The 115,343-nt window shown below is 61.7% G+C and carries 98 protein-coding genes and 2 other RNA genes (2 of these 100 cut by a window edge); 68 read left to right on the top strand and 32 right to left on the bottom strand.

The features are described 5' to 3' along the window. Nucleotides 1-996 carry the 5' portion of an ABC transporter substrate-binding protein gene (locus tag AMK02_RS14705; protein WP_064803879.1) on the bottom strand. Its footprint begins 108 nt before the window's first position, so only the first 996 of its 1,104 coding nucleotides appear in the window; the start codon lies at nt 994-996; the stop codon falls past the left edge of the window. Between the two features lie 189 nt (nt 997-1,185). After that, nucleotides 1,186-2,058 (bottom strand): MurR/RpiR family transcriptional regulator, encoded by an 873-nt coding sequence (locus AMK02_RS14700; protein WP_064803878.1) that lies wholly within the window; start codon nt 2,056-2,058, stop codon nt 1,186-1,188. A 177-nt stretch (nt 2,059-2,235) separates the two neighbouring features. On the opposite strand from AMK02_RS14700, the gene AMK02_RS14695 reads away from it, so the two are divergent. From AMK02_RS14695 to AMK02_RS14670, 6 genes are all read left to right on the top strand, one after another. After that, nucleotides 2,236-3,006, top strand: coding sequence for an N-formylglutamate amidohydrolase (locus tag AMK02_RS14695; protein WP_064803876.1), 771 nt, complete (start codon nt 2,236-2,238; stop codon nt 3,004-3,006). Between the two features lie 119 nt (nt 3,007-3,125). Further along, nucleotides 3,126-4,688: an amino acid permease gene (locus AMK02_RS14690; RefSeq protein WP_064803874.1), complete on the top strand. Its 1,563-nt coding sequence runs from the start codon at nt 3,126-3,128 to the stop codon at nt 4,686-4,688. 147 nt (nt 4,689-4,835) lie between these two features. After that, nucleotides 4,836-6,203 carry a glutamine synthetase family protein gene (locus tag AMK02_RS14685; protein ID WP_064803872.1) on the top strand — a complete coding sequence of 456 codons (1,368 nt, stop codon included), beginning with the start codon at nt 4,836-4,838 and terminating at the stop codon, nt 6,201-6,203. A 204-nt stretch (nt 6,204-6,407) separates the two neighbouring features. Beyond that, nucleotides 6,408-7,793: an aldehyde dehydrogenase family protein gene (locus AMK02_RS14680; protein ID WP_064803870.1), complete on the top strand. Its 1,386-nt coding sequence runs from the start codon at nt 6,408-6,410 to the stop codon at nt 7,791-7,793. After that, on the top strand, nt 7,790-8,944 hold the full coding sequence (locus tag AMK02_RS14675) for an iron-containing alcohol dehydrogenase (protein WP_064803868.1): 1,155 nt from the start codon (nt 7,790-7,792) through the stop codon (nt 8,942-8,944). The genes AMK02_RS14680 and AMK02_RS14675 overlap by 4 nt, the downstream gene beginning before the upstream one ends. A gap of 227 nt (nt 8,945-9,171) precedes the next feature. Next, nucleotides 9,172-9,870 (top strand): ParA family protein, encoded by a 699-nt coding sequence (locus AMK02_RS14670; RefSeq protein WP_064803866.1) that lies wholly within the window; start codon nt 9,172-9,174, stop codon nt 9,868-9,870. 75 nt (nt 9,871-9,945) lie between these two features. Here the strand turns inward: AMK02_RS14670 and AMK02_RS14665 are convergent, their stop codons facing one another. Continuing rightward, nucleotides 9,946-11,346 (bottom strand): L,D-transpeptidase, encoded by a 1,401-nt coding sequence (locus tag AMK02_RS14665; RefSeq protein ID WP_064803864.1) that lies wholly within the window; start codon nt 11,344-11,346, stop codon nt 9,946-9,948. 255 nt (nt 11,347-11,601) lie between these two features. Here AMK02_RS14665 and AMK02_RS14660 point away from each other — a divergent pair, with 255 nt between their 5' ends. From AMK02_RS14660 to AMK02_RS14650, 3 genes are all read left to right on the top strand, one after another. Further along, complete coding sequence (locus AMK02_RS14660; RefSeq protein ID WP_064803862.1) at nt 11,602-12,441, top strand: DUF4432 family protein; 840 nt, start codon at nt 11,602-11,604, stop codon at nt 12,439-12,441. A 72-nt stretch (nt 12,442-12,513) separates the two neighbouring features. Further along, complete coding sequence (locus tag AMK02_RS14655; RefSeq protein WP_064803860.1) at nt 12,514-12,852, top strand: TIGR01244 family sulfur transferase; 339 nt, start codon at nt 12,514-12,516, stop codon at nt 12,850-12,852. Nucleotides 12,853-12,924: 72 nt separating this feature from the next. Continuing rightward, entirely contained in the window at nt 12,925-13,269 is a 345-nt protein-coding gene (locus AMK02_RS14650) for a RidA family protein (protein WP_064803859.1), read from the top strand. A 39-nt stretch (nt 13,270-13,308) separates the two neighbouring features. On the opposite strand, the gene AMK02_RS14645 is transcribed toward AMK02_RS14650, so the two are convergent. Genes AMK02_RS14645 through AMK02_RS14630 form a run of 4 tightly spaced genes read right to left on the bottom strand, consistent with a single transcriptional unit; the run spans nt 13,309 to nt 18,102 of the window. Next, nucleotides 13,309-14,967, bottom strand: a complete 1,659-nt coding sequence (locus tag AMK02_RS14645) for a thiamine pyrophosphate-binding protein (RefSeq protein ID WP_064803857.1) — start codon at nt 14,965-14,967, stop codon at nt 13,309-13,311. Beyond that, complete coding sequence (locus tag AMK02_RS14640; protein ID WP_064803856.1) at nt 14,964-16,166, bottom strand: CaiB/BaiF CoA transferase family protein; 1,203 nt, start codon at nt 16,164-16,166, stop codon at nt 14,964-14,966. Before AMK02_RS14640 ends, AMK02_RS14645 begins: the two co-directional genes overlap by 4 nt. Before the next feature lie 16 nt (nt 16,167-16,182). Next, nucleotides 16,183-17,139: a DMT family transporter gene (locus tag AMK02_RS14635; RefSeq protein ID WP_016733615.1), complete on the bottom strand. Its 957-nt coding sequence runs from the start codon at nt 17,137-17,139 to the stop codon at nt 16,183-16,185. 33 nt (nt 17,140-17,172) lie between these two features. Next, nucleotides 17,173-18,102: an alpha/beta fold hydrolase gene (locus AMK02_RS14630; protein WP_064803854.1), complete on the bottom strand. Its 930-nt coding sequence runs from the start codon at nt 18,100-18,102 to the stop codon at nt 17,173-17,175. Between the two features lie 226 nt (nt 18,103-18,328). Between AMK02_RS14630 and AMK02_RS14625 the strand changes: the two genes are divergently transcribed. The 4 genes from AMK02_RS14625 to metF all read left to right on the top strand — a co-directional run bounded on the left by AMK02_RS14625 (nt 18,329) and on the right by metF (nt 22,909). After that, the gene (locus AMK02_RS14625) at nt 18,329-19,069 is read left to right on the top strand and encodes a ribonuclease T2 family protein (RefSeq protein ID WP_064803852.1); all 741 of its coding nucleotides are present in this window, start codon (nt 18,329-18,331) and stop codon (nt 19,067-19,069) included. A 97-nt stretch (nt 19,070-19,166) separates the two neighbouring features. Continuing rightward, complete coding sequence (gene ettA / locus AMK02_RS14620; RefSeq protein WP_011426118.1) at nt 19,167-20,816, top strand: energy-dependent translational throttle protein EttA; 1,650 nt, start codon at nt 19,167-19,169, stop codon at nt 20,814-20,816. A gap of 163 nt (nt 20,817-20,979) precedes the next feature. Continuing rightward, nucleotides 20,980-22,005 (top strand): ArsR/SmtB family transcription factor, encoded by a 1,026-nt coding sequence (locus tag AMK02_RS14615; RefSeq protein WP_064806250.1) that lies wholly within the window; start codon nt 20,980-20,982, stop codon nt 22,003-22,005. Between the two features lies 1 nt (nt 22,006). Next, nucleotides 22,007-22,909 carry a methylenetetrahydrofolate reductase [NAD(P)H] gene (metF, locus tag AMK02_RS14610; protein WP_020921810.1) on the top strand — a complete coding sequence of 301 codons (903 nt, stop codon included), beginning with the start codon at nt 22,007-22,009 and terminating at the stop codon, nt 22,907-22,909. 452 nt (nt 22,910-23,361) lie between these two features. On the opposite strand, the gene AMK02_RS14605 is transcribed toward metF, so the two are convergent. The 5 genes from AMK02_RS14605 to AMK02_RS14585 all read right to left on the bottom strand — a co-directional run bounded on the left by AMK02_RS14605 (nt 23,362) and on the right by AMK02_RS14585 (nt 28,538). Then, complete coding sequence (locus AMK02_RS14605) at nt 23,362-24,267, bottom strand: DMT family transporter (RefSeq protein WP_064803850.1); 906 nt, start codon at nt 24,265-24,267, stop codon at nt 23,362-23,364. A gap of 128 nt (nt 24,268-24,395) precedes the next feature. Then, a complete protein-coding gene (locus tag AMK02_RS14600) occupies nt 24,396-25,616 on the bottom strand; it encodes a lytic murein transglycosylase (protein ID WP_064803848.1) in 1,221 nt (406 codons plus the stop codon). An 81-nt stretch (nt 25,617-25,697) separates the two neighbouring features. After that, on the bottom strand, nt 25,698-26,495 hold the full coding sequence (locus tag AMK02_RS14595) for a glycoside hydrolase family 25 protein (protein ID WP_064803846.1): 798 nt from the start codon (nt 26,493-26,495) through the stop codon (nt 25,698-25,700). Nucleotides 26,496-26,622: 127 nt separating this feature from the next. Then, nucleotides 26,623-27,297 carry a class I SAM-dependent methyltransferase gene (locus tag AMK02_RS14590; RefSeq protein ID WP_064803844.1) on the bottom strand — a complete coding sequence of 225 codons (675 nt, stop codon included), beginning with the start codon at nt 27,295-27,297 and terminating at the stop codon, nt 26,623-26,625. After that, nucleotides 27,294-28,538 carry a DUF3419 family protein gene (locus tag AMK02_RS14585; RefSeq protein WP_064803842.1) on the bottom strand — a complete coding sequence of 415 codons (1,245 nt, stop codon included), beginning with the start codon at nt 28,536-28,538 and terminating at the stop codon, nt 27,294-27,296. Before AMK02_RS14585 ends, AMK02_RS14590 begins: the two co-directional genes overlap by 4 nt. Before the next feature lie 195 nt (nt 28,539-28,733). On the opposite strand from AMK02_RS14585, the gene AMK02_RS14580 reads away from it, so the two are divergent. Further along, nucleotides 28,734-30,155, top strand: coding sequence for a serine hydrolase domain-containing protein (locus tag AMK02_RS14580; RefSeq protein ID WP_064803840.1), 1,422 nt, complete (start codon nt 28,734-28,736; stop codon nt 30,153-30,155). Between the two features lie 45 nt (nt 30,156-30,200). On the opposite strand, the gene AMK02_RS14575 is transcribed toward AMK02_RS14580, so the two are convergent. The 3 genes from AMK02_RS14575 to AMK02_RS14565 form a co-directional block, all read right to left on the bottom strand. After that, entirely contained in the window at nt 30,201-31,142 is a 942-nt protein-coding gene (locus AMK02_RS14575) for a lytic transglycosylase domain-containing protein (RefSeq protein ID WP_064803838.1), read from the bottom strand. A gap of 143 nt (nt 31,143-31,285) precedes the next feature. Continuing rightward, nucleotides 31,286-31,921, bottom strand: a complete 636-nt coding sequence (locus tag AMK02_RS14570) for a LysE family translocator (protein ID WP_064803836.1) — start codon at nt 31,919-31,921, stop codon at nt 31,286-31,288. Nucleotides 31,922-31,979: 58 nt separating this feature from the next. Further along, entirely contained in the window at nt 31,980-33,191 is a 1,212-nt protein-coding gene (locus AMK02_RS14565; protein ID WP_064803834.1) for a pyrophosphate--fructose-6-phosphate 1-phosphotransferase, read from the bottom strand. A 389-nt stretch (nt 33,192-33,580) separates the two neighbouring features. On the opposite strand from AMK02_RS14565, the gene AMK02_RS14560 reads away from it, so the two are divergent. The 18 genes from AMK02_RS14560 (at nt 33,581) to murB (ending at nt 53,075) form a co-directional block, all read left to right on the top strand. Then, nucleotides 33,581-34,288, top strand: coding sequence for a J domain-containing protein (locus AMK02_RS14560; RefSeq protein ID WP_064803832.1), 708 nt, complete (start codon nt 33,581-33,583; stop codon nt 34,286-34,288). Then, nucleotides 34,285-35,046, top strand: coding sequence for an N-acetylmuramoyl-L-alanine amidase (locus AMK02_RS14555; RefSeq protein WP_064803830.1), 762 nt, complete (start codon nt 34,285-34,287; stop codon nt 35,044-35,046). Before AMK02_RS14560 ends, AMK02_RS14555 begins: the two co-directional genes overlap by 4 nt. Before the next feature lie 262 nt (nt 35,047-35,308). Continuing rightward, nucleotides 35,309-35,836: a lytic transglycosylase domain-containing protein gene (locus AMK02_RS14550; protein ID WP_064803828.1), complete on the top strand. Its 528-nt coding sequence runs from the start codon at nt 35,309-35,311 to the stop codon at nt 35,834-35,836. Nucleotides 35,837-35,951: 115 nt separating this feature from the next. Then, nucleotides 35,952-37,139: an NAD(P)/FAD-dependent oxidoreductase gene (locus tag AMK02_RS14545; protein WP_064803827.1), complete on the top strand. Its 1,188-nt coding sequence runs from the start codon at nt 35,952-35,954 to the stop codon at nt 37,137-37,139. A 10-nt stretch (nt 37,140-37,149) separates the two neighbouring features. Further along, nucleotides 37,150-38,325, top strand: a complete 1,176-nt coding sequence (locus AMK02_RS14540; protein WP_064803825.1) for an NAD(P)/FAD-dependent oxidoreductase — start codon at nt 37,150-37,152, stop codon at nt 38,323-38,325. Between the two features lie 56 nt (nt 38,326-38,381). Further along, nucleotides 38,382-38,779: RNase P RNA component class A (gene rnpB, locus AMK02_RS14535), an RNA gene on the top strand. Nucleotides 38,780-39,153: 374 nt separating this feature from the next. Then, on the top strand, nt 39,154-39,591 hold the full coding sequence (mraZ, locus tag AMK02_RS14530) for a division/cell wall cluster transcriptional repressor MraZ (RefSeq protein ID WP_064803823.1): 438 nt from the start codon (nt 39,154-39,156) through the stop codon (nt 39,589-39,591). Between the two features lie 17 nt (nt 39,592-39,608). Continuing rightward, nucleotides 39,609-40,634, top strand: coding sequence for a 16S rRNA (cytosine(1402)-N(4))-methyltransferase RsmH (gene rsmH, locus AMK02_RS14525; RefSeq protein WP_064803821.1), 1,026 nt, complete (start codon nt 39,609-39,611; stop codon nt 40,632-40,634). A 1-nt stretch (nt 40,635) separates the two neighbouring features. Continuing rightward, nucleotides 40,636-41,142: a cell division protein FtsL gene (gene ftsL, locus AMK02_RS14520; protein ID WP_064803820.1), complete on the top strand. Its 507-nt coding sequence runs from the start codon at nt 40,636-40,638 to the stop codon at nt 41,140-41,142. Next, entirely contained in the window at nt 41,142-42,899 is a 1,758-nt protein-coding gene (locus AMK02_RS14515; RefSeq protein ID WP_064803818.1) for a peptidoglycan D,D-transpeptidase FtsI family protein, read from the top strand. Before ftsL ends, AMK02_RS14515 begins: the two co-directional genes overlap by 1 nt. A 6-nt stretch (nt 42,900-42,905) precedes the next feature. Continuing rightward, nucleotides 42,906-44,426, top strand: coding sequence for a UDP-N-acetylmuramoyl-L-alanyl-D-glutamate--2,6-diaminopimelate ligase (locus AMK02_RS14510; RefSeq protein ID WP_064803815.1), 1,521 nt, complete (start codon nt 42,906-42,908; stop codon nt 44,424-44,426). Beyond that, on the top strand, nt 44,423-45,862 hold the full coding sequence (locus AMK02_RS14505) for a UDP-N-acetylmuramoylalanyl-D-glutamyl-2,6-diaminopimelate--D-alanyl-D-alanine ligase (RefSeq protein WP_064803813.1): 1,440 nt from the start codon (nt 44,423-44,425) through the stop codon (nt 45,860-45,862). Before AMK02_RS14510 ends, AMK02_RS14505 begins: the two co-directional genes overlap by 4 nt. 22 nt (nt 45,863-45,884) lie before the next feature. After that, entirely contained in the window at nt 45,885-46,985 is a 1,101-nt protein-coding gene (gene mraY / locus AMK02_RS14500; RefSeq protein ID WP_011426095.1) for a phospho-N-acetylmuramoyl-pentapeptide-transferase, read from the top strand. Nucleotides 46,986-46,992: 7 nt separating this feature from the next. Next, the gene (gene murD, locus AMK02_RS14495) at nt 46,993-48,405 is read left to right on the top strand and encodes a UDP-N-acetylmuramoyl-L-alanine--D-glutamate ligase (protein ID WP_064803812.1); all 1,413 of its coding nucleotides are present in this window, start codon (nt 46,993-46,995) and stop codon (nt 48,403-48,405) included. 1 nt (nt 48,406) lies between these two features. Continuing rightward, nucleotides 48,407-49,561, top strand: coding sequence for a putative lipid II flippase FtsW (gene ftsW, locus AMK02_RS14490; protein ID WP_064803810.1), 1,155 nt, complete (start codon nt 48,407-48,409; stop codon nt 49,559-49,561). Between the two features lie 6 nt (nt 49,562-49,567). Beyond that, on the top strand, nt 49,568-50,692 hold the full coding sequence (murG, locus tag AMK02_RS14485) for an undecaprenyldiphospho-muramoylpentapeptide beta-N-acetylglucosaminyltransferase (protein ID WP_064803808.1): 1,125 nt from the start codon (nt 49,568-49,570) through the stop codon (nt 50,690-50,692). Continuing rightward, nucleotides 50,689-52,104, top strand: coding sequence for a UDP-N-acetylmuramate--L-alanine ligase (gene murC, locus AMK02_RS14480; protein ID WP_064803806.1), 1,416 nt, complete (start codon nt 50,689-50,691; stop codon nt 52,102-52,104). The genes murG and murC overlap by 4 nt, the downstream gene beginning before the upstream one ends. After that, nucleotides 52,101-53,075, top strand: coding sequence for a UDP-N-acetylmuramate dehydrogenase (gene murB, locus AMK02_RS14475; protein ID WP_064803805.1), 975 nt, complete (start codon nt 52,101-52,103; stop codon nt 53,073-53,075). The genes murC and murB overlap by 4 nt, the downstream gene beginning before the upstream one ends. A gap of 1 nt (nt 53,076) precedes the next feature. Here murB and AMK02_RS14470 read toward each other — a convergent pair whose 3' ends face one another. Further along, nucleotides 53,077-54,006: a UDP-glucose 4-epimerase family protein gene (locus tag AMK02_RS14470; protein WP_064803803.1), complete on the bottom strand. Its 930-nt coding sequence runs from the start codon at nt 54,004-54,006 to the stop codon at nt 53,077-53,079. Nucleotides 54,007-54,453: 447 nt separating this feature from the next. On the opposite strand from AMK02_RS14470, the gene AMK02_RS14465 reads away from it, so the two are divergent. The 9 genes from AMK02_RS14465 to ligA all read left to right on the top strand — a co-directional run bounded on the left by AMK02_RS14465 (nt 54,454) and on the right by ligA (nt 66,514). Then, nucleotides 54,454-55,380 carry a D-alanine--D-alanine ligase gene (locus AMK02_RS14465; RefSeq protein ID WP_064803802.1) on the top strand — a complete coding sequence of 309 codons (927 nt, stop codon included), beginning with the start codon at nt 54,454-54,456 and terminating at the stop codon, nt 55,378-55,380. Further along, entirely contained in the window at nt 55,368-56,300 is a 933-nt protein-coding gene (locus AMK02_RS14460; protein ID WP_064803800.1) for a cell division protein FtsQ/DivIB, read from the top strand. The genes AMK02_RS14465 and AMK02_RS14460 overlap by 13 nt, the downstream gene beginning before the upstream one ends. After that, nucleotides 56,297-57,628, top strand: coding sequence for a cell division protein FtsA (gene ftsA, locus AMK02_RS14455; RefSeq protein ID WP_064803798.1), 1,332 nt, complete (start codon nt 56,297-56,299; stop codon nt 57,626-57,628). Before AMK02_RS14460 ends, ftsA begins: the two co-directional genes overlap by 4 nt. 56 nt (nt 57,629-57,684) lie before the next feature. Continuing rightward, nucleotides 57,685-59,415: a cell division protein FtsZ gene (ftsZ, locus tag AMK02_RS14450; protein WP_064803796.1), complete on the top strand. Its 1,731-nt coding sequence runs from the start codon at nt 57,685-57,687 to the stop codon at nt 59,413-59,415. A gap of 265 nt (nt 59,416-59,680) precedes the next feature. Then, entirely contained in the window at nt 59,681-60,637 is a 957-nt protein-coding gene (lpxC, locus tag AMK02_RS14445) for a UDP-3-O-acyl-N-acetylglucosamine deacetylase (RefSeq protein ID WP_064803794.1), read from the top strand. Nucleotides 60,638-60,905: 268 nt separating this feature from the next. After that, the gene (locus tag AMK02_RS14440) at nt 60,906-61,775 is read left to right on the top strand and encodes an outer membrane protein assembly factor BamD (protein ID WP_170965882.1); all 870 of its coding nucleotides are present in this window, start codon (nt 60,906-60,908) and stop codon (nt 61,773-61,775) included. A 5-nt stretch (nt 61,776-61,780) separates the two neighbouring features. After that, entirely contained in the window at nt 61,781-63,454 is a 1,674-nt protein-coding gene (gene recN / locus AMK02_RS14435) for a DNA repair protein RecN (RefSeq protein ID WP_064803792.1), read from the top strand. A gap of 266 nt (nt 63,455-63,720) precedes the next feature. Next, nucleotides 63,721-64,248: a DUF6886 family protein gene (locus AMK02_RS14430; protein WP_064803790.1), complete on the top strand. Its 528-nt coding sequence runs from the start codon at nt 63,721-63,723 to the stop codon at nt 64,246-64,248. Between the two features lie 109 nt (nt 64,249-64,357). Continuing rightward, nucleotides 64,358-66,514, top strand: a complete 2,157-nt coding sequence (gene ligA / locus AMK02_RS14425) for an NAD-dependent DNA ligase LigA (RefSeq protein ID WP_064803788.1) — start codon at nt 64,358-64,360, stop codon at nt 66,512-66,514. A gap of 155 nt (nt 66,515-66,669) precedes the next feature. Here the strand turns inward: ligA and AMK02_RS14420 are convergent, their stop codons facing one another. Further along, on the bottom strand, nt 66,670-67,206 hold the full coding sequence (locus tag AMK02_RS14420; RefSeq protein WP_064803787.1) for a GNAT family N-acetyltransferase: 537 nt from the start codon (nt 67,204-67,206) through the stop codon (nt 66,670-66,672). 273 nt (nt 67,207-67,479) lie between these two features. On the opposite strand from AMK02_RS14420, the gene AMK02_RS14415 reads away from it, so the two are divergent. After that, entirely contained in the window at nt 67,480-68,070 is a 591-nt protein-coding gene (locus AMK02_RS14415) for a 3'-5' exonuclease (protein ID WP_064806248.1), read from the top strand. A gap of 78 nt (nt 68,071-68,148) precedes the next feature. Continuing rightward, a complete protein-coding gene (locus tag AMK02_RS14410; protein ID WP_064806246.1) occupies nt 68,149-68,640 on the top strand; it encodes a CreA family protein in 492 nt (163 codons plus the stop codon). Nucleotides 68,641-68,929: 289 nt separating this feature from the next. On the opposite strand, the gene AMK02_RS14405 is transcribed toward AMK02_RS14410, so the two are convergent. Beyond that, nucleotides 68,930-69,397, bottom strand: a complete 468-nt coding sequence (locus AMK02_RS14405; protein WP_004668786.1) for a chemotaxis protein CheW — start codon at nt 69,395-69,397, stop codon at nt 68,930-68,932. Between the two features lie 2 nt (nt 69,398-69,399). After that, complete coding sequence (locus tag AMK02_RS14400) at nt 69,400-71,364, bottom strand: methyl-accepting chemotaxis protein (RefSeq protein WP_064803785.1); 1,965 nt, start codon at nt 71,362-71,364, stop codon at nt 69,400-69,402. 379 nt (nt 71,365-71,743) lie between these two features. Between AMK02_RS14400 and AMK02_RS14395 the strand changes: the two genes are divergently transcribed. Continuing rightward, nucleotides 71,744-72,346 (top strand): SCO family protein, encoded by a 603-nt coding sequence (locus tag AMK02_RS14395; RefSeq protein WP_064803783.1) that lies wholly within the window; start codon nt 71,744-71,746, stop codon nt 72,344-72,346. A gap of 68 nt (nt 72,347-72,414) precedes the next feature. Further along, nucleotides 72,415-73,293 carry a 50S ribosomal protein L11 methyltransferase gene (locus AMK02_RS14390; protein ID WP_064803782.1) on the top strand — a complete coding sequence of 293 codons (879 nt, stop codon included), beginning with the start codon at nt 72,415-72,417 and terminating at the stop codon, nt 73,291-73,293. A gap of 398 nt (nt 73,294-73,691) precedes the next feature. On the opposite strand, the gene AMK02_RS14380 is transcribed toward AMK02_RS14390, so the two are convergent. Then, nucleotides 73,692-73,895 (bottom strand): hypothetical protein, encoded by a 204-nt coding sequence (locus AMK02_RS14380; protein ID WP_064803778.1) that lies wholly within the window; start codon nt 73,893-73,895, stop codon nt 73,692-73,694. A gap of 249 nt (nt 73,896-74,144) precedes the next feature. Here AMK02_RS14380 and AMK02_RS14375 point away from each other — a divergent pair, with 249 nt between their 5' ends. Continuing rightward, on the top strand, nt 74,145-75,980 hold the full coding sequence (locus AMK02_RS14375; RefSeq protein WP_064803776.1) for an aminopeptidase P family protein: 1,836 nt from the start codon (nt 74,145-74,147) through the stop codon (nt 75,978-75,980). A gap of 65 nt (nt 75,981-76,045) precedes the next feature. On the opposite strand, the gene AMK02_RS14370 is transcribed toward AMK02_RS14375, so the two are convergent. Together AMK02_RS14370 and AMK02_RS14365 are read right to left on the bottom strand one after the other, a co-directional pair. Beyond that, complete coding sequence (locus tag AMK02_RS14370) at nt 76,046-76,354, bottom strand: AzlD family protein (RefSeq protein WP_064803774.1); 309 nt, start codon at nt 76,352-76,354, stop codon at nt 76,046-76,048. Between the two features lie 3 nt (nt 76,355-76,357). Beyond that, on the bottom strand, nt 76,358-77,089 hold the full coding sequence (locus tag AMK02_RS14365) for an AzlC family ABC transporter permease (protein ID WP_064803772.1): 732 nt from the start codon (nt 77,087-77,089) through the stop codon (nt 76,358-76,360). A 131-nt stretch (nt 77,090-77,220) separates the two neighbouring features. Between AMK02_RS14365 and AMK02_RS14360 the strand changes: the two genes are divergently transcribed. Then, complete coding sequence (locus AMK02_RS14360; RefSeq protein WP_064803770.1) at nt 77,221-77,472, top strand: DUF2164 domain-containing protein; 252 nt, start codon at nt 77,221-77,223, stop codon at nt 77,470-77,472. A gap of 82 nt (nt 77,473-77,554) precedes the next feature. Continuing rightward, on the top strand, nt 77,555-79,147 hold the full coding sequence (locus AMK02_RS14355) for a hypothetical protein (RefSeq protein WP_064803768.1): 1,593 nt from the start codon (nt 77,555-77,557) through the stop codon (nt 79,145-79,147). Nucleotides 79,148-79,162: 15 nt separating this feature from the next. Here AMK02_RS14355 and pncA read toward each other — a convergent pair whose 3' ends face one another. Further along, on the bottom strand, nt 79,163-79,789 hold the full coding sequence (pncA, locus tag AMK02_RS14350; protein ID WP_064806245.1) for a bifunctional nicotinamidase/pyrazinamidase: 627 nt from the start codon (nt 79,787-79,789) through the stop codon (nt 79,163-79,165). Between the two features lie 363 nt (nt 79,790-80,152). Here pncA and AMK02_RS14345 point away from each other — a divergent pair, with 363 nt between their 5' ends. Next, complete coding sequence (locus AMK02_RS14345; RefSeq protein WP_064803767.1) at nt 80,153-80,482, top strand: hypothetical protein; 330 nt, start codon at nt 80,153-80,155, stop codon at nt 80,480-80,482. A 27-nt stretch (nt 80,483-80,509) separates the two neighbouring features. Here AMK02_RS14345 and AMK02_RS14340 read toward each other — a convergent pair whose 3' ends face one another. Further along, the gene (locus tag AMK02_RS14340; protein ID WP_064803765.1) at nt 80,510-82,987 is read right to left on the bottom strand and encodes an ATP-dependent helicase; all 2,478 of its coding nucleotides are present in this window, start codon (nt 82,985-82,987) and stop codon (nt 80,510-80,512) included. Nucleotides 82,988-83,200: 213 nt separating this feature from the next. Between AMK02_RS14340 and AMK02_RS14335 the strand changes: the two genes are divergently transcribed. From AMK02_RS14335 to AMK02_RS14295, 9 genes are all read left to right on the top strand, one after another. Continuing rightward, nucleotides 83,201-83,677: a VOC family protein gene (locus tag AMK02_RS14335; protein WP_064803763.1), complete on the top strand. Its 477-nt coding sequence runs from the start codon at nt 83,201-83,203 to the stop codon at nt 83,675-83,677. A 404-nt stretch (nt 83,678-84,081) separates the two neighbouring features. After that, on the top strand, nt 84,082-86,025 hold the full coding sequence (locus AMK02_RS14330) for a PrkA family serine protein kinase (RefSeq protein WP_064803761.1): 1,944 nt from the start codon (nt 84,082-84,084) through the stop codon (nt 86,023-86,025). Nucleotides 86,026-86,037: 12 nt separating this feature from the next. Further along, entirely contained in the window at nt 86,038-87,312 is a 1,275-nt protein-coding gene (locus AMK02_RS14325) for a YeaH/YhbH family protein (protein WP_064803758.1), read from the top strand. After that, complete coding sequence (locus AMK02_RS14320) at nt 87,309-88,859, top strand: SpoVR family protein (RefSeq protein WP_064803756.1); 1,551 nt, start codon at nt 87,309-87,311, stop codon at nt 88,857-88,859. The genes AMK02_RS14325 and AMK02_RS14320 overlap by 4 nt, the downstream gene beginning before the upstream one ends. A gap of 204 nt (nt 88,860-89,063) precedes the next feature. Then, entirely contained in the window at nt 89,064-89,978 is a 915-nt protein-coding gene (locus AMK02_RS14315; RefSeq protein ID WP_064803754.1) for an adenylate/guanylate cyclase domain-containing protein, read from the top strand. A 266-nt stretch (nt 89,979-90,244) separates the two neighbouring features. Further along, nucleotides 90,245-91,453: an efflux RND transporter periplasmic adaptor subunit gene (locus AMK02_RS14310; protein ID WP_064803752.1), complete on the top strand. Its 1,209-nt coding sequence runs from the start codon at nt 90,245-90,247 to the stop codon at nt 91,451-91,453. After that, nucleotides 91,450-94,605 carry an efflux RND transporter permease subunit gene (locus AMK02_RS14305; RefSeq protein ID WP_064803750.1) on the top strand — a complete coding sequence of 1,052 codons (3,156 nt, stop codon included), beginning with the start codon at nt 91,450-91,452 and terminating at the stop codon, nt 94,603-94,605. The genes AMK02_RS14310 and AMK02_RS14305 overlap by 4 nt, the downstream gene beginning before the upstream one ends. 272 nt (nt 94,606-94,877) lie before the next feature. Beyond that, nucleotides 94,878-95,876 (top strand): flagellin N-terminal helical domain-containing protein, encoded by a 999-nt coding sequence (locus tag AMK02_RS14300; RefSeq protein WP_064803749.1) that lies wholly within the window; start codon nt 94,878-94,880, stop codon nt 95,874-95,876. Between the two features lie 236 nt (nt 95,877-96,112). Beyond that, entirely contained in the window at nt 96,113-96,778 is a 666-nt protein-coding gene (locus AMK02_RS14295) for an OmpA family protein (protein WP_011426055.1), read from the top strand. Nucleotides 96,779-96,846: 68 nt separating this feature from the next. On the opposite strand, the gene AMK02_RS14290 is transcribed toward AMK02_RS14295, so the two are convergent. Beyond that, nucleotides 96,847-97,254, bottom strand: a complete 408-nt coding sequence (locus AMK02_RS14290) for a DUF2000 family protein (protein ID WP_064803747.1) — start codon at nt 97,252-97,254, stop codon at nt 96,847-96,849. A gap of 32 nt (nt 97,255-97,286) precedes the next feature. Here AMK02_RS14290 and AMK02_RS14285 point away from each other — a divergent pair, with 32 nt between their 5' ends. Next, nucleotides 97,287-98,201 (top strand): AraC family transcriptional regulator, encoded by a 915-nt coding sequence (locus tag AMK02_RS14285; RefSeq protein ID WP_064803745.1) that lies wholly within the window; start codon nt 97,287-97,289, stop codon nt 98,199-98,201. Here AMK02_RS14285 and AMK02_RS14280 read toward each other — a convergent pair. Both AMK02_RS14280 and AMK02_RS14275 read right to left on the bottom strand, forming a co-directional pair. Continuing rightward, the gene (locus AMK02_RS14280; protein ID WP_064803743.1) at nt 98,161-99,255 is read right to left on the bottom strand and encodes an AbrB family transcriptional regulator; all 1,095 of its coding nucleotides are present in this window, start codon (nt 99,253-99,255) and stop codon (nt 98,161-98,163) included. The genes AMK02_RS14285 and AMK02_RS14280 overlap by 41 nt on opposite strands. A 204-nt stretch (nt 99,256-99,459) precedes the next feature. After that, nucleotides 99,460-100,362 (bottom strand): LysR family transcriptional regulator, encoded by a 903-nt coding sequence (locus AMK02_RS14275; RefSeq protein WP_064803741.1) that lies wholly within the window; start codon nt 100,360-100,362, stop codon nt 99,460-99,462. A gap of 91 nt (nt 100,363-100,453) precedes the next feature. Between AMK02_RS14275 and AMK02_RS14270 the strand changes: the two genes are divergently transcribed. From AMK02_RS14270 to AMK02_RS14260, 3 genes are all read left to right on the top strand, one after another. After that, nucleotides 100,454-101,488: an aldo/keto reductase gene (locus AMK02_RS14270; RefSeq protein ID WP_064803739.1), complete on the top strand. Its 1,035-nt coding sequence runs from the start codon at nt 100,454-100,456 to the stop codon at nt 101,486-101,488. A 263-nt stretch (nt 101,489-101,751) separates the two neighbouring features. Further along, nucleotides 101,752-103,164, top strand: a complete 1,413-nt coding sequence (locus tag AMK02_RS14265) for an FAD-binding oxidoreductase (protein ID WP_064803737.1) — start codon at nt 101,752-101,754, stop codon at nt 103,162-103,164. Nucleotides 103,165-103,277: 113 nt separating this feature from the next. Further along, nucleotides 103,278-106,988 carry an AsmA family protein gene (locus AMK02_RS14260; protein WP_064803735.1) on the top strand — a complete coding sequence of 1,237 codons (3,711 nt, stop codon included), beginning with the start codon at nt 103,278-103,280 and terminating at the stop codon, nt 106,986-106,988. A gap of 58 nt (nt 106,989-107,046) precedes the next feature. Here AMK02_RS14260 and AMK02_RS14255 read toward each other — a convergent pair whose 3' ends face one another. From AMK02_RS14255 to ssrA, 4 genes are all read right to left on the bottom strand, one after another. Beyond that, a complete protein-coding gene (locus AMK02_RS14255; RefSeq protein WP_064806243.1) occupies nt 107,047-107,271 on the bottom strand; it encodes a ribbon-helix-helix domain-containing protein in 225 nt (74 codons plus the stop codon). Nucleotides 107,272-107,374: 103 nt separating this feature from the next. Continuing rightward, nucleotides 107,375-107,569: a DUF4169 family protein gene (locus tag AMK02_RS14250; RefSeq protein WP_011426047.1), complete on the bottom strand. Its 195-nt coding sequence runs from the start codon at nt 107,567-107,569 to the stop codon at nt 107,375-107,377. Nucleotides 107,570-107,619: 50 nt separating this feature from the next. After that, nucleotides 107,620-108,135, bottom strand: a complete 516-nt coding sequence (locus AMK02_RS14245) for an SspB family protein (RefSeq protein WP_064803733.1) — start codon at nt 108,133-108,135, stop codon at nt 107,620-107,622. Between the two features lie 126 nt (nt 108,136-108,261). After that, nucleotides 108,262-108,624: a transfer-messenger RNA gene (gene ssrA / locus AMK02_RS14240) on the bottom strand. 111 nt (nt 108,625-108,735) lie between these two features. On the opposite strand from ssrA, the gene AMK02_RS14235 reads away from it, so the two are divergent. The 5 genes from AMK02_RS14235 (at nt 108,736) to AMK02_RS14215 (ending at nt 114,182) form a co-directional block, all read left to right on the top strand. Then, nucleotides 108,736-109,530 carry a thymidylate synthase gene (locus AMK02_RS14235; RefSeq protein ID WP_064803731.1) on the top strand — a complete coding sequence of 265 codons (795 nt, stop codon included), beginning with the start codon at nt 108,736-108,738 and terminating at the stop codon, nt 109,528-109,530. Nucleotides 109,531-109,542: 12 nt separating this feature from the next. After that, nucleotides 109,543-110,061 (top strand): dihydrofolate reductase, encoded by a 519-nt coding sequence (locus tag AMK02_RS14230; RefSeq protein ID WP_064803729.1) that lies wholly within the window; start codon nt 109,543-109,545, stop codon nt 110,059-110,061. 149 nt (nt 110,062-110,210) lie between these two features. Beyond that, nucleotides 110,211-111,305 (top strand): FtsH protease activity modulator HflK, encoded by a 1,095-nt coding sequence (gene hflK, locus AMK02_RS14225; RefSeq protein ID WP_064803727.1) that lies wholly within the window; start codon nt 110,211-110,213, stop codon nt 111,303-111,305. Nucleotides 111,306-111,310: 5 nt separating this feature from the next. Further along, a complete protein-coding gene (hflC, locus tag AMK02_RS14220; RefSeq protein WP_064803724.1) occupies nt 111,311-112,267 on the top strand; it encodes a protease modulator HflC in 957 nt (318 codons plus the stop codon). 202 nt (nt 112,268-112,469) lie between these two features. After that, nucleotides 112,470-114,182, top strand: coding sequence for a DegQ family serine endoprotease (locus tag AMK02_RS14215; RefSeq protein ID WP_064803722.1), 1,713 nt, complete (start codon nt 112,470-112,472; stop codon nt 114,180-114,182). A gap of 148 nt (nt 114,183-114,330) precedes the next feature. Here the strand turns inward: AMK02_RS14215 and serB are convergent, their stop codons facing one another. After that, nucleotides 114,331-115,221 carry a phosphoserine phosphatase SerB gene (gene serB, locus AMK02_RS14210; protein WP_064803721.1) on the bottom strand — a complete coding sequence of 297 codons (891 nt, stop codon included), beginning with the start codon at nt 115,219-115,221 and terminating at the stop codon, nt 114,331-114,333. Here serB and miaA point away from each other — a divergent pair. Further along, a protein-coding gene (gene miaA, locus AMK02_RS14205; RefSeq protein ID WP_189636971.1) for a tRNA (adenosine(37)-N6)-dimethylallyltransferase MiaA crosses the window boundary here: on the top strand, nt 115,220-115,343 show its beginning. Its footprint extends 773 nt past the window's final position; the window shows 124 of its 897 coding nt (coding positions 1-124); it begins with the start codon at nt 115,220-115,222; the stop codon falls past the right edge of the window. The genes serB and miaA overlap by 2 nt on opposite strands.

Genomic DNA, 115,343 nt, shown 5'->3' with positions numbered 1-115,343 from the left:
CGGCGGCAGCTTGTCGAGCAGTTCCTTCGGGATCTTGTTGTTCTTGGCAAGATCGTTGAAGCGGATTGGGTGGCAATAGCCCTTCAGCCAGCCGAGCTGACCTTCGTCGGAATAGAGATATTCCATCCAGAGTTTGGCAGCGTTCGGGTGCGGAGCGAAGGCAGAAATCGCCTGGACGTAAACGCCGGCGACGACGCCCGTCTTCGGAACGACGACTTCGAACGGCGGGTTGCCCTTCAGGCTTTCACCCCAGGACATTGCATTGTAGTCCCAGGCGACGATGATCGGCGTTGAGCCCTGAGCGAACGGAGCCGCCTTGCCGACGACAGGCACGAAATTGCCGGCCTTGTTGAGTTCGGCAAAGAATTTCAGGCCTTCTTCGCCTGCCTTGGCCGCGTCACCGCCGGATGCGGAAAGGCCAGCGGCATAAACGCCCTGGACAGCCTGGTTGGCCGTGCGCGGATCGCCTGCGAGAGCGACGGTGTTTGCGTAGTCGCTCTTCTTCAGATCGGCCCAGTCGGCCGGCGACTGCTTGACGAGGTCCTTGTTCACGAGGAACGAAAGAACGCCGTAATAGTCACCGTACCAATAGCCTTCCGGATCCTTGGCCGTATCCGGGATCGAATCCCAGGTGGAGACCTTGTAAGGCTGGATCAGGCCGTCTTTCTTGGCGGACGGGCCGAAGGAGAGGCCGACGTCGATGACATCAGGAGCCTGCGGGCCGGTGTTGCCCTTGTTGGCCTTGATGGCTTCGACTTCGTCGCCCGAACCGGCATCCGGGTTCAGCTCGTTGACCTCGAGGCCATATTTGGCCTTGAAGCCGGCAATGACGTCGCCATAGCCGCACCAGTCGTGCGGGAGAGCGATTGTGGTCAGCGTGCCTTCTTTCTTGGCGGCAGCGATAAGTTCTGCGCTCGGTTCTGCAGCGGCAATCGCGGTCGAAGCCACGATCATCGCAGTAGAAAGCGACAGGAGTCGAGAAATGTTAGAGATCACTGTTGTTCTCCTTCGGGTTTTCAGTGTCTGGCGATGCTGTTAATGAGCTTACATGAAGCTTGTGTGACGGCTGCGTGACGGTGATTTTGCATGAATAGCAGGCGCTTGTGACAGATGTTCCATTTGCGACAGCGCGGTCTATTTCCGCAAAAATCCGCCATTGTTTTTCTCCCTCTTTGTCTTGTCCTCCTAACCCGGTTTGCGGAAGAGTTTGGTCTGCTCGAACAGCCCCTCCAATGTCTTCATGCGTTCCTTTGTCTCGTCCCAGGTCGAATTCTGGACGGCTTCGATCAGCGCCTCGACGATGAACAGGGTAACGACGGAGGAATCCCAGGCCGACGGTGCCTCGATCCGGACGCGGAAGGCGTGGCGGGCGAGTTTGGCGGCCGGTGAGCCCCATTGGTCGGTGAAGACAACAATTTCGGCGCCGCGCTTGCGGGCAGCGGTGGCAAGGCTGACCATTTCCTGCTCGTAGCGGCGAATGTCGAAGATGATCAGGATGTCGCCGGCATTCATGTTGAGGACATATTGCGGCCAACTGCTGGAATTCGCCGATAGCAGCGTCGTCGCCGGCCGGATGACCTGCATATGGGTGAAGAAATATTCGGCAAGCGCACCGGTGATGCGGCCGCCGACGAAATAGAGGCCACGCTTGCGGTCGGAGAGCAGCGAGGCGACGCTGTCGAAGGTCGCGGTGTCGAGATCGCTCAGCGTCTGGCGCAGATTGCCCATAATGGCATCGGCGAAACGGTTGAGAATATGGGTGCCCGGCGCGTTCTGCGCCCAGCGGTCATGTTTGGCGATCGGGTTCGATATCGTCGCCTCGACCTCCAGATGCAGATGCGCCTGAAAGTCCGGATAGCCCTTGAAGCCGAGCTTCTGCACCATGCGCACCACGGTGGGCGTGGAAACGCCGGCGTTCTCTGCAATCGTAGTGATGCTGCCGAGGCCGGAAACCGGATAGTTGTCGAGGAGGCTTTCCGCCAACTGCTTCTCGGCACGCGTCAACACGCCGAGATGCGAATGTATGACGTCCGAAACCGTCTTCGACGCAGTGGTCACGTGACTTTGCTCCCCGGGAGTGGTCTGGCGCCACTCTCCCAACCAAAGTTAACAACGCTGTCATAATCCATGTCAACCACTGTCATGAAAAGAAATTTTCAGCGGATGCTTGACAGTCGCTAAAAGCTGAAGAATTCTTTTCTGTAAAGCTTTCATTAAGGGATAGGAGTGGCGCCGTTGGTGCTGGCCCGGCCGAAAATCCTCAGCGAAGCGGACGGCGATTGCGTCGGGATCGAGCGCATCGAAGGCCGTAGCCCGGTATTGCTCGTCTGCGAGCACGCCTCGAAAACGCTTCCTGCCCGCTTCGGCGATCTCGGCCTGCCCAGCGAAGCGCTGTCGAGCCATATCGCCTGGGATCCGGGCGCGCTCGCCGTTGCCCGCGGCATATCGCAAGCAGTCGACGCGACGCTCGTCTACCAGCGCTTCTCCCGGCTCATCTACGACTGCAACCGGCCGCCCAGTTCACCGGGCGCCATGCCGGAGACCAGCGAGATCTATGCCATTCCCGGCAACAAGGATTTGAGCGCCGAAGAACGCCTGGCGCGCACCGATGCGCTTTATGTGCCTTTCCATGATGCCATCCGCGGACTGATCCGCGATCGGCGGGCGAGGGGGCAGGATACCGTCATCGTGACGATGCACAGCTTCACGCCGGTCTATCACGGCCGGCAACGCGCCGTCGAACTCGGCATATTGCATGACGAGGACAGCCGGCTCGCCGACCGCATGCTGGATGCCGCGGCCGATGCGCCGCTTTACAGGACTGAACGCAACCAGCCTTACGGACCCGAGGATGGCGTGACCCACACGCTGATCCTGCACGGGCTTTCGAACGGCCTGCGCAATGTAATGATCGAGGTCCGCAACGACCTCATCGCAGACGATGGCGGCCAAAGGGTCATGGCCGATTATCTGACAGGACTTCTCCAGCACAGCCTGGAAGCCTGATAAAAAAAGAAGACCCGAGGGAGCAGTTTATCTGCGGACGTCCGCACGGCGAAAATGCCGCGGACAATTGGCACTGGACCGGCTGCAATTCCGCGGCCGGTCGTGAACAGGGGGAAGTCATGTCGGACTATACCGAACTGGACAAGAAGCAGGATGTGCACATCCTGCATTCGATGGGCTATGCCCAAGAACTCGAACGGCGAATGAGTTCATTCTCGAATTTCGCCGTATCATTCTCCATCATCTGCATTCTCTCCGGCGGCATCAATTCGCTGGCCCAGGCGACCTCTGGCGCTGGCGGCGCGGCGATCGGCATCGGCTGGCCCGTGGGATGCTTCATCTCGCTCGTTTTCGCCGTCGCCATGGCGCAGATCAGCTCTGCCTATCCGACGGCCGGCGGCCTCTATCACTGGGGCTCGATCCTCGGCAACCGCTTCACCGGTTGGCTGACGGCCTGGTTCAACCTGCTCGGTCTCGTCACCGTTCTCGGCGCCATCAACGTCGGTACCTATTACTTCTTCATGGGCTCCTTCGGCACCACTTATCTCGGGCTGACGGACACGATCACGGTGCGGATCATTTTCCTCGTCATAATTACCGGCGCGCAGGCGCTGGTAAACCACATGGGGATTGGCTTGACCGCGAAGCTCACGGACTTCTCGGGTTATCTGATCTTCGCAACCTCGATCGCGCTGGCGGCTGTCTGCCTTCTTTCGGCGCCTTCCTATGAGTTCGGCCGCCTCTTCACTTTCGCCAACTATTCCGGCGAAGTCGGCGGTAGCGTCTGGCCGTCGACCTCGGGGGCCTGGGTCTTTCTTCTCGGCCTGCTGCTGCCGATCTACACCATCACCGGTTATGACGCCTCGGCGCATACATCGGAGGAGACGGTCAAGGCTGCCCATTCGGTTCCACGCGGCATGGTCGCCTCGGTCCTGTGGTCGGCGCTATTCGGCTACATCATGCTGTGCGCCTTCGTCCTCATGCTGCCGAACATGGACGACGCGGCCAAACAGGGCTGGAACGTGTTCTTCTGGGCGATGGACAGCCAGGTGAACCCCGTTGTCAAGGATATCCTATATCTTGCGATCTTCGTCAGCCAGTGGCTGTGCGGCCTTGCGACCGTCACCTCGGTCTCCCGCATGATCTTCGCCTTCTCGCGTGACGGCGGCCTACCGGCCTCCAAGGCGCTATCGAAGGTCAGCCCGCAATACCGCACTCCGGTGGCCGCGATCTGGACGGGATCGATCCTGTCGGTGCTGTTCGTTTGGTTCACCTCACTCGACTTCGTGAAAATCGGCGATACGCCCGTTTACACGATCGTGGTGTCGTGCACGGTCATCTTCCTGTTCTTCTCCTTTGCGATCCCGATCACGCTCGGCCTCTTCGCCTGGGGCACGTCCAAGTGGGACAAGATGGGTCCGTGGAACCTCGGCGAAGGCCTCTTCAAGCTCTTTGCCGTGCTCTCGATCATCGCGATGGTCCTGATCTTCGTTCTCGGAGTCCAGCCGCCGAACGGTGCTGCGCTTTACGTTACCGTCGGGTTCCTCTTGCTGACGGCGATCGTCTGGTTCGGCTTCGAGCGCCGGCGTTTCAAGGGGCCGCCGATCGGCGCCGAAGTGGCGAAGCGCCAGGCCGAAATCGCGGCGGCAGAAGCGGCCGTCGGCGAAAGCGGCGAACGTTAAGCATCGAGGCTTCCCTCTCAAATGGCGGGGCCGCTCCTGCGGCCCCATCACCGGTTCAACGAAAAGGCATCGGGGCGCCAAACCAGGCCGAGCGCATGCGATTTCGTTGCCCCGATTTTTTCAATCCCAATTTCAGGCGGATCACTCATGAGCAGCAGCTATACAATCGACGATCTCAGGAAGGATGTTGCCGAAGGGCGCATCGACACGGTTCTGGCCTGCCAGGTGGACATGCAGGGCCGGCTGATGGGCAAGCGCTTCCAGGCCGAATATTTCGTCGAAAGCGCCTGGAAAGAAACGCACAGCTGCAACTACCTGATCGCCACCGACATGGAGATGGAGACCGTCTCCGGTTACAAGGCGACGAGCTGGGAGAAAGGGTACGGCGACTATACGATGAAGCCGGATCTTTCGACGCTGCGCCGCATTCCATGGCTGGAAGGCACAGCGCTCGTGCTCTGCGACGTGCTCGACCATCACACCCATGAGGAGGTTGCCCATTCGCCGCGCGCGATCCTGAAGAAGCAGGTGAGGCGCCTCGAAGACATGGGCATGAAAGCCTACATGGCTTCCGAACTCGAATTCTTCCTGTTCGACCAGAGCTATGAGACCGCGCAGGCCTCGGGCTATCGCAATCTGAAGCTCGCCAGCGCCTATAACGAGGACTACCACATCTTCCAGACCACCAAGGAGGAAGAGGTGATGCGGGCGATCCGCACCGGGCTGCAGGGCGCCGGCATTCCGGTCGAGAACTCCAAGGGCGAGGCTTCCGCCGGCCAGGAAGAGATCAACGTGCGCTATGCCGATGCGCTCGCCATGGCCGACCGGCACGCGATCATCAAGAACGGCTGCAAGGAGATCGCCTGGTCGAAAGGCAAGGCCATCACCTTCCTTGCCAAATGGAATTACAACGCCGCCGGCAGTTCCTCGCATATCCACCAGTCGCTCTGGAGCCTGGAGGAGAAGCCTCTGTTCTTCGACCATGCCGGCAAATACGGCATGTCGCCGCTGATGCACAATTACGTTGCCGGACTTCTCGCCCATGCGAGCGAGATCACCTATTTCCTGGCGCCCTACATCAACTCCTACAAGCGCTTCATGGCCGGCACATTTGCGCCGACCAAGGCGATCTGGAGCAAGGACAACCGCACCGCCGGCTACCGCCTCTGCGGCGAGGAGACCAAGGGGATCCGCATCGAATGCCGGGTCGGAGGCTCCGATCTCAATCCCTATCTAGCCTTCGCCGCGCTGCTTGCCGCCGGTATCGACGGGATCGAGAACAAGATGGAGCTCGAAGCACCTTTCGTCGGCGACGCCTATGGCGGCAAGGATATCCGCGAAATCCCGCGCACGTTGCGCGCAGCAACGACTGCAATGACGGAATCGGCGATGTTGCGCAAAGCCTTCGGCGACGACGTCATCGACCATTACACCCGTGCTGCCGAATGGGAGCAGGAAGAATACGACCGCCGCATCACCGATTGGGAAGTGGCGCGGGGGTTCGAAAGAGCTTAATACGGATTCCGGGGGCTGCTTGCCCCTCACCCTAACCCTCTCCCCGTTCTGACGGGGAGAGGGGACGTGCCCTGCGAGATGTTGGCGAGGAACGGAGAGGTCGCGGCCATCCCCCTTCGCCCCGCGTGCGGGGAGTAGGTGCCGGCAGGCGGATGAGGGGCTGCGGCCTCACTCAATTTTTTAATACGAGGACGGAAATCGATCATGGCAATGATCCAATGCATTTCACCGATCGACGGATCGGTTTACGCGGAGCGCGCAGCACTTTCGCTCGACGCCGCCAAAGACGTGGTGGCGCGCGCCCGCAAGGCGCAGAAGGCCTGGGCGAGACGACCGCTTGAAGAGCGTGTTCAGCTTGTCCTGAAGGGTGCCGCACGGCTGAACGAGATGTCCGATGTCGTCGTGCCGGAGCTTGCCTGGCAGATGGGCCGGCCGATCAAGTACGGCGGCGAATACAAGGGCTTCAACGAACGTTCCAATTATGTCGCCTCGATCGCAGCGGATGCGCTGGCACCTGTTGTCGTCGAGGAGAGCGAGCGCTTCGAGCGCCGTATCGAACGCGAAGCACATGGCGTCGTCTTCGTCGTCGCACCGTGGAACTATCCCTATATGACGGCGATCAACACGATCGCACCGGCATTGATGGCAGGCAATACGGTGGTGCTGAAACATGCTTCGCAGACACTTGTTGTCGGCGAACGGCTGGTGCAGGCCTTTATCGAGGCCGGCGTTCCCGAGGATGTGTTCCAGAACGTTTTCCTCGATCATGAGACGACGTCGGCGCTGATTGCCGCCGGTAGCTTCAATTTCGTCAACTTCACCGGATCGGTCGAAGGCGGCCGCTCGATGGAGCGGGCCGCTGCCGGCACCTTCACCGGCCTCGGCCTCGAACTCGGCGGGAAGGATCCGGGTTATGTGATGGAAGACGCCGATCTCGATGCGGCCGTCGACACGTTGATGGACGGCGCGACCTATAATTCCGGCCAGTGCTGCTGCGGCATCGAGCGCATCTATGTGCATGAATCGCTCTACGATGCCTTCGTCGAGAAATCGGTCGCCTGGGTGTCGAACTACAAGCTCGGCAATCCGCTCGATCCCGAGACTTCGCTCGGGCCGATGGCGAACAAGCGTTTCGCCAAGGTCGTGCGCGAGCAGATTGCCGATGCGGTCGCGAAGGGCGCCAAGGCGCTTGTCGATCCCAAGCTTTTCCCTCAGGACGACGGCGGCGCCTATCTCGCCCCGCAGGTCCTCATCGATGTCGACCATTCCATGGCCTTCATGCGCGAGGAGACTTTCGGTCCGGCGGTCGGCATCATGAAGGTGAAGGGCGACGAGGAAGCGCTCGCTTTGATGAACGACAGCCAGTATGGACTGACCGCCTCGCTCTGGACCAAGGATGTCGAGCGGGCGGCGCGGCTTGGCCGGGAGATCGAAACCGGCACCGTCTTTATGAACCGCGCGGATTATCTCGATCCGGCGCTCTGCTGGACCGGCGTCAAGGAGACCGGCCGCGGTGGCTCGCTCTCGATTATCGGCTTCCAGAATCTGACGCGTCCGAAATCCTTCCACCTGAAGAAAGTCACAGCATGAGCAGCAGCAACATCATCGCAAACTGGAGCTATCCGACATCGGTCAAGCTCGGCCGGGGCCGCATCAAGGAACTGGCCGACGCCTGCAAGAGCCTCGGCATCAAAAAGCCGCTGCTCGTCACCGACCGCGGCCTCGCCTCGATGGCGATCACCAAGAACGCGCTCGATATCCTCGAAGATGCCGGCCTCGGCCGGGCGATCTTCGCTGACGTCGACCCGAACCCGAACGAGAAGAACCTCGATGCCGGCGTCAAGGCCTTCAAGGACGGCGGCCATGACGGCGTCGTCGCCTTCGGCGGCGGCTCGGGCCTCGATCTCGGCAAGTGCGTTGCGTTCATGGCCGGCCAGACGCGGCCGGTCTGGGACTTCGAGGATATCGGCGACTGGTGGACGCGTGCGAGCCTCGAAGGCATCGCTCCGATCGTCGCCGTGCCGACGACAGCGGGAACTGGCTCGGAAGTCGGGCGCGCCAGCGTCATCACCAATTCCGTCACGCATGTGAAGAAGATCATCTTCCATCCGAAGTTCCTGCCCGGCGTCGTCATTTCCGACCCGGAACTGACGGTCGGCATGCCAAAAATCATTACCGCCGGAACCGGTATGGATGCCTTCGCCCATTGCCTGGAAGCCTATTCGTCGCCGTTCTATCACCCGATGTCGGCCGGCATCGCGCTCGAAGGCATGCGCCTCGTCAAGGAATTCCTGCCGCGTGCCTATAAGGAAGGGACGGATCTCGAAGCCCGCGCCAACATGATGGCCGCCGCCGCCATGGGCGCCGTCGCCTTCCAGAAGGGGCTCGGCGCCATCCATGCGCTGTCGCATCCGATCGGCGCGGTCTACAACACCCATCACGGCATGACCAATGCGGTTGTCATGCCGGCGGTGCTGCGCTTCAACCGCGCTGTCATCGAGGAGAAGATCGGCCGGGCGGCCGCCTATCTCGGCATTTCGGGCGGTTTCGACGGCTTCTACGATTATGTGCTGAAGCTGCGTTCCGATCTCGGCGTGCCGGATACGCTGACGGCGATGGGAATCGTCCCCGACCGCATCGACGAATTGTCGGCCATGGCGATCGAGGATCCGAGTGCTGGCGGTAACCCGGTGCCGATGACGCTCGAAAATACCAAGGCACTTTTCAGGGACTGCTTCTGATAAGATCAGCCGACCTGCAGATTGGCCCGGAAAGCTCTTGCTTTCCGGGCCTTCTTGTCTTGGGGCATCCTGAATTTTAGGGATGTGAAAAATGCCCGCTGCAATTTCACCGCGCGCGTTTAGGATTTGTTAACCATGATTGGAAAGGATGGCTTAACCGCACGATGCTCCGACGGTGCGCAAAAGAGCGATGCCGGCTCGCGCCATTTTCCCTTCGAGGACCGAACATGCCTGTCATCACTTTCGCAAACACCAAGGGCGGCGCCGGCAAGACGACCGCTGTTCTCCTGCTCGCGACCGAGCTTGCCCGTCAGGGCTATCGCGTGACCATTCTGGATGCCGATCCGCAGCATTGGATTTCACGCTGGCACGAGATATCAGGGCACGTGCCCAATATTTCGGTGATCGATTTCGTGACGACCGCCTCACTGCCGCAGCATATCAGCGAGAACAAGCATAATACCGACTATTTCATCGTCGACCTGCCGGGCGCACGCAATCCGCTGCTTGCCACCGCCGTCGGCCTTTCCGACCACGTGCTGATCCCGATCCAGGGTTGTGCCATGGATGCGCGCGGCGGCGCGCAGGTGCTCGAGCTGCTGCAATATCTGGACGAGAAGGCCGGCATAAAGATCGGCCATTCGGTGGTGCTGACCCGCGTCAACTCGATGGTGACGACCCGGGCGCTGCAGCTCGTCAAGTCGCTGCTCAGCGAGCGGCACGTGCCGGTGCTGGACACGGCAATCATCGAACGTTCGGCCTTCCGCGACATCTTCGACTGTGGCGGCACGCTGCAGACCATGGACCCCACGCGGGTCAGCAACCTCGACAAGGCGCGTGAGAACGCCACCTGTTTCGCCGAGGAAATCATGCGCAAGGTGCCTGTTCGGTTGATAGCCTCGGCCCGCATGGCGACGGCGGCCTGAATACCCAAGCATGGAACAGAAAGGCCGTCGAAGCGATCCGGCGGCCTTATCGTTTGTGATCAGTCTGGCTTTGGCTCAGTCGACGAATTCGACCGTCACACCGGGCTTGACCATTTTCGCAAGCTCGGTCGCATCCCAGTTGGTCAGCCGAATGCAGCCGTGGCTCTGGGTGCGGCCGATCTTGGAGGGCTCCGGCGTGCCGTGGATGCCGTAGGTCGGCCTGGAAAGCGCCATCCAGACGGTGCCGACCGGGCCGTTCGGGCCTGGGGGAATGTTGAGGATCTTGTCGTTGGCGCCCTGCTGAAAGTTGATCTTCGGGTTGTAGGTATAACCGGGATTGAACGCGACGCGCTCGACCGTCACCGTGCCGGACGGGGAGGGGGTGTCGGTTGAGCCGATCGAAGCGGGGTAGGCGGCGATGAGATTGCCGGCGCCGTCATAGGCGAAAACCTGTTTGCGCCCCTTGTCGGCGATGATGCGGGCGACCTCGCCGGTCTTCGCTTCACCGGGATTGACGACCTTGATCACCGTGCCGGGAACGCTGAAATCGGCGCCGGGGTTCATTTCCTTGAGGAAGGCCTCGTCCATATGGAAACGCTCGGCCAGCATTTCTGTGGTCGAGGTATAGGCGAGCGACGGCAGCAGCGCCTTATGCGAATAATCTTCAGGGATCTCCGCGACGAAGGGACCAGCGGCATCGGCCGGCGTGATCGTATAGCTGACGACGGGCAGGCCGCCGTTCATGCGCAGCTCTTCCAGAATGGCATCGGTGTCGTTGGGGTCGAGCTTTGATCCCGTCATCTGGTCGTAAGCATAAATGCCCTTGGTGACGTTCGAGCCCATATGCCCGTCGATGACGCCGGGAGAGATGCCGGCGCGGTCGAGGAAGACCTGCAGCGCGACGATCTCGGGCTTCGACTTGTTCTTCAGCGTGATCACGGGCTCGTCGGGTGCTGCCTTCGGCGCGTCGGCGGGCGGGATCTGCTGATCGGGATCGATCGAGGCGTAATCGTCGCCCGACTGCGGATTGCCGATGCTGTTGTCGTCCGGATAGGGCTCCTCGCCGAGCGGCAGGCGCTCGATCGCTGCGTCGCGCGGAATGCCGCCGGTGACGGCGCCGCGCTCGGAATAACGCGTATCGCCATAGGGGTTGTCGTCGGCATAGTAGGGATCATTGCCGCCCTGGTCGGCATAGACCTCGCGCGAGCCGGGCCGGGGCGGATAGTAGCCGCGGGCGCGCATTTCGGTGGCGACGACATTGCCGTAGGCGTCGATCAGCACGCGGTTGCCGCTGCGATCGCGGGCATAGGCAAAGCCGCGGGGGACATAATCGAGGATTTCGCCGTTCGGCGTGACCAGCACGACATCGCTCTGGCGACGGTCACGAAACTGCTGCGCGCCGGCCTGCGGTGCTGCAGCCGCAACGGCTGCCAGCACGGCCGCAAGCGAAAATGCCGACTTCAAAAAGCGATTCACGTCTCACACCTCGAACAGTGACTGGGCCGACACACACCCGCGAATTTTGACGCTAGTGTGGAATTTATGAAAGCGTGCTGAACAAAATATGAAAATCCCTAAGATTTCCTTTTACTCATAAACGTTTGCATCCTTGTGTCCGTTCCGCAAAATCCACGGTTGCGGCAAAAGCGCAAGAGGAGAACGGCGCGATTGACGAAAGCCAGTGCGAAACCTAACGCTACGGCGGCCGATAAATCCTTGAGGAGACCCGAGATGATCGAATTTGCCGCTGCAGGCGGGCCGCGCCTGATGCTGGACGAAACATCGGTGCTGGATGTCGGTGGATGCATCGTCGACGGCGTGGATATTGCGCCAAAGCGCGCCATTCCGGACGATGGCGATCCGCGAATCGATCACTCGCTCGAAGGTTTCCTCTTCACCTGCGGCCCGGACCATATCCGCCATCGCCAGCCGATCGCCGGCCGGGCCGACGGCAAGGTCTATCCGCTGCACGGATCGGCCTCCGGCCACGCCGCCAAGATCCTGTGGAAGAAATACGAGAATGGCAATGCCGAATGCCGCGCCGATATCGACATCACCAGGGTCGAGGGATTGCCGCAGCGCATCGAGCGGCTGTGGCGGATCGACGGGGCGACCGGCGAGGTGCGGCTCGAAGACCGGATTATCAATACCAGCGATCAGGTGGTGCCGACCTTCCTGATGTACCATATGAATGTCGGCGGCAAATGGCTGGACGACGGCACGCGGCTCGAAGGCCGGATGCTGGAGAATGGCGGCTTCCCCTGGACATTCGGCGAGGAGCCGGGCGGCATCTTCTGTGTGCCGGCGACGGCAACGGAGGAGGGCCTGGCGGAAGTCCGGCTCGGGCCGATCGCCGCAATCGGCGGCAGGACGCTCAGCGTGCGCTTCCGCGCCGATACGCTGCCTTATCTGCAGGTCTGGCGGAACCAGAAGGCGCCCGCCCATATTCTCGGCATCGAGCCTGTGTCGCATCGCTGGGTCACGCGCGACGAGCTTCAGGCGGCAGGTGAATTCAACATGCTCGCCCCGGGCGAAAGCCGCAGCTATGAGCTCACCTTTGCGTTCCTGTGAGTGAAGTGTTGTTGACGCTTGCGGGCCTCCCGTCGTAGACCATCAGCCCACGATCTTTGAGGAGACAAGACGATGGATATTCGCCAGATCGACGATGAATATTCGGTTTCGGGGCAGATCACGCTTGAGGACCTCGACGAGATCAAGGCGCTGGGCTTCAAATCGATCGTCTGCCATCGCCCCGATCATGAAAGCCCCGACCAGACATCATTCTCCGTCATCGAGGCGCGTGCCAAAGAGCTCGGACTCGATATCGCCCATGTCCCGGTTGGACCGATGGGCGTGACCGAAGAGGCGGTGCAGGGCATGGTCGATGCGCTGGACGAATTCCCGCGGCCAATGCTCGGCTACTGCCGCTCGGGCGCGCGGTCGACGGCGATCTACCAGAAAACCCACCATATCCGCAATTGAGCGTCGTACGAGGCGCTGATTTTCAGGCGCTGCTGCGCAGCGCCGCCACTTCCATTCACTCAGGAGACGATAATGAGCATTAAGCGTATCGACGTCGGCGCACGCATGAGCGGCGCCGTCACTCACGGCAACACGGTTTATCTCGCAGGCCAGGTCGGCGAGGGCGAAAGCGTCACCGATCAGTGCAAGTCTGCGCTTGCGGAGGTTGACCGTCTGCTTGCAGCGTCCGGCAGCAACAAGTCCAAGATCCTGCAGACCCTCGTCTATCTTTCCGACATTGCTTATTTCGGCGAGATGAACGCAGCCTGGGAAGCCTGGATCGATCCGGCCAATCCGCCGGCACGCGCCACCAGCGAAGCCAAGCTCGCCGCGCCGAAATACAAGGTCGAGTTCATCGTTACGGCTGCGCTCGACTAAGATCGCCGCAGTTCCGTCTCTCAAGGCCGGTGGGCGACCCTACCGGCTTTTTGTTTGCGCGATTTCCGAAAGCGTTCTGGTCGGTGTGATCGCTTCCGGATCGAGTTTGACCTCTATGATCGCCGGTTTTCCGTTTGCGCGCGCGCGCTCGAAGGCGGGAGCGAATTCCTCCGTGCTTTCCACCGTCTCGCCGTGGCCGCCATAGGCGCGGGCAAGGGCTGCGAAGTCGGGATTGGTCAGATCGGTGCTGCTGACGCGGCCGGGATATTCGCGCTCCTGGTGCATGCGGATCGTGCCGTACATGCCGTTGTTGACGACGATCGCGATGATCGGCAGATCGTAGCGGATGGCGGTGGCGAATTCCTGGCCGTGCATCAGGAAGCAGCCATCGCCGGCAAAGCAGATGACTTCGCGCTCGGGAAAGAGCCGCTTGGCGGCCACCGCCGCCGGCAGGCCGTAACCCATCGAGCCGGAGGTAGGCGCGGCCTGGGTGTTGAAGCGGCGGAAACGATGGAAGCGGTGCAGCCAGGTGGCGTAGTTGCCCGCGCCGTTGGTGAAGATCGTGTCCGGCCCGGTATTGGCTTCCAGCCATTCCATGATCGGGCCCATATGGACGGCGCCCGGACCAGTTGCCGGCGGTTTCGACCAGGAAAGATAGGCCTGGTGCATGCGCTCAGTGCGCTCCGCCCAGTGCGGCTCGGCCGGCGCTTCGAGATCGGCGAGTGCGGCGACGAAATCGGAGGGAGCGGCGCAGATGGCGAGATCCGGGCGGTAGACGCGTCCCAGTTCGGAAGGATCGGGATAGACGTGCACCAGCGATTGCTGGGGGTAGGGGATATCGATCAGCGTATAGGACGAGGACGGCATTTCCGACATCCGACCGCCAAGAAGGATCAGCAGGTCGCTTTCCTTTATTTCCTTGGCGAGGACAGGATTGATGCCGATGCCGACATCGCCGGCGTAACAGGGATGCAGATGATCGAACAGCATCTGCCTGCGGAAGGAGCAGCCGACGGGAAGCTGAAAACGCTCGGCAAATCCTGCAAAATCGGCGACGGCATCTTCATCCCAGCGCGTGCCGCCGAGGATCACCATCGGCCGCTCGGCCTTCAGCAGTCTTCTATAGAGATCGTCGATCTGGCTGCGGCCGGGATGCGCCTCGACGCTCGTGTGACGCTTGGCGCCGGGCGCCTCGACTTCGTCGCGCAGCATATCCTCCGGCAGCGTCAGCACCACGGGGCCGGGGCGGCCGGAGGTGGCGATCGCAAAGGCGCGGGTGACGAATTCGGGAATGCGGGCGGCATCGTCGATCTCGCCCACCCATTTGGCGAATTCAGTGAAGGCGCGGCGGAATTCGACCTCCTGGAAGGCCTCGCGCTCGCGGGCTTCGCGCTGCACCTGACCGATGAAGAGGATCATCGGGATCGAGTCCTGTCTTGATATATGCAGGCCGGCTGAAGCGTTGGTGGCGCCGGGGCCGCGGGTGACCATGCAGATGCCGGGTTCGCCGGTCAGCCTGCCCCAGCAATCCGCCATCATCGCCGCTCCGCCCTCCTGACGGCAGACGAGGACGTCGATATCGCTATCGCGCAGGGCATCGAGGACCGCAAGAAAGCTCTCGCCGGGCACGCAGGAAAGGCGTTTGACGCCATTGGCTTTCAGCGCCTCGACGATCAGTTCTCCACCGGTCCTCTTCATGACGATGCCTCCCTCTCGCGCTCGGCGAGCTCCGCCAGAATTTCTTCTCTGTGTTCGTCGAGGCGCGGGCTCGGCCTGACGTAATGCAGCGGCGTCTCGGACAGCACCACCGGCGTCCTGACCCCCGGGATGAGTGTGCCCGCGGCATCCGCAAGGTCGATGCGCAGACCGCGGGCGCGCACCTGCGAATCGGCGAACATCTCCTCGATCGTATTGATCGCGCCGGCAGGAACGCCGTTCTCCTCACAAGCCTTCAACAGATCCGCTTTCTGCCATTTCAGCGTCTCGGTCGAAACGAGCCGGCGCAGTTCGGCCCGATTGCCGACCCGGGCCCTGTTGGTGGCGAAACGTTCGTCGCCGGCAATCGCCTCAAGGCCGAGGATGCCGCAGAGGCGAGCGAACTGGCCGTCATTGCCGACGGCAAGAATGAGGTAGCCATCGGCCGCCGGCACGACCTCATAGGGCGAGATATTCGGATGGGCGTTGCCGAGCCGGGTCGGTGCAGCGCCGGAGACGAGGTAGTTCATGTTCTGATTGGCGAGCACGGCCGATTGCACATCGAGCAGCGCCATGTCGACCAGCTGGCCTTCGCCTGTTTTCAAGGCATGGATCAGGGCCGCCTCGATCGCCGAGACGGCATAGATGCCGGTGAAGATATCGGCGATCGCCACGCCTGCCTTCATCGGCTGGCCGTCCGGCTCGCCTGTAATCGACATGAAGCCGGACATGCCCTGGACGATGTAATCGTAGCCGGCCAGATTGGCATAGGGGCCGGTCTGGCCGAAGCCGGTGATCGAGCAATAAACGAGCTTCGGGTTCAGTTTGCGCAGGCTGTCGTAATCGAGCCCATATTTGACGAGCCCGCCGACCTTGAAGTTCTCGATCACCACGTCAGCAGTGGAGACCAGCCGGCGGACGAGATCCTGGCCTTCCGGGCTTTTCAGGTCGGCGGCGATGGAGCGTTTGCCGCGATTGGCGGCATGGTAATAGGCGGCCGAGAGATTTTCGCCGTCGGCACCTTCGACAAAGGGCGGGCCCCATTGGCGCGTATCGTCGCCGCCATCGGGATTTTCGACCTTGATGACATCGGCGCCGAGATCGGCGAGCATCTGTCCGGCCCAGGGACCGGCGAGCACGCGGGCGAGCTCGATCACCCGGATACCGGCAAGCGGCGGTTTTTTCGTCAGGCTCTCGGTCATGGTCCTCCCAGGCAATCTACGGCGCCAGCGTCACCTCAGATGTATCGGATACGGGTTTGGAAGCAAAGCGGCGCTCGCGCCAGAGGATGTAGATGCCGGAGGCGATGATGATCATGATGCCGAGCCATTTGATCGCATCCGGAAAGTCGCCGAAAACAAGCCAGGCAAAGATCGTGGCCGAGACGATCTCGAAATATTGCAGCGGCGCCAGCGTCGAAGCCGGTGCGGCGCGATAGGCGTAGACGCCGAAGATGCCCGCTATCGCGGCCATGGCGCCGACGCCGGCGACATAGAACCAGGCGTTGCCTACGGGCATGACGGGATCGAAGATATCGGAGCCGCTGCCATCGCCGGCAAAAAGCAGGACGGCGCAGAAGATCAGGCCCCAGATGCCCATCTGAAACTGCATTGCCCAGGGATCTTCCTTGTGCGACAGGACGCGCGTCATCAGCACGAAAATGGCGATGCAGAGCGCGGTGAGGACGGGCAGGAGCGCGATGTAGCCGACTTCGTTGAAACTCGGCTGTATGATCAGCATCGCCCCGAAGAAGCCGACGCCGCAAGCGGTATAGCGCCGCCAGCCGATCGTTTCCTTCAGGAAAATGCCGCCGAGGATCGTCACGATGATCGGCTCGACGAAGAAGATCGCGATCGCGTCGGCGACCGCCATATATTTCAGCGTGGTGACGAAGCAAATCATTGAGATGGTAATGATCAGACCGCGGATGGCATGGAACAGGCTCTGGCGCCAGGAGAAATCGTCAAAGCTGCGCCGCCATATGACGATCGGCAGCATGCAGAGAGCCTGCACCGCGAAGCGGCCGGCGGTGACCTCGGCGGAGGGCACGGTGACGACGGCGAGCTTGGCGAAGATGTCGATGAGCGGCGAGAACATCACCGAAAGAAACATCAGCGCAAGCCCCATCGTCACGTCGGAGGGGGATGAAACCGGCCGGGCGGAGGTGCTGTTCATGGTGGGATTCTCATCATCCGGGATTTTGGCCGTTCAGCTTTTGCCGACCGCGCCGTCACACCAGTCCGCGAAGGCGGCAATGGCTGCCTCTGCGCCGGTGTCATTCAGCGTTTCGTGCCGCGTGTCCTGATATATCTCAGTGCTGATACGGGAGAAGCCCTGGCGTTTCAAATGGTTTGACAACCAGATCACGGCTTTTCCTCGCTCGGTCGCCGGATCTTCTCCGCCGCCGACCAGATGGATCGGCAGGTCGCGCCGCAGCCGGTCGAGATGGATCATTTGCGGTGCGCGGAAGGTTAGTTCGAAGACGTCGAGCCAGAGCGAAACCGAGGCATCGAAGCCGCAAAGAGGGTCGGCGACATATTTGTCGACTTCGCCGGGCATATGCGACAGCCAGTCGAATTCCGTGCGGCGGTTGGCAATGGACCGGCCCCAGGCTGCGAAAGTGAGTTTCGGCAGGAGGCCGCTCGGGACGTCCGAGCCTTTCAGCATGCGTTCGGCGATAAGGATCGCCTGGGCGGCGCGGCCGGCAAAACCGACCGCGAAATTCGAATTCCACACGGCGACCGCGTTGAAGTCGTCCGGGGCGGTGACGGCGGCATTGAGCGCGATGAGGCCACCCATCGAATGGCCGAAGAGGATCACCTTCAGGCCGGGATGGCGCGAGACCGCGTGAGCGCGCATGGCAATGATGTCGCCGATCACCCGTTCGACGCCATCGCGCCGCGCGAAGCGGCCGATCGGGGCATCGGGCGCTGTCGTCTCGCCATGGCCACGGTGATCGTGGGCATAAACGTGATAGCCGCGCGCCGCCATTGCCTCGGCAAAGCGGCGATACCGCTTCGAGTGCTCCGCCAAGCCATGCGATATCAGCAGAATGCCGCAAGCGGGGCCGGTCGCCTCGGCATGGTGATAGGCCAGCGATGCTCCCGGCACGGAGAGCCATTGCGTTTCAGAAAACATTCGGATCCTCCCTGCCGCAGCAGAACAGATCGCTAGCGCATAATTTCTTAATGCGAAATCGATTTGAGGAATCATGCTTCAACTCAAAGTGATGGAACGTCCTTTGTGTGACTTTAAAGCGTTAGATGCAATCGATAACAAAATACGGGAGCGTTGCGATTCAGGGTTGCTGATGTTTACTCTTTGTGCTTATCTGTTCGTGCATTGTTCTTATATGGGGGTTGAAATGAGCAGCATGCAGTTGCGTACCTTGACGTTCGCCGTATCGATAGCCTTTGCCGGCGCCGCCATGGCGCAGGAGGCCGACGGACGCACCCGTTTCATTCTTGCGGCGAGCTGGCAGCCCGCCTTCTGTCAGACGAACCAGAAGAAGGCCGAATGCGCAAGCCAGACCGGCGAGCGCCACGACGCAACGAATTTCTCGCTGCACGGCCTCTGGCCGATGCGGCAGGATTATTGCGGCGTCAGCGACGACCAGAAGGCTGCCGACAAGGATGGTAAATGGGCTGCATTGCCGGAAGTGACGCTTTCGGCCGAAACGCAGGCGGCGCTGGCAAAGGCGATGCCCGGCACGCAGTCCGGCCTTGAACGGCACGAATGGACAAAGCATGGGACCTGCACGAAATTGAGTGTGGAGGATTATTTCGGCGTCGGTGTCCATCTGGTGGATGCTCTCAACGCATCGGCCGTGCGCGACCTCTTCGCCGCCAATATCGGCAAGACGGTCAAGGCCGAAGCGATCAAGGCTGCTTTCGACAAGAGCTTCGGGCCGGGTGCGGGCGAGCGCGTCAAGATGAGCTGCCGGCGAGCTGGCAATGTCAGGGTGATCAGCGAGTTGACGATCGGCCTGTCTGCGGATGCGGGAGCGGCATCGGCAAAAAGCGCGGGCCTTGCCGATCTGATCCAGGGGGCGGGAAAAACCTCGTTCGGCTGTGACGAGGGCGTTGTCGATGCGGCGGGCTACTGACCGGAATCCGGCGTAAACGGGTTTCGGCGTTGCTCACAGGCGTTGTTTCGCCTACATAGCGGCACGAAACGAAGTTTCCCGCCCGGAGCAGCGCAGCATGGCACGTCAATTCATCTATCATATGTCCGGCCTCAACAAGGCCTATGGCAACAAGAAGATCCTGGAGAACATCCACCTTTCCTTCTACCCGGATGCCAAGATCGGCATCCTCGGACCGAACGGGGCCGGTAAATCCACTGTGCTGCGCATCATCGCGGGCCAGGACAAGGAGTATACCGGCGAAGCCTGGCTCGCCGAGGGTGCCACGGTCGGCTATCTCGAGCAGGAGCCGAAACTCGACCCCACCAAGACGGTTTTCGAGAACGTCATGGAAGGTGTTGCCGCGAAGACGGCGATCGTCGATCGTTATAACGAATTGATGATGAACTATTCGGACGAGACCGCGGAAGAGGGGGCGAAGCTCCAGGACATCATCGACAGCCAGAACCTCTGGGATCTGGAAAGTCAGGTCGAGATGGCGATGGAAGCCCTGCGCTGCCCGCCGCGCGATGCCGAGGTCACCAGCCTGTCCGGTGGTGAGCGCCGCCGCATCGCACTCTGCCGCCTGCTGCTCTCGCAGCCGGATTTGCTGCTGCTCGACGAGCCGACCAACCATCTGGATGCCGAAACCATCGCCTGGCTCGAAAAGCATCTGCGCGACTATCCCGGCGCCGTGATGATGATTACCCACGACCGCTACTTCCTGGACAACGTCACCGGCTGGATTCTCGAACTCGATCGCGGCCGCGGTATCCCTTACGAAGGCAACTACTCCGCCTATCTGCAGGCCAAGGCCAAGCGCATGCTGCAGGAAAACCGCGAAGAGGCATCGCGCCAGAAGGCGATCAGCCGCGAGCAGGAATGGATTGCTTCCAGCCCGAAGGCTCGCCAGGCCAAGTCGAAGGCGCGTATCAAATCCTACGAGCAGTTGGTGGAGGCGGCCGAGAAGCAGCGTCCCGGCGACGCGCAGATCATCATCCCGGTGAGCGAACGGCTCGGCCAGGTGGTCATCGAGTTGGAAGGCATCACCAAAGGCTTCGAGGGTCGCACGCTGATCAACGACCTGTCGATCAAGTTGCCGCCGGGCGGCATCGTCGGCATCATCGGCCCGAACGGCGCCGGCAAGACGACCCTGTTCAAGATGATCACCGGCCAGGAAAAGCCGGATAGCGGCTCGATCCGCATCGGCGAGACTGTGCATCTCGGTTATGTCGACCAGAGCCGCGATGCGCTGGCCGCCGACAAGACGGTCTGGGAGGAAATCTCCGGCGGCGCCGAAATCATCAAGCTCGGCAAGTTCGACATGAACTCGCGTGCCTATTGCGGCGCCTTCAACTTCAAGGGCGGCGACCAGCAGCAGAAGGTCGGCAATCTCTCGGGTGGTCAGCGCAACCGTGTGCACCTCGCCAAGATGCTGAAGGCCGGTGGCAACGTTCTGCTGCTCGACGAACCGACCAACGACCTCGATACGGAAACGCTCGGCGCTCTCGAAAACGCGCTTGAGAATTTCGCCGGCTGCGCCATCATCATCAGCCACGACCGCATGTTCCTCGACCGTCTGGCCACGCATATCCTGGCTTTCGAAGGCGAGGGCCATGTCGAATGGTTCGAAGGCAATTTCGAGGACTACGAGCAGGACAAGATCCGCCGTCTCGGCCCGGATGCGCTGAACCCGGGCAGCCAGGCCCATAAGCGCCTGACACGCTGATCCTGCTTCATTTCTGCTTGCGAAAGCCCCGGTTCGGCCGGGGCTTTTTCATGTCAGACCCTGTCGCAATTTGCGCAGGCAATTTCGCGAACAGTGTGAATTGCCGCTTGCCACCGCTTTTCAAATCACATAAAGATATCTTTATATCTTGATTGGGCCAATGATGAGCGAACCTTTGAAGCTGGGACTGGATGGGTTGGTGGACGTCTTGAAGGCGGCCGGCGAGCCCACGCGTCTGCGCCTTCTGGCGCTTCTCGACGGTGGCGATCTAACGGTCACCGATCTGACCGAAATTCTCGGTCAATCCCAGCCGCGCATCTCCCGCCACCTGAAGCTGCTCGGCGAGGCCGAACTGATCGAACGCTACCAAGAAGGCGCCTGGGCCTATTTCCGCCTCAAGCAGGACGGCAAGGCGGCCATGCTCGTGCGGGCGCTGCTGAAACATGTCTCCGAGAATGATCCGACCATTCTTCGCGATGGCGAACGGCTTTCGCAGGTCAAGCGCCAGCGGGCCGAGCGGGCGCAGGCATATTTCAGCCGCAACGCCGCGGAGTGGGACGAGCTTCGCCGCCTGCACGCGGCTGATGAGGAGGTCGACGCCGCCGTCATCCGCCTGCTCGGCAACCAGCCGATCGATTCGTTGCTCGATCTCGGCACCGGCACCGGCCGCATCCTCGAACTCCTGTCCGGGCTCTATCGCCGCGCTATCGGCGTCGACGCCAGCCGCGACATGCTGAGCGTGGCGCGCGCTAATCTCGACAAGTCGCGTATCACCAAGGCGACGGTGCGCCACGCCGATATCCTCAACCTGTCGTTCGAGGGGCAGGATTTCGACCTGGTGACGATTCATCAGGTGCTGCATTTCTTCGACCAGCCGGAGATTGCGATCGCGGAGGCGGCGCGCATGCTGCGACCGGGCGGGCGGCTCGTGGTTATCGACCTCGCGCCGCACACGCTCGAATATCTTCGTGACGAACATGCCCATGTCCGTCTCGGCTTTTCGCACCAGGCGATGTCCGACTGGCTGCGCAAGGCCGGGCTCGACGTCGAGCAGGTCGTCGATCTTCATCCGGGTCAGCAGGGCGGGCAAGGGTTGACGGTCACCGTCTGGCTCGCGCGCGATCCGAGGCGCCTCATGGCTTCGCAACTAAGCGAAGGCGCCGAACCTACAATTGCCGGGAGAGTATGACATGGCTTTGAAAAACGAAGGACGCGGGCGCAACTTCGGAATCTCTTTCGAATTCTTTCCGCCGAAATCGGAAGAAATGGAAGGGCAGCTCTGGGATACCGTCGCTAAGCTGCAGGATTGGGACCCGGATTTCGTGTCGGTGACCTATGGCGCCGGCGGCACCACCAAGGCGCCGACGCTTTCGGCGGTGACGCGCTTCCTGTCGCAGACGCCGCTTGCCACCGCCTCGCACCTGACCTGCGTCGGTGCGACGAAGGAGGAAACGCATCAAATGATCGATACGTTTCGCAAGGTCGGAGTAAAGCATTTCGTGGCGTTGCGCGGTGATGCGCCTGGCGGCGTCGGGGCGCCCTATCAGCCGCATCCCGGCGGTTACGCCAATGCTGCGGAACTGGTGGCCGGCCTCAAGTCGGTCGGTGATTTCGAGATTTCGGTCTCCGCCTATCCGGAAAAGCATCCCGAAAGCCGTGATACGGCCGCCGATATCGAGATGCTGAAGCGCAAGGCCGACAACGGCGCCGACCGGGCGCTGACGCAATTCTTCTTCGACAACGACAATTTCGAGCGCTACCTGGAGCGGGTGCGCGCCGCCGGCATCTCGATCCCGATCGTGCCCGGCATCATGCCGATCCAGAACCTGACGCAGCTGAAGCGTTTCGCCGGCGCCTGCGGCGCGGTCATACCCGCCTTCCTCGACGAGCGCTTCGCGGGCTTCGACGACAAGCCCGAGGATCGGGCAAAGGTCGCGGCCGAAGTTGCTGCCGAGCAGATCGAGGATCTCGTCCGCCGAGGCATCGGTGATTTCCATCTTTATACGATGAACCGCGCACCGCTGGTTTCCGCGGTGCTCGACAATCTCGGCTACTCCCGCCGGGCGGCAAAGAGCGCGGGCGCCGCCGCTTGATTCTCTAGACGTTCAAAAGTGAAAAAGCGCATGTCGGGCGGGACATGCGCTTTTTCGTTGGCGGATTGATCAGGGGAGTTTAGGCACTATCAGCGTTACCAGCCCGTCAGCTCAGATAAAGAGCATGGACAGGACGAAAGCAAACGCTGCACTGACCAACAGAACATTCAAGGATTGCGTGAGTCCCATGTCTGTCTCCTCGCGTTAACCGGCCGATATTATGTCTGAAATATGTCGGTTGAAAAGCGGATTTTATGCTGCGCTGCCGAAGCGGCCGGTGGATAAGTCGAATGCAGTTTTCACAAGCTTTTGATAAAACGAGATAATTTCGCGTTTATTTTTGTTCACAGTTTTTAACGCGTCGTTAAATCGGGCGATTGGGAATTTACCTATGTGCCTGAAACAGGGCAGATCGACAATCGGTTGAAAACATAGGAATATACAGCCAGCTCTCACGCGGCTTTCACCAGCAGGCGGTAGGCGCGGCCATCGAGGATGACAAGGCCGAAACCGATCAGCGCCATGCCGGCGAATTCGCCAACCGCCAGCCGTTCTCCGAGGAAAAGCACGCCGAGAAGGATGGCGCTTGGCGGCACCAGCAGGGTGACAAGTGAGGCGTTGGTGGCGCCTGCCGCCGCCATGATCCGAAAATACAGAATGTAGGCGAAGGCGGTCGACACCAGCGCCAGTGCCAGGACGGCGAGCAGGATATCGAGCGGCGGCAAGGAGAGCGTCCAGGGGCGATCGGCCAGCAGCGACAGCGGCAAAGTGATCAACGAGGACGCGGTCAACTGGCCGGCTGCGGTGACTGGTGCCGGAACGTCCTTGAATCGCTTGCCGTAGGTCGCCGCGAACCCGTAGGAGATGGCGGCAAGCACGGGAAGCAGCAGCGCCCAGAGGGGGGCTTGGCCGCTGGCCGACAGGCCGGGGCCGACCAGCACGATCGTTCCGGCGAGGCCGACGAGGCAGCCGGCGATCTTGGCCGAGGACAACTTTTCGTCGGAGGTGAGATAATTGGCGATCAGCACGGTCCAGATCGGCGTCGTCGCGTTCAGGATCGCCGCAAGGCCGGCGCCGATGCGGGTCTGGCCGAAGAAGATCAGCGCATGCGGCAGGGCATTGTTGATCAGCCCGAGGATCAGGAATTCGCGCCAGCGGGCTTTCAGAGTCGGATAGATATCGAAACGGCCGGCGATATAGACGTGCAGCGCCAGCCCGGCCAGCAGCAGACGGAGGAAGACGAGCGTCAGTGGCGGGATATGCTGAACGGCGATGCGTGCGAAGAAAAAGGAGCCGCCCCAGATAAGACCAAGCAGGAGCAGCAGGCTCCAGATCCAGGCACTCATTCTGCTGTCCATGCCGTCTTCCTCCATCCAAAGCCGCATCGTTTAGACCCGGCGGCGCTCCTCACCATTATGCTTTAACGCGGAGGATAAGCGGCGCCACCCGTTTCTTGCGAAGCGAGCGGCGGGAGTGTCAGTGGCGATCAGAGAGCGTTGAGAAGGGCAGGCGTCGCCCAGCCATCGGCCGGTATGCCCAGGCGCTGCTGTTCCTTCTGGATCGCGATACGCGTGCCGGATCCGAGAATGCCGTCGATCTCGCCGACATCGTGGCCGAGCGACTGCAGCTTGGTCTGCAGCGTCTTCATCTGGTCGTTGGCAAGCCCTTGTTCCGGTGCGCCCTTGAGATAGGTCGGAGCGCCGGAAAGGCGGGTGGCGAAATAGGCAGCCGACGTCGTGTAAATGAACGACTTGTTCCATTCGAGATAGATCTTGAAATTCGGGTAGGCGATGAAAGCCGGTCCCATGCGGCCCTGCGGCAGCACGAGATCGCCTTCGAGATCGCCGAAAGCGGTGTTGCCGTCGCGCGGCTTGACGCCGAGCGCGAACCATTCGCCGGCCTTCATCGTGCCGCCGAGGCCGGATTTCTCCCAGGGCAGGTTGTCGGGCACGGTGACTTCCTGCAGCCAGGGCTGGCCGCGCTCGAAGCCGAGGTGCTGGATGAATTTCGCCGCCGTCAGGACGGCGTCCGGGCCGCTCTGCTTCACGTGGATATGGCCGTCGCCGTCGCCATCCATGCCATAGGCGATGATGTCGCGCGGTAGCATCTGGACCTGGCCGATTTCGCCGGCCCAGGCGCCGGTATTGGTGGCGGGATCGAGGTCGCCGTGCTCGACCATCTCGATCAAGGCGATCAGCTGCGGGCGGAAGAGCTCCGGGCGGCGGCAGTCGTGCGACAGCGTCACCAGGGCATTGCGGGTGTTGAAATCGCCCTGGACGGCACCGAAATCGGTTTCCATCGCCCAGAATGCGGTGATGACGCCTGGGGGAACTCCGAATTCCTGCTCGGCCCGGGCAAACACCTCGGCATATTGCTTCATCTTCTGGCGGCCGATGTCGAGGCGGGCCTGGCTGACGGTGCGCTGTGAGAATTCGAGGAAGGTCTGCTTGAAGACGCCCTGGGCACGATCCCGGCTCAGGACCTTGGGATCGATTTCGGCGCCGGCCAGCGCCTCGTCGGCGGCTGCGGCGCTGGCGCCTGCGGCGACCGCATCAGCCTTGACGCCCTGGAGGAAGGCAGACAGATCGCCGCCGCAGGGGGCTGCCGGAGCCGAGGCCGCTGGCGCCTGCTGGGCGGCCGCGCCGCCTGCAATAGCGAGGGCAAACAGGAGGGCGAGTGCAGAGCGGCTTGTGAGCGAGCGGTGCATGAATGCGGTCCTTATAGCAAATGGATGCCCGTCGCTTTCACAGAGGAATGTGACGGAAGCAAGAAAGATTGAAAGACGTTACTAAGAATTTCTATCCTTGGAAACGGCCGCGACCCAATTGTTCCAGTTCTTTGCGCTGCCGGCAAAGACGTTGATGTCGGTCGGCCCCTTGATGCCGGGAATAACGCCGGTCGAGGTATATTGCCAGAAGGCCCAGCGGCGGTCGGAATAGGTCACCTCGGGATGTTTTGCCACCGAGCGGACCCAGAAATGATAGTCCTGGAAGTAGCCGGCGAGATTGTCGCGGTGGAAATCGACCGAGGTGTAGATAATCGGGCGCTTGCCGTAATAGGCCTCCAGTCGGTCCATGAAACGCTGCATTTCGGAGCGTACGGTTTTCGCGTCGGGGCGGTAGCGGCAGGTCTTCGATTCGGCGTTCCATTCGACGTCGAGCACCGGCGGCAGGCGCATGGCCTCCTTCGGCACATTGCGGATGAACCAGTCGGCCTGCTCATCGGCCGAGGAGCAGAAATAATAGAAATGGTAGGGGGCGTTCGGGATGCCGGCGGCGCGCGCCTCGCGCCAATATTCATCGAAGCGCGGGTCGACCCTGTCCTTACCTTCCGTCGCCTTGATGAAGGCGAAGGCGACGCCGGAATTCCTCACCGTCGCCCAGTCGATATCGCCCTGCCATTTGGAGATGTCGATGCCGTGGATTGCATTTTGCTGCGGATGCTTCGGGCCGAAATCCTGCGGATCGGTGTCCTGGAAGCGCGTCTTCGGTTTGATCGATGCGGTTTCAAGATAGTCGTGACCGGAGGAGGAACAGCCCGCCAGCAGGCTGGCCAGGGGCAGAACGCAAAACAAAAGCCGGCGCATGGGTATCCCGTCGTGAACCGAATGATCTCTTTGCCCCACAGCCTGACCTTCGAAAATGACGAGCCCAGCAGAGGAATAACCCTCTTTTCATCATATCAACGTAAAAAATCGGTTAGTTTCAAGCGAATTATGAGCGCCTGCTGATGATGGCCGCCCGCCAGGCGTAACCGCCGCCGACTGTTTCGAAGGACAATCGCGCATTGTGTTCCTCGGCCTGCGCTTCCAAGATCTCCTGCAGATCGGCGCGTGGAGTGACGTGGAATTTTGCAAGCCAGGTCTGCAGCATGCGGCGGAACCAACGCGGCAGGCCTTCCTGCTGGCCGAAATCGACGATATGCAGCTGGCCGCCGGGATTGAGTGCGGCGATAGACGCATCGACGGCGCGTTCCCAGTCCGGGATCATCGACAGAGCATAGGAAATCAGGATGCGGTCGAAGCCGCTGACGCCGAATTCGCGCGGCGTAAACGCCGTGGCGTCGGCGACGCGGAATTCCGGGATTGTCGCTTTCGTAGCGAAGGTCTTGCGCGCCGAGATCAGCATTTCCTGGGAAATGTCGAGGCCGAACAGCTTGGCACTCGGGAAATACCTGTGGGCCAAAGCCATGTTGCGCCCGGTGCCGCAGCCGACTTCGAGCAGCGTGCCGCCATCAGGCACGTCGAGATTGCGAATCGTGCTGTCGCGGCCGAGGAGGTAATATTTGCGGGTCAGGTCGTAGATATGGCGCTGGTAGCGGTACATGCCATCCATCAGGCTGGCATGTTGATCGCTCTTTCCTGCCGTCTCGGTGCCGACCTTGCTCACGCCTTCTTCCCGTAAATATGGAAGCCGCCGTAGATCGCCGAGCGATCGAGCGCCGTCAGCTCTCGCGATTTCTCTTCGAAGTAATCCCACTGATCGCGGATCGACGGAGATAGGCGGCCTTCAATGATGCTCTTTTCGGCTGCGGTGCGGAAGATCACGCGCGCGCCTTCGCGCGCCGTGCGGGTGATTTCCCGCCAGACGTCGTTCAGTTGGCCATCGGTCATCCAGTCCTGCGCGTCGAGCAGGATGTAACGGTCGCGGGAGGCCGCCGGCTCGCGGGCCAGCAGTTCGGTGAAGCTTGCGTGGTGGACGTTGGCGCGGTCGACATTTGCGCGGATCACCTCGTAGTGCTCCGGCTTCAGATAAGTCGGCAGCGGGCCTTCTTCTTCGGTGCCGTAGCGGCGGCCGAAGGCCTGCCAGGCGAAATAGTTGTCGCGCATCGGGAAATGACAGGCGAGCTTTTCCAGGCGATACTTCAGCACCGGCGCGATCGAATGATCGGCGGCAAGACTTGCGAGCTCGTCATATTGCTGCGGCGGAATGCCGAGGCCGAAGAGCGAGCTTTTGCGGCCGGTGATCCAGCGTACGACCGGCTTTTCGAACAGGGGGGCGATTTGCTCGTCGAAGAACTGGCGCTGCTCGCGGATGGAGCGGGTCTTGGTCATTTCGCGTAGCTTGACGCCGTGCAGACGGGCAAGGAGATGGGCTGCGCCGATGAAGCGGCCGAGCAAGCCGGTTTCATAGATATTGCGGTCGAAGACGGTGACGCGGCGGCGTCCGAATTTGCGGCCGTTCCAATAGCTGCGGGTCGCCTCGTCGAGATTGGCGGCAAGATGCCGGTCGAAGGCGCGGCTGTTCGACTTCTCGTTCGGCATCGCCAGGAAGCGGACGAGATCCGTATGATCGGGCAGATGCTTGAAGGCGGCGAGCTTCAGTTTGTTCAGGGCGATATGGTGCGGGTTGAGGTCGACGACGTCGATCGAGGCCGGTGCCTTGGAGAGATAGGCGAGCATGTTGCAGCCGCCGGAGCCGATGGTGACGATGCGATGATTGGGCTTCAGCTCCATCGCCTGCATGTCGAGATCCGGATCCTCCCAGATCTGTGGATAGACGAGGCCGGAGAAGAGAAGACCAAAGAGACGCTCGGAGAAGCCCTCCTTCGAAAAAGCCTTGTGGCGGAGAAGGGCGTCCTTGAGTTTCCGGTTCTTGCGGAAGCCGGCATCCGGTGCAAATTCTGACATGAGTCTGTCACCTTTTTAGCGTTCAGGGCGTGTAGCGCGCCACTGCTACAGTTTGATGACGCGGGCTGTGGGCCTGCGCCGTTCGAAAACACTGCCCTCCTCGGAAAGTGATCGTGGTGACGGAATATTCTTCGCGTCGCGCCCTTTCCGGCAGGCGGAATTCCTGCTTCTCTCCGGGGCATTCGGAGGAATGCCATGCGATTTGTCCTGCGTATCCTGAAGGCGCTTGCTTTCCTTGTCGTTCTCATCGTCGTTGCCGGCGCTGCCTGGCTGTTCGTCCGGCCGCCGGAGCTTCTGCGCGTCGGCGACGGCTATGCCGCCAAGATCGTTTGCTCCAATGTCTTCATTGCCGGCCGTAACGCCGAAGACGTCCTGGCGGATGACGTGCAGGCGCCGGGAAATCCGCTGCTGCGGCTCGTGCGCGTCAGCGTCGACCGCGACAGCAACCGTGTGACCGCGCGCTTCCTGGGGCTGTTTGCTTCGAGCCACGCACTCTACCGCGGCGCTTTCGGCTGCACGAGCGTGCCCGACGGCGATTTCGAGGCGGCGGTGAATGCGGTAGCTTTCGACGCGCCGGCCAGAATGGAGGCGAACGCGGCGTTGTGGCCGGAAGGCGAGGGTGTCGGCGGTCGGGACGAAAAGATCGCTGCGGTGCTTAACGATACAGGGCTTGCCGGCCCGGCCATGCGGGGGATCGTGGTGGTGCGCGATGGCCGAATCGTCGCTGAAGCCTATGGTTCCGGATTTTCAGCGAAGACGCCGCTGATTGGCTGGTCGATGACGAAGACGGTGAATGCGGCCATCATCGGCCGGCTGATGCTCGATGGCAAGATTTCCTTCGACGATGATCATCTGCTGGCGCAGTGGAAGGACGATCAGCGCGCCAGGATCAAGGTATCCGACTTGCTCGGCATGGAGAGCGGCCTGGCGTTCAACGAAGACTATGGCAACGTCGCTGACGTGACGCGCATGCTCTATCTCGACCCCGACATGGTGTCGTTGCCGGCCAATGCGCCGATGGAGGCGGCACCGGGTCAGCGCTTCCGCTATTCGAGCGGCACGGCGGTGCTCTTGTCGCGCATCTGGATGGACAGAGTCGGCAATGCGCCGGCAGCCTTCTCCTATCCGCACGACGCGCTCTTCTTGCCGCTCGGCATGACGAGTGCGGTCCTCGAACTCGACGCGCGCGGCACCTTTGTCGGAAGCTCCTATCTCTACGCGACGGCGCATGATTGGGCACGCTTCGGGCAGTTCCTGCTGCAGGATGGGGTATGGAACGGCCAGCGGCTGTTGCCGGAGGGCTTCGTCGGCGCCATGCGCACGCCGACGGCAGCGTCGAACGGCCGCTATACGCAAGGCCAGGCGTGGCTTGCGCCCGGCAGCTCGAACGCCGCGTTCGGGCTGCCGGAGGATACGTTCTGGCTGTCGGGGCATGACGGGCAGAGCATGGCGATCGTGCCTTCCGCCAATCTGGTCGTCGTCCGGCTCGGGCTGACGCCGGGCTGGCTCGGCTATCAGCCGCAAACGCTTCTGAAGGCGATCCTGGCGGCGTTGCCGCAATCGGGAGCGCCGCAACAGCAGGCCGGATCACAACGGCAGGCTCAGCCGCAGCCGTAGGCTATGACCGCTGTTTCAATTGGGTTGTTTCGGCAGAGGCCCGGTTCAGTAATTACCCTGGGCGACGTCGTTCATGCCCTTGCGCTTGGCGTCGTAATAATAGCCGCGCGCATAGAGGCGGACGGCGTCGTCTTCCTTGTTGTCGGAGACGAGCCAGGCGCCACGCAGATATTTTGCGGCATATTTGATGTTGGTCTCGGCGTCGAAGAGGCCGCCCGGCGCACCGTCATAGCCCATGGACTTGGCGGTGTTGTATTTGATCTGCATGAGGCCGAAATAGCCGCGCTTGTTGTAAGCCTTCGGATTGTAGCGGCTCTCGCGATGGACGATGCGGTGGAGCAGCGTCTCGGGAATTTCGTAGATCTTCGAATATTTCTGGATGAGCTTGGTGACGAAGCTCTTCTCGACCGTCGGCGCATCGTCCCTGTCGTCGTCGCTGAACATCGGGGGAGCCGTCGGCGGATCGATCGGTCCTGACTCGTCGAAGCCGTAATCCATGGAGCGCGGCGTGGTGTCGACTGCGGCAAGTGCTGCAAGCGCGCTGTTCTGCGGCGTGGCGGCGAAGGCAAGCTGCGTTGCCGGCGGCGCGGGGGTTCCCGGGCGCGGCGTCGGAACGACGGACTGGATCGCCGTCATCTCAGGCGTCAACGGGATCTGCGCGTAGGCCGCTGGCTGTATGCCGGCCTGCATGGTCAGATCGGCAGGCTGGGAGCCCGGCGCAGTCGGCATAGCCGTTGCGGTGAGCGAGGGAGCTGCCTGGGGAAGACCGGTACCGGCGATTGCCTGGCCGGCAGCACCTTCCGCTGTCGGGACCGCGGCGAGCATCGCATCTTCGCCGGGCTTCGGCGTCGGCACCACTGTCTGAGCAGCTGTCAGTTCGGCCTGAGAGGTATATTCGACGCTCGTGCAGCCGGTGATCACGCCGCAGCAGAGCATCGTGGAAACGACAAGACCGCGTTTCAGGCCGGACAATCCGATCGCTACCATTCCGTCACTTTCGTGAAATCGCGCCGCCCCGGCAGCGTTATAAAAGTTACTAAAAAGGTTAAACCCGATGACCCCATTAACTTATTCGTTGCATTCCGGCAACCACGGAATATTTCTAAGCTGCAATAGCGCGATACCCGGATTTAAGCCGCAATACGGCGATACCCAGCCGTGACGGCGCCTGCAGCGATCAGCAGAGTGCCGCCGGTCCGGTTGACGGCGCGCTGGACGCTCGCCTTGCGAATCAGTCCGCGAGCGGAATGGGCGAGAAAAGCATAGGTGGCGGCGTTGAAGATCGCCAGCACCAGGAAGGTCGCTTCCATGATCGCCATCTGCCCGAAGAAGGGCAGGGCCGGGTTGAGGAACTGCGGCACGAAGGCGACGAAGAAGACGATACTCTTCGGATTGAGGGCGGTGACGATATAGGCGTGAAGGAAGATCTTAAGCGACTTTTCCTCCGGCAGATTGTCGTTATCGGCGACCGGCTCGCCAATCACCGGAGCCCGCCAGAGCTTGATTCCCAGCCAGATCAGATAGGCGCCGCCGATCCACTTCAAAAGCGTGAAGAGAGCGGCGGAGGTGGCGAGCACCGCGCCGAGACCGAAGAGGGACGCTGTCATGGCGGTGAAGTCGCCGAGCGCCACGCCGCTCACCGTCGCAAAGGCCGTCCGGCGGCCATGGCCGAGCGCATAGGAAACGACGAGCAGTATCGTCGGCCCCGGTATGGCCAGCATGATGGCGGATGCGGCAGCAAAAGCGAGCCAGGCTTCAAGCGACATGGAATCTCCTCCTATCCCGTCGGGAACAAGCAAAGACACCATATTAACCGTCCGTCAATCATGCTTCTTTGTATTTCTGCCCTATATTATCCATGACTTCGGCAAACCATGCCGTCGACAGGTCAAAAGCTTTGCCACCTTTGATGCGGGGAAATTCTATAGTGCGCAACTTACCGTTCTGCGCTTCGTCGTGACCGGTGACGCCGGAGACCTTATTGAGCGCGCTTTCGACGGCGAGATCGACCATGCTCTGGATCAGCCTGAGGTCGTCGCCATTGGCCGGGGCCGAGCGAGCGAAATAGCCCGATTTCTGCACCAGCGAACGCTCGGCGTTCAGGAGGTTGGCGAACTGCTTCTGGAACCAGGCGCCGACATTGATCGTGTCGATCTTCACGTGGCCGAAGGCGTCGCGCTTGACGGTCTCACCGGCAGCCTCACGCTCGGCGACGATGGCGTCGAGGCAGGCACCTTCCGAGACGAAGACGGTGGCATGGCCGGCGCGGTCCATGATGTCCTTCAGGCGGGCGGCCTCGGCGTCGAGGTCGAAGGCCATTTCGGGTAGATAGACGGCGTCGATGCTCTTCAGATGCGCGTCCATCATCAGGCCGTCGACATACTGGTTGCGGCTGGTGCGCTGAAGATAGGCGCGGGCGGTGGCTGCCGTCAGCCAGCCGCAGTGGCGGCCCATCACCTCGTGGATGACGAGCGTGCGCGGTGCGGCCGTCTGCTCGTTGCTGACATTGTCGAAGAAATGCGCGCCGACTTCGGCGGCCGTCCAGGCGCCGAGCGACTGGCGGATGGGCACGACATCGTTGTCGACCGTCTTCGGCAGGCCGACGACGGTCAGGTCGTAGCCGTTGGCGGCGAGGTAGGCGGCAAGGTCGGCGGCCGTAGTATTGGTGTCGTCGCCCCCGATCGTGTGGAGAATGGTGATGCCGTCATCGGCAAGACGTTCGGCGGCGACCCTCAGCGGGTTGTCGCCTTCCTTGACAAGGCCGCGCTTGACGCAGTCGGCGGCATTGGTGAGTTTGACGCGGCTGTTGCCGATCGGTGATCCGCCGTAGCGGTGCAGCAGCGGCGCTCTTTCCCGCATTTGGCCGGTGATCTCGATCCGATCACCGAGCAGCACGCCCTGATAACCGGACCTATAGGCAACGATGTCGATTTCGGGCGCGACGTCGCTGTAGCGTTCGATGAGGCCGCCAACTGCGGAGGAAAGACAGGGCGCCAGGCCTCCGGCGGTCAGCATTGCGACTTTCTGTTTGGCCATGATCCCTCCTATGGTGTTCAGTGCGGCAGCGTTAGCTAGCGCATGGATGCGGCAGGGAAAGGGCTCTGTAAAGTAAAGAATTTACGAAAGAAGCGGCTTTTTGCCGGGTTCAACGGCGAAGGCGGCGCGAAGTATCGATATAATCGTTTCAAGCCTGCTTTGCTTGTCGGGAAGTGTTTGTGGAAATCGGCGGCTAAGTATCGAGTGACATGGTGTGGGCACTCTCTTACGGCAGATCCGGCGAAAGCGGCCGACCGCTTGCTGCGGTGCAATAATTACCGAATTGTGAAAACTGTTTTCGATCCTACGACCAATCGTCGCCTTGCAATGGCTCAGATTCTTTGGTCAAGCTGACTTCTCATACTTGACAAGCGTGCGAGAGATTTTCGATGTCCTTCTGGGAAAAACTGTTGAATGCCATTGGCAATACCGCGGGCAATGCGCTTTCCGCGGTCGTCGAGGCGATCCGAACGGTTTTCGAAGGCGATCCCGAAACCCGGCGCAAAGTGGCGTTCTCCGTGGCGATCATCGCGCTTTCGGCCAAGATGGCCAAGGCCGACGGCATCGTCAGCGAGAGGGAGGTCGAGGCCTTCCGGGAAATCTTCGAATTTCCGCCGGATCAAGCCAAGAATGTCGCCAGACTTTATAACCTCGCGCGTCAGGATGTTGCCGGCTATGAGGCCTACGCCGAGCGGCTCTCCACGCTCTGCACCACCTGCGCAGCCAATTGCACGGTGCTGGAAGACGTGCTCGACGGTCTCTTCCATATCGCCAAGGCCGACGGGCTGATCCATGAGAAGGAACTGAATTTCCTGCGCCACATCGCCGAAATCTTTGAAATGAGCGAGACACGTTTCGACCAGATCGCCGCTCGCCACGTCTCGTCCGGCGGCGATCCCTACAAGGTGCTCGGCGTGTCGCCTTCCGACGATTTTCCGACGATCCGCCGCCGTTACCGCGGCCTGGTCAGCGAACATCATCCCGATCGACTGATCTCGCGTGGGGTGCCGAAGGAGTTTCATTTGATCGCCAATGAGCGCATGGCGGCGCTGAATGCAGCCTATGCGGCGATCGAGAAGGAACGCCGCGCCGCATGACCTCTTTCGAGGCCGATTATCGAGGCGCTTGCGTGCGGCCGTCGCCCAACCACGGCGAGCGGGCGGACGGGCGGCGTCCCGACATGATCCTGCTGCATTATACCGGGATGCCGACGGCCGATGACGCGCTCGACTGGCTCTGTCGGGAAGAGAGCCAGGTTTCCAGCCATTATTTCGTGCACGAGAATGGCGAGGTGATCCAGCTCGTGCCGGAGGCGCGGCGCGCCTGGCATGCGGGTAAAAGCAGCTGGCACGGCGAGAGCGATATCAATTCGCTGTCGATCGGCATCGAAATCGCCAATGCCGGCCATCCCGGCGGCCTTCCCGACTATCCGAAAGAACAGATCGCAGCAGTCATCGAATTGTGTCGTGACTGTGTCAAACGTTGGTCGATCGCGCCGGAAAGAGTGCTCGGGCATTCCGATGTCGCACCGATTCGCAAGGTCGATCCGGGCGAGAAATTCCCTTGGGCCGAGCTTCATCGGGCGGGTGTGGGGCATTGGGTCGAGCCGGCGACGATCACCGGCGGGCGTTTCTTTCAGCGCGGGGACGCCGGCCAGCCGGTGGAAGCGCTGCAGTCGATGCTGTCGCTTTATGGTTACGGCACTGAAATTACGGGCGAATTCTCCGAAAAGACCGCCGGCGACGTGGAAGCCTTCCAGCGCCATTTCCGGCCCGAACGAGTGGACGGGATCGCCGATTTCTCGACGATCGACACGCTGCACCGGCTGCTGTCGGCGCTACCGCGATTTTCCTGACGACGGCAGGTGGATTTCCGGGCAGTTTTGCCGCCACAAGCGAGAAATCCGCCCCGCCACATCATTTCCCTATTATCTCCTCATTGCGATGGTCTAAGGACGCCCGCTGAACGGCGCTCGCGGCTGATTTCAAGTGTAACCGTGACCGCCAAATGAAACGATAAGAATTGCTGTGGAACGCGATCAGTCCTTGATCGCGTGTATCCGGATGACGGCGAGGCGCGCAGTCCTGCAGTTCTTTGGGTCGGAGTGAAGAAACTATATGAAAAATTTGATTGTTGGTGCTGCGGCATGCCTTGGCATGCTGCTGGCGGGGTATAACTTTGCCTCGGCTAATGATGACTGGGGCGTCAGGGCCGAAACTATCCCGCTGAAAACCGTCGATCGCCAGAGCGGTTATGCTATGCCCGATTTCTCCAACAGCATTCCCTATGCTGCGCTGATCAACAAATATGCAGCTGAATACAACGTTCCGGTGGCGCTCGCCCAGGCAGTCGTTCGCATCGAGAGTAATTTCAATCCGAAGGCACGCGGCAGCGCCGGCGAAATCGGCCTGATGCAGATCAAGCCCGCAACGGCCAGGATGATGGGATATTCCGGCACGCGCAAAGGCCTGTTCGATCCCGAGACTAACATCAAATACGGCATGAAGTATCTGGCGGCCGCCCACCAGCTCGGCGGCGGGCAGACCTGCAACACCATCCTCAAATATAATGCCGGCCATGGCGCAACGCGCATGAACCCGGTGTCGAAGACGTATTGCGGCAAGGTCCTGGCGATGCTCGACTGAGCCGCCACCCGGATCGGAGGAAAGTCTTCCGCTGCTGTTTTTGCGATATGAATCAGACCGCTCGCCGTGATATCCCACCTCGAAACGAGGTGGCCACCTCGATATAAGGTGAGACATGGCAGTCGATTTCAGGTTCATCGTCATCGGGCGCGGCATGATGGGAGCGGCGGCGGCACGGCATCTCTCCTCCATGGCCGACGGCGTCGCGCTGATCGGCCCTTCGGAGCCGGGGGATCGCAAGGCCCATCACGGCGTCTTTGCCAGCCATTATGACGAAGCGCGCATTACCCGCACCTTCGACGGCAATCTCGCCTGGGGAACTTTCGCCGCGCGGGCGCTCGGGCGCTACCGCGACATCGAGGCGAAAAGCGGCATTTCCTTCTTTTCGGAAGTCGGCTGCCTTTTTGCCGGTCCCCCGCCCAAGGACGAGCAGGACTTTCTTCTAAGGGCGCTGACCGTCAGCGGGACGCTCGGCAGCGATATCGAGATCGTCGCCCCGGCGGAACTCGACCGGCGTTTTCCCTATCTTGCCGTCGGCCCTGATTTCAGCGGATATTTCGAGCGCAAGCGCGCCGGGCACATCAATCCGCGGGCGCTGGTGCGCGCGCAAGCCAGGCTCGCCGAACAGGGCGGCGTCGCGCTGATCGAGGCGACGGTGACGTCGGTGCGTGATGCAGGTTCCCATGTCGAGGTGACGGCCGGCGACAGAAGCTACAGCGCCGAGCGCGTATTGGTCGCGGCCGGCGCTTTCAGCAATTTCCATGCCCTGCTGCCGCGTCCCGTCGATTTGAGAGTGATGGCGCGTACCGTTGTCTTCTACGAAATCGGCGAGCGCGAGATGGCGATCTTCGGCAACATGCCGTCGACCATCGTGCTCGGCGACCGGGAGGAGGATCACATCTATATCCTGCCGCCGGTGCGTTATCCCGACGGCAAGCTCTATCTGAAGCTTGGCGGCGATACCGAGGCGCTTTCCTTCAGCCGGCTGGAAGAGGCCGGCACGTGGTTCCGTTCCGACGGCAGTGTGGCCGAGCGCAATCATCTCTCGCGCATCGCCCTGCAACTGATGCCGGAGCTGGCCGGCTGCCCGGTTACATCGGCTCCGTGCGTGGCGAATTTCACGCCGACCGGTTATCCCTACGTCGGCTTCACGCCGTCGCCGCGGATCGCGGTGTTAACCGGCGGCAATTTTGTCGCGGCCAAATCCTCCGACGAACTCGGGCGTCTCGGCGCCGTGCTTCTCAGGGAAGGGCGGCTCGGGGATGAGGATTTCGGCCGCGAGCTGACGCCGGTCTTCGTTTGAGAGGAATATCATGGCAGTCGATTTCAAATATATCGTCGTCGGCCGCGGTCTGATGGGAGCCGCTGCTGCGCGGCATCTGGCGCGGCAGACGGATGGTGTTGCGGTGATCGGCCCGGACGAGCCTGATGATCGCAAGGCGCATGAAGGCGTTTTCGCCAGCCATTACGACGAGGGGCGCATTACCCGCACCATCGATCCCGACCGCAACTGGGCGCTGCTCGCCAACCGCTCGATCGGTCGCTACGGCGAGATCGCGAACGAGAGCGGCATCGACTTCTATCGGGAGGTCGGCTGCGCCGTCGTCGCGCCTAATGGAAGCGATTATCTCGAAAGGACTCGGCAGGCTGCCGTTTCGCTCGGCGTCGAGACCAGGCTTCTGGACCCGGGCGGATTGAAGACCGCATTTCCCTTCTTTGCCTTTCCCGCTGGCAGTGCAGGTGTGTTCGAGGCGAGGGGCGCCGGACATATCAGTCCGCGCAAGCTGGTCAAGGCGCAATCTGTGCTGGCAGAAAGGGCAGACGCGACTGTCATCCGGGATCATGTGGTCTCGATCCGCGAGGAGGGCGGGCTGGCGACCGTCAAGACTGCCGGGGGCCTCACCTATCGCGGTGAAAAGGTGCTGCTGGCGGCGGGCGGATTTTCCATTGCCGAGAATCTGTTGCCACGGCCTGTTGACATGACGGTTTATGGCCGGACCATAACGCTGTTCGAGGTCGGCGAGGCTGATGCGCTCCGCCTTGCGGCGATGCCGTCGCTCATTCTCGACGTGCCCGGCATCCATATCTATCTGCTGCCGCCGATCCGTTATCCCGATGGCAAATTCTACCTGAAGATCGGCGGCGATCCCGACGATCTGATCTTACGCAACGACATCGAGATGCGGGCTTGGTTCAGGACCGAAGGGCGCGAGAGCGTGCGCTCGCATCTGCAGCGCATCGTCGCCGACCTCGTGCCCGATATGACGCCGCTTTCGATTTCGACGGCCGCCTGCGTCGTCTCGTTTACGGAAAGCAGCTATCCGATGATCGGCTATACCTCTTCGCCCGCGATTGCGGTGCTGACGGGCTGTGCCGGCACCTCGGCCAAGAGTTCGGACGAAATCGGCAGGCTCGGCGCGGAGCTGCTTTTGTCGGGCAGAATCGGCGAACAGGGCTACTCCACGGATTTCACACCTAATTTCCGTTAAGCCTGTCCCCCATATTTCGGTAGCAATTACGGGCTCTCTCGTTTATGGGAGCCCTGCCAGTTGGCCGGGCAGCCGCGCTTTACCAATGCCGAAAGGCGGTAGGGTGAGGAAAGTCCGGGCTCCACGGAAACACGGTGCCGGATAACGTCCGGCGAGGGCGACCTCAGGGAAAGTGCCACAGAAAGCAAACCGCCTGTCATGACAGGTAAGGGTGAAAGGGTGGGGTAAGAGCCCACCGCATCTCCGGCAACGGATATGGCACGGTAAACCCCACCGGGAGCAAGACCGAATAGGGATGATGCGGCGGGCCGAAAGGCTCTCCGGCCGGTTTCCAGGCCAGTCATCCGGGTGGGTTGCGTGAGGCAGCGTGCGAGCGCTGTCCCAGAGGAATGGCTGCCACGTTCCGGTTCACGCCGGAGCCATACAGAACCCGGCTTACAGGCCAACTGGCGATTAACATCCGTACCGCGGCAGGGGCCAGGTCATATTCATGCGCCTTTTAGGCGTGTTTTTGTGCGACGCTATCATTGCGTGTCTGTCGTAAAATGGCACCGCTAACCCTTTGTTAAACTTAACAGCTTATAAATGTTTGATCATGCGTCCGTTGCAAAATGGGCGTATCCCATTGACGCCCATATGGTCCCATGTTATCCCAAATGCGCACTGCATCAGGGCAATCATTTGCCCATTCATCGCAAAGCAAAGGCGTCTTCTTTTCCAGAAGCGTCGGGTGGGATTCGGCTCATCCGGCTTGCGAAGCTGTGCCTGATATTGGGACTTTCGGGCGTCTTTTTGTCCGGCTCCCTGCGGGAACGGATGTTTCGAGTCATGAGCCGCTTCCTTTCGAACGCGACCAACAGGATCGATGCCAAGGGCAGGGTTTCCGTGCCTTCGGCGTTCCGTTCCGTGCTGGCGCAGCGCAACGTTCAGGAGCTTTACTGTTTCCAGGACTTTGTGTTTCCGGCGATCAGCATCGGCGGCCCGGATCTTCTCGAAAGATTCGAGCGGCAGATTGCTGCGGAAGATCCGTTTTCGCCGGATGCGAACGCGATGTCGCTTCTGATCCACGGAGGCGGGGTCTTCATGAAGCTCGATGCCGAGGGGCGGCTGATGGTCACGGATTTCATCCGCGACTTCACCGGCATCTCGGACGAAGTGACCTTCGTCGGTCGAGCGGATCATTTTCAGCTCTGGCAGCCGCAGGCATTCTTGGCCGCGCAGGCGCAGGCACGAGGGGAGCGCAAGCTGGCGGGCAAGCGTTCCTGAAGGAACGAGGGAACGGAATGGCGACGAATCCTGGCGGAGGTTCAACTGATGCCGGTGGCGGACCGGTTCGTCACATTCCTGTTCTTCTCAATGAGGTCCTCGCAGCGCTCTCGCCCGCACCCGGCAAGCTCATTCTCGATGGTACATTCGGTGCGGGTGGTTATAGCGCGGCCATCCTTGCAGCCGGCGCCGAGGTGATTGCGCTCGATCGTGATCCCACAGCGATTGCCGCGGGCCAGGCGATGGTTGCCGCTCATGCCGGCCGCCTCCGGCTCATTCATGCGCAGTTCTCGAATCTTGCCGATCATGCGCCGCAAGGCGGGCTCGACGGCGTCGTGCTCGATATCGGCGTCTCTTCCATGCAGATCGATGAGCCCGAGCGCGGCTTCTCCTTCCAGAAGAGCGGACCGCTTGACATGCGCATGTCGGGGACAGGCGTTTCGGCCGCCGATGTCGTCAATCGCGCCAAGGTCGCGGATCTGATCCGCATCTTCCATTTTCTCGGCGAGGAAAACCAGGCGCCGCGAATCGCACATGCGATCGAGAAGCGGCGCGAGGAAAAGCCCTTCGAAACGACGCGCGATCTTGCCGGCCTCATCGAACTGGTCACCCCGCGCAAGATGAAGGACAAGATCCATCCCGCGACGCGCGTCTTCCAGGCCTTGCGCATTTTCGTCAATGACGAGCTCGGGGAGCTGGCGCAGGCTTTGTTTGCGGCGGAACGAGCTCTGAAGCCCGGCGGCCGGCTCGTCGTCGTCACCTTTCATTCGCTTGAAGACCGCATCGTCAAGAAATTCTTCTCCGACCGCGCCGGCAAGGCGACGGGCTCGCGGCACCTGCCGGCCGCACATGAGCGGGCGGCGACCTTCACGGCGATCGGCAAGCCGATGGTTTCGGCGAGCGAGGCGGAGGCTGAAGCCAATCCGCGCGCCCGCTCCGCCAAGCTGCGCGCCGGTCAGCGGACGGACGCGGCCGCCGAGGCGGCGGATATGTCGCTCTTCGGGTTTCCCAATCTTGCCTCTCTCGGAAAGCTTGGAGGTTGATATGCTGAAAACGTTCGATCTTGTGCTCATCGGCGTCATGACGGCGACTGCCGCCGTCACCTACACGATCAAGCATCGCGCCGAATTGAAGCTCGAGGAAGTTCATCGCCTCGAGGCCGAGATCAAGCTCGAGAAGGACACGATCGATCTTCTCAAGGCCGATTGGGCGCTGCAATCGCAGCCGAACCGGCTGGAGCGGCTGGTCAATGCCTACAATGCGGAATTGCAGCTGCAGCCGACGGATTCGACGGCGCTCGTGCATGCGAAGGAGCTGCCGATGCTGAAGTCCGAGGTTCCGGTACCGGATGTGACGGAGGCCAAAGCCGGCGCCAAGGGTGCGGCCGTGGCCAGCGCCAAAGGCACGACCGGCAAAGCGCAGCCCGTGCCGATGCCCGTGCCACGGGGCGCAGTACAGCAGCACGACGCAGCCGAGCAGCGTGACGCAGCCGAGCAGCGTGGTGTGGTGGCAGACGAGGCAGACGAGATCGAAACGGGGTCGGTGGAATAATGTCGTTTCTTTCTCGCATCATGGTCCTGAAGAGCCAGGCGCATTTCTCCACCGGCGTCTATAACCGCTTCGGCGGCCCTTCCGCCGGCGTGGCCATCGAGGGGTCGCGCAAGAAGAAGACAGGGCAGGCAAAAAGCCGTGTAGGGCTGCTGATCCTTGGCTTCATGGGTGTCTATGTCGTCATCGGCGGCCGTCTGGTCGAATATGCCATGAAGGATCAGGAGGTCGTCTCCAGCATCCTGCCGCCCGACCGGTTGATGGCCTCGCGGCCCGACATACTCGATCGCAATGGCGAGGTGCTGGCGACCGACATCCGCACGGTCTCGCTGTTTGCCGAGCCGAACAAGATCGTTGACGTCGATGAGGCGGTGGAGAAGCTTGCAACTGTTTTGCCGGAGCTCGACGTCAGAGACACCTACAAGAAACTTTCGGTCAAGAGTTCGCATTTCGCCTGGCTGCGCCGGCAGCTGACGCCGAAGCAGCAGAGCCAGATCCTGGCGCTCGGCATTCCCGGCATCGGCTTTCGGCCGGAGAAGCGCCGCTTCTATCCCGGCGGCTCAACTGCGGCGCACATCCTCGGCTATGTCAACATCGACAACCGCGGCGTGGCCGGCATGGAGAAATTTATCGACGACCAGGGGCTCGCCGATCTCGCCTCGGTCGGCATGACGAGCGACCAGCCGCTCGAGCCGGTGCGGCTGTCGATCGACCTGCGCGTGCAGAACATCGTTCGCGATGCGGTCGTCAACGCCGTCAACAATTTCCAGTCAAAGGGGGCCGGCGCCGCTGTTATCGACGTGCACACCGGGGAAGTGCTCGGCATGGCATCGGCACCCGACTTCGATCCGAACAATCCGCAGGAGGGCGCCAAGGAAGGCTGGCTCAACCGGATGACGAACGGCACCTTCGAAATGGGGTCGACCTTCAAAACCTTCTCGCTGGCGATGGCGCTCGACAGCGGCAAGGTGAAGATGTCCGACACGTTCGACGCCAGCAAGCCGATCTATATCGGCGGCTTCACCATCCATGACTTTCACGGACAGCGCCGCTGGCTGACCGTTCCCGAAATCTTCCAGTATTCGTCGAACATCGGCACGGCGCGCGTCATCGACCTCGTCGGCATCGACGCGCAGAAGGACTATCTGACCAAATTCGGCCTGCTGACGAAGATGCAGACCGAACTGCCCGAAGTGAAGATGCCGAGCCAGCCGCGCGTCTGGAAGAAGATCAATTCGATCACGATTTCCTTCGGCCACGGCGTCTCAACGACCGCGCTGCAGACGGGCGTGGCGGCTGCCGCCCTTGTCAACGGCGGCAAGCTGATCGAGCCGACATTCCTGCCGCGCACCCGCGAACAGGCCGATCAGGTTGCCAAGCAGGTCCTCAAGAAGTCGACCAGCGATGAGATCCGCTATCTTCTCGATTTCAACGGTTACAAGGGGTCGGGACGCGTCGCCCGCGTGCCGGGCTTTGCCGTCGGCAGCAAGACCGGTACGGCGGACAAGGTGGTGAACGGGCGTTATTCCGCGACGCTCAACTTCAACTCCTTCATTTCCGCCTTCCCGATCGATAATCCCCAATATGTCGTCATCACCTTCTGCGACGAGCCGAAAACAGGCGAAAAGCAATATGGTGGAACGATCTCCGCCGGTACTGCCGGCCCGATCGCTCGTGAGATCATCCGCCGCGCGGCTCCCATTCTCGGCATTGAGCCGAAATTTGGGGAGGGCGGTTCGGCCTTGCTGGTGTCTTATTGAGTGTGAATGAATACCGACGCCGATTCGCGAGGGGTGAACCGGCTTCAAGAGAGAAAAGTGCGTTCGATGAAATTGCGAGACCTGGCCGGAGATCAGTTTCCGGAAATTGAAGTACAGCTCGAAGGCCCGGCAGGCTTGCTTGATATCTCAGGCCTGTCTTCGGACAGCCGCAAGGTCGAACCGGGCAATGCTTTTGTCGCGGTCGCCGGCACCAAGGCGGATGGCGCGGGTTTCATCGCGGATGCCGCCGGCCGTGGGGCCGCCATCGCGATCACCTCCCAGGTTGTCGATGCTCCCATCCCGGTGCTTGCGGTCAAGGAACCGCGCCGCTTTCTTTCCATCGCCGCCTCCCGCTTTTACGGCAGGCAGCCCGAGACCATGGTCGCCGTCACGGGCACGGCCGGCAAGACTTCCGTCGCCTCTTTCACCCGCCAGATCTGGGCACATGCCGGCCATGCAGCCGCGATGATCGGCACGACAGGTGTCGTTTCGCCGACGCGCAATGAATATGGCGCACTGACGACGCCGGATCCGGTGTCGCTGCACAAACTGCTGGCGGAGCTCGCCGACGAGGGTGTTACGCATGCGTCGATGGAGGCTTCCAGCCACGGCCTCGACCAATGCCGTCTCGACGGTGTCAGGCTCGCCGCCGCAGCCTTCACCAATCTCGGCCGCGACCACATGGATTATCATCCGACGGTCGAAGACTATATGGCCGCCAAGATGCGGCTTTTCGATACGCTGCTGCCGAAGGGCTCGCCGGCGGTCGTCTTCGCTGACGATCCGTGGTCGGCGCAGGCAATCAAGGCGGCTGCCGATGCCGGTCATGACGTCCGCACCGTCGGGCGCAAGGGGAAATATCTGTCTCTGAAACGCGTCGAGCATTTCCGCCACAAGCAGACGGCGGAGATCCATATCGGCGATGAGATCTTCGAGGTGGACATTCCGCTGGCCGGCGATTTCCAGGTCGCCAACGCGCTGGTTGCGGCAGGACTTGCCATGTCCACGGGAGTCGAGCCGAAGGTCGCGATGGCGGCGCTCGAGAAACTGGTCGGCGCGTCGGGCCGCCTCGAACTGGTCGGCCATACCCAAGATGGCGCACTCGCTTATGTCGATTATGCCCACAAGCCGGATGCGTTGGAAAATGTGCTGAATTCGGTGAGGCCCTTCACCACCGGCCGTGTCGTCGTCGTCTTCGGCTGCGGCGGCGACCGCGACCGCGGCAAGCGGCCGATCATGGGCGAAATCGCCTGCCGCCTTGCCGATGTCGTGATCGTCACCGACGACAATCCGCGTTCGGAGGAGCCGGCTGCGATCCGGGCGGAGATTATGGCGGCAGCGAGCTCAGCCTCCGAGATCGGCGATCGCGCCACGGCTATCCGTGAGGCGGTCGGCATGCTGAAATCCGGCGATACGCTGATCGTTGCCGGCAAGGGGCATGAGGAAGGGCAGACGATTGGGAACGTCACACTGCCGTTCTCGGACCACGCGGAGGTGCGCAAGGCCTTGGAGGAACTGAAATCTTGAGCTGGCTCTGGACGACCGAAGACATGATCGCAGCGATGGCGGGGCGCCCTTTCGGCACCTTGCCCGAAGGCATCACCGGCATTTCCATCGACAGCCGCTCGATTACATCAGGCGAGGCGTTTTTCGCGATCAAGGGTGACCGCGTCGACGGTCACGACTATGCGTCGATGGCGATAGCGAACGGCGCCTCGCTTCTCGTCGTCAGCGAAGCGAGGCTTCCCGCCCTTGGCCGCCTGACGGTGCCGATGATCGTCGTCGACGACGTGCTGGCGGCACTCGGGCGTCTGGGGCAGGCTTCCCGCGAGCGGTCGCGGGCAAAAATCATCGCCGTTACCGGTTCTGTCGGCAAGACGACCACCAAGGAGATGCTGCGGCACGTGCTGTCGCCGTCGGGCAAGGTGCACGCCTCCGTCGCTTCCTTCAACAATCACTGGGGCGTTCCGCTGACGCTCGCGCGGATGCCTGATGATACCGATTACGGCGTCTTCGAAGTCGGGATGAATCATCCCGGCGAGATCCGGCCGCTGGTGGCGATGATCCGTCCCGATGTCGCGGTCATCACGACGATCGCGCCGGCGCATCTCGGCAACTTCAAGAGCATCAAGGAGATCGCCGCCGCCAAGGCGGAGGTCTTCGAAGGGCTCGAGCCCGGCGGCCATGTCGTGCTCAACCGCGACAATGACCAGTTCAATTTCCTCGATCGAACGGCGCAGTCGCTCGGCATCGAGAACATTCACTCCTTCGGCCAGCATGCCAAGGCGGAATTCCGGCTCGCGGAATTCAACGGCGCGGACGAGAATTCGACGCTATGGCTGACGATCGGCGGCGAGACGCTGGAGGTCGCGATCGGCGCGCCTGGCCGCCATATCGCCGAGAATGCGCTGGCGGCGCTCGGCGTCGTCAGGATCGTCGGAGCCGATATGGAGAAGGCGATCGAGGCGCTTGCGACGCTGAAGCCGGAAAAGGGCAGGGGCAAGCGCCACCGGCTTTCGATCGGCGGCGGTCGCGGCAGTTTCACGCTGATCGACGAGAGCTACAATGCCAATCCGGCCTCGATGCGCGCGGCGATCGCGCTGCTGGCGGCCGCCGAGCCGACCGCGCGCGGACGCCGTATCGCCGTGCTCGGCGACATGCTGGAGATGGGCGAATATGCCGAGAAGGTCCATGCCGATCTTGCCGGGCCGCTGCTTGCCGCCGGCATCGAACATGTCTGGCTTGCGGGTGCCGAGATGGCCGCGCTGAAGGAATCATTGCCGGAAAGCGTGCAAGTCGAATACCGCGAGAACACGAGCGAATTGACGGAATATGTATTGGACTCGGTCGCGCCGGGCGACGTGTTGATGGTGAAATCGTCTCTGGGCATCGGTTTCGGCAAGATCGTCGCCGCGCTCCTTGACAAGTTCCCGGCATTTGCCGACACGCAACGCGAACTTTGATCGGGTAAACAAGGGGCCCTGAATGCTGATCTGGCTTGTCGAACTGTCGGAATATTTCAAGTTTCTGAATCTGTTCAGATACATCACTTTCCGCACAGGGGCCGCTCTCTTCACCTCCGCATTGATCGTCTTCCTGTTCGGGCCGACGATCATCAATTCGCTGCGCATCCGGCAGGGCAAGGGCCAACCGATCCGCGCGGACGGGCCGCAGACGCATTTCAAGAAGGCCGGCACGCCGACCATGGGCGGGCTGATGATCCTGGCCGGCATCGTCGGGGCGTCGCTGCTCTGGGCCGATCTTTCCAACGTCTATGTCGTCGCCACCTTGCTGGTGACGCTGGGCTTCGGCGCAATCGGCTTCTATGACGATTATCTCAAGGTGACCAAGCAGAGCCACAAGGGCTTCTCCGGCAAGGCGCGCCTCGGCATCGAATTCGTCATCGCCGGCATCGCCGTCTACTTCATGATGCGCACCGCCCTTGCCTCGGGGACCGCCGGCTCGACCTTCGGCTCCTCGATCGCCTTTCCCTTCTTCAAGGACTTCCTGATCAATCTCGGCATCATGTTCGTCGTCTTCGGCGGCTTCGTGATCGTCGGCGCCGGCAATGCCGTCAATCTGACCGATGGCCTCGACGGGCTTGCCATCGTGCCTGTTATGATCGCGGCCGCCTCCTTCGGCGTCATCGCCTATCTCGCCGGCAATGTGGTGTTTGCGAACTATCTGCAGATCAATTTCGTGCCCGGCACCGGTGAGCTTGCCGTCGTGCTCGGCGCCGTCATCGGCGCCGGCCTCGGCTTCCTCTGGTTCAACGCGCCGCCCGCCGCCATCTTCATGGGCGATACCGGGTCGCTGGCGCTCGGCGGCACGATCGGCACCGTTGCCGTCGCCACCAAGCATGAGATCGTCATGGCGATCATCGGAGGCCTGTTCGTCATGGAGACGCTGTCGGTCATCATCCAGGTCGGCTTCTTCAAGATGACCGGCCGGCGCGTCTTCCTGATGGCGCCGATCCATCATCATTTCGAGAAGAAGGGCTGGACCGAGAGCCAGGTGGTGATCCGCTTCTGGATCATCGCCGTCGGCCTTGCCCTGCTCGGCCTTTCGACGCTGAAGCTCCGGTGAGGCGGCGATGATTCCGGTCACGACGCTCAAGGACAGGAAGGTCGCGCTCTTCGGGCTCGGCGGTTCCGGTTTTGCCACTGCCCGCGCGCTGGTCGCTGGCGGCGCCGAGGTGACCGCGTGGGACGACAATCCCGACAGCGTCGCCAAGGCTTCGGCGGAAGGCATCCGGACGGAGGACCTGCACGGCATCGACTGGAGCCAGCATGCGCTGTTCGTCCTGTCGCCCGGCGTGCCGCTCACCCATCCGAAGCCGCACTGGACTGTCGACCTGGCGCGGGCGGCCGGCGTCGATATTGTCGGCGACGTCGAGCTCTTCGTGCGCGAGCGCCGCGCTCATGCGCCGGATTGCCCCTTCATCGCTATCACCGGCACCAACGGCAAGTCGACGACGACGGCGCTGATCGCCCACATCCTGAAATCCGCAGGCTACGACACCCAGCTCGGCGGCAATATCGGTACGGCGGTGCTGACGCTCGATCCGCCGAAGGCGGGGCGCTATTTCGTCGTCGAATGCTCTTCCTATCAGATCGATCTGGCGCCGACGCTGAACCCTTCCGCCGGCATCCTGCTCAACCTGACGCCCGATCATCTCGATCGCCACGGCACGATGCAGCACTACGCCGACGTCAAGGAGCGGCTGGTCGCCGGCAGCGATGTCGCGATCGTCGGCATCGATGACAGCCATTCGGCGCTAATCGCCGACCGGATCGAGCGGGCAGGTGTCAAGGTGGTCCGCATCTCGCGCCGTAACGCGGTGGCATCAGGCATTTATGCCGAGGGCACCAGGCTCGTTCAGGCCGGCGGCGGCGCCATGCTGCCCTTTGCCGATCTCGACGGCATCCAGACGCTGCGCGGCAGCCACAATGCGCAGAACGCGGCGGCGGCGGTCGCCGCCTGCCTTGCCGTCGGCGTGTCCGCCGACGACATTCGCACCGGCCTTGCCTCCTTTCCCGGCCTCAAGCACCGCATGCAGCCTGTGGGCAAACGAGGCCGCGTCGTCTTCGTCAACGATTCCAAGGCGACGAATGCCGACGCGGCAGCGCCGGCGCTGTCGAGCTATGATCGCATCTACTGGATCGCCGGCGGCTTGCCGAAATCAGGCGGCATCTCGACGCTCGCGCCCTATTTCCCGCGTATCGCCAAGGCCTATCTGATCGGCGAGGCAGCCGCGGAGTTCGCCGCCACACTCGGCGAGGCCGTGCCCTACGAGATCTCCGGCACGCTGGAGCGCGCAGTCGCGCATGCGGCGGCCGACGCGGAGCGCGACGAAGCTGCTGCTTCCGCCGTGATGTTATCCCCGGCTTGCGCAAGCTTCGACCAGTATAAGAACTTCGAAGTCAGGGGTGATGCCTTCGTCAGCCATGTGGCCGCCCTTGACGGAATGACGATGCTGATCGGACCGGCAACAGGAGAGAAATGACATGGTAAGCCGCGCGGAACGTGGGCCTCTGGCCGATTGGTTCTGGACCATCGACCGCTTCTTCCTGGCGATGTTCATCTTCTTGATGGGCATCGGCTTCATGCTGTCGTTTGCGGCATCTCCGGCGGTTGCCGAGCGCATCGGGCTCGAGCCTTTTCACTTCGTCAAGCGCCATGCCGCCTTCATGATCCCGTCGATCGCCGTCATGCTCGGGCTATCGTTCCTGACGCCGCGCCAGGTGCGGCGAACCGCGATCCTGCTCCTGATCATTTCGCTCGCCATGATGGTGCTGGTGCTGTTCGTCGGCCAGGAGGTAAAGGGTGGCAGGCGCTGGATCTGGATCGCCGGCCTTTCCATCCAGCCGTCGGAATTCATGAAACCTGCCTTCGTCGTCGTCTGCGCCTGGCTATTTGCCGAGCATGCGCGCCAGCCGGAAATCCCCGGTAATCTCTTTGCCATCATCCTCTTCGGCATCGTTGCGGCCCTTCTCGTCGCGCAGCCCGACCTCGGCCAGACCATCCTGACGACCGCCGTCTGGGGGGGCATGTTCTTCATGGCCGGCATGCCGTGGATCTGGATCATGCTGCTCGGCATTGGCGGCGCCGGCGGCCTGCTCAGTGCCTATTACGTCTTTCCGCACGTTGCGCTGCGCATAGACAAGTTCATGACCGGCGAGGGCGACACGTTCCAGATCGACACGGCCCGTGAGGCGATTATCCGCGGCAGCTGGTTCGGTCAGGGACCGGGCGAAGGCATCGTCAAGCGTATCATCCCGGATGCGCATACCGACTTCATCTTCTCGGTCGCGGCCGAGGAATTCGGCATCGTCTTCTGCATGGCGCTCGTCGCGCTGTTTTCCGTGCTGGTGCTGCGCGGCCTCTCGCATGCCTATCGCGAGCGCAATGATTTCAATCGCTTTGCCGTCGCGGGCCTGGTGCTGCAGATGGGCATCCAGTCAATCATCAACATCGGCGTCAATCTTGAGCTGCTGCCGGCAAAGGGCATGACGCTGCCGCTGATTTCCTACGGCGGTTCTTCCATGGTGGCGATCTGCGTTACCGCGGGCTTTATTCTCGCGCTGACGCGCCACCGCCCGGAAAAACGTGCGCAGGACCGGAGCCTCTTCCGCGTCCCGCACGGCATGCCCGCGGAGTAAGAGGTCATGAGCAAAGGCATCGTGCTGCTTGCCGCCGGAGGGACCGGCGGCCACGTGTTCCCGGCGGAGGCGCTGGCCTTCAAGCTGAAGGAGCGCGGCTATTCGGTGCACCTGGTGACTGACAGTCGGGCCGAGCGTTATGCCGGCAAGTTCCCGGCCGAGCAGATCCATGTCGTGCCGTCGGCGACGATCGGCTCGAAGAACCCGGTCGCCGTCGCCCGCTCGCTGTGGACGCTATGGAGCGGCATGCGAGCGGCCAAAAGGCTGATCCAGCGGCTGAAGCCGGTGATTGTCGTCGGCTTCGGCGGTTACCCCACCGTGCCGCCGCTGCTGGCCGCCACGCGGCTCGGCGTCGCCTCGATGCTGCATGAGCAGAATGCGGTCATGGGCCGGGCCAACAAGGCGCTGGCTCCGCGCGTCAAGGCGATTGCCGGCGGCTTTCTATCAGAAAGCGGGGATGCTTTTTCTGACAAGACAGTTGCAACAGGCAATCCTGTGCGACCGGCGATCCTTGCCGCAGCCGAGCGGCCTTACCTGCCTTCGCATCCCGGCGAGCCCTTCAATCTCGTCGTCTTCGGCGGCAGCCAGGGCGCGCAGTATTTTTCCAAGGCGATGCCGACGGCGATCAGCCTGCTCGACGACGGCCTGCGCGTGCGGCTCAGGGTGACGCAGCAGGTGCGCCCTGAGGATATGGAGATGGTCAGCGGCTGCGTCGCCAAGCTGGAGATGGGAGCCGATATCGCCCCTTTTTTCAACGACATGGCAGAGCGTCTTGCCCAAGCACATCTGGTGATCTGCCGCTCCGGTGCTTCTACTGTTTCGGAAATCTCCGTCATCGGACGCCCGGCCATTCTGGTGCCCTATCCGCATGCGCTCGACCATGATCAGGCGGCGAACGCCGCCGCACTGGCTGCGACCGGCGGGGCGAAGGTGATCCCTCAGTCGGAGCTTTCGCCTGAACGCATCGCCTCTATACTGAGCCATGTGATGAACGATCCGGACAAGCTTTCGCACATGGCGGCGGCGGCCAAGCTCGCCGGGAAACCGGATGCGGCGAACTTGCTTGCCGACATGGTTGAGGCTATTGCCGCCGGCAAGACAGTCTCAGAATTCAAGAGGACACGCGCATGAAACTGCCGAAGGCGATCGGTCTCGTCCATTTCATCGGTATTGGCGGTATCGGCATGAGCGGTATCGCCGAGGTGCTGCACAATCTCGGTCACAAGGTGCAGGGATCGGATCAATCGGACGGCGCCAATGTGCAGCGACTGCGCGATAAAGGCATTGAGGTCTCCGTCGGCCATCGCGCCGAAAATCTCGGTGATGCCGAAGTCGTCGTCGTTTCGACGGCGATCAAGAAGAGCAACCCGGAACTCATCGCCGCGCGCGAAAAGCTGCTGCCGGTGGTGCGCCGCGCCGAGATGCTTGCCGAGCTGATGCGCTTCCGCAATGCGATCGCCATCGGCGGCACCCACGGCAAAACGACGACCACTTCGCTGGTCGCAACCCTGCTCGAAGCCGGCGGGCTCGATCCGACCGTCATCAACGGCGGCATCATCAACGCCTACGGCACCAACGCCCGCATGGGCGAGGGCGAGTGGATGGTGGTCGAGGCCGACGAATCCGACGGCACCTTCCTGAAGCTGCCCGCCGATGTCGCCGTCATAACCAATATCGATCCCGAACATCTCGACCATTACGGCAGTTTCGACGCCGTGCGCGCCGCCTTCCGGCAGTTCGTCGAGAATGTGCCGTTCTACGGCTTCGGCGTCATGTGCCTCGATCACCCCGAGGTGCAGTCGCTGGTCGGCCGCATCGAGGACCGCAAGATCATCACCTATGGCGAGAACCCGCAGGCCGACGTGCGCTTCAAGAATGTGCGCATCGACGGCACGCGCTCGATCTTCGACGTCGAGATCCGCCGCCGTCGCACCGGCCAGAGGAGCGAGCTCAAGGGACTGGTCATGCCGATGCCCGGTCGCCACAATATTTCCAACGCCACGGCGGCGATCGCAGTCGCCAACCGGCTTGGCATATCGAATGAAGATATCGCCAAGGGGCTTGCCTCCTTCGGCGGCGTCAAGCGTCGCTTCACGCTGACCGGCGAATGGAACGGCGTGCAGATCTTCGACGATTACGGCCACCATCCGGTCGAAATCAAGGCGGTGCTGAAGGCGGCCCGCGAGGCCTGCAAGGGGCGCATCATCGCCGTCCATCAGCCCCACCGTTATACCCGACTCGCGAGCCTGTTCGAGGAATTCGCCGCCTGCTTCAACGATGCCGACAGTATTTTTCTGGCGCCCGTCTATGCGGCAGGCGAGGATGCGATCGAAGGGGTCGATTCCATGTCGCTCGTCTCGCGCATCAAATCCGGCGGCCATCGCGACGCCCGCTTCCTCGCTTCGGCGGAGCTTCTGCCGCAAATGGTTGCGGAGGTTGCAAAGCCTGGTGATTTCGTGGTTCTGTTGGGGGCTGGGAGCATCACATCATGGGCAGCAGCACTGCCCAAGCAATTGGAAGGCCTATCGGGAAAGTCCGCATGAAACAGGTGAATGGGGAAAAGCTTCTCGCGTCTCTCGGGGATGGTGTAAAGGATGTCCGCGGCCGTATCACGCCGGATGCCCCCATGGACCGCGTCACCTGGTTCAGGGCCGGCGGTCTGGCCGAACTGATGTTCCAGCCGCATGACGTCGACGATCTCATTGCCTTCCTGAAGATATTGCCCGAAGAGGTGCCGCTGACGGTGGTCGGTGTCGGCTCCAACATTCTGGTGCGCGACGGCGGCATTCCGGGCGTGGTGCTGCGCCTATCGGCCAAGGGCTTCGGCTTCGTCGAGCTTGCCGGCGAAAATCGCATCCTCGCCGGCGCCATCTGCCCCGACAAGCATGTCGCGGCAATGGCGATGGACAATGGCATCGGCGGCTTCCATTTCTTCTATGGCATACCGGGCGGTATCGGCGGCGCGGCGCGCATGAATGCCGGCGCGAACGGCGTGGAAACGCGTGAGCGGCTGATCGAGGTCAACGCCGTCGACCGCAAGGGCAACAAGCATGTGCTTTCCAATGCGGAGATGGGTTATTCCTACCGGCATTCAAAAGCGCCCGCCGATCTGATCTTCACCTCGGTGCTGTTCGAGGGCTATCCGGAAGATCGCGCCCAGATCCGCGCCGAAATGGACGCTGTGCGCAATCACCGCGAGACGGTGCAGCCGGTTCGCGAAAAGACCGGCGGCTCGACCTTCAAGAATCCGCCGGGTCATTCGGCCTGGAAGCTGATCGACGAGGCAGGCTGCCGCGGCCTCGTGATCGGCGGCGCGCAGATGTCGTCGCTTCACTGCAATTTCATGATCAATATGGGGCAGGCGACCGGCTATGATCTCGAATATCTCGGCGAGCAGGTGCGCCGTGAGGTCTTCGAGAAAGACGGCATCAAGCTCGAATGGGAAATCAAGCGCCTCGGCGTCTTCATGCCCGGCCGCGAAGTGCGCCCGTTCCAGGGCGTGACGAGCGAATAAACTATTCGACTGCCTGTTTGAGGCCTTCGCGCGGGGTGACGACGGGTGACCAGCCGAGAACGTCGCGCGCCCGGGACGTGTCGACCTGCAGTGAACCGCAAACGCGCTGGTAGACGGCTTCCTTTCCGGCTGCCTTCGCCGCCATGTGCAGCAGTGCAGGCGGGAAGGGGACCAGCATCGGCTTGACCCCCAGTCCCGCGGCAATTCCCCTGATGAGCTCAGGCGTTGAGAGGTCTTCACCATCTCCGGCAAGGAAGGTCTCGCCTGCAGCGGCGGGATGGGTCGCGCAGGTGATGATCAGGTCGACGAGATTTTGCACCGCGACCAGTGTGCGGCGGTTCTTCAGCGAAGCGAAGGGGAGCGGCAGTTTCTTGCGGACAAGATTGGTGAGCAGCGCGAAGTTGCCGCGTGCGCCGGGGCCATAGACCAGCGGCGGCCGGATGATGACGACTTCCATGCCGGTGCGCGTTGCGATTTCGCGCAGGCCAATTTCGCATTCCAGCTTCGAAATGCCGTAGGGATCAATCGGCTTCGGACTGTCGTCGTGCCGGAACGGCCGGTCGGTCTCTTCTCCGTTGACCTTAATGGTGCTGACGAAGACGAATCGCTTCACGCCCGCCTTGGCAGCCTGTTCGGCGAGATTGAGCGCGGCGGCGGTGTTGACCCGGCGGAATTCCGCTAGGGGATCGGCCGCGCGGTCGTTCATGATGTGAACGCGGGCGGCGAGATGGATGATGACGTCGACGCCTTCAAGCGCTGGCGTCCAATCGGTTCCGTCGGTTATTTCAATCGGAAAATGCATTACATCCGGCGGAAAGGCAGAGGTCTGGGATCTCGTGGTGGCCACGAGCTCGCAAGTCTTCTCTGCGTGCAGCCGTTTGACGAGCGGACTACCGACGAAGCCGGCTGCGCCGGTGACGAGGCATCGCATGATCTTCTCCCTGCTCACCTATGCGCCTTCGCTAACCGGAAGTGGTATCGGCATCAATAGAAAAGCGGTGACGCCCGCGCGCCGATGCTCTCGGCATTAATCAATTCGAGCGCCGGCCGCCGCCTCACTGTTGCCGGTATCCGGCGGAGAGATGACACCCGATTCTGTGGCCGATTCCATCACGGGTGAGCGCGATTGGGTATGTGATTGAACGTATGAGCATTTTCACTTCCGCGCAGGTTCATTTTCGGACGGCGAGGGATTGGTCGCACAATGAGCAAAAGTTAAAAGGCCGCGAAGTTCCGTGCCAGGAGTTAACGAAAGTAAACACTTCATTAACCATAATGATGCTCTAATGCATGTGAGGCCTGACAAAGGCGCGAAACGACGCAGACAGCTTCGCGCAAGCGTCGATTTCAAAAGTGGAAGTTATTTTTGGGGGTGTTGATGAGTCGCAAGCATGTCGCTGTCCTGATGGGCGGATTTTCCTCGGAAAGGCCTGTCAGCCTTTCCTCGGGAAAGGCTTGCGCAGAGGCCCTCGAGGCCGAAGGCTTCAAGGTAACCACGATCGATGTCGCCCGCGATGTTTCCGAAAAGCTTGCCGCATTGAGGCCTGATGTTGTCTTCAATGCGCTTCATGGGCCGTTCGGTGAGGACGGGACCATCCAGGGCATCCTAGAATATCTGGAGATCCCGTACACGCATTCAGGTGTGCTTGCCTCGGCGCTGGCAATGGATAAGGACAAGGCGAAGCGTGTCGCTGCCGCCGCCGGCATCCCCGTCGCCGAATCGCAGGTCATCAACCGTTTCGCCTTTCCTTCGATACATCCGATAAAGCCGCCTTATGTGGTGAAGCCTGTGCGCGAGGGCTCGAGTTTCGGCGTCGTGATCGTCACCGAAGATCAGGGGCATCCGCCCCAGGTCGTCAGCTCGCCCGAATGGCGCTATGGCGAAGAGGTGCTGGTCGAACGCTATGTCTACGGCCGCGAGCTCACCTGCGGCGTCATGGGCGAAACTGCGCTCGGTGTCACCGAGGTGGTGCCGCAGGGACACAATTTTTATGATTACGATTCCAAGTATGCGGCGGGCGGTTCAAAACACGTCATCCCGGCGAAAATTTCACCGAATATTTACCAAAAAATACAAGCATTGGCCCTAAGGGCGCATCAGGCAATCGGTTGTCGCGGCGTCAGTCGGTCCGACTTTCGTTACGACGATCGTTTCTCCGAAGACGGCGAAATCATCTGGCTGGAGGTCAATACCCAGCCAGGCATGACTCCTACCTCGCTCGTGCCCGAAATGGCCGGTCATGCCGGCTATTCCTTTGGTGAGTTTCTCCGGTGGATGGTGGAGGACGCGTCTTGTTTGCGTTGACGGTCAAGAGGATAGGGCGCCCCAGCCATCATGCCGTGCTTCCGACCGTGGAAGCCGAAGAGCGGTTCGTGTTGCCGCGTCCGCTGCGCCGCGTCACCCGTTTCCTAATCAGCCTCGGCAGCGGCCGCATCTACATTCCGGCCCATACGGGCACGGTGTCGGCGCTTGCCTTCCTGGCGGCGACCGGCCTCTACGGCATGTCGCTCGGCGGTCACACCGAAGCCGTCGCGCAGGCTACGACGACGGCCGCAGGTTTTGCGATCGAGGACGTGAAGGTCTCCGGCAATTCGGAAACCTCCGAGATCGAGATCCTGCAACTGATCGGCCTCGACGGCACGACCTCGCTGGTTGCGCTCGACGTCGATGCGGCCCGCCGGAAGATCGCGCATCTTCCCTGGGTCGAGAATGTCGAGGTTCGAAAGGTCTATCCGAGGACAATCGAAGTGAAGCTCAAGGAGCGTGAGGCCTATGCGATCTGGCAGCACGGGCAGGAGCTTTCGCTGATCGAGAAGAACGGCAGCGTCATTGCGCCGCTTCGCGACAACAAGTTTTCGTCGCTGCCGCTCGTCGTCGGCCGCGACGCCGAGACCGCGGCGGCTTCTCTCGGCGACGCCTTCTCGAAGTGGCCCGACGTGAAGGCCCGCGTGAAGGCTTACGTCTGGATATCAGGGCGTCGCTGGGATCTGCACATGGATAACGGCGTCATCGTCAAGCTGCCGGAAGACGGCATCGATCAGGCGCTGGCGACGCTTTCGAAGTTCGATAAGGAACATCAGCTCCTGGAGCGGGATATCGCCGCGGTGGATCTGAGGTTGCCCGACAGGACCGCGATCCAGCTGACGCCGGACGCGGCAGTCCGCCGGCAGGCGGCGGTAACGGAGCGTACCAAGGAATTGAAGAAGGCGGGGCAGAATATATGAGCTTGTTCGGTTCATCCCATTTTGGATTGCCGCGCCTGAAGCCGCTTTCGTCGAAGCGGTCGCATGTCGTTTCGGTGCTCGACATCGGCTCGACCAAGGTCGTCTGCATGATCGGCCGGCTGACGCCGCGCGAGGAAAGCCAGATCCTGCCGGGCCGCACGCACAATATCGAGATCATCGGCATCGGTCATCAGCGCTCCCGCGGCATCAAGACCGGCGTCATCGCCGATCTCGATGCGCTGGAAGGCGTCATCCGTCTTGCCGTCGATGCGGCGGAGCGTATGGCGGGGCTGACCGTCGAAAGCCTGATCGTCAACCTGACGGCCGGCCGCCTCGGCAGCGATATCTACACCGCGACGATCGATCTCGGCGGCCAGGAAGTCGAGCTTAACGACCTCAAGAAAGTGCTGTCGGCGGCCTGCCAGCAATCGCTGCGCCAGGACCGCTCGGTGCTGCATTCGCTGGCGACCGGCTTCTCGCTCGACGGCGAGCGCGGCATTCGCGATCCTCTGGCAATGTACGGCGATGCGCTCGGCGTCGACATGCATGTCGTGACCGCGGAGCGCTCGGCGCTGAAGAACCTCGAGCTTAGCGTCAACCGCGCGCATCTGTCGGTCGAAGGCATTGTCGCGACGCCTTATGCATCCGGTCTTGCCGCTCTCGTCGACGACGAGGTCGAGCTCGGCTGCGCGGCGATCGACATGGGCGGCGGCACGACGACGATTTCGGTCTTTGCCGAAGGCAAGCTCGTTCATACCGATGCCGTCGGCCTCGGCGGCCATCATGTCACCACCGACCTCGCGCGCGGCCTTTCGACCCGCATCGAGGATGCAGAGCGGCTGAAGGTCGTGCATGCCTCCGCACTCTTGAATTCCTCCGACGAGCGCGAGCTGATCTCGATCCCGCCGATCGGCGAGGACGATCGCGACCAGCCGTCTCAGGTGCCGCGGGCGCTGGTTTCGCGCATCGTATCGGCCCGGATCGAGGAGACGATGGAATTGATCCGCGACCGGATCCAGCGTTCCGGCTTCAGCCCGATCGTCGGAAAACGCGTCGTGCTGACGGGAGGCGCGAGCCAGCTGACCGGCCTTGCCGAGGTGGCGCGGCGCATTCTGGCCCGCAACGTCCGCATCGGCCGGCCGATGGGCGTCTCGGGACTGCCGACGGCGGCCAAGGGCCCGGCCTTTTCGACGGCCGTCGGCCTGATGATCTATCCGCAGGTCGCGGACATGGAGACACATGCGTCACAGAGCGGTCTGCTCATGTCGCTTGGGGGAAATAACAGCCGCATCGCCCGCATGGGCCAGTGGTTGAAGGAAAGCTTCTGAAATTTGCGTAATTGGCCGGCGTGGCGATGCGGCCAGAGAGAGAAGGAACAGGTACCATGACCATCAAGCTGCAAAAGCCTGACATCACCGAGCTGAAGCCGCGCATCACCGTGTTCGGCGTCGGCGGCGGCGGCGGCAACGCCGTCAACAACATGATCACCGCAGGCCTCCAGGGCGTCGACTTCGTCGTTGCCAACACGGATGCGCAGGCGCTGACGATGACGAAGGCCGAGCGCATCATTCAGCTCGGCGCCAACGTCACCGAAGGCCTCGGCGCCGGTTCGCAGCCGGAAGTCGGCCGCGCGGCCGCCGAAGAGTGCATCGACGAGATCATCGATCACCTGAACGGCACGCATATGTGCTTCGTCACCGCCGGCATGGGCGGCGGCACCGGTACGGGTGCTGCTCCTGTCGTCGCGCAGGCCGCCCGCAACAAGGGCATCCTGACGGTCGGCGTCGTCACCAAGCCGTTCCATTTCGAAGGCGGCCGCCGCATGCGTCTCGCCGAGATGGGCATCCAGGAACTGCAGAAGTCTGTCGACACGCTGATCGTCATTCCGAACCAGAACCTCTTCCGCATCGCCAACGACAAGACGACCTTCGCCGACGCTTTCGCCATGGCCGACCAGGTTCTCTATTCGGGCGTCGCCTGCATCACCGACCTGATGGTGAAGGAAGGCCTCATCAACCTCGACTTCGCCGACGTCCGCTCGGTGATGCGCGAAATGGGCCGTGCGATGATGGGCACCGGCGAAGCCTCCGGCTCCGGCCGTGCACTGCAGGCAGCCGAAGCGGCAATCGCCAACCCGCTGCTCGATGAAACCTCGATGAAGGGCGCGCAGGGCCTGCTGATCTCCATCACCGGCGGTCGCGACCTCACCCTCTTCGAAGTCGACGAAGCTGCGACCCGCATCCGCGAAGAAGTCGATCCGGACGCCAACATCATCCTCGGCGCCACTTTCGACGAATCGCTCGAAGGCATCATCCGCGTCTCGGTCGTCGCGACCGGTATCGACCGGGCGATCAGCGAAGCCGCCGAGCGCAACTTCCAGCCGGCCGCCAAGCCCGCTATCCGTCCCTCCGCGGCTGTTGCTCCGGCAGCGGCCGCAGTTCAGCCTGCCCCGGTGATGCAGGCACCGAAGGCCGCCGATCCGATCGCGCAGACCATCCGCCAAGCCGAGGTGGAACGTGAGCTCGAAATTCCGGCCCCGCGTGCGAGCGCCCCTGTCCAGCAGCCTGCTGCGCAGCAGGAAGTCTTCCGTCCGCAGAGCAAGATCTTTGCGCCTGCACCGGAAGCTCCGGCGATCCGTCCGCAGGTGCAACAGCAGGCTCCGGCGCCGGTAATGAGCCAGCCGGTGATGAGCCAGCCCGTCCAGCAGCAGCCCATCCAGCAGCAGCCGATCCGACAGGAGCCGATTATCCGGCAGGCGGCTGAACCGGTGCGCATGCCGAAGGTCGAGGATTTCCCGCCGGTCGTCCAGGCTGAACTCGACCACCGCACGCAGCCGGCTTCGGCGCATCAGCAGGAAGAGCGCGGCCCGATGGGCCTGCTCAAGCGAATCACCAATTCGCTTGGCCGCCGCGACGATGACGCCGTTGCCGCCGACATGACCGCCGCACCGCCGGCCGCGTCACAGCAGCGCCGTCCGTTGTCGCCGGAGGCAAGCCTCTATGCGCCGCGCCGCGGCAATCTCGACGATCAGGGTCGCGCGGTTCCGCAGGCTCGCATGATGCAGGAAGACGATCAGCTGGAAATTCCGGCATTCCTGCGCCGCCAGTCGAACTGAAATATCGGGGGCTTCGGCACCGTTCATGCCCGGGATCCAGGTCCCGGGCATTGCTGTTTTTCGGCCGGGAATTCCTGAGCGATATCAATTGTGTGACTTCGTAACAAAACGAAAGAAACAGTGATTTGGATTGCAGCGCCGGCGCACGTAAATATGGCGCAAGAAAACTGCGCTGGGAGTCGTCTGGACGAGACTCTTTCCGCAGAAGGAATGATAACCGCGCCGTGGCACCAACCGCTGGAGCGGAAAAATAAAGGCAGATTTTATGGCTATTGGCTTGCTGGGTTTTCAAACGACGGTATCGCGTCCCGTGACGCTCTCGGGCATCGGCGTTCATTCTGGTGCGAACGTCTCGATCACCCTGAACCCGGCCGAAGCGGACACCGGCGTCGTTTTCCAGCGTCTGCATGATAATGGCGACATCACCGAACTGAAGGCCGTCTCGTCGCAGGTCGGCAATACAGACCTCTGCACGGTGCTCGGCTTCTCACCCACGCATTCAATCGCGACGATCGAACATGTCATGGCCGCCGTCTATGCGCTCGGCCTCGACAATGTCATTATCGAGGTGCAGGGCGCAGAAATGCCGATCATGGACGGCAGCTCGCTGCCCTTCGTCGAAGCGATCGAGCAGGCCGGTCTCGTCTCGCTCGGCGTCAAGCGTCGCTATATCCGCATCACCAAGCCGGTGCGGATCGAGCATGGCGGCTCCTGGAGCGAATTCCGTCCCTATGACGGCACGCGCTTCGAAGTCGAAATCGATTTCGAATGCCCGCTGATCGGCCGGCAGAAGTGGGCCGGCGACATAAACGCCGCCGTCTTCAAGTCCGAACTTTCCCGCGCCCGCACCTTCGGCTTCATGCGTGATGTCGAGCGTCTCTGGGCATCGGGACATGCACTCGGTTCCTCGCTTGAAAATTCCGTCGTCATCTCGGACGACAATACGGTCATCAATGTCGAAGGCCTGCGATACGCCAAGGACGAGTTTGTCCGTCACAAGACGCTTGATGCCGTAGGCGACCTGTCGCTCGCCGGCGTCCAGTTCATCGGTTGCTACCGATCCTATCGTGGCGGCCACAAGATGAATGCCAATGCTTTGAAGGCGCTGCTCGCCGATCCCTCTGCCTACGAGGTGGTCGAGACCTCGACGCCGCGCCAGCGCGTTGCCGCTCGTGAACTGATCGCCGTCAGCGCTTCGGAATTCGCTCCCTGGTCGGCATGACCTCCAGCATATTCTCAAGACCAGGCCGCCTCTTTCCCGGAGGCGGTTTTTTTATGTCGGCCCGAGTCTGTGGTGATAGGCGTTTTCTCGCAGTTGCTTAGCTGCCACAGGTTGGAGAGAAGAGGAAAAGCCGGCCAATCCGGCGGCGGCTGCCACAAAAATGCGTTAATGCCTTATCATTGCGTTGCTCTTGATGCACATTTGTGGCTAGAAACGCCAGCGAGGCGTGGCTGTCGTGGAGCGAGCGGCGGCAGTGGGGTTCTTTTGAATGGCTTATGCAGGATCTGAAGGTATGATGAAGACAGCGCGCGCTTTGTTCGCATCGCTTCTGGTGCTTAGCGCAGGCGCCTCGATCTCCGGCTGCCAGTCGGATCCCGATATCGACATCACCAAGCTTGGCCTCGAAACCGATCCGCCTGACGTGCTCTACACCCAGGGCCTTGCCAATATGAAGGCGGGCAACATGGCGGAAGCGGCGCGCAAGTTCGACGCGATCGATCGCGAGAACCCATTCTCCGAATGGGCGCGCAAGGCGCTTGTCATGAGCACCTTTGTCAAATACCGCCAGGGCAAGCTCGATGATGCGCTTGCCTCGGGCAATCGGTACATGTCGCAATATCCGAAGTCCCAGGACGCTGCCTATGTGCAGTATCTCATCGGTCTCACTTATTCCAAACAGATCGTCGACGTGACCCAGGACCAGCGCGCCTCGGCCAAGACGATCGAGGCGATGCAGGCTGTGATCGATAATTATCCGAACTCCGAATATGTCGACGACGCCCAGGCGAAGATTCGTTACGCCCGGGATCAGCTCGCCGGCAAGGAAATGCAGATCGGCCGCTACTATATGGAGCGGAAGGAATATCTCGCCGCAATCTCGCGCTTCCGCATCGTCGTCGAGAAATATCCGAACACGAACCAGATCGAAGAGGCCTTGGCCCGTCTCGTCGAGGCTTATTACGCCATGGGTATCGTCGACGAGGCGCAGACCGCCGCAGCCGTTCTTGGTCACAACTATCCGGACAGCCAGTGGTACGCCGATTCCTACAAGCTACTGCAGACAGGTGGCGCAGAGCCGCGTGAGAACAAGGGCTCCTGGATCGCGGCGGCAGGCAAGAAACTCCTGCTCGGTTCCTAAATCCCATGCTGATCCAGCTTTCGATCCGCGATATCGTCCTGATCGAGCGGCTGGATCTTGCCTTCGAGACCGGCCTTTCCGTGCTGACGGGGGAGACGGGAGCGGGCAAATCCATCCTGCTCGACAGTTTGTCGCTGGCGCTCGGCGGGCGCGGTGACGGCGGTCTGGTGCGCCATGGCGAAGACAGGGGCCAAGTGACCGCAGTGTTCGATGTCGGCATGGACCACGGGGCGCGCGTGCTCCTGCGTGAAAACGGCATCGACGACGAGGGCGACCTGATCTTCCGCCGTCAGCAATCAGCCGATGGGCGCACCAAGGCCTATGTCAATGACCAGCCGGTGAGTGTGCAACTGATGCGCCAGGCCGGCCAGATGCTGGTCGAGATCCACGGCCAGCACGATGATCGCGCTCTTGTCGACACCAATGCCCACCGCAACCTGCTCGATGCCTTTGCCGGCCTTACCGATGAGGTTGCGGAGGTCTCCCGTTTGTACCGTCTTTGGCGCGACAGCGAGCGGACGCTGAAAAAGCATCGTGAGAAGGTGGAAAGTGCGGCGCGCGAGGCCGACTATCTGCGTTCCTCCGTGACAGAGCTCGAGAAACTCTCGCCGCAGGATGGCGAGGAGGATGAACTCGCCGAAAGCAGGCAGAGAATGATGAAGGCGGAGCGAATCGCCGGCGACATCGCCGAAGCCTCCGAATTCCTCAACGGTAATGCCTCGCCGGTGCCGCATATCGCCTCGCTGGTGCGCAGGCTGGAGCGCAAGAGCCATGAAGCGCCCGGGCTGCTCGAAGAGACGGTGACGCTGCTCGATGCCGCGCTCGACCAGCTTTCCAATGCGCAGATGGAAGTTGAGGCAGCGCTGCGCAAGACCGAATACGATCCGAGGGAACTGGAGCGGGTGGAAGAGCGGCTTTTCGCGCTCAGAGCCGCGTCACGCAAATATTCCGTGCCCGTCGCCGAACTGCCGGCGCTGGCGGTGCGCATGATCGCCGATCTCGCCGACCTCGATGCGGGCGAGGAGCGGCTTGCGCGGCTCGAAGCGGAGGTCGGTCTGGCGCGAGAGAATTACGATTCGGCGGCGCGCTCGCTTTCCGACAAGCGCCATCAAGCCGGCACTGCGCTGGCTGCCGTCGTAATGGCCGAACTGCCGGCGCTGAAGCTCGAACGCGCGCGTTTCATGGTCGAGATCACCACGGATGCGCGGGAGGCGCTGCCTGAAGGCATCGACGTCGTCGAGTTCCATGTCCAGACCAATCCCGGCACGCGCCCCGGCTCGATCATGAAGGTCGCCTCGGGTGGCGAACTGTCGCGTTTCCTGCTGGCGCTGAAGGTGGCGCTCGCCGATCGCGGCTCGGCCCCGACGCTCGTCTTCGATGAAATCGACACCGGCGTCGGCGGCGCGGTGGCCGATGCGATCGGCCAGCGGCTGAAGCGGCTGTCCGAGCGGGTTCAGGTGCTGTCGGTCACGCATGCGCCGCAGGTCGCGGCGCGGGCGGCAACGCATCTGTTGATTTCCAAGGGACCGGTGGCCGATGGATCGGAAAAAATCGCCACACGCGTGGCGACGATGGCGCACAAGGATCGCACCGAAGAGATCGCCCGCATGCTGGCCGGTGCTTCGGTAACGGAAGAGGCGAGGGCGGCGGCGAAGCGGCTGCTGGCAGGCAACGGCTGATCGCTTCGGCCGACGACAGTGAGTCCGGCTTCGAGCTGCCGCTGTTGCGATTAGCGCTTTTGCTTTCAGCAATGAAATCTAGCGCGAATGCCGACCTCTATCTCCCTCATCACCGTGCTCGTCACACAGGGATGCAGGGTGCCCAAGCCTTGGGCGGCACGGGGAGCCCTTTTTTCAGCAAAGAGAGTCATTCACTGCGCCGACGCGGTGACAAACATTCCGCTTCGCGCTATGCGCGTCATTCCGATCAGCGGCGATCTGTTGCCATGCGCCTTTTTCATTTCAGTGATGATCCTGATATCGCAGCATTCGAGCCGCGCGCGGTTCGTATTCCCTCGGTCCGCCCGACGGGCCTGGAATGGTTGAATGGTCCGCTCGTCTGGGCGATCGATGCCGACCACGATTTCATGTATCTCTTTCCCCGAGACTGCCCGCGCATCCTGATATGGACAACATCCGAGACGTCCGAAGCCGAGCGCCGGCAATGGCTCGGCAACGCGCGGGCAGCGGCCTTCATCGAGCGTCGGTGGTTGGAAAGGCTCGAAGCGCAAACGATCCACCGCTATGAGATGCCGGTTGAGGATTTCGAGGATATCGGCGATGCTGGCATGTGGGTGGCCCGCGGACGCGTCGTTCCCATCGAGCGGACTTCCATCTCACGCCCCGACCAGGAGTTCGCGCCCCGCGCCGTCGATCTGCGGGTGGTCGACAGTTTGCGGTCGCTGACGAGCCTCTGGACCACCGGCCTTCATGTCAGCGGCATCCGGCTGCGCAACGCGCGGGATTGGGAATAGGGCAGTTGTCAATCTTCGCAATGCGGCATACGCAGCCTCCCTTTTCATCCGGCGATTTTGCTCTAAAAACAATGCAGATTTCTGGCCAGATTCTCTGGAGTGATGTTCCATGTCCACCGAAGGTTCCGCCGTCGACACGTTGACGATCGAAGAGGCCGCTGCCGAGCTCGAGCGGCTGGCGAAAGAGATCGCGCATCACGATGCGCTCTATCACGGCAAGGACCAGCCGGAAATCTCGGACGCGGATTACGATGCGCTGAAGCGCCGCAACGATGCGCTGGAAGCGCGTTTTCCCGAGCTGATCCGTGAGGACAGCCCGTCTCGGCGGGTCGGTGCTGCGCCTTCGGTCACTTTCTCGCCCGTCGTTCACGCGCGGCCGATGCTGTCACTCGACAACACCTTTTCGCAGGAGGACGTGCAGGATTTCGTCGCCAGCGTCTATCGCTTCCTCGGCCGGCTGCCGGACCAGTCGATCGCCTTTACCGCCGAACCGAAGATCGACGGACTTTCGATGTCGATCCGCTACGAGAACGGCAGGCTGACGACGGCCGCCACGCGCGGCGACGGCACCACGGGCGAAAACGTCACCGCCAATATCCGGACCATCGCCGAAATACCCAACCAATTGCCGAAGGGCGTTCCCGCAGTCGTGGAAATCCGCGGCGAGGTCTATATGGCCAAGAGCGATTTCCTGGCGCTGAACCGGCAGATGGAGGCGGAGGGTAAGCAGACCTATGTCAATCCGCGCAACACGGCGGCCGGATCGCTGCGCCAGCTTGACGCCAAGGTGACGGCGAGCCGCAAGCTGAAATTCTTCGCCTATGCCTGGGGCGAGATGTCGGACATGCCGGCCGACACGCAATTCGGCATGGTGCAGACCTTCAAGGACTGGGGTTTTCCGGTCAATCCGCTGATGAAGCGGCTGAATTCGGTCGCCGACATCCTGGCGCATTACGACGAGATCGGCCTCGAGCGCCCGGATCTCGATTATGACATCGACGGCGTCGTCTATAAGGTCGACAGCCTGGAATTACAGCAGCGCCTCGGCTTCCGCTCGCGTTCGCCGCGCTGGGCGACGGCGCATAAATTCCCGGCCGAGCAGGCCTTTACCGAGATCGAGAAGATCGAGATCCAGGTCGGCCGGACCGGGGCGCTGACGCCGGTGGCGCGGCTGAAACCGATCACGGTCGGCGGCGTCGTGGTCACCAATGCGACGCTGCATAATGAGGATTACATCAAGGGCATCGGCAATAGCGGTGAGCGTATTCGGTCGGAGGAGCACGATATCCGCGAGGGCGATACCGTCATCGTCCAGCGCGCCGGCGATGTCATTCCACAGATCCTCGATGTCGTAATGGAGAAGCGCCTCGCCGGGGTGAAGCCTTATGAATTCCCAAAGACCTGCCCGGTCTGCGGTTCGCATGCCGTGCGCGAGGTGAACGAGAAAACCGGCAAGATGGATTCGGTGCGCCGCTGCACCGGCGGCTTTATCTGCCGGGCGCAGGCGACGGAGCATCTGAAGCATTTCGTTTCGCGCAACGCCTTCGATATCGAGGGGCTCGGTTCGAAGCAGATCGACTTCTTCTTTGAAAACGAGGATCCGTCGCTGCAGATCCGCACGGCGCCTGAGATTTTCACGCTGGAGAAGCGCCAGCAATCCTCGCTCACCAAGCTGGAAAATATCGACGGCTTCGGCAAGGTCAGCGTCGGCAAGCTCTATGTGGCGATCAACGAGCGGCGCAGCATCGCGCTCCATCGCTTCATCTATGCGCTCGGCATCCGCCATGTCGGCGAGACCACGGCGAAGCTGTTGGCGCGCTCCTACGGCTCCTATGAGGCTTTTGCGACCGCGATGAAGGAGGCGGCAACGCTTTCCGGCGATGCCTGGAACGATCTCAACGCCATCGAGGGCATCGGCGAGGTCGTGGCGCGCGCCATGGTCGAGTTTTATAAGGAGCCGCGCAATATCGAGGTGATCGGCCGCCTGCTCGAGGAGGTGACTCCCGCGGAGGCCGAACAGCCGGTCACGTCAGGCAGCCCCGTCGCCGGCAAGACGGTGGTCTTCACCGGTTCGCTCGAAAAATTCACCCGCGACGAGGCGAAGGCGAGGGCCGAAGGTCTCGGCGCCAAGGTAGCGGGCTCGGTGTCGAAAAAAACCGATATCGTCGTCGCCGGCCCTGGCGCCGGCTCGAAGCTCGACAAGGCCCGCGAACTCGGCGTCCAGACGATGGACGAAGACGAGTGGCTGGCGCTGATTGGCGGGTAGGGAGCTTTGGGGGTTCTGCGGCGCCATCCCGGCCGTGTCCCAAGCACCTGCAGCGATCGATACACAGCAGGTCCTCGGCACAAGGCCAGGATGGTAAAGGAGCGTTTGGCAGGCCCTCCTTGGCGGTTCAAGGTCGGTGTCGATCGGCCTTTATTTCAGCTCCTCAGCCGCGCCATCGTATAGGCGTCGACATATTGGCCGGCGCGGTAGCCGAATGAGCGCAGAAGCCCTTCCTTTTCGAAGCCGAACTTCTCGTAGAGGCCGATCGCAGCCTCATTGTCGGTATAGACGGTCAGTTCGAGCCGCTTGATGTCGAGCCAGTCGTCGGCGGCATCGACCATCGCGCCAAGCAGAATGCGGCCGAAACCGCGACCGGTGAAGTCGTCATGCACGCCCATGCCGAGGCTGGCGACGTGTTGGCGACGGCCGCTAAGGCGGTTGAGGCCGCAATTGCCGACGATCTTGCCATTCAGGGTGACGACGAGGTTGAGCGCGCCGGGCGAGGGGCTTTCCATGTTCTTGCGAACGTCTTCAATCCGTTGGTAGGGCGGCCGCAGGGTGCCGGCCCGGTAGCCCGGTAAGTTGATAAGATCGGTGATCTCTTCAGCATCGGAAAGACGTACGGCGCGCACGACGACGCCGTCCGGCAGGCGCGCTCGGTCGCGGGGTTCATTCTCTTTGTTTTCTGACATGAGATGCTCTCCTTCGGTTTCAGGGAGGAGAGCTGGATTTTCGAAAACCCTGCTCGCCTCGGCAGGGTTTTCGGGATGATCGGACGGCTAGTGACGCACCATCGCTCCCGCGTACCCTGGAAAGGTCGAGGCGATATGGTGGATGGTAAGGGCCACAGAGTTGATCATGCGCGGAGGTTTCCCCATCCGCGTGCAGATGTCAACAGGCCGAAATTTGCCTTCGCCTTCCGCTATGATTATGCCGGTAGCGGTAGACGATTCGGATATTTGTCTTTGACGACCATCGCCATCGATTTCGAGACAGCCAACGAGCAGCGCGGCAGCGCTTGCTCGGTCGGGCTTGCCTGGATCGAGGAGGGGCGGGTGACGCGCGTCGAGGAGCGGCTGATCCGGCCGCGCGAGATGCGGTTTTCTGGGATGAACATCGCGATCCATGGTATCCGGCCGGAGCATGTCGAGGATGCGCCGGAATTCCCCGAGGTGATGGACGAGTTCTACGATGATATCAGCGGCGCGACGATGATCGCGCACAACGCGGCCTTCGATTTTAGCGTCTGGCGGGCGAGCCTCGATCTCTACCGGCAATCCTATCCGGAACTCACCTATCTCTGCAGCCTGAAAATGGCGCAGCGGATCTGGCCGCATTTCCTCTCGCATCGGCTGAACCTGATCGCCGACCATCTTGGTCTGCGTTTCATGCACCACAACGCCGCCGAGGATGCCGCGATCTGTGCGGCAGCGGCGATCGAGATGACGAAGGCGGTCAAGGCGAAAGCCGTGGAAGCGATCCCGGCGCTGATCGGCATGACGCCTGGGCGCCTGACGGCGAAGGGCTACGCGCCCTGCACCTGCCGGAAGGGCTGAATCTGATCCTGCAGCGGCGCTTTCTTGCAAAGCCTGGGGGCATGCTTATCTAGAATGCGGATCATCCAGGGAGCCGCCATGTCCAAGCTGCGCATGTTTTTTCTCGCCGCATTTTCCTTCGTTGCCATTTCAACGGGCGCCGCCTCGGCCGAAGTCGTCGGCAAGGTCGGGGTCGACTGGATCGGCAACGACATCATCGTCGAGGCACTCTCCGATCCCGAGGTCAAGGGTGTCACCTGCCACGTCACTTATTTCGATCGCAGCCTGATCGACCGGTTCAAGAACGGCAACTGGTTCGAGGATCCGTCCAACAATTCCATCGCCTGCCGCCAGACCGGGCCGATCGAGATCGGCGATATCGACCTCTCTAAGGACGGCAGCGAAGTGTTTCGCCAGGGGATGTCGCTGATCTGGAAGACGTTGGTTGTCAACCGCATCTACGACAAGACCAACGACACGCTGATCTATCTCGCCCATTCGCGCGAGTTGACCGATGGTTCGGCGAAGATGTCGATCTCGACCATTCCGCTCTATGGGCAGAGCGTGACTTGGAAGAATGGGAAGCCGTAGGAGGGGTTTTCATCATAAAAGACCCCGCCCCAAACCCGTCCGGGGTCGAGCCACGGGTCTCGACCCGTCCTCCGGACCCCCACAAGGGGAGGGGCTTAACCTGTCGCACTCGCTTTCCACATCTTCGGCGTTTCGGGAGGAGCGAGGCGGGGCTTTCGGTTTAGTCCCTCCCCCTTGTGGGGAGGGTTGGGGAGGGGCTTGTAATACAATCTGACTATGCCTGCTCGCGCGCCGTATAAAACAAAAAGGCCCGGACAAACCGGGCCTTTCAACATCACTATGGTGAATATCAAGCCGCCTGATTCAGCTCGTCGGCAATGACGGTATCGAGGTTCAGGAAGCAGACCATGGTTTTCTCAAGCGCGACGATGCCGCGGCAGAAGGCGCGCTGGGCTTCCGGGATGATTTCCGGCGGCGGCTGCAGGTCTTCGCTCTTGATGGTCATCATGTCGGAAACCTGCTCGACCAGCAGGCCGACCAGCTTGCCGGCGATATCGGTGACGATGATCGCCGAGCGCTCGGAAGGCTCGGTCATCTTCATGCCGAGGCGGCAGGCCATGTCGATGACCGGGATCACCGCGCCGCGCAGGTTGATAAGGCCGAGAACGTAGGGCGGGGTATGCGGCATCGGCGTCACCGGCGCCCAACCGCGGATTTCGCGGATGGCCATGATGTCGATGCAGAATTCCTGGTCGCCCAGATGGAACGAAACGATTTCGAGATAGGCGCCCGATTGCTTGATGGCGTTGTTGTTCATGATCAGAATTCTTCCCAGTTGTCCCCGGCGGGAGCGGCGATGGCTTTGGCGGCGGAACCGCCGTTGAATGCGCCCGCGACCTTGCCGATCAGGCTGCGTGCGGGAGAAGGTCTCGAATGCGAGGCGGCGGTTGCCTCTCGCGGCGTTTGCCGGGCGCTCATGCCCTCGCCGGTTTTGAACTGCTTGACCAGCTGCGTCAGGTTTTCCGCGTCGATGGCGAGCGTATGGCTTGCGGCATTCGTCTCTTCCACCATGGCCGCGTTCTTCTGCGTGACCTGATCCATCTGGCTGATCGAAGTATTGATTTCGTTCAATCCAACCGATTGTTCGCGCGCAGAGGTTACGATTGATTTAACATGTTCGTCGATGCGCAGAACATCTTCACCGATCTGGCGAAGCGCTTCACCCGCGGCTGTCACCAGTTCGCCGCCGATCTTCACTTCCTCGCCGGATTTTCCGATCAAGGCCTTGATATCCTTGGCAGCACCCGCAGCACGGCCGGCGAGTTCGCGCACTTCCTGGGCGACGACGGCGAAGCCCTTGCCGGCCTCGCCGGCGCGCGCTGCCTCGACACCGGCGTTGAGCGCCAGGAGGTTCGTCTGGAAGGCGATTTCGTCGATGACGTTGATGATCTTGCCGATCTCGCGGGAAGCGCCTTCGATTCGCTGCATTGCGGCCATTGCATCGCCGACGACGATGTCGGACTTGGCGGTATTCTGCCGGGTGTGCGAGACCATGTGGCCGACTTCTTCGGCGCGGCTGGTGGCGTTGCGGACGGTGGCGGTGATCTGATCGAGAGCGGCTGAGGTCTCCTCCAGCGAGGCGGCCTGCTGCTCGGTGCGCTTGGCGAGATCGTCGGCGGCGGCGCGCATCTGGCGGCTGTTTGCCTCGATCGAGCTGCTGTTCACCGCGATGTCGCTCATCGCCTTGCGCAATGTCGCCGTCGTCTGGTTGAAATCGCGGCGCAGGCGTTCCAGTTCCTCGCGGAAAGGCTGGTCGATCGTAACGGTGACATCGCCTTCCGACAAACGGGTAAGGCCGTGGCCAAGGGCGGTGACGGCGGCGTTCAGCGCCTCGGCATCGGCGAGTTTTGCCGCTTCACGCTCCCGATGTTCAGCGTCGCTGCGCTGTCTCTCGGTTTGGCTCTTGGTTTCGAGGTCGCGCTTTTCGATGGCGGCAAGACGAAAGCCGTCGGCGGCGCGGGCCATTTCGCCGATCTCATCGCCGCGGTTCTTTTCCGGAACGTCGCTGATCAGGTCGCCGTTCATGATGCGCTGCATGCTTTCGCGCACGGCGCCGATGCCACGCCGGATCGAACCCCCGTGAATATATTGCAGGACAGCCATGGTAAGGATGGCCAAGATGCCCAGGCCGACCTGCAGGATGAGGGCTTCCCGCGATACGGCATTGGCAAGTTCGACATGCTGCTGGGCGAAGACGGTTCCGTCAGCGGCGAGTTTGTCGAGTGTTGCAGTCAGCTCTTCGCCGGCACCGTCGATCGCGTCGTCGATCTTGTCGAACTCGGCATCGGGCGCTCCCTGCTGAACAAGGGCGACGAGATCGACCTGGATTGCCTTGCCCATTGCGGCGACATCGGAGTCGTAACTCTTCAACAAGCCATCGTCACGCATCTCGTCGGCAAGAAGGCGCATTTCCTTCGAACCGCCGGAAAGGGCAGTCAGTGAATCGCCGATCAGCTTGAGGCGCGCAGGCTCGACCACCTTGTCGTCCTTGTCGACGATGATGTCCATGGCAGCCAGGACCATCGTCAGATTCGCAACCCGCATGGCATCGATGTGATTGACGTTCGCCTGAATCTCGCCGGCACGGTACAGGGCGGCGTCGACACGCATGTTTTCGTACCAGCCGACGCCGAGCATCGTTCCGAAACCAAGGAAGGCTGCGCCACCGAGCGTCCAGAGCCTCTGGCTGACCGACAGGCTCCCGCGCACTGATGAATTCGTCATAAAAAAGACCCCTCCACAAACCGCTCGGGTTTATGTTTCCTACCCTCATGCGGACGTCCGGGGTCTTCGCCACTCGGCAGACTTCATGTCAGAACGGCTCGATCGGGCCGCACGCATTGCTGAATATAGATATGACGGCTTAAGTCTTTCCTAACGATGTTTATCTTCAGGCTGCTGGTAGGCATTCGCGGCAAGTTGTTGAAGGAACAACATTTTTAGTTCCATTCCCGATGCCGATCGGTGGATCTCCCATTGCGGGCGGCCTTAGCCGGTGGGACAATTAATCACGGGTCAGAAAACACATTCTTGAATTGCGTGTATGGGGCCGAGACTATAATCACGCGGAACGCGCAAGCGCGTCGCGATCGAGGTTCAAGAAATGAAGACATTCCGTATCGTCATCTGGGTCGCCGTGCTGATCGTTGCCGGTGTTCTCGGCGCAATCGCGCTCTATCCTAACAAGTCTTCCGATGTCGTGTCGGAGGCGCCGTTCGGCGTGCCATTCACCCTAGTCTCGCAGAGCGGACAGCCGATCACCGAGCAGGCGCTGCGCGGCAAGCCGACAGCGCTTTTCTTCGGCTTCACCCATTGCCCCGAAGTTTGCCCGACGACGTTGTTCGAGCTGAACGGCTGGCTGGAGAAGGTTGATCCGGACGGAACCAAGCTGCAGGCCTATTTCGTGACCGTCGATCCTGAGCGCGACACGCCCGAAATCATGAACGCGTACGTCTCCAACGTGTCCAAGCGTATCACCGGCATTTCAGGCCCGCCCGAGAAGATCGCCGACGTCATCAAGGGGTTTCGCGTCTATGCCAAGAAGGTGCCTGTCGATGAGAAGGATCCGAATGGCGACTATACGATGGATCATACCGCCTCGGTTTTCCTGCTCGATTCGGCCGGACGGTTTTCCGGAACGATCGCCTATGGCGAAAACCCGGACACGGCGGTAAAGAAGCTGGAGAATCTCGTCAGCAAGGGGTGATGGTTTCAGCGTGATGGAGCGTTGACTCGACCGATGGCGGGCAACGGAAACGGGAAAGACCGCCTATCGTGAGTGAAATCCGCCTTTACGTGTCGACGACCGAAAGTCAGGCCGAACAAATCCTCGATCTCCTCACCGAAGTCTTCGGCGAGGAAGACTTTGCCATCGGCACCACCGAGGTTGACGAGAAGAGGGATATCTGGGAAGCCTCCGTCTACATGATGGCCGAGGACGAGGCGCAGGTACGCTCCCGCGTCGAGACGGCGCTGAAAAACGCCTTTCCCGATGCTCAGTTGCTGCGGGAGGTCATCCCCGACGTCGACTGGGTAGTAAAATCCCTGGAAGGACTGAAGCCCGTCAGGGCGGGGCGATTTCTGGTACACGGCTCGCATGACCGCGACAAGGTCCGCCCCGGCGATATCGCCATCGAGATCGATGCCGGCCAAGCCTTCGGCACCGGCCATCACGGCACGACCGCCGGCTGCCTCGAAGTGATCGATCGTGTGGTGCGATCCCGCCGCGTCCGCAACGCGCTCGATCTCGGCACCGGCAGCGGTGTGCTGGCGATTGCGGTGCGCAAGCTCAAGAACATGCCGGTGCTCGCCACCGACATCGACCCGATCGCGACGCGGGTGGCGGCCGAAAACGTTCGCCGCAACGGCATCGCCTCGGGCATCGTCACCAGAACCGCGCCAGGTTTTCACTCGACTGCTTTTTCCGAGCATGGTCCCTTTGACCTCATCATCGCCAACATCCTCGCCCGGCCGCTGATCCGAATGGCGCCGCAGCTTGCCGCCCATCTGGCGCCGGGTGGTTCGGTGATTCTGTCGGGGATTCTGGCAGCGCAGCGATGGAAGGTGATCGCCGCCTATAGCGGTGCGAGGCTCCGGCACGTCAGGACGATCTGGCGGAACGGCTGGGTGACGATCCATTTTGATCGGCCTTGAGTTCTGCATTAGGTGAGTGCTCGGCCTGCTGCACGCTTGCTCAGGGCGCCGGCTTTCCGCCTTCTACCTCATTCCTTTACCTGTCACAGGAATCCAGCCACCGCACGTCCGCGCGGTGAATGACTCATCATATTTTGGAGAGAGTCGTCCGCGCCCAACGACTTGGCCGCACTGGATTTCTGTGACGAACACAGGAATGAGCGAGCGGAGAGGTTTGCGCTCCATCGAAACGGAACCGCTTTCGGGCGCTCAAACAAAAAAGGCGGTGCCAGTGGCACCGCCTTGGACCGGTCTATCCGGTCAATGCCCGCGAGCTCAAAGGAGGAGGAGCGCTCAAGCGGGCTCTACTGCATTCCAATGGGCCGGTCCGGGAGGGAGGAGACGGACAGGCTTTAAGCTTAGAACGCGTAGCTGAGGGCGCCCTGGTGGCGCGTGACGCGCTGGCCGGCACCGAGCAGCTTGAGGCTGTCCTCGTTCTGCGGGCGGCGGGCGCCGATCACGTGACGCACGGTCTGGCGTTCGCCAGCCTGTACCGGGCTGCTGTATGCGAAGCGCGAGAGAGAGGCGGTCATTTCAAAAAATCCTTTGGTTGCTGGGTTCATGCGAACCGTTCGATGGCGCCTATATAGCTATTCTGAAATGCGGAGGCAGAGGGTTTTCCTCATGGGAGCCATGCGGCTAATGCATAAAGCGTGCCAAATTAACTTCTGGCGTCACAGTTCTGTCAAAATGCCGAGCGTTCGCAGTGACTTCGACTCATTTCGTCGCTTTTTCTCCCTATCGATTGAAATTTCGCTAACATGGCTCGCATCCCATTAACCGGATTCGTTTCAACCATTCGGATTTCCAGCATGTTCCAGTCTTTCGAGGTCACCTCCACGCCACAGTTCGGCAAGGAACGGGTTTCGGCGTTGCGCGCCACTTTCGATTCGCTCGGCATCGACGCCTTCCTCGTACCCCGCGCCGACGAGTTCAACGGAGAATATGTTCCGGCTTGCTCCGAGCGCCTGGCATGGCTGACGGGCTTCACCGGTTCGGCGGGCATCGCGCTGATCCTGCGGACACAGGCGATCGTCTTCGTCGACGGGCGCTATGTGACGCAACTCGCCGAACAGGTCGACGGCTCGGTGTTCTCGGGCGGCGATCTGGTCAACGAGCCCCCCCATGTCTGGCTAGCCGCAAACGGAGGCAAGGGGCTGAGGCTCGGCATCGACCCCTGGCTGCACGCGGGTGCGGAGGTACGGCGCCTGGAAAGGGCGCTCGCTGAGATCGGCGGGAGATTGGTGTTCCTGCCGTACAATCCGCTCGACCGGTTATGGAGCGATCGGCCGGCCGAGCCGCTCGGCGCCGTCACCATCCAGAATGTCGCCCAAGCCGGCGTGCTGGCGAAGGATAAGATTGCGACGATATCAGCCGATCTTTCGAAGAAAAACCTCGCTGCGGTGCTGATCGCCGATCCCTCGTCGGTTGCCTGGATCTTCAATATCCGCGGCGCCGACGTGCCGCACACGCCGCATCCGCTGGCGCGCGCCATCATCCATGCCGACCGGCGGTCCGAACTCTTCCTCGACAAGCGCAAGACAGGCATCGAGCCCGAGGCCTATCTCGGGCAGATCTGCACGCAGCTGCCGCCTTCGGCGCTCGAAGAGAGGCTTGCTGCCGTTTCCAGGGATGGCGGCCGCGTGCTGATCGATGCTGATATCGCCTCTCATGCACTTGCGGAGATCATCCGCCGGGCTGGCGGTGAAGTGGTGGAGGGCGCCGATCCCGCCAAGCTGCCGCGCGCGGTGAAAAACGACGTCGAAATCAACGGCTCGGCCGCTGCACATCTGCAGGATGGAGCCGCGATGGTGGAGTTCCTTTATTGGCTGTCGCAGGAGAAACCGGGCAGCGTAAGCGAGATCGCCGCCGCCGAACATCTGGAGGCGGTGCGCGCCCGTGTCGGCCAGAGCATGCAGAACCCGCTGAAGGACATTTCCTTCGATACGATCTCGGGCGCCGGCGAACATGCGGCGATCATGCATTACCGCGTCACCACCGAGACCAACCGGATGATCGAGGCGGGCGAACTCTTCCTGATTGATTCCGGCGCGCAATACATCAACGGCACGACCGATATTACCCGCACGGTCGGGATCGGCACGGTTTCAGAGGAGCATCGCCGTTTCTTCACGATGGTGCTCAAGGGAATGATCCAGATCAGCACCGCACGTTTCCCGAAGGGTACACGCGGCTGCGACCTCGATCCGCTGGCGCGCATCGCACTGTGGCGGGCAGGCGCCGATTTTGCCCACGGCACAGGTCATGGAGTGGGCTCCTATCTCTCGGTGCATGAGGGACCGCAGCGCATCTCCAGGCTTTCGACACAGGAACTGCTGCCCGGCATGATCCTTTCGAACGAGCCCGGCTATTATCGGCCGGGGAGCTTCGGCATCCGTATCGAGAACCTGATCTATGTGCGCGGCGCCGAGGAGATCGAAGGCGGCGACATGCCGATGCTCGGCTTCGAGACGCTGACCTTCTGCCCGATCGACCGCAGCCTCGTCATTCCCGAGCTTCTGACCCATGATGAGCTGCATTGGTTCAACGATTATCACCGCCGCACATGCGAGGCGCTGATGCCGCTCATCCACGACCACGACGTCAGGGCGTGGCTCGAAAACGCGACGCTGCCGCTCGAATATTAGACAAGAGGCGGCGGAGCACTGCTTCGGTCTGCGAGGCCGCGCATCTTTCAGGCGTAGGGCAGGGCTCAAGCGCCGATCGTATAACGCCATGCCATCACGACCACCCAGGCCGCAACCAGCATCCATGTATGGGAAATGCGCAGGCCGACGAAGAGGGCGACGATCAGCGCCAGTTTCGATTCCCAGCCGCCGATGAAGAAGGCTGGTGCGACAAGAGTCGTCAACACGGCGGCCGGCACGGCATTCAGCGCCGCTTCCACGCGCGGGGGAATGCTCTTCATTCGGGTGATGAGGATATAGCCACCGATGCGGGTGGCGAAGGTGGCGACTGCCGCAGCGAGGATGACGAGCGCCATGTGGAGATCGAATTCCATGGCTCAGACCTCGTGCACTTCGGATTGAAGGGCGTCGGCTTCGAGATCCGGCACCTCGCGCGGCAGCGGCAGCAGGGCAGCCAGCACGATGCCGGCGGCCGCACCCAGGCTGACATGCCAGGGCGAGCCGACATAGCGATAGGCGAGCACTGATGCCACCGCGCTGACGAGCGCCACCGGCAGGAAATTGTCGCGCTTGCGGAAGCCGAGCACGATGCCGAGGAAATAGGCCGGCAGCAGGATATCGAGGCCGATCGCCTTGGGATCGCCGATGAAGCCGCCGAGCATGCCGCCGGCGATGCTGATCAGCACCCAGGGAATGTAGATGACGATTCCGAAGCCGAGATACCAGGCGAAGGTGAGCGGTTTGCCGGCTTCGCCGCGCTTGACCGCCGCGGCAAATTGCGGATCGACGAGCAGGAAAAAGGTGAAGAATTTCTGCGCCGAGGTGAAATGGCCGATGTAGCGCGCTAAGGCCGCCGAATAGAGCACGTGGCGGAAATTGACGGCGAGGATCGACAGCACGATCAGCCAGGCATGGACCTTGTGGCCGAAGAGTTCGATGCCGACCATCTGGCTGGCACCGGCATAGACCGTGGCGCTCATGAAGGCGGCCTCCGAAAGCGACATGCCGTTTTCAACCGCCAGCGCTCCGAACAGCGCGCCGAAGGGCGCCGATGCCAGCGCAACGGCCGAGCCGCCCCGCAAACCTTCAACAAAGTCGGCGCGATTCATGTGGGTGTCCTGTTGGAAATTCAGATTTCCCTTATGGGCTATGGTCTTCCGCGGCAATTGAATTTCGTTGATTGACCAATCGATTTCACTGAAGCATCAACGTGGTGATTGCATTTGTCGGAGAGGCAGGCATGCAGAAGATCGAATTTTCCAGGGAAGAAAAGGCTGAGATCGTTTCGCGCATCCGCGCTTGTTTCGACCGGGAACTGGATCCCATCGGCACCCTGCCGGCCGAATTCCTGCTCGACTTTTTCACCGAGGAGATTGGCCCGTACTTCTACAATCAGGGGCTGAGAGATGCTCAGGCTGCCCTACTGAAGAGAATGGAAGACGTGGCCGAAGATATTCATCTTCTTGAGAGAGAGCAGAAATCCAGCGTCTGAAAATCAGGCGGCAGGCCTACTTAACGCCAAATTATGTCTGCGGCGATACGATCGGCGCTTTCCTTCACCAGATTGGTGTCATTTGGCCCTGATTGTCTCTGTTATTGATGAACCTCGATCCGCCAGGCTCGGCAAGGCGATGCTGTTTCTCGTCTGGCTTGCGCTGGCGTCTGCGCTTTGCTGGTCCGAAACGGTATGGCGTGACGAGGTTCGCGCATTGTCGCTGGCTCTTCAGGGGGACAATTTCGCCGCTATGCTTCGCCAGTTGCATGGTGAGGGGCATCCTGCTCTCTGGTATATCCTGCTGCGCGCCGCCTATATCATGGTCGGCTCACCTGTTGTCCTGAAAATCGCCGCACTGACGATTGCGGCGGCCGCGGCATATCTTCTCGTTTTCCGGCTGAAACTGCCCCTTCCCATCATGCTGCTGTCGCTGTTCAGCAGCTTTTCGATTTTCGATTATGCCGCGATGTCGCGAAATTACGGCATCAGCATGCTGGTGGTCTTCCTTATCGTCCTGAATTGGGAGAAAGGCCTACGCAATGGGATATTGCTCGGCCTGCTGTTCGCCTTGCTGGCCAATACCAACGTCCATTCGGTGGTGCTCGTCGGAGGTTTCCTCGCCTATTGGTTTTTCGATCTGGTGCTGGCGCGGCCAAGACCCCCTCTGAGCGCATATCGGGCCTTTGTGACAGCTGCTGCCATTGCCGCCATCGGCATTGTTCTCTGCGTCATGACGGTCTATCCGACTTTCAATGATGCGGGGCAGAACGATCTTGCGGGCAAGAATTTCGCTTTGCTTGTCCTTTCGGCGCTTGTCGCCACCAATTCCTACTTCATGGCGTTCTACCCCGATCGGATCGTTGCACTGGTCTTGGCCGATCCATTGTTCGCCCGGATATTCGCGTCGCTTATGGCCGTGCTCATCTATGGCAGCCTGTTGGGGCTGGCGAACCGGCGACCGGCGATGTTCGCAGCAGCACTCGTTCTCCTCGGGCTTTCCCTGCTTTTTACGCTCGTCTATCCAGGTAGCTACAGGCATCAGGCACTGTGGCTGGTCTTCATGATCGCAGTGACCGCTTTGACCCTGCCGCCTCGGCCGGGCCTCGCCGATGTTGCCGGCACCGAAGCTGCCGGCGTCGTCGTGAAGATCGGGCGTCTGTGCTTCATGATATTGCTCGCGTTGCAGGTCGCGTCCGGCATCGAGAAGGTCCATCGGTTCCTTTTCACCGACATGCCGCTCAGCCGAGCCCGGGATCTCGGCTCGTTCATTCAATCTCGTCCTGATCTCGAGGATGCGATCATCGTGGCTGACCCCGACTATCTCGTGGAAGCCTTGCCCTATTACGTTTCCAATCGCACCTACCTTCTAAGGGAGGAGCGGTTCGGTGCCATCGTGCACTATACCCGTAATGCGCGGCTTTCGCTCAGCCTTGCCGACATTCTACAGACGGCGCGGCAACTGCAGCAGAGCGAGCATGCCCCCGTCGTCATTCTTCTCTCACAGCGGCTTGACCGGATTACCGCGCCGGTCGCATTGCGCGAAAGTTACAATTGGCTGCTATCCCTGACGCCAGAGAACATTTCCGCATTCCGGAGCGAGACGACTCTCGTCAAGCGCTTCGGCCTCGTTGCCGGCAGCGATGAGACATTCGATGTCTATCTGTTGAAGTAGTCGGTGATCGCAAGCTCATTGGCGCAAGGCATCTGCGCTTTTAATCACAGCAATGCCATGCGCCTTCATCTCGTCAATGGCGATGGCAACACCTTCGGGCGTGATGCCGCGGCTTGCGTCCTCGATGAAGCGTACGCGCACGCCCGGCATCATCTCGAGCGCGTCGAGCGCCGAGAACTTGACGCAGTAATCGGTCGCCAGCCCGCAGACGTCGAGATCGGTGACACCCTGTTCCCGGAGGAAATTGGAAAGACCGGTCGAGGCATCACGGTCATTGTCGCGGAACGCCGAATAGCTGTCGATCCTGGGATCCTCGCCCTTCTGCTGGATCAGGTCGATCTCTTCGGACCTCAGTTCCGGATGCAGTTCGGCGTCGAGCGTACCCTGGATACAGTGGTCGGGCCACATCATCTGTGGCTTGCCGGACAATTCGCCCATCTCGAAGGGGCGGGCACCCGGATGGGCGGAGGCGAAGCTGCCGTGGCCCGGCGGATGCCAGTCCTGCGAGGCGACGATCAGATCGTATCTACCGCTGTCGATCAGCCGGTTTGCGACGGGAACCACCTTGTCGCCGTCCGGCACCGGCAGATTGCCGCCCGGACAGAAGCCGTTCTGGATATCGACGAGCAGCAGCGCTTTCATCAAGGCCAATCCCTTCGCGTTATTACAATGCAAATACCAAATGCACCGAACACACCACTAGTGGATTTCCCGGCGCGGGTGCGCAAGTGTTAATTCTCGTACCTGCGGTAGTGATCGATCGAAAAAGCAGGCGCTAATACAACCATAGATAATGACTGCGGCGACTCTCCTCTCGAAACGGCGGGAAGGCGGAGGTTTTACACTGCGGATCGCCCCGCAGAGTCTCATTTACCCGGTGTCAGCCGTCATCGGTTTACCGGCCCAGCCGCTGCAGCGCCTTCTTCGACGGCGGCGTCCGCTCGACCTTGCCCGCCGCCGCGATTTCTGCCTTTCTTGGCTCATCAGCAAATCGAGATTGAAGCCATGTCCGAGCCTCAAGCAGATGAAAAGATCGATGCGACGTTCCGCAACGGGTCGCTGACGGCGACCGGGATCATTCTTGGTTTCTCCCTCAATTTCATCAGTCTCTGGGTGTCCAATCCCAATGACTGGAGCCGCGTCGATCTGCTGCCGATGTCGTTCCTGATTGTCGGTATCGCCATTCAGGTGAAGGTGTTTGCAGATCTGCTCGCGCGCGACTCCCTACTCGCCGCAAAATATGACCGGGATCGGCGACTGTTCCTGATCGGGCTGTCGATCGTCGCCCTGCTGAACGATATTCTCGGGCTCAGCAGTATGCGGATGTTCGGATAAGGGCTCCTACGCAGTATCACCGCAAAATCACACGCGCTCGACGAACCCATCCAGCACCCGCTTCTGTCCGGCGCGATCGAAATCGATCGTCAGCTTGTTGCCTTCAATGCCGGTGATGTTGCCGTTGCCGAACTTCATGTGGAATACGCGGTCGCCGAGGGTGAAGCGCGACGGCTCCGAGGACGTGGACTTCGCCACCAGTTCGCCGTCGATCATGCGCCCTTTCGGGCCGCTTTCGCCGTAACCGATGCGTTCGACGGCGTGGCCGGAGCGGGTGCCCCAATTGTCGCGGGTGGCATCGGTCTTGTTGGCCTGGGCGCGCTTCCAGCCGGGGGTCGAATAGGAATTGGCGAAGGGTTCGGCCTTGTCGAAGCGGGACTGGCCGTAGCCGCCGCGGCCGTAACCGCCGTAGCTCTGCTCCATCTCGGCGACCTCGACATGGCTCTCCGGCAGTTCGTCCAGGAAACGCGAGGGCAGGGTCGATTGCCAGAGACCGTGAATGCGGCGGTTGGAGACGAACCAGATGTGGCAGCGGCGTTTGGCGCGGGTGATGCCGACATAGGCGAGGCGGCGTTCCTCCTCCAGGCCGGCGCGGCCGCTTTCATCGAGCGAGCGCTGATGCGGGAACAGGCCTTCCTCCCAGCCGGGGAGGAAGACGGTGTCGAATTCCAGGCCCTTGGCAGAATGCAGCGTCATGATCGAGACGGCGTCGAGGTTCTCGTTGGTCTCGGCATCCATCACAAGGGAGACGTGTTCGAGAAAGCCGCGCATCGACTCGAAGCTTTCCATCGAGCGGATCAGTTCCTTGAGGTTTTCGAGACGGCCCGGGGCTTCCGCGCTCTTGTCGTTCTTCCACATGTCGGTATAGCCGGACTCTTCGAGGATCTGCTCGGCAAGTTCGGTATGCGGTGTGTTTTCAAGCAGTTCCTGCCATCGGCGGAAAGATTGAATCACGTCGAAGAGGGCTTTGCGCGCCTTCGGCTTCAGCTCGTCCGTCTCGATGATGTCGGCGGCGGCCGCCAACATCGGAACGTCGCGGGCGCGGGCATAATCATGTAGCGCGCGCACCGTCGTATCGCCGAGGCCGCGCTTCGGCGTGTTGATGATACGTTCGAAGGCGAGGTCGTCGGCCGGTTGTGCGACGAGCCGAAAATAGGCCATGGCATCGCGGATTTCGAGGCGCTCATAGAAGCGCGGGCCACCGATGACGCGGTAGTTAAGGCCAAGGGTGACGAAGCGATCTTCGAATTCGCGCATCTGGAAGGAGGCGCGCACGAGGATCGCCATGTCGTTCAGCAGATGCTTGCTGCGCTGGAGTTGCTCGATCTCCTCGCCGATGGCGCGGGCTTCCTCCTCGGAGTCCCAGGACGCGTGAACCTGCACCTTGACGTCGTCGGGATCGGCGCGGTCGGTGAATAGCGTCTTGCCCAGGCGGCCTTCATTGTGGGCGATCAGGTGGGCGGCCGCGCCGAGGATATGTTCGGTCGAACGGTAGTTGCGCTCCAGCTTGATGACTTTGGCGCCGGGGAAATCCTTCTCGAAGCGTAGGATATTGTCGACCTCCGCGCCGCGCCAGCCATAGATCGACTGGTCGTCGTCACCGACGCAGCAGACATTCTGCGGCTCGCCCTTGGCGCGCTGGGCCAGCAGCCTCAGCCACATATATTGGGCGGTGTTGGTATCCTGATATTCGTCGACGAGGATATAACGGAAGCGGCCGTGATATTCCTTCAGGAGATCCGGGTTCTTGCGGAAGATCGTGATCGGATGCATCAGCAGGTCGCCGAAATCGCAGGCGTTCAGCGTCGTCAGGCGCGCCTGATAGGCGAAATAGAGTTCGCGGCCGCGGCCATTGGCAAAGGCGCGGGCATCACCCTCGGGGATATCGGCGGGGCCGAGGCCCTTGTTCTTCCAGGTGTCGATCATGCCGGCGAATTGCTTGGCCGGCCAGCGCTTGTCGTCGAGGCCTTCGGCCTGGATCAGCTGCTTGATCAGGCGCACGACGTCGTCGGTGTCGAGAATGGTGAAACCGGAGCTCAGGCCGACGAGCTCGCCATGGCGGCGCAGGAGCTTGACGCCGATCGAGTGGAAGGTGCCGAGCCAGGGCATGCCTTCGACGGCGCCGCCGACGAGCAGGGCGATGCGCTCCTTCATCTCGCGCGCGGCCTTGTTGGTAAAGGTGACGGCGAGGATCTGCGACGGGAAGGCGCGGCCGGTATTGAGGATATGGGCGATGCGGGTCGTCAGCACCCGCGTCTTTCCGGTGCCGGCGCCGGCGAGCACGAGGACGGGGCCTTCCAGCGTTTCGACGGCTTCGGTCTGTTCCGGGTTCAATCCGGCGAGATAATCCGGCCGCTTGCCGCCGTCACGGGCCGCCATGGCGCGTGCGGCGATGCCGCCGCCGGCGGCTGGCCTTTCGGCAGTTGCGACAGATGGCTGCGGCTTGCGCGCCACTTCGCCCGGCTCTTCGTCGAAGAAGGGAATATCGTCGAAACTATTGCTCATGGCGCGTAATGTAGTGATTCGGGAAGGAAAGACCAGAAAAGATGTTCTGCTTTCATTCTGGAATCACCGCTATTGCAGCGGTGTGGGCGGCGAGGCCGCCGCGGGTGGGCGGCGAAAAAATTCCGATTGCAGCCTGTCGGAACGGGCGGCGACCAGACGTCCTCGAAGCATCGGACAGAAGTCCGGGATACTCGCCAACTCAGGAGGCTGTCCATGCCCAAGGTCATTTCAAATCTCTGGTTCGCGGAGCAGGCACGCGAAGCCGTCGAATTCTACGTGTCGATCATTCCGGATTCCAGGATCGGCCGCACCACCGTACTTCCGGCGGAAACGCCGAGCGGTCCTCCCGGCAGCGTCGAGCTGATCGAGTTCACGCTTGGCGACCAGGCCTTCCTGGCGATGAAGGCCGGTCCGCTCGACAGCTTCAATCATTCCTTTTCGATCGCGATCCTGCTGGAGAGCCAGGCGGAGATCGATCGGATATGGGATGCCTTCCTCGCCAATGGCGGCACGCCGGAGGCCTGCGGCTGGCTGAAGGACCGCTGGGGGCTTTCCTGGCAGATCGTCCCGCGCGCTCTCTCCGAGATGATCGCCGACGAAGATCGCGAGCGGGCAAGGCGCGTCACCGAAGTCATGCTCGGCATGGTCAAGATCGATGTGGCTGCGCTGGAGAAGGCATTCAACGGCTAAAAGTGCCAGCGTATGATAGGAACATACCGGGCGCGTGGCGACGTTCGCCCGGTCCCATGCTGCGGGAGCGCGCTGGGTGCCCTGCTGTCAGAGCCGGCTTGCTCTCACCGGCGGGCCGATTGCCGAATTTCCACGGCTCGAATCACGGGCGCCATTGCACACCTTTTTGACATTCATGTCACGTCGCTAAATGTGCTGATATGCCAATGACCCTTTTCTCAACTACAATGGGAAACAGTTTCGCGGAGTAAAAAAATTACCGGTGAATGCACAATTTTGTGCATTGCTACAAACGGCCGGTCAGCGTCGAATATACCTACGAAACTATTGATTCTTAGGAACGCCGTGGCCATCTCGATGGTTATACGGCTTAGAGCCTGCGGCATAACCTTAATGGAGGTCCCATGCTGAGTGAATCCGTATTCGATGCGTTCACACGCAGTTATGAAGCGCGCCGCGAAAGCGACATGTCGGTTTCGGAATATCTCGATCTCTGCAAAACCGAACCGATCGCCTATGCGAACGCGACCGAGCGCCTGCTGGCTGCAATAGGCGAGCCGCAGATGGTAGACACTGCCAAGGACGCCCGCCTCGGCAGAATCTTCATGAACAGGACTATCCGGGTTTATCCCGCCTTTGCGGGTTTTCACGGCATGGAAGAGACAATCGAACGCATCGTCTCCTTCTTTCGGCATGCGGCGCAGGGGCTCGAGGAGCGCAAGCAGATTCTTTATCTGCTCGGTCCGGTCGGCGGCGGCAAGTCGTCGCTGGCGGAGCGGCTGAAGCAGTTGATGGAGGTTCATCCGATCTACGTGCTGAAGGCCGGTGACGAGATCAGCCCCGTGTTCGAAAGCCCGCTCAACCTCTTCGACCCGGAGACGATGGGTTCGCTCCTGCAGGAGCAGTATGGGATCCCGCTGCGGCGTCTGAACGGATTGATGAGCCCGTGGTGTCTGAAGCGGCTCGACGATTTCGGAGGCGACATTTCCCGGTTCCGCGTCGTCAGGATACAACCCTCGCGACTGCGCCAGATCGCAATTGCCAAGACCGAACCTGGAGATGAGAACAACCAGGACATCTCCTCGTTGGTTGGCAAGGTGGATATCCGCAAGCTGGAAACCTATTCTCAGAACGATCCGGACGCCTACAGCTATTCGGGCGGACTGAACCGCGCCAATCAGGGCGTGCTCGAATTCGTCGAGATGTTCAAGGCGCCGATCAAGATGCTGCATCCGCTGCTGACGGCAACGCAGGAGGGCAACTATATCGGCTCCGAGAATATCGGCGCTATACCTTTCTCCGGCATCGTCCTTGCGCATTCGAACGAGGCGGAGTGGCAGACCTTCAAGGCCAACAAGAACAATGAGGCTTTCATCGACCGTATCTGCGTGATCAAAGTTCCTTATTGCCTGAGGGTGACAGAGGAACAGAAGATCTACGAAAAGCTGATCGAGGGATCGGAACTGGTGGACGCGCCATGCGCCCCGGCAACGCTCGAAATGCTGGCGCGTTTCTCCGTCCTTTCGCGCCTGCGCAAGCACGAGAATTCGACCTTCTTCTCGAAGATGCGCACCTATGACGGGGAGAGCCTGAAAGAAAGCGACCCGCGCGCCCGCAGTGTCCAGGAATACCGGGATGCTGCCGGCATCGACGAAGGCATGGACGGAATATCGACCCGCTTCGCCTTCAAAGTGCTCGCCTCCACCTTCAATCACGACACTACGGATATCGGCGCCGATCCCGTCCATCTGATGTATGTGCTGGAACAGGCGATCCGTCGCGAGCAGTTTTCCGACGATGTCGAGAAGCGTTATCTGGAATTCATCAAGGCCGATCTTGCGCCACGCTACGCAGAGTTCATTGGCAACGAGATTCAGAAGGCCTATCTTGAATCCTATTCGGACTACGGACAGAATCTGTTCGACCGCTATGTAGATTATGCCGACGCCTGGATCGAAGATGTGGACTTCAAGGATCCCGATACCGGTCAGCTTCTCGACCGCGAGCTCCTCAATCAGGAGCTGACGAAGATCGAAAAGCCGGCGGGAATCGCCAATCCGAAGGATTTCCGCAACGAAATCGTCAAGTTCTCGCTGAGATCGCGGGCGGCCAATGGCGGAAAAAATCCGTCATGGACGAGCTACGAGAAAATCCGGGAAGTCATCGAGAAGCGTATGTTCTCGCAGGTCGAAGATCTCTTGCCGGTCATTTCCTTCGGATCGAAGAAGGATTCGGAAACAGAAAAGAAGCATAGCGAATTCGTCTCGCGCATGGCCGCGCGAGGTTACACGGAACGGCAGGTTCGGCGCCTCGTCGAATGGTACATGCGCGTCAAACAGGCAAGTTAATGCGGAGCCATTATGCACATTGTCGACCGGCGGCTAAATCCGCGCGGTAAAAGTCTGGAAAATCGTCAGCGGTTCCTTCGACGCATGAAGGGAGCGGTGCAGCAGGCGGTGAAACGTTCGCTGCAAAATCGAAACATTCGAGACGTGCTCGACGGTGGGGAGATCAGCCTGCCGATCGATGGAATGGCCGAACCGAGCTTTCGACGGGGCGAAGGCGGCATCGCCGACCACATCCTGCCCGGGAACCGGGCTTTCGTCGAAGGCGACATCATTCCGCGGCCGCCGGGTGGGAAGGGTGGAAAACCAAAAGATGCAGGCGAAGGCGACGGTGAGGACGGCTTTCGCTTCGTGCTGACGCGGGAGGAATTCCTCGATGTGTTCCTCGATGACCTTGAATTGCCGGACCTTGCCAAGCGGCGCCTAGCCGAAACGGAGGAGGAAACTCCGTTCCGGGCCGGTTATTCCGTATCGGGATCCCCTGCCAACATTGCCGTCGGTCGCACCACGAAGCTGGCGATGATGCGCCGCGTTGCGCTTGGCCGCCCACGCCGCGAAGAGATCGAAGCCCTGCAGCGGCAGATCGAGGAATGTGAGGACGAAGAGGCCCGTCTGGCGCTTGAGGCAAAACTCAAATCCCTGACGGAAAAAAGCCGGCGCATTCCCTATATCGATCCGCTCGACGTGCGCTATCGCCGCTTCGAAAACGAGCCGAAGCCTGTCGCCAAAGCGGTGATGTTCTGCCTGATGGACGTCTCGGGCTCCATGTCGGAGCACATGAAGGACCTTGCGAAGCGGTTCTACCTGCTGCTCTACCTTTTCCTGTCGAAACGCTACAAGAAAGTGGAAATCGTCTTCATCCGCCATACCGACAGGGCAGAAGAGGTCGACGAGGAAACCTTCTTCTACGGTCCGGCGACGGGCGGCACGCTGGTGTCGAGCGCGCTTGCCGCCATGCGGGCGATCATCGCGGCGCGTTTCGACCCGGCGGAGTGGAATATCTATGGCGCCCAGGCCTCGGACGGCGACAATGCCCATTCGGACGGAAATCTGACCGGGCAACTGCTGCGCGAGATTTTGCCGCTGTGCCAGTATTTCGCCTATATCGAGGTCGGCGAGGAAGGCGGCGATTCTTCAGTATCGCGATCGCCCCTCTGGATGCTCTATGACGGGATCCGTTCCGAACCGCTGCCGCTTTCGATGCGCAAGGTATGCCGGCGAAGCGAAATATTTCCTGTTTTCCACGATCTCTTCCAGAAACGTGACGCACAGCCGAAGGTGACGCCATGACCATGACGGTGAGGCCAAGAGAGCGGCTCTTGTTCGAGGGAGCCGACTGGGACTTTGCAACGCTGCAGCGCGTCCATGATGCGTGCGAGGAGATCGCGCTCGGTGAACTCGGCCTCGATGTCTATCCGAACCAGATCGAAGTCATCACCTCGGAGCAGATGCTGGATGCCTATTCCTCAACCGGCATGCCGCTCTTTTACCGCCATTGGTCCTTCGGAAAACACTTTGCGCATCATGAAACCTTCTACCGCCGCGGGATGCGCGACCTTGCCTACGAGATCGTCATCAACAGCTCTCCCTGCATCTCCTATCTGATGGAGGAAAACACGGCGACGATGCAGACGCTCGTCATCGCCCATGCGGCCTTCGGCCACAATCATTTCTTCAAGAATAACTATCTCTTCAAGCTCTGGACCGATGCCGAGGGAATTCTCGATTACCTTGATTTCGCCAAGGGTTATATCACCCGCTGCGAAGAGCGTTACGGCGAGACGGCCGTCGAAAGAACGCTTGATGCGGCGCATGCGCTGATGTCGCATGGGGTGCATCGATATGCCGGCAAGACCACCATCGACCTTCGCCAGGAGGAGAAGCGGGAACAGGAGCGTCGCGCCCACGAGGAGCAGATGTTCAACGACCTGTGGCGCACGGTTCCCGTTGGCAAGGCGAAGAAGGCGGGTGACATAGGTTTGGAAAAGCGCCGGGCCGCGCTCGGTCTCCCGCAGGATAACATCCTATATTTTCTCGAGAAATCCGCGCCGCGACTGCAGCCGTGGCAGCGCGAGATCCTTCGCATCGTCCGTCATGTCGCGCAATATTTCCATCCCCAGCGGCAGACCAAGGTGATGAACGAGGGAACCGCCACCTTCGTCCATTATCAGATCATGAACCGGCTTCACGAGCGGGGGCAGATCAGCGACGGGAACTTCCTCGAATTCCTGAAGTCGCACGCCAATGTCGTCTTCCAGCCAAACTACGACGATCGGCGGTTCTCGGGTTTCAATCCCTATGCGCTTGGTTTTGCGATGATGCAGGACATCGAGAGGATCGTCACGAAGCCGACGGAAGAGGACCGGGCATGGTTTCCCGATATTGCGGGACGAGGCGGCGCGATGGGGGTTCTGCGCGACGTTTGGGCAAATTACCGGGACGAAAGTTTCATCAGTCAGTTCCTGAGCCCGAACCTGATCCGGCGGTTGCGGCTATTCCATCTCTATGACGACCCGGAACAGACCGAAGGTGTGCTGGTTTCGGCAATTCACAATGAGCGAGGCTATCTGCGCATTCGCCGGCAGCTCTCCCGCGAATACGATATCGGCTGGACCGATCCGGCCATCGATATCGTCGATGTCGATCTCGCCGGCGACCGCCGCCTGTTGCTGCAGCATATCGTCATGAACGGCTGCTATCTGCAGGAAGGTGACACGAAGCTCGTCCTGCAACATCTCGCCGATCTCTGGGGCTACGACGTGTTGCTTCAGGAAATCGACGGCTCGAGCACCGTGGCGAAGGAACATACGGCGAGCCCGCGCAAGATTGTTCAATGATCGGTTTTTTCGGCGCGCGGGCTTAAGCGCGTCGTAAGCGTCCATCCTTTCGCCCGCATCCGGGTGGCGATCGACAATTATTGATGGCAACAAATACAAAGGCTGCGTAATTTACCGCCGCTGCAATCGTTCATATTGGTCCCCATTCAACCCAATTCCGGCTTTGCAGCGACCTTTCGGGGCCGATAGCAAAGGCGAGTGACCATGAGTGAAACGCGGCGGAAGCTGACGACGATCTTCTGTGCTGACGTGCAGGACTATACGCGGCTGATGGGGGCCGACGAGGAGGGGACGCTTGCGACGTTGAAGCGCTGCCGCGAGGCGATGGGACACCTGATCGAAAGCCATGGCGGACGTGTCGTCAACACTTGGGGCGACGGGTTGATCGCCGAGTTCCCGAGTGTGGTCGAAGCCGTGCGCGCCGCTGTCGATACTCAGAACGAACTCGCCGGCTTCAATGCCCGCCGTCCAAGCGACGGGCGCATGCTTTTCCGCATCGGCATCAATCTCGGCGACGTCATTGTCGACGGCGGTGACATCTATGGCGACGGTGTCAATATCGCCGCGCGGCTGCAGGCCTCGGCCGCCCCCGGCGGCATCGTGATATCGAGCACCGTTTACGATCAGGTGCGCAACAAGGTAGCTGTTGGTTTCGAATTTCTCGGGCCGCTGACGGTGAAGAATGTCGACGAGGGCGTGCCGAGCTATGCGGTCAAGATCGGCGACGGAGGCCAGGAGGCGCAGCCTGCGGAACGACCCACCACCGTTCAGCCCCAGCCGGCGGCTCCGGTTACCGCCGAGGCAAGACCGGCTGCCGGCTACGGCCGAAGGCTGTTCAGCGTGCTCGGCGTCATCGCCGCCGTACTCGTCGGCATCAATCTCCTCACATGGAACGGAGTTTTCTGGGCCCGCTTTCCGCTGCTTGCGCTCATCGTCATTGCAGCGCTTGCCTGGAATCGTGACCAGGCGCGTTTCGACCGTAGGATGGTGACACTCGCGATCACGGCGCTCGGTATTATCGGCATCAACGTCCTCACCTGGAGTGGAACCTTCTGGGCGGTTTGGCCAATACTGGGAATCGCCGCGATGATCGGCCTGCGATGGGCGATGCGCCGATAGATTTCCGCCCCTCATTTTTCATGGGTTTTGAGCGATCTTCGTCATAGACCGGCAGCATCGAAGACCTTTGCGAGCTCCATTCAAGCAAAAGTGAGCGGCCGGATTATTCCCATTCTTCGCTGATATTACAAATCGGTAATGCCGGGTGCTTATGCTTGTCGGTAAGCTGTAAAAGCGCGATATTGTCGCATCAGATGGGAAGCTTGATCCCGCAGCGCCTCTTTCGACCGACCCTGGTCCAACCTCGAGTCCCTCCGGAGACGTGAATGGCCTTTTGGAAGCAGTTTATACTTTCGCTCATCGTCATCATTGCCGGTTTTGCCGCGTGGGTTTTCTTTGCGCCCGGCGCCGGCGATAAGATGCGCGATGCAGGCATTCCGGATAGCCTCGTTTCGATGATCGCGCCAAAAGCTCCTGAAACCGCCGATGCCGATGCTTCCGCCGGGGCGCAGGGGCAACGGGGCCAAGGGCAGGGACAGGGACAAAACCGCCGCGGCGGCGGCGGGCGCAACAGCGCCATTCTCGTCGCGACGCGGGCCGTCGTTCAAGGCGTCGTCAACGACCGGCTGAATGCGATCGGTACAGGCGATGCGATCCGGTCCGTCGCGGTGACGCCGCAGGCCACGGGAACGATCCGCGAAATCCTCATCAAGTCGGGCGACAGGGTGAAGGCCGGGCAGGTGCTCGCCAAGCTCGATAGCGAAGAGCAGGTGATCGCCCGCGGCCAGGCGGATGTGGCGGTGAAAGCTGCGGTCGAGAAGTCCAATCTCTATCACAACATCAAGTCCAGCGTGTCGCGCATGGACGTTTTCGATTCCGAGATCGCCGAGCAGGGCGCGCGGCTGCAGCTGCAGGCCGCCGAGCTCAATCTCGCCCGGCGCAACATCACGGCCCCGATCGACGGCATCGTCGGCATCGTGCCGGTCAATATCGGCGATAATGTCACGACATCAACGCCGATCGTCACGCTGGACGACCGTTCGGAAATCCTTGTCGATTTCTGGGTGCCGGAGCGTTTTTCGAATACGGTCGAGGTCGGCCAGCCGGTGGAAGCGATGTCGGTGGCCAAGCCGGGGCAGGTGTTTTCGGGCGTGATCGAGGCGGTCGACAACCGCATCGATGCGGCGAGCCGCACGCTGCGCCTGCGCGCCCGGATCGACAACTCGTCGGACGAGCTGCGCGCCGGCATGTCCTTCAGCGTCAGCATGAAATTCCCCGGCGACAAATATCCGGCGGTCGATCCGCAGTCCGTGCAGTGGGATTCGCAAGGCTCCTTCGTCTGGCAGGTGGCTGACGACAAGTCGCATAAGGTGCGGGTCAGCATCGTGCAGCGCAATCCCGACTTCATTCTCGTCAAAGCCGACCTCAAGGATGGCGACAAGATCGTGACGCAGGGTCTGCAGCGGGTGCGTGAGGGCGGGGCGGTGCGTGTTTCCGCCGATGTTGCCGCGAACGGGGAGGTCGCGACCCAATGAGCGTGACCGAGATTCACCAGGGCGGATCGTCGGGCAAGCAGAGCTTCACCGCGCTTTTCGTTCGCCGGCCGATTCTGGCGCTGGTGTTCAACACGCTGATGGTCGTCGCCGGCCTTGCCGCCTATGTCGGCGTCGAGGTGCGCGAGCTGCCGGATGTCGACCGTCCCGTCGTCACCGTGCGCACCACTTTCGACGGCGCGTCGCCGCAGACGATCGACCAGGAATTGACCAAAGTGATCGAGGGCGCGGTCGCCCGCGTCAGCGGCCTGAAGTCGATCTCGTCCACCTCTTCCTTCGGCCAGAGCCGGGTGACGCTCGAATTTTCCGATGCGATCGATCTCGCGGTCGCCGCCAACGACGTGCGCGATGCGATCGGCCGCATCACCCAGAACCTGCCCGACGAGGCGGATGCGCCGCAGATCGTCAAGGCGGATTCGGATTCCTCGGCGATCATGCGCCTTGCCGTCACCTCCACCAAGCTGAACATGGACGATCTGACGCAGCTCGTCGAGAACGAGGTGATCGATCGTCTGGCCTCCGTCGATGGTGTCGCCGACGTCGAGGAATATGGCGACCAGGAAAAGGTCTTCCGCGTCGATGTCGATCAGGGGGCGCTCGCCAGCCGCGGGCTCACCATCGGCGACTTAACCAAGGCGCTCGACAATGCCGCGCTCGACGTGCCGGCCGGTTCGCTGAAAAGCACGACGCAGGACATTGTCGTGCGCGCCACCGCCAACCTGCAGACGCCGGCGGATTTCTCCAAGGTCATTTTGCAGGACCGCGTCCGCCTCGGCGACGTCGCGACCGTGACGCTCGGACCCCGCGACGGCGATACGGCGCTGCGCTCGAACGGCAAGCCCGGCATCGGCCTCGGCATCATCCGCCAGGCGCAGTCGAACACGCTCAACATCTCGACCGGCATCAAGGCCGCCGTCGAGCAGCTGTCGAAGACGCTGCCCGAGGGAACGACGATCGCCATCACCAGCGACGACGCCGTCTTCATTCAGGGCGCGATCCATGAGGTGGTGCTGGCGCTGGTGCTTGCGGCCGTCATCGTCACCGCCGTCATCTATCTCTTCCTGCGCGACTGGCGGGCGACACTGATCCCGGCGGTCAGCATGCCGGTGGCGCTGATCGGGACATTGGCTGCGATCTATATGGTCGGCTTCTCGATCAACATTCTGACGCTGCTCGCCATCGTGCTGGCCACCGGCCTCGTCGTCGACGACGCGATCGTGGTGCTCGAAAACATCGTGCGCCGGCGCGCCGAGGGTATGGGACCGCGGGCGGCCGCCGTGCTCGGCACACGCGAGGTGTTCTTCGCCGTCATCGCCACGACGGCGACGCTGGCGGCCGTCTTCATCCCACTTTCCTTCCTCCCGGGGCAGGTCGGCGGCCTCTTCCGCGAGTTCGGCTTCGTGCTCGCCTTCTCGGTCGGGCTGTCGTCGATCGTGGCGCTGACATTGTGCCCGATGCTCGCCTCGCGCATGCTGACGAAGCCGATGATCGAGGATCACGGCGCGCTCGGCCGCGTCGGCGGGGCTTTTGCCAACCTCTACAAATGGGCGCTGCACGGCTGCCTCAACGCACCTTTCGTCATCATCCTTTTCTCGGTGATGTTTGCCGGTGCGGCATTGATCGCCTTCTCGACGGTCAAGAGCGAGCTGACGCCGGAGGAGGACCGGTCGCTGGTGATGATGCGGCTGACGACGCCGCAGGGATCGAGCCTCGAATATACCCGCGACAAGATGCAGCTCGTCGAGGAATATCTGCAGCCGCTGGTCGACAGCGGCGACATCCGCAATGTCTTTTCGATCTCCGGGCAGGGCGGTTCTTTGAACAGCGGCTTCATGGTGCTGACGCTCGCCCCCTGGGGAGAGCGGCATCGGACGCAGGCGGAGATCGTCGGCGACATCAACCAGGCGGCGGCGAAGGTGCCGGCGCTGCGTGGCAACGCCATCTCGTCCAACAGCCTGCGCATCCGCGGCGCCGGCAGCGGCGTGCAGATGGCGCTTGTTGGTAACGATCACCAGGCGCTGACGGCAGCGGCCGCCAAGCTGGTGCAGGCGCTCGACGCCACCGGCCAATATGATACGCCGCGCCTGACCAATGAGCCCAGCCAGGCGCAGGTATCGGTGGCGATCGACCGCGAGCGCGCCTCGGATCTCGGCATCGACATCACCGGGCTGTCGACGGCGATCCAGTCGCTGCTCGAAGGGCGTTCAGTGGTCGACGTCTTTGTCGATGGCGAATCCTATCCCGTGCTTTTGACCTCGACGACACGGCCGATCGACGATCCCACGGATCTCGAAAACGTGTTCCTGAAGACCGGCGACGGCAAGATCGTGCCGATGTCGGTCATCGCCTCGATGAAGGAAGGTTCGGTCGCGCCGCAGCTCAATCGCGAACAGCAGCTCGCTTCCGTCGCGATCACCGCCGGCCTCAGGAACGGCATGTCGCTCGGCGATGCGGTCAAGCAGGTCACGGCGCTTGCCGAGCCGCTGCTGCCGCCAGGCTCCCGTCTGCTGCCGCTCGCGGAAGCGGCGACGCTGGAGGAGAATTCAAACGGCATGGCGCTGACTTTCGGCTTCGCCATCGTCATCATATTTCTGGTGCTGGCCGCACAGTTCGAAAGCGTGCTGTCCTCGCTGATCATCATGTCGACGGTGCCGCTCGGCCTTGCCTGCGCCGTCTTCGCGCTCATCATCACGGGCTCCAGTCTCAATATCTACAGCCAGATCGGCCTAGTGCTGCTCGTCGGCGTCATGGCCAAAAACGGTATCCTGATCGTCGAATTCGCCAACCAGCTGCGCGATCGCGGTGAGGACGTGCGGTCCTCGATCGAGAAGGCCTGCGCGCTGCGCCTTCGCCCCGTCATGATGACGATGATCGCCACCATCCTCGGTGGCGTGCCGCTTGTCTTTGCCCATGGCGCAGGTGCGGAAGCGCGCGTGGCACTCGGCTGGGTAATCGTCGGCGGTCTCGGTTTCGCGACGCTGGTGACGTTGTTCATCACGCCGGTCGCCTATCTGCTGCTTGCCCGCTTCGCCAAGCCGCACGCCCATGAGGAAGCACGCCTTCACGAGGAGATGGCGGTCGCCACCCGTAGGCGCGCAGCACCCGACGAGGAACAGCTGCAAGCTGCCGAATGAGCTTAGATCCCGACTGAAACACCCCGCAAAATTCCCATTTGGCGGGGTTTTTATGGTATATCAAGTCTTGCGGAACAAGATAAATTTCGTCTGAAGTTTAGCCGTTTATTAAGCATAAGCGGCAATGATCGTGATCAGGAACCGACTGGTCTTCTCTGTTTCTCGAAGGCCGCAATGCGCTGGATCCAGCGCCCCCGGACATGAGTGTCTGCGTGGATGGTTCATTCGTAGTCCAGTTGCGTTCTGTTGCGTTTTTTTGGAGTTTAGTTCCCGTGAGTATTTATCAGCGCGTCTCCGTTGATGCGGCGCTCCATGTGCTGCGCGATATCAATCGCAATATGACGGTCACGCAAAACCACATCACGACGGGCTTGCGTGTCGGCAAAGCGGCCGACAACGCCGTCTATTGGTCGATCGCCACTACCGCACGCACCGACAACAAGGCCGTTTCGGCGATCCAGGACGCGCTCGGCATGGCGGCTGCGACGATGGGCACGGCCTATACCGGTGTGCAGAACGTCATCGACGTCGTCTCCGAGATCAAGGCCAAGCTTGTCGCCGCCACCGAGAACGGGGTCGACAAGAACAAGATCAACGAAGAACTCAAGCAGCTGCAGGAGCAGCTGCGCAGCGTTTCGGAATCGGCGACCTTTAACAGCGACAACTGGGTGATCCTCAACAATGATGCGACGCCGACGCAGCCGCGCCAGATCCCGGCGTCCTTCATCCGCAATGCCGACGGCACGGTCTCCATCGGCATGCTGAGCTACCATATCGACAATACGCCTGTCGGGGCCACGAGCTCCAAGGATGCGCGCTATCTGATCGACGACCGCGCCACCGGCTCGGGCGAATACGGCGTGCTGACCTCGGCCTATTTCGCCACCGAGCTTGGGACCGCGCAGAACTACGTGCTGATGACCAGCAAAAATGGCACCACCGCCGGCCAGGTCGTCATTTCGCTGTCGGCCGCGACGACGCAAGGGCAGATCGGTGAGATGATCAGTGTCGTCGATGCCGCGCTGACGCAGTTGACGACGGTCGGTTCGGCCTTCGGCGCGCTGGAAAAACGAATCGAGCTGCAGAACGACTTCGCCACCCAGCTGCACGACAACATCACCGCCGGCATCGGCCGACTCGTCGATGCCGATATGGAGGAGGAGTCGAGCAGGCTCAGGGCGCTGCAGACGCAGCAGCAGCTCGGCCTGCAATCGCTGAACATCGCCAACGCAACTTACGATACGGTCAGACAGCTGTTCCAGAATTTCTAAGGGGGCGACCACCCAGCCATCCGCCCCCGACCTTCGAGGCTCCGCCCTGCGGCTGCGCGCCTCGGCCACTGTCAACGTGGTCGAGCCTGCCCTTAAAACTGGTGATATCAGCGCATTGCTGCAACATGGCTGCTGTTTCGGCGCCTGAAATTCGCCTATCAAGAGAACATCTTCATTTTCTTGCCGTAATCCTTGCCATTTGCTCGCATCAGTTTTGAACGGAGACCGTCCTGTCCATGATCAAGAAATTCGTACTTCTGGCTGTCGCAGCAAGCTATCTCAGCGCCTGCACGACGACCGATCCCTATACGGGTGAGCAGAAGGTTTCCAATACGGCGGGCGGTGCGGCGCTCGGCGCGCTCGGCGGCGCCCTCGTCGGCGTGGCCGTCGGCGGCGGCGGGCATGGCAAGCGCAACGCAGCGCTGATCGGCGCCGGTATCGGCGCGCTGGCCGGCGGCGCGATCGGCAACTACATGGACCAGCAGGAAGCCGAGCTTCGCGCTCAGCTCGAAGGCACCGGTATTTCGGTGACCCGCAATGGCGACAACATCATCCTCAACATGCCCTCGAACATCACCTTCGATGTCGACCAGGATGCCGTGAAGCCGGGCTTCTATCCGACGCTGAATTCGGTGGCGATCGTGCTGCGCAAGTTCAACCGCACGCTGATCGACGTCAACGGCCATACGGATTCGACAGGCAGCCTGCAGCATAACCAGGACCTGTCGCAGCGCCGCGCGCTGTCGGTTGCCGACTATCTCGGCGGCCAGGGCATCGACCAGCGCCGCGTCTCCGCCGTCGGCTTCGGCCCGTCCCAGCCCGTCGCCTCCAACGCCTCCGAGGCCGGCCGCGCGCAGAACCGCCGCGTCGAGATCCAGATCGCGCCGATCACGCAGGGCTGAGTCAGGCGCTCTTTTAGACAACAGAAGGCCGGGCCATCGCCCGGCCTTCTTCGTTTCTGCCGATTGCATCAATGCTGCATCGTCGCGCCCTTGGTGATCTTGTCGACGATCTTCTTGTCGGCGCGCAATGCGATGCCGACGACCTTGGCGTCGTCGGGGGCATATTCGGCGAAGACGGCGCGGTTGGCGGCATCATGGCCGGTGGCAAACATCTCCTCGATGAAGATGGAGGAGGTTACCTCGCGCTCCAGCGCGCGGCGATGGATGGTCGAGATTGTCGCTTCGTCGGCGGACAGCACGATAATTGGCTGGATCGACAGCGGGTTGTAGAGATTGCCGGCCCGGTCCTTGTAGGGCTCGCCGATGATTTCGGGATACTGCCCGGCGATGCCTGTCGACAGGAAGGCTGTGACGTTCAGCTTCTGCCAGCCGGCAAGATTGTTTCGCAGGACGATCGCAATTTTGGTATCAAACATTCCTGTCTCTCTCATCAGGGTATCGAAACGCGTTGAGCCAGGATTTAACGCCGCAGGTCTTCGAAGGTCTTGAACGTTTGTGCGAGCCGCAGGGGGGCAGCGGCACGCTGGCCGCGCCCGCCGGTAGCGGCATCCTGACTGCGCCCGCCTTTCCCGGCATCGAGCGTATCGAGGCGCAATTTTCCGGTAATGTCTTCGAACCGCACCGGCACGATACCTATGCGCTCGGCGTGACACTGCACGGCGTCCAGACCTTCACCTATCGCGGCGAGCGGCGCTTCAGCCTGCCGGGGCAGGTGATCGTTTTGCATCCGGACGAGGAGCATGACGGCGGGGCGGCGACGGAGGCCGGGCTGCACTACCGCATGCTCTACCTGGAGCCTTCGCTGCTGATGGAATGCCTGGAGGCGGAGAAGATCGGGCTTCCCTTCGTCGAAGAGCCGGTCATCGGCGACGGGGCCTTGGCGAAGGTGCTTCTGGGAGCGCTCGGCGAACTCGATCGGGAGCTGGACGAGCTTTTCGTCGACGATTTTGTCAGCCGCGTTGCCGGCGGCCTGTCGCGGCATTCGCAGGTGCGCCGCCGGCCACTGGGCACGGTCGCCTGGCAGCAAGTGCGGGCAGCGCGCGACTACCTGGAGGCGCATGCGCTGCGGCCTGTGCGCTCGGGCGAACTGGAGAAAATCACCGGCCTCGACCGCTTCACGTTGTCACGACATTTCCGCGCGGCCCTTGCCACCAGCCCGCACCGGTACATGCTGATGCGGCGCCTGCAGCAGGCGAAGGCGCTGATGGACGAAGGCGAAAATTTCGCCGATGTGGCGGCTGACACGGGCTTTGCCGACCAGGCGCATTTCAACCGTCATTTCAAGAAAGCCTATGGCGTTACACCCGGGCAGTGGACAATGCTTAGGCGGGGTTTTCCGCAAGGCCGGAACGGCGCGCGATAAAGCGGGCAAGCGCCGGCCCGATCAGCAGAATGACCAGGAAACGGCCGGTCTGCATCGCCATCACGAACGGCACGTCGACATCGCTTGATGCGGCGATGATGGCGACGGAATCGGCGCCGCCGGGGCTGGTGGCGAGATAGGCCGTCAGCGGATCGATGCCGGCGAAGACGTGCAGTGCCGCTGCCATGCAGCCGCAGAGCGCCATCAGCAGCACGATGCAGGCGGCGACCCGCGGCAGAGCGCGCGCCACATGGCTGATGATCGAGCGGGTGAAACGCAGGCCGATGCTCCAGCCGACGAGCGCATAGGCCGTGGCGAGCAGCCACATCGGCAGCTCGATCTTCAGCAGGCCCACGCCCTGCAGGAAGGCGCCGAAAAAGAGCGGAACGATGATCATGCCACCCTGGATGCGCAGGCGGCGTACGCCATAGACGCAAAAGCCGGCAAAGGCGAGCGTCGCCGCAAGGGCCGGCCAGTCGACTGCGGGGAAGAGGACGAGCGGCGGCGGCTCGCCGCCGTCGGCCGCCACCCAGAGGCGCGAAATCACCGAAGCGCCGACGGCGACGAAGACGACGCGCAGATATTGCATAAAGGCGACGAGGCGGGCATCGGCGCCATAGGCTTCCGACATGATGACCATGGCGGAGGCCGCACCCGGCGACGAGCCCCAGACGGCGGTCGTTCCCGGTAGCACCTGCCAGCGCGTCAGGAGCCAGCCGAGGCCGGTGGCGATGGCGATGACCGAGAAGACGAACAGCAGGAAGAGCGGCGCGTCCTTCGCCATCGCGCCGAGAATATCAGGGGTGATGGTGAGCGCCATCATCAGACCGACGAGGACCTGACCGAACTGCAGCGGCAGAAGCGGCACGCGAAGCTTTCCCTTGCCGACGGTCAGCGCCAGCGCGATGGCGGCAACCATCGGTCCGATCAGCAGCGAGGCGGGCAGGGCGAAGAGTTCGAGAAAGACGGTGAAGGCCGTGGAAAGCGTGAGCAGCAGCGCCCATTTCGGCAGGCCGGCATCCCGCAGCAGGCGGCGTGCGTGGTTGAGTGGCATGAATCCGTTTCCCGGCCGGTGCCAAGTCCTGAGGGTGAGGTGGGAGGAAGCTCCGGCATGACGAAGAGAGGCCGGCTCAAGGACCGGTCGGCGCGGCCTCGGTATAGGCGGGGGCTGCGAGGGCGGTCAATTGCGAAATCTGGCTTCCGGTGACGCAGTATGCGAATTTGATTCAAGCCGCCGCCTCAAGTCCTTGTTATCTCATCAGAGTCGAACATGCCCGACGAGGAAATCGAGCAGGGCGCGCACGCGCGCCGGCAGCGGTCCGCCCTGGCCCATGTAGACGGCATAGAATTGCTCGATATCGCCGGGATTGGCCGCTTCCAGCACCGGCACCAGCCGGCCGGCTTCGATATCGGCGCCGACGGTGAAGGCGGCCAGGCGCGCAAGACCGGCGCCGGAGAGCGCGAGATGGCGCATGGCTTCGCCGTCTCCAACCTGCAAGCCTGGCGTGATCGGCACCGACACGGTCTCGCCGTTCTCGCTGAGTGGCCAGCCCTCCACGGCGCGGGCGTAGGAAAAGCCGATGCGGCAATGGCGGCTGAGGTCGGCGACGCTGCGCGGTTCGCCATGATGCCTGAGATAATCGGGCGAGGCGACGATGAACTTGCCGGTGGCGCCGAGCTTGCGGGCGATCAGGCTGGAGTTCTTCAGGGGGCCGGTGCGGATCGCCACGTCAGCGCGCTCTTCCATCAGGTCGACAATCCTGTCGTTGTGGGTGATATCGAGCGTCACGGCGGGATGAAGCGCCATGAAGGCGGGCACGAGCGGCGCCAGCACATGATTACCGAAGGAGGCGCTGGTGTTGATGCGGATGCGGCCCGAGGCCTGTTCGCCCGAGGAAGCCTGGCGTTCGGCCTCGGCAATATCGGCAAGGATGGCGATGCTGCGCTCATAAAAGGCGCAGCCCTCCGGCGTCAGCTGCAGCTTACGGGTCGAGCGGTTGACGAGGCGGGCGCCGAGGCGCGCCTCCAGCCGGGCGACGAGCTTGCTGACGGCCGACGGCGTCATGCGTCGCGCCGTGGCGGCTGCGGAAAAACCGCCGCGCTCGACGACGCTGACGAAGACTTCCATTTCGCCCGAGCGGTTGATGTCCTTACGGCTCATGATGAATTCAAGTCACAGATGCTATTCTGTCAGGCAATCTATATCAACGGAGAGACCGGGTCTATCTCAGAGGAAACCCAGGAGGCAGATCATGGAATATCGAAATCTCGGCGCATCCGGCCTCAGGGTGCCGGTTTTGAGCTTCGGCGCGGGCACGTTCGGCGGCAGCGGCCCGCTTTTCGGCGCCTGGGGCAATACCGATGCCGAAGAGGCGCGGCGGCTCGTCGACATCTGCCTCGAAGCCGGCGTCAATCTCTTCGATACGGCCGATGTTTATTCGGCCGGCGCTTCCGAGGAGGTGCTCGGCCAGGCGATCCGCGGCCGGCGGGATGCCGTGCTGATTTCGACCAAGACCGCGCTGCCGATGGGCGAGGGGCCGCAGGACTGGGGCACCTCGCGGGTGCGGCTGATCCGCGCGACCGAGGATGCGCTGCGCCGGCTCGGCACCGATTATCTCGACCTCTTGCAGCTTCACGCCTTCGATGCCTCGACGCCGGTCGAGGAGGTGCTGTCGACCCTCGACGACCTCGTCGCCGCAGGCAAGATCCGTTATGTCGGCGTCTCGAATTTTTCCGGCTGGGAGTTGATGAAGTCGCTCGCCGCGGCCGAGCGCTGGGGTTATCCGCGTTATGTCGCCCATCAGGTCTATTATTCGCTGGCGGGGCGCGACTACGAATGGGAGCTGATGCCGCTCGGCGCCGACCAGGGCGTCGGCGCTCTCGTCTGGAGCCCGCTCGCCTGGGGGCGGCTCACCGGCAAGATCCGCCGCGGTGAGCCGCTGCCGGCCGCAAGTCGCCTGCACGAGACAGCCCAATACGGCCCACCTGTCGACGATGAGAGGCTGTTCGACGTCATCGAGGTGCTGAATTCGATCGCAGCGGAGACCGGCAAGGCTGTGGCGCAGATCGCGATAAACTGGCTGCTCGGCCGGCCGACGGTATCGAGCGTCATCATTGGCGCCCGCAACGAGGATCAGCTCAGGCAGAACCTTGCCGCGGCCGACTGGAGCCTGTCGAAGGATCAGATCGAAAGGCTCGACGCGGTCAGCGCGGTGACGGCGCCTTATCCTTATTTCCCTTATCGACGGCAGCAGGGTTTTGCGCTCCTCAATCCCCCGATCGTATGAGGCGGCCGCGGGCCGGCCTGTCCATGGCCCCTGGTCTACAACAAAAGGGGAGTGAAATCTTTTCCCAATCTTAACTGGACAGCCGCTTTGACTTGCCCCATACCCAGCCTGCTGCATATCTCCTTAAATCGGAATCGATTTAAGACGAAATTATGCAGCAATTTTAAAGTTCTACAGCGTCCATGTACGTCTGAACGGACGTGCGGCGCAGTAGTCTGCGGGACGCGGTCTCGTCTACGCGGAATGGCAGGGAGATCAAAGGGATGGCGCTGAAGGACGCAAAGGCTGGAACACGCAACGAGGCGGGGATATCCGCCGTGCTCGGTATTCTCAAACAGAGCTTCGGCGAGCGTTTCCAGACCGGCCAGTCCTTCCGTGAACAGCACGCCCATACGACCACCTATATTCCGTCGCAACTGCCCGACGGCGTTCTCTTTGCCGAAAACGCCGATGATGTGAAGATGGCGGTCAGGGCCTGTGCAGCGCACAGGGTGCCGGTGATCGGTTTCGGCACCGGCTCCTCGCTGGAAGGTCAGGTCAATGCCGTCAACGGCGGTATTTCGATCGATTTCAGCCGCATGGACCGGGTGCTTGAGGTCAATCCGGAGGATCTCGACTGCACGGTCGAACCCGGTATCACCCGCGAGGCGCTGAACATCCATCTGCGCGATACCGGCCTGTTCTTTCCGATCGATCCCGGCGCGAATGCCTCGATCGGCGGCATGGCGTCGACGCGGGCCTCCGGCACCAATGCGGTGCGCTACGGCACGATGAAGGACAATGTGCTTGCCGTCACGGCAGTCACCGCCAACGGTGAGGAGATCCGCACGGCGCGGCGCGCCCGCAAGTCTTCGGCCGGCTATGACCTGACGCGGCTCTTTGTCGGCGCCGAGGGCACACTCGGCATATTGACCTCGGTGACGCTGCGCCTGCAGGCGATCCCGCAGAAGATAGCCGGCGGCGTCTGCGCCTTTCCGGGCATCAAGGCGGCCTGCGATGCCGTTATCATGACGATCCAGATGGGTATTCCGGTGGCGCGTATCGAGCTGCTCGATGCTGTGCAGATGCGGGCGTGCAACGCCTATTCCGGGTTGTCTTATGCCGAAAGCCCGACGCTTTTCCTCGAATTCCACGGCACAGACGAGACCGTGCCGCTGCAATCGGCCGCCTTCGCCGAGATCGCTGCTGAATGCGGCGGGGGCGAGTTTCTTTGGACCGCCAATGCCGAGGAGCGGACGAAGCTCTGGAAGGCGCGTCATGACGCCTACTGGTCCGCGAGGGCGCTGGCGCCGGGGCTTGCCGCACTTTCGACCGATGTTTGTGTTCCGATATCGAGGCTTGCCGATTGCGTTTCCGAAACGCAGGCGGATATCGAGGAACATGGGCTGCTCGGCCCTATCGTCGGCCACGCCGGCGACGGCAATTTCCATGTGCTGCTGTTGTTCGACGACAAAAGCGCCGGGGACATCGCCAGGGCCGAGAGCTTCGTTGAGCGGCTCAACCGCCGGGCACTCGATATGGACGGAACATGCACCGGCGAGCACGGGATCGGGCAAGGCAAGATGGCCTTTCTGGAGCAGGAGCTCGGAGGCTCGGTGGATCTGATGCGACAGGTGAAGCAGGCGCTCGATCCGAACGGTATCTTCAATCCCGGCAAGATTTTCCATCAAGGCTGAAAACGGAATATTCTCATGAACTTGGGCCTTGCCCATCGCATGAATAGCGCTAGTGTCGACAATAGAACCCTGAACAGTGTCGGCAACACAATCCCGAATGGAGAATCCTTGCATTGGTAGGCCGGTTCCTCGTCTTTCTGGGGGGAGTGATCGTCGTAGTGCTGTTTGTGGCGCTGCTTGCGCCGCTGTTCATCGACTGGACGGATTTCCGCAAGAACTTCGAGGATCAGGCAAGCCGCATCATCGGCAAGAAAGTCACCGTCCACGGCACGGTGGATGCCCGTCTGCTGCCGTTTCCGTCGGTCACGCTGCATGACGTGCGTGTCGGTCAAGAGGCCGACGGCACGCCGATCGTCAAGGTCGAACAATTTTCGATGGATGCCGAGCTTGCGCCTTTCCTTTCCGGCGAGGCGCTGATCTTCGATATGCGCGTCGTCAATCCGAAGGTGCGCCTCAGATTGCTCAAAGACGGCACACTCGACTGGATGCGCGGCAGCCGCGCCGAAATACCGGCCAAAACAGTCGTTCTCGAAAATGTGCATGTCAGCGGTGGCGAAGTCGACTTCCTCGATGACCAGTCGGGCCGGGCGCGTCGCATCACTGGCCTGAATGCGGAGATGTCGGCCAAATCGCTCGCCGGCCCCTGGCGTGTCGAAGGCGATGCGGCGCTCGACGGCGAGCACGGCAATTTCTCGATTTCGAGCAGCCAGCCGGACGAGAAGGGTGTGCTGCGCATGCGCACGAAGCTGTCGCCGGACAAACATCCGGTCAGTATCGATCTCGACGGCGAACTGAAGCTGGTCGACCGCAAGCCGAACTATCAGGGCCAGCTTTCGGCGGCGATCGAAAACCGCAACAGTGCCAGGTCGGCCAACAAGAACGAGCAGCCGCCGCGGCTCAAGGGCCGCTTCGAGCTTACCAATGAACGTATCCGCATTCCCGAATACCGGATGGAGATCGGCCCGACGGACGATCCCTATGTGATAACCGGGGAGGCGACGCTCGATACCGGCAACGCGCCGGAATTCCTGTTGACCGCCGACGGGCAGCAGATAGACGTGAACCGCATCGGCAATCAGGGCGCGGCCGGCAAGACGACACGGGATGCCGCGGTTTCGGCGCGCCAGCGGTTGAATTCTCTGATCGATATCGTCGCGCAGGTGCCGATTCCGCAGGTGCCGGGCAAGGCAAGCGTCAAGCTGCCGGCCATCGTCGCCGGCGACACGACGCTACGCGATGTGCAACTGGAGCTGGAACCGGCCGGTACCGGCTGGATGATCGACAGCGCCGTCGGCACGCTGCCGGGACGCACGCAAGTGGAAGGCAAGGGCAAGCTCCTGCTTCAGGGAGAACCCTCGTTCAACGGCCAGATCGTGATGGCCTCGAACCAGCCAACGGGGCTAGCCTCCTGGCTGGCCGGCTCGGTCGACCCGGCCATCCGCCAATTGCGGCAGGCGGGCTTTTCCGCCAATGTCAGCCTGACTCATGAATTGCAGCGTTTCGAAAATCTCGAAATCGCCGTCGGATCGGCGACGCTGAAAGGCCGGCTGGAGCGGCAGGCGATCTCCGGCCAGACGCCGACCCTGTCGGTGGCGCTGAATGGCGACACGCTCGATCTTGACGCACTGCAGGCGCTGGCCGGGCTCGCGACCGGGCAGGAGAGCGGCGACAATGTTCTCGACCATAAGATCGCCGCACAGCTCAAGGCCGACAGGTTCACTGCCTTCGGGGTCGACGCCGAGAATGTCGAGACCACCTTCACGATCGCCGACGGGGCGCTTGCCGTCGACCGGCTGTCAGTCAAGAATGTCGCGGGCGCCGAGCTGACGGCGACCGGCCGGGCCGAAGGCTCGCTGCTCGACTATAAGGGTGCGGGCGAGATCACCTTCAAATCGGCCGATCCCGGCGGCTTCTTCACCATGCTGCGCGAGCATCTTCCACACCACCCTGTGCTCGACCGGCTGGTGCGCAACGCCGGCTGGTACGGCAATACGGCGTTGCGCGGCGCGCTGACGCTCGGTGGCGACGAGGGCGATGCGCTGACGGTGACGCTGGCTGGCGTCTCGAACGGCAGCCGGGTCAACCTCGATTACCGCATGTCCGATCTCCTGGCGCTGACCGGCAACGGTACGACGAGCCTCGAGGCGACGCTCGAAAACGCCGTGCCGTCGATCTTGTTCGGTCAGGCCGGGCTCGACCCGCTGCCGGTCGATGTCGGCGCGAACGGCCGCCTGACGCTCAAGGTGAAGGCGTCGGGCAACGATCCTGCCGATGCGGCGTTGACCTTTGCGACCGATCGGACCTCGTTTACCGCGAAGGGCAAGGTTGACGTGCGGCCGGAGAGTTTCATGAACGGTCAGATCGCGCTTTCGCTCGACAGCGCCGATATCGACCCCTATCTCATCATGAACGGCATCGCCCTGCCGCAGACCGGAACGGGGTTGCCGTTCGGCCTGCAGGTCAACGCCGCCGTCGATAGCGACAAGATCGTCCTGTCCGATCTCAAGGGACATGCGGCCGACAACGCGTTTTCCGGTGCGCTGACCTTCGACCGCAAGGCTGCGAAGACGACGGCGAGCGGCGAGCTGACGCTTGCCAAGGCAGATGCCGGCTGGCTCGGCGAGGCGGTGTTCGGCCAGATCGTCGATCCGGCCAGCGGCACGCTGTCGAAGGCGCCGCTGGGCCTGCCCACCTTCAAGGATCTCGACGTCAAGGTGAAGCTGTCGGCCAAGGAATTCTGGCCTGGTCTGCCGGAAACGGCAGTATCCGATTTCACCAGCAACGTCGCCTATAAGGGCGACGAGTTGCAGCTCAACGACATGGCCGGCAACTGGGATGGCGGCAAGCTCTCCGGCAACCTGCTCTTCACCAATGCCGACGGCACCGGTTTCCTGCAGACGAAGCTGACGCTCGCCGATTCCGATCTTGCCGGGGTCATCTGGCTGCGTGACGGCGCGCCGATTGCCAACGGCAAGTTCGGATTGTCGCTGTCGATGGAGGCCTCGGGCAAGACGGTTGGCGAGATCGCCAGCTCGCTCAATGGATCGGGGGAGCTGAGACTCGGCGATACGAGCATACGCGGACTGAACCTTGCCATCCTTCCGCCGCTGCTTGCCGCCACCGATCCGATGCAGGAACAGATCAATGCCGGCAAGGTGCATCCGATCGTCGAGACGTTGCTCAACAACGGCGAGGCAAAGCTGCCGCCGCTCGGAATTCCCTTCAACGTCACCGACGGAACGCTCAGGGTGCAGAATGTGACCGTGGCCAACGATCTGGCCCGGGTAACCGCTGACGCACAGATCGCCTTGCCGGAGGAGCGGATCAGCGCGACGGTCGGCATCGGCCTCAATCCAGGCGCGGAGGCGCTTCCGGGTGTCGAGCCGGCGCTGAGGCTGAACTTTTCCGGCATGCTGCCGTCACCCGGCAAGACGATGGACGTGACCGATATCACCAGCTACTTGTCGCTGCGTGCTTTTGAGCGCGAGCGGCGGCGCGTCGAGCGGCTGCAGGCGATCGTGCTCGAAAAGCAGCGGCTGCGCCGCGAGGTGGCGCTCTATCGTTTCAATGACGCCGAGCGCGTCAGAGCGGCCGAAATCGAACGGCAACGGCAGGCGGAGGAAGAGCGGCTGCGCGCACTGGCGAAGGAGGCGGCTGCGCAGAAGGCCGCTGCCGAGGCGGAGGCCGCACGTGCAGCGGAGGCAAAAGCCAAGGCCGATGCGCAGGCGAGGGCGGCCGCCGAGGCGGAGGCGGCTCGGCGCTCCGGGCAGATGCAGCCCGGTCAGCTCGATTTCGACCATCTGCCGGGCATTCAGGCGCAATGAAGACGCGCGGGGTTTGCGTCGCCTGAGATGTTTCAGGTTTTTATTTGAATTCCCGGCGTCACGGGCGGCCGCCACAGCCGGCCTTCGCCCACGAAAGCACATGGAGTCGCAGCGCCGAGGACAGGTTGCTGTCCGGCGAACGGTGGTCGTCGATCTCGGAAATCAGGGCGGCAAGCGACATCGAACGGCTTGCCGAAATCGTCTTCAGCTCGGCCCAGAATTCGTCTTCCAGCGAAAAGCTGGTGCGATGGCCATGCAGTGTTGCCGAGTGCTTGCGGATCATCAGCCGGTTCACATCGGACTCGACTTGGCGGATCGATTCAAGAAAATCGCGCAAGTGGCTGATCGCAGATTCGTTTCCGGCTCTTCAAGCTTTGCGTGAAGCTTCATGCGCCGTCGTCATCCGTCTCGATCCGACCGTCGCGGTGAGCCTTGTCGGCCTTCTCGTTCAGGCTGCGGGTGAGCTGCTTTTCGGCCTTGGTGCGGCCGAAGGAAATGCGGTTCTGCTCGGCCTGCTTCTCCTTTTCGGAGCGGGCCTGCTTTTTGCGGAACTGACGCAGATTGATGATTTCGGCGCTCATGCGCGAGGCTTGATCCTTATGAAAAAGGAAGGCTGAGCCTCCCTTTGAACTCACTGCTTCTTGCGGAAGGAGTCGAGCGAGACGACGGAGCCCGGTTTCTTCTCTTCGCCGTCGGCCGGTTTTGCGCCGGCGGCTTCATCGGGCTTTCCTGCCGCGTCGACGGGATAGGCGGTGATCTCACCGGACGGCAGTTCCTCACCGTCGGCGAGCGGCACGTCGAATTCGAGCTCGAAATTGACGGAGGGATCATAGAAGCCGCGGATCGCATTGAAGGGTATGACCAGCTTCTCCGGAACGTCGGAGAAGGAAAGGCCGATTTCGAAATGCGTCTCGGTGATCTTGAGATCCCAGAACTGATGCTGGATGACGATTGTCATCTGCTCGGGATATTTGGACTTCAGGTGCTGGGAGATGCGCACGCCGGCGGCACCGGTCAGAAAGGTGATGAAGAAGTGGTGGTCGCCGGGCAGACGGCCCGTCGTTGCTACCTCCGCCAAAACCTTGCGGATGACGCCGCGAAGTGCATCCTGCGCCAGAATGTCGTAGCGGATATGATCCTGCCCCATGCTTTTCCTGTCTTTCGTCGGTTCTGAAGTCTTTTCACAAGGTATATGGCACGTTCAGGCGCCTTGGGAAAGTCCGGAGCCGAGTCACGCATAGATCAGCATACATGATTTCAGTCTGAGGGAGAAGGTGAAGGCTTCTGTTGCCAGGTGCCTTCGGACCCCGCCTAGAGGTGCGAACCACTAGGACTTTGATTGAAGTGTCACACCGCGATTAAGCAGCGAGACGAGCTTCCGCATAGTTGTCGTTTGCAACTACAATTTTAGCCCGATAACGGCGGTACAATGCCGAGCAAAAAGTCGATCTTTACACCCTTGTCGATCCTGTTTCGCCCCCATCAAAAGCCGGCCTTCGATTCCGCCGGTTTTTGGTGGAGGCGCCGGGTACCGCCCCCGGGTCCAATAGGTTTATTACACCGCTCATTTATTGCCATAGCCGGCCCGAAAGCCGGCAGGGCTGATATAGTGATTTCTTCCGTCCAAGGAAAGGGCAAACGTCATAAAAGCTTTATGTCGGCCTATAGAAAGAACGGGAAAATATCCGCCTGCGATTGGTTTCCTCGAGGCGAAGGCTTAAATTGGAGAAAACGGAATCAGCGCGACATGCAGCAATATCTCGATCTCCTCGCCCATGTGATGGAAAAGGGCTCCGACCGGGGCGACCGTACCGGCACCGGCACGCGCTCGGTCTTCGGCTACCAGATGCGTTTCGATCTCGAGGAGGGCTTTCCCGTCCTGACGACGAAGAGGCTGCATCTGCGCTCGATCATCCATGAACTGCTCTGGTTCCTGAGGGGCGAGACGAACATTGGCTACCTCAAGGAGAACGGCGTTTCCATCTGGGACGAATGGGCCGATGAAAACGGCGATCTCGGCCCCGTCTACGGCTCTCAGTGGCGCTCCTGGCCGGCGCCTGACGGCGGCCATATCGACCAGATCGCCAATCTTGTCAAAGGCATCGTCAACAATCCGAATTCGCGCCGCCATATCGTCTCGGCCTGGAACCCGGCCGAGGTGGATCAGATGGCGCTGCCACCCTGCCATTGCCTGTTCCAATTCTACGTGGCCGACGGCAAGCTCTCCTGCCAGCTCTACCAGCGCTCCGCCGATATTTTCCTGGGCGTCCCCTTCAATATCGCTTCGTATGCGCTTTTGACGATGATGGTGGCTCAGGTGACGGGGCTCAAAGGGGGCGATTTCGTCCACACGCTCGGCGACGCCCACCTCTACCACAACCATTTCGACCAGGCGAAGCTGCAACTGACGCGCCAGCCGAAGCCGCTGCCTTTCTTGCGCATCAATCCCGATGTGAAAGATATCTTCGGGTTCAAGTTCGAGGATTTCGAGCTGATCGGCTATGAGGCGGATGCCAATATCAAGGCGCCGATCGCTGTCTGATCCGGGGGAATCATGGCCGACATCCTGAAGACCATCATCGTCGCCGTTTCCCGCAACGGCATCATCGGCCGCGATGGCGACATGCCTTGGCTGCTTTCGAGCGATCTCAAGCGTTTCAAGGCGCTGACGCTGGGCAAGCCTGTGGTGATGGGCCGCAAGACCTATGAGTCGATCGGCAAGCCGCTGCCGGGGCGGCCGAACGTCGTCATCTCGAGACAGACGACGATCGATCATGCCGATGTCGACATGGCCCATTCGCTCCCCGAGGCCTTGACGCTCGCCGAAAGGCTGGCAGGCGAAACCGGCGCCGGCGAGATCTGCATTATCGGCGGCGGACAAGTCTATGCCCAGGCGATCGGCCTTGCCGACCGGATGTGCATCACGCATGTCGAAGCCGACCTCGAAGGGGATGCGGCGTTTCCGGCGATCGATCCCGCCATCTGGCAGGCGGGAGAGACGCTCGCCGTGCCGGCCGGCGAGAAGGACAGCTATGCCACGCGCTACGTCGTCTACGAACGCCGTCGCGCCTGAAAATGAACTATTTTCCAATTAAATTGACCAAGTTTCTCACGCTGCGTTGAAAGCGGGTGCGGTGATACCTATAACGGTCACCAACGCATCCACCGGTCAGCCCCCACGGTCCCGGATGCGGGGAAGACTTAACGAATAACGAGGTTTTGATGCCCTGGAGCAATCAGAATGGCGGCGGCGGCCCTTGGGGCGGCGGCGGTAACAATCAGGGACCATGGGGCCAGGGGCCGAACCGCCCGCGTGGCGGCAAGGGCGGACCGCCCGATCTGGAAGACATCATCCGGCGCGGCCAGGATCAGCTGCGCAATATCGTTCCCGGCGGTTTCAATGGTGGCGTGGCAACGATCGTCGTGGCGATCGTTGCCGTTTTCTGGCTGATTCAGTGCGTCTACACCGTCCAGCCGGACGAACGCGGCGTCGAGTTGCGCTTCGGCAAGCCGAGAGAAGAAATTTCCATGCCCGGCCTGCATTTCCGCATCTGGCCGATGGACGCGGTCGAGATCGTGAAGGTGACGGAGCAGCAGCAGAATGTCGGCGGACGCAATAACAGCAATTCGACGGCTGGACTGATGCTTTCCGGGGACCAGAACATCGTGAACGTGCAGTTCTCCGTGCTCTACACGATCAACGACCCGAAATCCTATCTTTTCCGTCTCGAAAATCCGGCTGAAACGCTACAGCAGGTTTCCGAAAGCGCCATGCGCGAAATCGTCGGCCGGCGCCCTGCTCAGGATGCCTTTCGTGACAATCGCGGACCGATCGAGACCGAAGTGCGCAACATCATCCAGGATACGATGGATCGCTACGGCGCCGGCATTGCGATCAACCGCGTGACGATCGAGGACGTCGCGCCGCCGCGTGACGTGGCCGATGCCTTCGAGGAAGTGCAGCGTGCCGATCAGGACAAGCAGCGCCTCGTGGAGGAGGCGAACCAATACGCCAACCAGAAGCTTGGCCAGGCCCGCGGTGACGCGGCCCGCATCCGCGAAGCCGCAGCGGCCTACAAGGACCGGATCGTCAAGGAGGCTGAAGGTGAAGCGCAACGCTTCGTTTCGATCTACGACGAATATTCCAAGGCTCCTGACGTGACGCGGGAGCGGCTGTTCCTGGAAACCATGGAACAGGTGCTGAAGGGTTCCAAGAAAGTGATTATCGACCAAAAGGCCGGCGCCGTGCCCTATCTGCCTCTCAACGAGGTCGGCAGGCCGACGCAGCAACAACAGCAGCAGCAACAGGGAGGCTGAGACCCATGTCGAACAGACTTCCCGTAATTCTGATCCTCCTGGCGGTCGTGCTGGTCGGAATCTATTCCTCGGTCTTCGTCGTGACCGCCCGCGAACAGGCTATCGTCGTTCGCTTCGGTGAAATCCAGTCGGTCAAGACCGACCCAGGCATCTATTTCAAGCTGCCTTTCGCCTTTGCCGATGCCGACAGGGTGCAGTACGTGCCGAAGCAGGAGCTGCGCTTCGATCTTGACAATATCCGTGTCCAGGTTTCCGGCGGCGCCTTTTATGAGGTAAATGCCTTCCTCATCTACCGCATCAACGACGCGCGCCGTTTCCGTGAAACGGTATCGGGCGACAGGGAGGCGGCGGAAGCGCGGCTTCGCACGCGCCTCGATTCCGCCTTGCGCAGGGTCTACGGCGTGCGCAGCATCGAAGCCGCGCTCTCCCGGGAACGCGTGGCGATGATGCTCGAGGTGCGCAACGAGCTGCAAGCCGATGCGGAGACGCTCGGAATCACGCTCGACGACGTGCGCATCAGCCGGACGGACCTCACTCAGGATGTTTCCGAGCGCACCTATAACCGCATGCGGGCCGAGCGACTGGCGGAGGCCGAACTGCTGCGGGCGCAGGGCACCGAAGAAGGCCAGCGCCGCCGCGCCGTCGCCGACCGCCAGGTCGTCGAGCTGACTGCGGACGCACAGCGCGATTCCGAAATCCTGCGCGGCCAAGGAGATGCCGACCGCAACCGCATCTTCGCCGAGGCCTTCTCAAGGAACCCGGGTTTCTTCGAGTTTTACCGTTCGATGGCAGCCTATTCGGCGGCGCTTTCATCGCAGGACACAACGCTGGTCCTGTCGCCGGATTCGGAATTCTTCCGCTATTTCAACAAGGCTGCCGGCGCCGCGCCGGCCAGCCCGGCTGCGTCGGCTCCCGCAACGCCCGGAACAACCGCTCCGGCGCCAGCACAGCCGGCGAACTGAAAAACACTGGGATCTGTTTCCCTGCAAGATCGAGAAAGGGTCGGCCCAGCGCCGGCCCTTTTCGATTTCGAGAGCCAAGCCGGGCTTTTGTGACGGTCCGTCAGATTGCACGGGGATTTCGCGAAAAGGTGATTTCACCCTCCATCATTCCGCCTTATGCTGGTGCTGAATATGCGCATTTACCCCCTTATGAGGAAGCTTGATGGCCCCCACGATTCGCTTGCCCTTCAGACGAACGCTCGCGCTTCTGGCCAGCGCCACCATCCTGGCGCAAGCCGGCATGAGCGGGGTTGCTTTCGCGCAAACCACGCCTGAAACAGCAGCGCCCGGGGTTGCCGCGCCTGTTCCGGCTGCCCCCACGCCACCTGCATCTGCCGCGCCGCAGCAGACGCCACCGGTTCAGACCGTCGTCCCGACCAACGGTCCGGCTTCCGTTGCCGATCTCGCCGAAGGCTTGCTCGATGCCGTGGTCAACATCTCGACCTCGCAGAACGTGAAGGATGACGAAGGGGTCGGTCCGGCGCCGCGCGCCCCTGACGGGTCACCATTCCAGGAGTTCTTCAACGACTTCTTCAACAAACAGCAGGGCAACAAAGGCCCCAACCATAATGTCAGCTCGCTCGGGTCCGGTTTCGTCATCGATCCGGCCGGCTATATCGTCACCAACAACCACGTGATCGAGGGCGCCGACGACATCGAGGTCAATTTCGCCAACGGCTCGAAGCTCAAGGCGAAGCTGATCGGCACGGATACGAAGACCGATCTTTCCGTGTTGAAGGTCGAGCCGAAGACGCCGCTGAAATCGGTGAAATTCGGCGATTCCAGCGAGATGCGCATCGGCGACTGGGTCATGGCGATCGGCAATCCGTTCGGATTCGGCGGTTCGGTGACGGTCGGGATCATTTCCGGGCGCGGCCGCAACATCAATGCCGGCCCCTACGACAACTTCATCCAGACGGATGCGGCGATCAACAAGGGCAATTCCGGGGGGCCGCTCTTCAACATGAAGGGTGAAGTAATCGGCATCAACACGGCGATCATCTCGCCGAGCGGCGGCTCGATCGGCATCGGCTTCTCGGTACCGTCCGAACTTGCTTCCGGCGTCGTCGAGCAGTTGCGCCAGTATGGCGAGACGCGGCGCGGCTGGCTCGGCGTGCGCATCCAACCGGTAACCGACGACATCGCCGACAGCCTCGGGCTCGACACCGCCAAGGGCGCCCTGGTCGCCGGCGTCATCAAGGGCGGCCCCGTTGACGACGGCTCGATCAAAGCGGGCGACGTCATTTTGAAATTCGACGGCAAGGCGGTCAATGAAATGCGCGACCTGCCGCGCGTCGTTGCGGAAAGCACGGTCGGAAAAGAAGTCGACGTCGTGGTGCTGCGCGACGGCAAGGAGCAGACCGTCAAGGTGAAGCTCGGCCGGCTCGAAGACAGCGATCAGGCGGCATCCGGCGATGCAGCGCCCGATGGCTCGCAGGACGGCGTGATCACCCCTGATCCCGACGAGAACAACGATATGGATCAGCCGGATACCGGCGATCAGACAGCGCCCGCACCGGGCGCACCGGCGCCGGACCAGCACCAACAGGGCCAGGTATCGCCGGATGCGGCTACGCCGAAGAACGTGCTCGGATTGTCGCTGTCGCTCCTCAGTCCCGAAACACGCAAGGCTTTCGGCATCGCCGAAAGCGTCGACGGCGTCGTCGTCACGGAGGTGGAGCCCGGCTCCGCCTCGGCCGAAAAGGGGCTGAAGCCGGGGGACGTTATCGTCGAGGTGGCGCAGGAGTTCATGAAATCCCCGGATGCGGTCGCGGCCAAGGTGAAATCGCTGAAACAGGAAGGCCGTCGCAACGCCCAGCTGATGATCGCATCGGCAAACGGCGATCTGCGGTTCGTGGCGGTGCCGATGGAATAGGAGAACTGCGGCGGTGGCGACTAGGTGCCGCCTTCCTGTTCTCGCTCAACCTCTCCGCCCTCATTCCTGTGACAAGCACAGGGTGAGGGCGGAGAGGGGTTGCCGCGCCGCCTTTGTTATACATCCGTCTTCTGTTGAAATCGGACGTTCAAGCCGTCACAAAATCGGTCTTCCGGTAACCCTGGATATAAAGCAGCGCCGTCAGGTCGGCGTGATTGATGCGCATCTGCGCCTGAGCGGCGACGGTGGGCTTGGCGTGGAGGGCGACACCGGAGCCGGCGAGCTGCAGCATGCCGAGATCATTGGCGCCGTCGCCGACCGCGATTGCCTCCTGTGGCGAAATGCCGAGGTTTGCTGAAATCTCGTTCAGCGCATCCACCTTTGCCTGCTTGCCGAGGATAGGTTCGGCGACGAAGCCGGAGAGAATGCCATCCTCGTCCAGCAGCGTATTGGCGCGGTTTTCGTCGAAGCCGAGGGTGGCGGCGATGCGGCTGGTAAAGACGGTGAAGCCGCCGGAGACGAGAGCGGTATAATGACCTTTCGCCTTCATCGTGGCGATCAGCTCCGGCCCCCCCGGCGTCAGTGTGATGCGCTTGGCGATGACCTCGTCGACAACCGAGATCGGCAATCCTTTCAGGAGGGCGACGCGCTCACGCAGGGCGGGCTCAAAGGCGATCTCGCCATTCATGGCGCGGGCGGTGATGTCGGCGACCCTCTCCTTCAGGCCGACTTCGGCGGCGAGTTCGTCGATGCATTCCTGGCCGATCATCGTCGAATCCATGTCGGCGATCAGCAGCTTCTTGCGGCGGCTGTCCTGCTCCTGGATGACGAGGTCGATGGGGGCGCTCGATATGACGGCGAGAAGATTGGCCTCGGCCGCCTGCGCATCCGTGCCGTCACGCAGTGCAATGTCGCAGGCAACGCCGTCGGCCAGCCAGTAGAGGCCGGAAGCGGTTACTGCCTCAGCCGCTTGTTCGGCGATGCCAGGAGTAAGCACAGGATTTGACGGATTGGCAACAAGCGTGGCAACGAGGGCCATGATGGAAAACCTTCTGAGCGTAGAGAACGCGATCCTGATAACCGGGCCGACCGCCAGCGGCAAGTCCGCGCTTGCCGTCGAATTGGCTAAACGCCACGACGGCGCGGTCGTCAATGCCGACA

The organism is Rhizobium sp. N731 (assembly GCF_001664145.1).
Classification (GTDB): Bacteria; Pseudomonadota; Alphaproteobacteria; order Rhizobiales; family Rhizobiaceae; genus Rhizobium; species Rhizobium esperanzae.
The sequence above is the reverse complement of the archived record's forward strand: the minus strand, read 5'-3'. Positions and strand labels throughout refer to the sequence as shown.

What these genes read in the sequence shown, in the direction of transcription:
- AMK02_RS14605 (WP_064803850.1), bottom strand. Translation starts at nt 24,267, where the DNA reads ATGGACAGCAGAATGAGTGCCTGGATCTGGAGCCTGCTGCTCCTGCTT.
- AMK02_RS14230 (WP_064803729.1), top strand. Translation starts at nt 109,543, where the DNA reads ATGGCCGACATCCTGAAGACCATCATCGTCGCCGTTTCCCGCAACGGC.
- mraZ (WP_064803823.1), top strand. Translation starts at nt 39,154, where the DNA reads ATGAGCCGCTTCCTTTCGAACGCGACCAACAGGATCGATGCCAAGGGC.
- ftsZ (WP_064803796.1), top strand. Translation starts at nt 57,685, where the DNA reads ATGACCATCAAGCTGCAAAAGCCTGACATCACCGAGCTGAAGCCGCGC.
- AMK02_RS14400 (WP_064803785.1), bottom strand. Translation starts at nt 71,364, where the DNA reads ATGACGAATTCATCAGTGCGCGGGAGCCTGTCGGTCAGCCAGAGGCTC.
- AMK02_RS14305 (WP_064803750.1), top strand. Translation starts at nt 91,450, where the DNA reads ATGAGCGTGACCGAGATTCACCAGGGCGGATCGTCGGGCAAGCAGAGC.
- AMK02_RS14255 (WP_064806243.1), bottom strand. Translation starts at nt 107,271, where the DNA reads ATGATCCGCAAGCACTCGGCAACACTGCATGGCCATCGCACCAGCTTT.
- murD (WP_064803812.1), top strand. Translation starts at nt 46,993, where the DNA reads ATGATTCCGGTCACGACGCTCAAGGACAGGAAGGTCGCGCTCTTCGGG.
- AMK02_RS14235 (WP_064803731.1), top strand. Translation starts at nt 108,736, where the DNA reads ATGCAGCAATATCTCGATCTCCTCGCCCATGTGATGGAAAAGGGCTCC.
- AMK02_RS14580 (WP_064803840.1), top strand. Translation starts at nt 28,734, where the DNA reads ATGCGATTTGTCCTGCGTATCCTGAAGGCGCTTGCTTTCCTTGTCGTT.
- AMK02_RS14565 (WP_064803834.1), bottom strand. Translation starts at nt 33,191, where the DNA reads ATGGCCAAACAGAAAGTCGCAATGCTGACCGCCGGAGGCCTGGCGCCC.
- AMK02_RS14560 (WP_064803832.1), top strand. Translation starts at nt 33,581, where the DNA reads ATGTCCTTCTGGGAAAAACTGTTGAATGCCATTGGCAATACCGCGGGC.
- AMK02_RS14325 (WP_064803758.1), top strand. Translation starts at nt 86,038, where the DNA reads ATGCACATTGTCGACCGGCGGCTAAATCCGCGCGGTAAAAGTCTGGAA.
- AMK02_RS14555 (WP_064803830.1), top strand. Translation starts at nt 34,285, where the DNA reads ATGACCTCTTTCGAGGCCGATTATCGAGGCGCTTGCGTGCGGCCGTCG.
- AMK02_RS14430 (WP_064803790.1), top strand. Translation starts at nt 63,721, where the DNA reads ATGCGCCTTTTTCATTTCAGTGATGATCCTGATATCGCAGCATTCGAG.
- AMK02_RS14440 (WP_170965882.1), top strand. Translation starts at nt 60,906, where the DNA reads ATGGCTTATGCAGGATCTGAAGGTATGATGAAGACAGCGCGCGCTTTG.
- AMK02_RS14550 (WP_064803828.1), top strand. Translation starts at nt 35,309, where the DNA reads ATGAAAAATTTGATTGTTGGTGCTGCGGCATGCCTTGGCATGCTGCTG.
- AMK02_RS14630 (WP_064803854.1), bottom strand. Translation starts at nt 18,102, where the DNA reads ATGTTTTCTGAAACGCAATGGCTCTCCGTGCCGGGAGCATCGCTGGCC.
- AMK02_RS14395 (WP_064803783.1), top strand. Translation starts at nt 71,744, where the DNA reads ATGAAGACATTCCGTATCGTCATCTGGGTCGCCGTGCTGATCGTTGCC.
- AMK02_RS14625 (WP_064803852.1), top strand. Translation starts at nt 18,329, where the DNA reads ATGAGCAGCATGCAGTTGCGTACCTTGACGTTCGCCGTATCGATAGCC.
- AMK02_RS14270 (WP_064803739.1), top strand. Translation starts at nt 100,454, where the DNA reads ATGGAATATCGAAATCTCGGCGCATCCGGCCTCAGGGTGCCGGTTTTG.
- AMK02_RS14275 (WP_064803741.1), bottom strand. Translation starts at nt 100,362, where the DNA reads ATGAGCCGTAAGGACATCAACCGCTCGGGCGAAATGGAAGTCTTCGTC.
- AMK02_RS14250 (WP_011426047.1), bottom strand. Translation starts at nt 107,569, where the DNA reads ATGAGCGCCGAAATCATCAATCTGCGTCAGTTCCGCAAAAAGCAGGCC.
- AMK02_RS14655 (WP_064803860.1), top strand. Translation starts at nt 12,514, where the DNA reads ATGGATATTCGCCAGATCGACGATGAATATTCGGTTTCGGGGCAGATC.
- AMK02_RS14420 (WP_064803787.1), bottom strand. Translation starts at nt 67,206, where the DNA reads ATGTCAGAAAACAAAGAGAATGAACCCCGCGACCGAGCGCGCCTGCCG.
- metF (WP_020921810.1), top strand. Translation starts at nt 22,007, where the DNA reads ATGGCTTTGAAAAACGAAGGACGCGGGCGCAACTTCGGAATCTCTTTC.
- AMK02_RS14380 (WP_064803778.1), bottom strand. Translation starts at nt 73,895, where the DNA reads ATGAACCCAGCAACCAAAGGATTTTTTGAAATGACCGCCTCTCTCTCG.
- murC (WP_064803806.1), top strand. Translation starts at nt 50,689, where the DNA reads ATGAAACTGCCGAAGGCGATCGGTCTCGTCCATTTCATCGGTATTGGC.
- AMK02_RS14585 (WP_064803842.1), bottom strand. Translation starts at nt 28,538, where the DNA reads ATGTCAGAATTTGCACCGGATGCCGGCTTCCGCAAGAACCGGAAACTC.
- AMK02_RS14345 (WP_064803767.1), top strand. Translation starts at nt 80,153, where the DNA reads ATGTCCGAGCCTCAAGCAGATGAAAAGATCGATGCGACGTTCCGCAAC.
- AMK02_RS14335 (WP_064803763.1), top strand. Translation starts at nt 83,201, where the DNA reads ATGCCCAAGGTCATTTCAAATCTCTGGTTCGCGGAGCAGGCACGCGAA.
- AMK02_RS14515 (WP_064803818.1), top strand. Translation starts at nt 41,142, where the DNA reads ATGTCGTTTCTTTCTCGCATCATGGTCCTGAAGAGCCAGGCGCATTTC.
- AMK02_RS14660 (WP_064803862.1), top strand. Translation starts at nt 11,602, where the DNA reads ATGATCGAATTTGCCGCTGCAGGCGGGCCGCGCCTGATGCTGGACGAA.
- AMK02_RS14680 (WP_064803870.1), top strand. Translation starts at nt 6,408, where the DNA reads ATGGCAATGATCCAATGCATTTCACCGATCGACGGATCGGTTTACGCG.
- AMK02_RS14375 (WP_064803776.1), top strand. Translation starts at nt 74,145, where the DNA reads ATGTTCCAGTCTTTCGAGGTCACCTCCACGCCACAGTTCGGCAAGGAA.
- AMK02_RS14340 (WP_064803765.1), bottom strand. Translation starts at nt 82,987, where the DNA reads ATGAGCAATAGTTTCGACGATATTCCCTTCTTCGACGAAGAGCCGGGC.
- AMK02_RS14595 (WP_064803846.1), bottom strand. Translation starts at nt 26,495, where the DNA reads ATGCGCCGGCTTTTGTTTTGCGTTCTGCCCCTGGCCAGCCTGCTGGCG.
- AMK02_RS14545 (WP_064803827.1), top strand. Translation starts at nt 35,952, where the DNA reads ATGGCAGTCGATTTCAGGTTCATCGTCATCGGGCGCGGCATGATGGGA.
- AMK02_RS14615 (WP_064806250.1), top strand. Translation starts at nt 20,980, where the DNA reads ATGAGCGAACCTTTGAAGCTGGGACTGGATGGGTTGGTGGACGTCTTG.
- murG (WP_064803808.1), top strand. Translation starts at nt 49,568, where the DNA reads ATGAGCAAAGGCATCGTGCTGCTTGCCGCCGGAGGGACCGGCGGCCAC.
- AMK02_RS14645 (WP_064803857.1), bottom strand. Translation starts at nt 14,967, where the DNA reads ATGAAGAGGACCGGTGGAGAACTGATCGTCGAGGCGCTGAAAGCCAAT.
- AMK02_RS14465 (WP_064803802.1), top strand. Translation starts at nt 54,454, where the DNA reads ATGAGTCGCAAGCATGTCGCTGTCCTGATGGGCGGATTTTCCTCGGAA.
- AMK02_RS14245 (WP_064803733.1), bottom strand. Translation starts at nt 108,135, where the DNA reads ATGGGGCAGGATCATATCCGCTACGACATTCTGGCGCAGGATGCACTT.
- serB (WP_064803721.1), bottom strand. Translation starts at nt 115,221, where the DNA reads ATGGCCCTCGTTGCCACGCTTGTTGCCAATCCGTCAAATCCTGTGCTT.
- ftsA (WP_064803798.1), top strand. Translation starts at nt 56,297, where the DNA reads ATGAGCTTGTTCGGTTCATCCCATTTTGGATTGCCGCGCCTGAAGCCG.
- AMK02_RS14540 (WP_064803825.1), top strand. Translation starts at nt 37,150, where the DNA reads ATGGCAGTCGATTTCAAATATATCGTCGTCGGCCGCGGTCTGATGGGA.
- ettA (WP_011426118.1), top strand. Translation starts at nt 19,167, where the DNA reads ATGGCACGTCAATTCATCTATCATATGTCCGGCCTCAACAAGGCCTAT.
- AMK02_RS14360 (WP_064803770.1), top strand. Translation starts at nt 77,221, where the DNA reads ATGCAGAAGATCGAATTTTCCAGGGAAGAAAAGGCTGAGATCGTTTCG.
- AMK02_RS14365 (WP_064803772.1), bottom strand. Translation starts at nt 77,089, where the DNA reads ATGAATCGCGCCGACTTTGTTGAAGGTTTGCGGGGCGGCTCGGCCGTT.
- hflC (WP_064803724.1), top strand. Translation starts at nt 111,311, where the DNA reads ATGTCGAACAGACTTCCCGTAATTCTGATCCTCCTGGCGGTCGTGCTG.
- AMK02_RS14670 (WP_064803866.1), top strand. Translation starts at nt 9,172, where the DNA reads ATGCCTGTCATCACTTTCGCAAACACCAAGGGCGGCGCCGGCAAGACG.
- AMK02_RS14310 (WP_064803752.1), top strand. Translation starts at nt 90,245, where the DNA reads ATGGCCTTTTGGAAGCAGTTTATACTTTCGCTCATCGTCATCATTGCC.
- AMK02_RS14640 (WP_064803856.1), bottom strand. Translation starts at nt 16,166, where the DNA reads ATGACCGAGAGCCTGACGAAAAAACCGCCGCTTGCCGGTATCCGGGTG.
- AMK02_RS14295 (WP_011426055.1), top strand. Translation starts at nt 96,113, where the DNA reads ATGATCAAGAAATTCGTACTTCTGGCTGTCGCAGCAAGCTATCTCAGC.
- mraY (WP_011426095.1), top strand. Translation starts at nt 45,885, where the DNA reads ATGCTGATCTGGCTTGTCGAACTGTCGGAATATTTCAAGTTTCTGAAT.
- AMK02_RS14470 (WP_064803803.1), bottom strand. Translation starts at nt 54,006, where the DNA reads ATGCGATGCCTCGTCACCGGCGCAGCCGGCTTCGTCGGTAGTCCGCTC.
- AMK02_RS14675 (WP_064803868.1), top strand. Translation starts at nt 7,790, where the DNA reads ATGAGCAGCAGCAACATCATCGCAAACTGGAGCTATCCGACATCGGTC.
- AMK02_RS14265 (WP_064803737.1), top strand. Translation starts at nt 101,752, where the DNA reads ATGGCGCTGAAGGACGCAAAGGCTGGAACACGCAACGAGGCGGGGATA.
- pncA (WP_064806245.1), bottom strand. Translation starts at nt 79,789, where the DNA reads ATGAAAGCGCTGCTGCTCGTCGATATCCAGAACGGCTTCTGTCCGGGC.
- AMK02_RS14320 (WP_064803756.1), top strand. Translation starts at nt 87,309, where the DNA reads ATGACCATGACGGTGAGGCCAAGAGAGCGGCTCTTGTTCGAGGGAGCC.
- AMK02_RS14330 (WP_064803761.1), top strand. Translation starts at nt 84,082, where the DNA reads ATGCTGAGTGAATCCGTATTCGATGCGTTCACACGCAGTTATGAAGCG.
- AMK02_RS14370 (WP_064803774.1), bottom strand. Translation starts at nt 76,354, where the DNA reads ATGGAATTCGATCTCCACATGGCGCTCGTCATCCTCGCTGCGGCAGTC.
- AMK02_RS14290 (WP_064803747.1), bottom strand. Translation starts at nt 97,254, where the DNA reads ATGTTTGATACCAAAATTGCGATCGTCCTGCGAAACAATCTTGCCGGC.
- ligA (WP_064803788.1), top strand. Translation starts at nt 64,358, where the DNA reads ATGTCCACCGAAGGTTCCGCCGTCGACACGTTGACGATCGAAGAGGCC.
- AMK02_RS14635 (WP_016733615.1), bottom strand. Translation starts at nt 17,139, where the DNA reads ATGAACAGCACCTCCGCCCGGCCGGTTTCATCCCCCTCCGACGTGACG.
- AMK02_RS14575 (WP_064803838.1), bottom strand. Translation starts at nt 31,142, where the DNA reads ATGGTAGCGATCGGATTGTCCGGCCTGAAACGCGGTCTTGTCGTTTCC.
- AMK02_RS14405 (WP_004668786.1), bottom strand. Translation starts at nt 69,397, where the DNA reads ATGAACAACAACGCCATCAAGCAATCGGGCGCCTATCTCGAAATCGTT.
- AMK02_RS14600 (WP_064803848.1), bottom strand. Translation starts at nt 25,616, where the DNA reads ATGCACCGCTCGCTCACAAGCCGCTCTGCACTCGCCCTCCTGTTTGCC.
- rsmH (WP_064803821.1), top strand. Translation starts at nt 39,609, where the DNA reads ATGGCGACGAATCCTGGCGGAGGTTCAACTGATGCCGGTGGCGGACCG.
- AMK02_RS14690 (WP_064803874.1), top strand. Translation starts at nt 3,126, where the DNA reads ATGTCGGACTATACCGAACTGGACAAGAAGCAGGATGTGCACATCCTG.
- AMK02_RS14315 (WP_064803754.1), top strand. Translation starts at nt 89,064, where the DNA reads ATGAGTGAAACGCGGCGGAAGCTGACGACGATCTTCTGTGCTGACGTG.
- AMK02_RS14215 (WP_064803722.1), top strand. Translation starts at nt 112,470, where the DNA reads ATGGCCCCCACGATTCGCTTGCCCTTCAGACGAACGCTCGCGCTTCTG.
- AMK02_RS14410 (WP_064806246.1), top strand. Translation starts at nt 68,149, where the DNA reads ATGTCCAAGCTGCGCATGTTTTTTCTCGCCGCATTTTCCTTCGTTGCC.
- hflK (WP_064803727.1), top strand. Translation starts at nt 110,211, where the DNA reads ATGCCCTGGAGCAATCAGAATGGCGGCGGCGGCCCTTGGGGCGGCGGC.
- AMK02_RS14650 (WP_064803859.1), top strand. Translation starts at nt 12,925, where the DNA reads ATGAGCATTAAGCGTATCGACGTCGGCGCACGCATGAGCGGCGCCGTC.
- AMK02_RS14510 (WP_064803815.1), top strand. Translation starts at nt 42,906, where the DNA reads ATGAATACCGACGCCGATTCGCGAGGGGTGAACCGGCTTCAAGAGAGA.
- lpxC (WP_064803794.1), top strand. Translation starts at nt 59,681, where the DNA reads ATGGCTATTGGCTTGCTGGGTTTTCAAACGACGGTATCGCGTCCCGTG.
- AMK02_RS14280 (WP_064803743.1), bottom strand. Translation starts at nt 99,255, where the DNA reads ATGCCACTCAACCACGCACGCCGCCTGCTGCGGGATGCCGGCCTGCCG.
- ftsW (WP_064803810.1), top strand. Translation starts at nt 48,407, where the DNA reads ATGGTAAGCCGCGCGGAACGTGGGCCTCTGGCCGATTGGTTCTGGACC.
- AMK02_RS14685 (WP_064803872.1), top strand. Translation starts at nt 4,836, where the DNA reads ATGAGCAGCAGCTATACAATCGACGATCTCAGGAAGGATGTTGCCGAA.
- murB (WP_064803805.1), top strand. Translation starts at nt 52,101, where the DNA reads ATGAAACAGGTGAATGGGGAAAAGCTTCTCGCGTCTCTCGGGGATGGT.
- AMK02_RS14570 (WP_064803836.1), bottom strand. Translation starts at nt 31,921, where the DNA reads ATGTCGCTTGAAGCCTGGCTCGCTTTTGCTGCCGCATCCGCCATCATG.
- recN (WP_064803792.1), top strand. Translation starts at nt 61,781, where the DNA reads ATGCTGATCCAGCTTTCGATCCGCGATATCGTCCTGATCGAGCGGCTG.
- ftsL (WP_064803820.1), top strand. Translation starts at nt 40,636, where the DNA reads ATGCTGAAAACGTTCGATCTTGTGCTCATCGGCGTCATGACGGCGACT.